This window comes from Rhizobium sp. B21/90 (assembly GCF_019355815.1).
Classification (GTDB): Bacteria; Pseudomonadota; Alphaproteobacteria; order Rhizobiales; family Rhizobiaceae; genus Rhizobium; species Rhizobium rhododendri.
Genome location: NZ_CP072162.1, coordinates 398,713 through 514,055, shown reverse-complemented (window position 1 = coordinate 514,055; position 115,343 = coordinate 398,713). Strand labels below are relative to the sequence as shown.

Below are 115,343 nucleotides of genomic sequence, written 5' to 3'. Positions count from 1 at the left end.
CCCTGCCGGGCATGACCATCGTCTGCGGCGACAGCCACACCTCGACGCACGGTGCCTTCGGCGCTCTGGCGCATGGCATCGGCACATCCGAGGTCGAGCACGTGCTGGCCACGCAGACGCTGATCCAGCAGAAGGCGAAGAACATGCTGGTGCGCGTCGACGGGAAGTTGCCCGACCACGTCACCGCCAAGGATATCATCCTTGCCATCATCGGCGAGATCGGCACCGCCGGCGGCACCGGCCACGTCATCGAATTTGCCGGCGAAGCCATCCGCGCCCTGTCGATGGAAGGCCGCATGACGGTCTGCAACATGACCATCGAGGGCGGCGCCCGCGCCGGCCTGATCGCCCCCGACGAGAAGACTTTCGAATACATCAAGGGCAAGCCACGCGCACCATCCGGCGAGAACCTGGAAAAGGCCATCGCCTACTGGAAGACCCTGCAGACTGACGAAGGCGCGCACTACGACAAGGTCGTCGTGCTCGATGCCGCCAACCTGCCGCCGATCGTCTCCTGGGGCTCTTCGCCGGAAGACGTCGTCTCCGTGCAGGGTGTCGTGCCAGATCCGGCCGAGATCGAGGACGAGAACAAGCGCACCTCCAAGCAGCGCGCCCTCGACTACATGGGCCTGACCGCCGGCACGAAGATGACCGACATCAGCATCGACCGCGTCTTCATCGGCTCTTGCACCAACGGCCGCATCGAGGATTTGCGCGCCGTTGCCAAAGTTGTCGAAGGCCGCACGGTTGCGCCGACGGTCGACGCGATGATCGTGCCCGGCTCCGGCCTCGTCAAGGAACAGGCGGAAGCCGAAGGCCTCGACAAGATCTTCAAGGCTGCCGGCTTCGACTGGCGCGAGCCCGGCTGTTCGATGTGCCTGGCGATGAACGACGACCGGTTGAAGCCGGGCGAGCGCTGCGCCTCGACCTCGAACCGCAATTTCGAAGGCCGCCAGGGCCACAAGGGCCGCACCCATCTGGTCTCCCCCGCCATGGCCGCCGCCGCCGCCATCGCCGGCCACTTCGTCGACATCCGTGAGTGGAAATAGGCATAAGCGGATAAACGAGTTAACCGGAGGCCAAAAAACCCGGCCTCCGGTTCCAAGTCCAAGAGCTAGCTTCGTAAGTTCGTCGTCGACGGGATTGGCCATTCCCCTGAAAACGAAACGCGGTCGCAGAAGCCAAACTTTTCGCCACGACATTACCCACGATTTCCCCAATTTCCCTCACTCCTGTGCTCGTCACCGGAATGAGGGAAGGAAGTGGGGGCCTCTCTGAGCAAGGCCTTGTAAACTCAAGTCTATCGAGGCGCCCAACTCCGTGAAAAGGGATCAATTTCTACCACGTATTCTAAGATCCAACTTCGCCTGGGATGCGCGCCCCCACTTCCCTCATTCCTGTGCTCGTCACAGGAATCCAGTAACGGCGCGTCTGCGCCGTGGGAGGACTCTCTGTTGGCGAGGAAAGTGTTTATCGCCCAAAGACTTGGGCGGCTGGATTCCTGTGACAGGCACAGGAATGAGGGAGGTCGCGGGTGGCTTTTTTGCTTTTGTGATCTTTCTGACCTCACACACACTCTCTATCTCTAGCACACTCTCCTCTCTCGCTTCCCTCCATCGCCCTGGTTGCTGTCTACGCAGGCACGTCTTCAAGGGTCCGCAGAAAGTGGATCCCTTCGAGCCCCTTAGGCTCGGCATGCCTGTGTGGCGTAACTCCGGCAGCTTTTCCCGTTACGGGACGTGGGTCGGAAACAGAGGATCCGGAGTTGCGGATAAAAACTGTCGAACGGGGCACATCTGGTGTCACTTAACTAAAAAATCATCAGGCACTCGGTGTGCCCGGCACACGATGTGCCCCGGCCATCGGAATTGTCATGACACGGACCGAACAGGCCGCGTGAATGAGTTGGTGGGGGCCGGCCGCTCGGGCCGGTGCAAAGCCCTCGGAATCGTCTTTCACAACCGTAAGTCGGGCGCTAAGGTGGGCCCACGCAACGAATGGACCGAATGATGCTCAACGACCCGCGCTCCCATGGCCTATGGGAAAAGACTGCCCCGCCGCCGCCTGTGACGCAGCCGCTTGCCGGCGCGGTATCGGCCGATGTGGTGATCGTCGGCGGCGGCTATACGGGCCTGTCGTCGGCCCTGCATCTTGCCGAGGCCGGCACGCGCGTAGTGCTGCTTGAGGGTAACGAGATCGGCTTCGGTGGCGCCGGGCGCAATGTCGGGCTGATCAATGCCGGCATGTGGGTGATGCCCGACGACGTGCCGGGCGTGCTTGGCCCGCTCTACGGCGAGCGCCTGCTCGATACGCTCGGCAACGGCCCCGAACTGGTGAAAGCGCTGATCGACAAGCATGGCATTGCCTGCGAATTGGAGCGCAACGGGACGCTGCACTGCGCCGTCGGCGCCGACGGGCTGAAGGAGATCGAGGCCCGCGCCCGCCAGTGGGCAAGCCGCGGCGCCCCCGTGACTGTGCTCGATGCCGACGAGACGCGCCGCCGTATCGGCAGCGACGGCTATGCCGGTGCGCTGCTCGATATGAGGGCTGGGACGCTGCAGCCGCTTGCCTATGCGCGCGGGCTTGCCGAGGCAGCCATCCGTGCCGGCGCAACACTCCACACCGGCAGCCGCGTTACGGAGACCAGCCGCGAGGGCAGTCGCTGGGTGGTAAGGACAGCCGCCGGCAGCGTCACCGCCGACTGGATCGTCGTCTCCACCGATGCCTACAGCACCGGGCCGTTCGAACAGGTGCGCGGCGAGCAGGTGCTGCTGCCCTATTTCAATTTTGCCACCGTGCCGCTGGGAGACAATCTGCGCAAATCCATCCTGCCCGGCCGCGAAGGTGCCTGGGACACCAAGGAAGTGCTGTCGTCCTTCCGCATGGACCAGGCGGGGCGCCTGGTGTTCGGCAGCGTAGGGGCACTGCGCAACACCGGTGCCGCAATCCACAAGGGCTGGGCCCGGCGGTCCCTGAAGCGGCTGTTCCCGCAGCTTGGCGATATCGAATTCGAGTGCGAGTGGTACGGCAAGATCGGCATGACAGACAATGCCCTGCCGAGGTTTCACAGGTTCGCCGAAAACGTCGTCGGCTTCAGCGGCTATAACGGGCGCGGCATCGCGCCAGGCACGACATTCGGAAAGACCCTTGCAGCCCATATCCTCGGACAGATCGGCGAAAACGAGTTGCCGCTGCCACCGACCGAGGTTGGCGCCCCCCGCTTCCGTGCCGTCAAGGAAATGTGGTACGAGGCCGGCGCCCAGATTGCCCATCTTGCCGAGTCCCGCTTCTAGCCAGCGGCCAGGCCACCATCAGACCAACTCAAGGGACAGCCTCACATGACCGCTCTCGATCTTGCCCAGGAAACCAAAAAGATCCTCACCGACCTCGGCGTCGCCACGGATCGCTTTACCGGCGGCACCCTGTCGGTAACATCGCCGATCACAGGCGGCGAAATCGGCCGCCTGCCGGAGCACTCCGTTGCCGAGGCCCGGGCGGCAATCGACGGGGCGCACGAAGCCTTCCTCACTTGGCGCAAGGTTCCGGCGCCGAAGCGCGGCGAACTGATCCGCCTGCTCGGCGAAGAACTGCGCGCCGGCAAGGCAGCGCTCGGCAGGCTTGTGTCCATCGAGGTCGGCAAGATCACCTCGGAAGGTCTCGGCGAAGTGCAGGAAATGATCGACATCTGCGATTTCGCGGTCGGCCTGTCCCGCCAGCTCTACGGCCTGACGATCGCCACCGAGCGCTCCGAGCACCGGATGATGGAAAGCTGGCACCCGCTCGGCGTCACCGGCATCATCTCGGCCTTCAATTTCCCCGTTGCCGTCTGGTCGTGGAATGCGGCGCTGGCGATGGTCTGCGGCAATTCGACGGTGTGGAAGCCATCGGAAAAGACGCCGCTGACGGCGCTCGCCACCCAGGCACTGTTCGAAAAGGCGCTGAAGCGCTACGTCGCCGAGGGCGGTTCTGCGCCGGCTAATCTTTCGACGCTGCTGATCGGCGGCCGCGATATCGGCGAAGCGCTGGTCGATCACGTCAAGGTGCCGCTGGTCTCTGCCACCGGCTCGACCGCCATGGGTCGCACTGTCGGCCCGAAGCTTGCCGCCCGCTTTGCCCGCGGCATTCTCGAACTCGGCGGCAACAACGCCGCCATCGTCTGCCCGACGGCCGATCTCGACCTGACGCTGCGCGGCGTCGCCTTTTCGGCGATGGGCACGGCAGGCCAGCGCTGCACCTCGCTGCGTCGCCTGTTCGTCCACGAGAGCGTCTACGACCAGCTGGTACCGCGACTGCAGAAAGCCTACGGATCGGTCAGTGTCGGTAATCCGATGGAAGACGGCGTGCTGGTCGGACCGCTGATCGACAGGCAGGCGTTCGACAAGATGCAGTCGGCGCTGACAGCAGCCAAGGCAGAGGGCGCAACCGTCACCGGCGGCGAGCGCGTTGAGGTCAATGGCGCAGATGCCTTCTATGTGCGGCCGGCGCTGGTGGAGATCCCGACGCAGACCGGTCCGGTCGTCGAGGAAACCTTCGCGCCGATCCTCTATGTCATCAGGTACAGCGATTTCGATGCGGTTCTCGACCTGCACAATGCCGTGCCGCAGGGCCTGTCGTCGTCGATCTTCACCAACGACATCAGGGAAGCAGAAACCTTCCTCTCGTCGCGCGGTTCGGATTGCGGCATTGCCAACGTCAATATCGGCCCTTCCGGCGCCGAGATCGGCGGGGCTTTCGGCGGCGAGAAGGAAACTGGCGGCGGCCGCGAATCCGGCTCGGATGCCTGGCGCGCCTATATGCGTCGCGCCACCAACACCATCAATTACGGCCGCACGCTGCCGCTCGCCCAGGGCGTCAAGTTCGACGTCGAATAAGGGATGCTACATAGAATCCGCGGCGGCCGGGGCCGCCGCGCATTCCTTTAAAAATCAGGAGATGGCGTCCGGCGCGCCATCGAGCCAGCCGCCCTTGAAACCGGCCTTCTCGAGGCCCTTGCGCATGATCGGCGAGCCGCGCAGGAGCTTCCAGATCAATCCGGTGCGGTCGTTCTCGATCATGATCACCAGGAGACCCTGGTCGATGGCGACCGAGCGGTCATCGACCCAGCCGTCTGGTCCCTTGCCTTCGACGGTCGGGTTAAAGCCGCCGACGAAGCATCCGTCGAGCATGATGTTGGGATAGGCCGACATCAGCGCCCGGGTACCGCTGAGGGCTGCCTTGCGGTCGAAGGGCAGGCAGGAGAGCGGCGCCCAGGGGGCGATGGTGCCGTCATCCGGGCCGAACGGTGCGCCACGGGCGGCATAGCCCAGCACTTTCGGTCTCCCGCGCCGGCTATGGCGGCCGCCTGTCGGGTTGGGTCCGTCGCAGGCGGTCAGGCCCCAGACCTCGCGGCTATAGCCGGCAAAATGGCCGGGGTTGCGGTCGGCATAGTCGCGCTGCGTATCGATGGCGATCTGGGTGTTGAGAAAATAGTCGCTGTCCTTCTCCGCCATGTACTTGTCGCGGATACCGCGAAAGTCGATCCAGGCGTGGGAGAACAGGTGGATGAAAAGCGGGCCGGCATAGAGGAACGGCTTGTTCTTGACCATCATCCAGTTGTAGGTCGAGGCAAAGGCATCGTAGCATTTTGCCGGAATGGGATGGGTCGGCGACGCCATCGCCATGGCATAGAGCAGGATCGCCTCGTCGTAGCCCTGCCAGCGCCAGCGCAGGAAACCGCCGCCCGGCTTCCAGCCCATCGTCAGCGTGTCGCCCTTGTTCAGCGCCCAGCGCCAGTCGGCCCGCTCGTAGAGCATGGTCGCAAGCTCGCGGATCTCGGCATCGTCGGGCTCGTCGCGGTCGAAATAGGCGGCGACGGTGAGGACGCCCATGAACAGCAGGGCGGTGTCGATAAGCGACAGCTCGCTGTTCCAGGCGCGGTTGCCGGTCTTCATGTCGATGAAATGGTAATAGAAGCCGCGATGGCCGGTGGCCGCGCGTTCCTCGCCCTGGTCGCTGTCGGCAAAGAAATTCAGCGTCGTCAGGATGATTTCGGCTGCTTCCGTCCGGTCGATCCAGCCGCGCTCGATGGCGACGGGATAGCTCGAAAGCGCAAAGCCGACAGCCGCGATGCTGCAGTGGCTGCCCTTGATCGAGGTGTCCGCCACAAGCCCGTTTTCGCGGTTGGTGTGGCGCAGGAAATAGGTGAAGGCAGATTTCTGAAGGCGATCGACGAGGGCATCGTCGGTTTCCTCGCTGCGTTGAAGCATTGCAAATCCATCCATTGTCCGCCCCCTCCATGTGCTTTGCGGCATGCCAAACGTCAACTGCAAATCAATGTGATCGATGCTGCCACGCGTTCATCAACGATTGCTTAAGAAAGTGGCGTCTGCCCTATCCGCAGCCAAAAATAGTTGCGAAAGACCGCCAGAATTCAACTCACGGGGGCGTCAAGAATTAAAGGTCGGTGTGAAAAGCGACAATCGAGGCGGCCGACAGCCCGGGAAATTATCGGTGCTCCAGCGTCTCCTCGGTATGGGGGAAGTCGATTTCAATGGTCCGGAACCGAGCGGAACAATTGCTCGGAATGCAGGTTGAGTCACCTGAAAGCCAACCCACAGGAGAACCTCATGGCCGACAAAACACTCAACGACCTCTTCATCGACACGCTGAAAGATATCTATTTCGCCGAGCGCCAGATCGTGAAAGCGCTGCCGAAAATGGCTCGTGCTGCGCAGTCGCCGGAACTGAAAGCTGCCTTCAAGAAGCACCAGGAAGAAACCCAGGGCCAGATCGAACGCCTGCAGCAGGTTTTCGAACTGGTCGGCAAGCCCGCCCGCGGCAAGACCTGCGAAGCCATCCAGGGGATCATCGCCGAAGGTGAAGAGATCATCGAGGAATTCGCCGGCTCGCCAGCCCTTGATGCAGGTCTGATCTCGTCCGCTCAGGCGGTCGAACACTACGAGATCGCCCGCTACGGCACGCTGAAGAACTGGGCGACACAGCTCGGCATGAAGGAAGCCGCCGACCTGCTCGATGCAACGCTGCAGGAAGAAGGCGCAACTGACGAAGCGCTGACTCAGCTGGCCAACGCTTCGGTCAACGACAAGGGCAAGAAGAAGGTCGCCTGAGGCACCTCTTCTCCATATAGAAAGGCGGTCGTCCCCGGGGCGGCCGCTTTTTTTGGCTTTCCACCCGCCTGAAGCTTGATATCGGCGACATCAAACTCTGGCGCATCGCCCTTGTCGGACCGCTGCCTGAGGGCGTAATAGAAGGACATAGTTGACGTGATTTTCGCCCTGCCCCCCGGCGGCGGCGAAGGGAGACTGCGATGACCTTCTTCTCCGCCTACGACCAGGGTTTCGTGCGTGTTGCCGCCTGCACTCCCGTCTGCGAGATAGCCGATCCCGCCGCCAATGCTGCCGAGATCATGCGGCAGGCGACAATCGGCCATGCCGAGCATGTCGCCCTCATGCTGTTTCCCGAGCTGTCCGTCTCCGCCTACGCTATCGACGATCTGCTTGGCCAGAGCGTGCTGCTCGAGGGCGTCGAGAAGGCCCTGCTCGATATCGCGGCCTTCACCCGCACGATCGCGCCGGTGCTGATCGTCGGTGCGCCGCTGCACAAGGATGGCCGGCTTTATAATTGCGGCGTTGCCATCCATGACGGCAAAATCCTCGGCGTGGTGCCGAAATCCTATCCGCCGAACTACCGGGAATTCTACGAGCGCCGCTGGTTCGCCGCCGGCCGCACGATTCGCGGTTCGTCCATCACTGTCGGCGGCCAGACTGTGCCGTTCGGCGTCGACCTGCTGTTTGAAGCTGAGAACCGTCCCGATTTCGTCTTCCACATCGAAATCTGCGAGGATTTCTGGGTGCCGACGCCGCCGAGCGATTTCGGCGCACTGGCAGGGGCGACCATTCTTACGAACCTGTCGGCCAGCAATATAACGGTCGGAAAGTCCGATACGCGCAAGCGCCTTTGCGCCACGCAGTCTTCGCGGGCTCTGGCGGCCTACGTCTATTCGGCAGCCGGTCCCGGCGAATCGACCACCGATCTCGCCTGGGACGGACAGGCCTGCGTCTACGAGCTCGGCGAGCTTCTGGCGGAGACGGAGCGCTTTCCGGGCGGCTCGCAGATGTGCATCGCCGATATCGACGTCGAGCGTCTGAAGCAGGAACGCCTGCGTCAGGGAACGTTCGGGGAAGCTGCCCTCAATGTCGACCCGAACCGCGCGTTTCGCCGCGTCGGCTTCAGCACTGCGCGGCCGGAGGGTGACAGCGACCTGCGCCGCACCGTTGCCCGTTTTCCCTTCGTGCCCGCAGATCCGAGCCAGCTGGCGCAGGATTGCTACGAGACATTCAATATACAGGTGCAGGGCCTGCAGAAGCGCCTCAAGGCGACCGGCATCAAGCGGCTGTGCATCGGCATTTCCGGCGGCCTCGATTCGACCCATGCGCTGCTGGTGGCTGCCCGCGCCTTCGACCAGCTGGGCTGGCCGCGTTCGGATATACTGGGCTTTACCATGCCGGGTTTTGCGACCGGCGACGAGACGCTGGCAAATGCCTGGGCGCTGATGCGCAGCCTCCATATCACCGCCGACGAGATCGATATCAAGCCGCTGGCGCTGCAATTGCTGAAGGATCTCGGGCACCCCTTCGCAGGCGGCGAGCCGGTCTATGACGTGACGTTCGAGAATGTGCAGGCAGGCTTGCGCACCGACTTCCTGTTTCGCGCCGCCAACCAGCGCAACGCCTTCGTGCTCGGCACCGGTGACCTGTCGGAAATCGCGCTGGGATGGTCGACCTACGGCGTAGGCGACCATATGAGCCACTACAACGTCAACGCCTCGGTTTCGAAGACGCTGATCCAGCATCTGGTGCGCTGGGTCATCCACTCGAACGACTTTGACGCCGACACAAACGCCACGCTCGACCGGGTGCTGAACACCATCATCTCGCCGGAGCTTGTCCCGGCTGGTGCCGATGGCGCGATCCAGAGCACGGAGGACCGGATCGGCCCTTACGCGCTGCACGATTTCGCGCTCTATTACATCAGCCGCTACGGGCTGAAACCGTCGAAGGTTGCGTTCCTTGCCTATCACGCCTGGAAGGATGCCGAAGCCGGCGCCTGGCCGCCGAATTTTCCGGCAGAGAAAAGGCAGGCCTATACGCTGCCGGAGATCAAGCACTGGCTGGAAAATTTCCTGTTCCGCTTTTTCACCATCAGCCAGTTCAAGCGCTCGGCCTCTCCGAACGGCCCGAAGGTTACCTCCGGCGGCTCGCTGTCGCCGCGCGGCGACTGGAGGGCACCGTCCGATGGCAATGCCCGGCTCTGGCTGAAGGAACTGGCGGACAACGTGCCGGATGTGTGAGACGTTGGCGTCCCGCCGCGATGGCTCCTGATGCCCCGATGCGTCGGGATCAGCTGAGGATCCCGGCTAGTTCCCGGCTCGTCTGCTGGAGAGCGTCGAGATACTGTGCCACGACCGAGGGCATGGGCTCGTCCGACATGGGAAGGCCGGTGTTGAGCGCTGCGACGACCTGGCCACGGGCATTCTTCAGCGGCACGGCGATCGAGCGCAGCCCGATCTCGACCTCCTGGTCGACGGCGGCGTAACCCTGCGCCCTGACGCGTCCGAGCTCATCAAGGATGACGTCCGGATCTGTCATCGTAAAAGGGGTCCTCGCGGTCAGCGGCGCGCTGGATAGCAGCGCGCGCGCCTGATCTTGCGGCAGCGTGGCGAGGAGAATGCGGCCCATCGAGGTGCAGTAGGCCGGCAGGCGCGATCCCGGCATCAGCGTGATCGACATCACCTTGCGCTCGGCGGCGCGCGCCACGTAAACGATTTCGTGTTCGTCGAGGATCGCCACGGACGTACTTTGCCGGATCGTCTCGGACAGCCTGTCGAGGAAGGGCTGGACGATACGCGGCAGCGGCATCGATGCCAGGCAGCCAGTGCCGAGACGCAGCACCCTCGGGGTGACGGTGAAGTATTTTCCATCATAGGCACAATAGCCGATATCGGCCAGCGTCAGCAGGCACCGCCGTGTGGTGGCGCGATCGAGGCCAGCGATTGCGGCCGCCTCCGAAATGCTGAGGCGCGGTGTCTCGGCCGTAAACGCTTCGATGACGCGCAGGCCCTTGGCAAGGCCGCCCATCATGTCACTCGGCTTCATGTCCATCAGAGCCCTCTCCGTGCGATATGGCAACAATTTGCTTATATCGCTCAGGTCGGTGATGGTCGAGGTGCGGGATTTACGCTTGAACCTAACGCGTCAAAACGCACATACAGACGCGAAGTCATGTGTCTGAATTTTATTTTTAGTGTTGGAGGGTTTTTACTCAGTTGAGTTCCCGTCATCGACAGATGTCGAGAGGGAAATTGGAGCGGGTGAAGCGATTCGAACGCTCGACCCCAACCTTGGCAAGGTTGTGCTCTACCCCTGAGCTACACCCGCTCATCCCACTGGTCCGGGGGTAGTCTGTGGACCGTGGCGCCACCTTGCGGCGACGGGCGCTATATGGCCCAACCGTTTTTCAAATGCAACAGGAAATTTTTCGGCTTCGAGAAAAATTTGTCACACAGTTCGGAGCGTATGCGAAAAACCGTTCAGCAGCAGGACTTTCGCCTCGAAAGATTGCCAAAAGGCGGGCAGGGACGTATCACCGCAGCGACCCATTCTGCAGACGTTGCCAAGTGAGATCCGATGACCGAGCCGACCCCGAAAACCCGCGCCGATCTGTTCGCCTTTCTGGACGCGATGGGCATCGCCCACAAGACGCTCGAGCATCCCGCCGTGTTTACCGTCGCCGAATCCGTATCGCTGCGCGACCAAATTCCCGGCGGCCATACCAAGAACCTTTTCGTAAAGGACAAGAAGGACAACTTCTTCCTTCTGACTGTCGAGGAAAACGCTGCTGTGGACCTGAAAACGGTCCACACCCTCATCGGTGCGGCCAGCAAGGTGTCGTTCGGCAAGCCGGAGAAGCTGATGGAATATCTCGGCGTCATCCCTGGTGCCGTGACAGCATTCGGCGCGATCAACGATATCGGCCACCACGTCACCTTCGTGATCGACGAGGCGCTGATGGCGGACGACATCATCAATTGCCACCCGCTGTCGAACGAGGCAACGACCTCGATCGCCACGCAGGATCTCGTGCGCTTCATGGAGGCGACCGGCCACACGCCGCTCGTCTTGAAAGTTGCGTCCTGAGATACGATTATAAACGCTGTAATTTCGGTCCGGACACACGGACAGACGGGAGACATCATGAGCGGCACAGACAATCCCTATAACACGGCCTCGCTGGGCGGCCAGATGTCAGGCTCCGTCGCCATGGGCGCCCCTGCTGCAGGCGGCTCCCACATCAAGGATACGACGACAGCGACGTTCACGCGTGACGTGATCGAGGAATCCCGCAAGCAGCCGGTGCTGGTCGACTTCTGGGCGCCCTGGTGCGGTCCGTGCAAGCAGCTGACGCCGGTGATCGAAAAGGTCGTCAACGAGGCTGGCGGACGCGTCAAGCTGGTGAAGATGAACATCGACGATCATCCGTCGGTCGCAGGCCAGCTCGGCATCCAGTCGATCCCGGCCGTCATCGCTTTCGTCGACGGCAGGCCTGCCGATGGCTTCATGGGCGCCGTGCCAGAAAGCCAGGTGCGCGAATTCATCGACAAGATTGCCGGGCCTGTCGGTCCCGATGCCGAGGCTGCCGAAATCGCCGCTATTCTCGAGGAGGCAGCAGCCTTGCTCGCCTCGTCGGACATCCATGGTGCTGCTGAGCTCTTCGGCGCCGTCCTGCAGGCCGACCCGGAGAACCCCAAGGCGCTCGCCGGCATGGCTGAATGCATGATCGCCGCTGGCCAGAGCGAGCGGGCCCGCCAGGCGCTCACCGATCTGCCGGAGACGTTGTCGAAGGATGCGGGCATCCAGGCGGTGGTGAAAAGGCTCGACCAGATCGAGGAGGCTGCCAAACTCGGTGACCCCGCAGCGCTCGAACAGCAGCTGGCACTGCAGCCGGACGATCACGCGGCGCGCCTCAAGCTTGCCAAGATCCGCAATGTCGAGGGCGACCGGAATGCGGCTGCCGAACACCTGCTGACCATCATGCGTCGCGACCGGACCTTCGAGGATGACGGCGCTCGCCGCGAGCTGCTGGCATTCTTCGATGTCTGGGGTCCGAAAGATCCTGCCACCATCGCAGCAAGGCGCCGGCTGTCGTCAATCCTGTTCTCCTAGGGTTTGGTTTGGCCTGTTCTCGTAGGGCTCGCCCTGTTGTCGTAGGGTTGGCAGACCCTCATAAAATCTGGTCCGTCACTTGCGTTTTCAGTGGCGGTTCCCACATCTTGACGAGACATCTGCTGCGCATAGGATGCACAGTGGACGCTGTAACCAGAACGGGAAACCTTTGATGCAGGTGGGCAACGCCAGATATCTGAAGCCGAGCGATCTGCCCGAATCGGTCGCGATCTTTCCGCTGACCGGGGCGCTGCTTCTTCCGGGCGGCCAGCTGCCGCTGAATGTCTTCGAACCGCGCTATCTCGCGATGTTCGACGCTGCCATATCGGGCAACAGGCTGATCGGCATGATCCAGCCGGCGCTGGGCGATGCTGCGGATAGCGGCCAGCTTGCGCATGTCGGCTGTCTCGGACGCATCACGTCCTTTGCCGAGACCGGCGATGGGCGCTACATGGTATCGCTGACGGGGATTTGCCGTTTCCGGGTCATGGACGAGATTTCCGGTCATCACCCCTATCGGATATTCCGGATCGCTCCATTCTTCGCGGATCTGAAGGCGGAAGACGAGGAAAGCAGCGTCGATCGTGCCGGTCTTCTGTCCGCCTTCAAGGCCTTTCTGGAAGCCAACAAGCTCGAGGCGGACTGGGATAGCGTGGAGCGGGCCGGCAACATGACGCTGGTCAATTCGCTGTCGATGATGGCGCCGTTCGAACCTGCCGAAAAACAGGCGTTGCTCGAAGCCCCCGACCTGAAGACAAGGGCCGAGACGTTCGTCGCCATTACCGAGATCGTGCTGGCGCGCGGTTTCGGCGATTCCGACACCATCCTGCAATAGGCGCTGACATGGTCGATACCGTCAGCAAGGTCGATACCAAGCTTCTGGACCTACTCGTCTGCCCGCTGACGAAATCGCGGCTGAGCTATGATCGCGAGCGTAATGAACTCGTCTCCGAAAAGGCGAGGCTCGCCTATCCCATCCGCGACGGCATCCCGATCATGCTGACCTCGGAAGCCCGCCGCATCGAGGACTGATCGGTCCTCATATCGTCTCACCTGCAAGCAGCCGGGGATTGTTAGCCGCGCTCGTGCCGGCAGCCTGGCCGATGAAATAGGATTTCAGCGCCGGCAACCTGTCGACCAGGCCGAGGCCAAAATCGCGAGCGATACGCAGCGGCGCAACGTCGTTTGAAAACAGCCTGTTCAGCACATCGGTGGTGACGCCCATCCGGAAGGTGTCGAAGCGACGCCAGGTCTGGTAGCGCTCCAGCGTGTGGATCGAGCCGATATCGATACCGAGGCGGTCTGCCTCGACGATGGTTTCCGCCAGCGCCGCCACATCCTTGAAGCCCAGATTGAGACCCTGGCCCGAGATCGGGTGGATACCGTGCGCGGCATCGCCGGCGAGAGCGAGACGTGGTGCCACGAAAGCGCGGGCGAGCGTCAGGCCAAGCGGAAAGGCGCGTTTGCCGCCGACCACCTTCAGCGCGCCGAGCTTGCGGCCGAAACGACGTTCCAGTTCCTCCTCGAAGATCAGGTCGTCGGCAGCGACCAGCCGGTCGGCATCGGCAGTGCGCTCCGTCCAGACCAGCGAAGAGCGATTGTTTTTGAGTGGCAGGATGGCAAACGGGCCGGAGGGCAGGAAGTGCTCCTCGGCGCAGCCATTGTGCGGACGCTCATGCTCGATGGTAGTGACGATGCCGGACTGGCCGTAATTCCAGCTGACGGTCTTGATGCCGGCCATCTCGCGCAGCTTCGATTTTACCCCATCGCAGGCAACCAGCAGCTTGGCCTCCAACATGCTGCCGTCGGAGAGTGTCAGCGACACGCTGCTGTCGGCGGTCTTGAAGTCGGTCGCGGAGAGGCCTTCGCGGATGGTGATGCCGAGCCTTTCGCAGGCTCCCCTGAGCGCGCCGACCATGGCGACGTTCGGCACCATGTGGGCAAAGGGTTCGCCTTCGACAACTGCACCCTCGAAGGTCAGGAAGACGGGGCGAACGGGATCGGCGGTGCGCGAATCGGTGACGATCATCTTGGTGATCGGTTCGGCCTCGGGAAGGATGTCGTCCCAGACGCCGAAGACGGAGAGCATGCGCGAGGCTGCGGTGATGATCGCCGAGGCGCGCTGGTCCTTCTTCCAGCTGTCCTCGGGCGCAGCCTCAATCACCATCACATCGAGATGCGGGGCCGCCTGCTTGACAGCCACCGCTGCGGAAAGGCCCACGTAGCCGCCACCTACCACCAGCATGTCCAACATTGCGCTCTCCTGCTTCCCGTGATCCACTGCCCGTCTATATAGATCAGCCTGACGTCCGTTCCTACTGCCGGAGAGCATCCATTATGTCGCGCCACCCCCATTCCGCCGCCATGGAACAATTGCTCTCGACGCTGGATCTGGAAGCCATCGAGGTCAATCTTTTCCGTGGCGTCTCTCCTGATGTGGGCTGGCAGCGGGTGTTCGGCGGCCAGGTGGTCGGCCAGGCCGTCATGGCGGCGCAGCGCACGGTGGATGCCCACCGTCACATCCACTCCCTGCACGGCTACTTCATGCGACCCGGCGACCCCTCCGTGCCGATCCTTTACCAGGTCGAACGGCTGCGTGACGGCGGCAGCTTTGCCACCCGGCGCGTGCTTGCCATCCAGCACGGCCAAGCGATCTTCTCGATGTCGGCCTCGTTCCAGATCGATGAGCCCGGCTACGACCACCAGATTGCCATGCCCGCGCGACCGGCGCCCGAAGAACTCCTCGGGGAACAGGAGATCAAGGAGAAATATCTCGCCCAGGCGCCGGCCTCGATCCGCAGGTACTGGGAACAACCGAGGCCGATCGAGATCCGGCCGGTGTCGCTGACGCATTATTTTTCCAGCACCAAGCTCGATCCGCAGCAGGACGTCTGGGTGCGCGCGACCGGCCCGGTGCCGGACGATCGCCATTACCAGGCGGCCGTGCTGGCCTACCTGTCGGACATGACGCTTCTCGACGGCGCGCTGTTTGCACACGGCACATCGATCTTCGATCCCAGCCTCCAGGTAGCGAGCCTCGATCACGCCATGTGGTTCCACCGTCCGTGCGCGCTGGACGATTGGCTTCTTTATACGCAGGACAGTCCGAGCGCCTCCGGAGCCCGGGGATTGGCCCGGGGAAGCCTTTTTAACCGGTCAGGCGTGCTGATTGCCTCCGTCGCCCAGGAAGGCTTGATTCGGAAAAAGGCAAATGCCTAATTAACGTGCAAAATCGTAAATTTGCCTTATATTTGCTCGCTTTCAGGCGTCGAAATTGCCTCATTTTTGGGGATGTGTTTTTATCCCATTGATTTTCAACGGCTTAATGGCTGATTTGAATCTGGCACGGCCTTTGAATGTAGAAGACCAGTCGCTGCCCATTCGATGGTCGGCGTCGAGAAGGGTCGGCCTGTGCCGAGGGTAACAAAGGATGGGAACCAGATGAAAATTGTGATGGCCATTATCAAGCCGTTCAAGCTCGATGAGGTCCGTGAGGCTCTCACGGCGGTCGGCATTCAGGGCCTGACCGTGACGGAAGTGAAGGGCTACGGGCGTCAGAAGGGGCACACCGAAATCTATCGCGGCACGGAATATGCGGTCAGCTTCCTTCCGAAACTGAAGATCGAAGTCGCGGTCTCCACCGAGATCGTCGACAAGGCAGTCGAAGCCATTGCCGCATCTGCCAAGACCGGCCAGATCGGCGACGGCAAGATCTTTGTTTATTCGATTGACCATGCCGTGCGTATCCGTACCGGCGAAACCGATTCAGAAGCGCTGTAAGTCACGGCCGATCAGGGAGTTTTCCGCAATGTCTCTTTCCAAGTTGTCTTCCACGCTGACAGGGCTGGGCGTCGCTTCTGCCGCTCTGCTCACGCCGGTGATTGCGTTCGCGCAGACGGCGACCGATGCTGCTGCAACCGCCGTTGCCGCTGCCCCGGTGCCTGACAAGGGCGATACCGCCTTCATGTTCATCTCGACGATCCTCGTCCTGTTCATGCTCGTTCCCGGCCTCGCACTTTTCTACGGCGGGCTTGTCCGCTCGAAGAACATGCTTTCCGTGCTGATGCAGTGCACCGTCATCGGCGCCACTGTAATGCTGATCTGGGTTATCTACGGTTACTCCTTCGCCTTCGGCGGCGGCACCAGCCCTTACTGGGGCGGCACGGCCAAGATGTTCCTGTCGGGCGTCAACACCACGACCACGGCGGCAACCTTCTCCAAGGGCGTCGTCATTCCTGAATTCATCTTCATGCTCTTCCAGATGACCTTCGCCGCCATCACGCCAGCGCTGATCATCGGTGCCTATGCCGAGCGCATCAAGTTCTCGGCCTCGGTGCTGTTCTGCGCATTGTGGGTTACCTTCGTCTACTTCCCGATCGCCCACATGGTCTGGGATTCGAACGGCTTCCTGTTCAAGATGGGCGCCCTCGATTTCGCCGGCGGTACCGTCGTGCACATCAATGCCGGTGTTGCCGGTATCTGCGGCGCCCTCCTCATCGGCAAGCGCACAGGCTACGGCAAAGACATGATGGCTCCACACTCCATGACATTGACCATGGTCGGCGCTTCCATGCTCTGGGTCGGCTGGTTCGGTTTCAACGCCGGCTCCAACCTTGAAGCTTCCGGCGGCGCAATGCTTGCCACCGTCAACACCTTCATCGCCACTGCCGCCGCCATCGTTTCCTGGTCGCTGGTCGAAACACTGACACGCGGCAAGGCTTCGATGCTCGGCGGCGCGTCCGGCATGGTTGCCGGTCTGGTTGCCGTTACACCGGCTGCCGGCATCGTCGGCCCCATGGGAGCCATCGTACTCGGCCTCATCGTCTCGCCACTGTGCTACTTCTTCGTCTCCGTGGTGAAGAACAAGTTCGGTTACGATGACACGGCTGACGTGTTCGGCGTCCACTGCATCGGTGGTATCTTCGGCGCGCTGGCAACAGGCATCTTCGCCAGTGCATCGCTCGGCGGCGTCGGCTATGCCGAAGGCGTCACCATGAGCAGCCAGCTTATGGTCCAGGCGACCGCTGTCCTGACCACCATCGTCTGGTGCGGCGTTGGCTCGCTCATCCTCTACAAGGTTGTCGATGTCATCGTTGGCCTGCGCGTCACGGTCGAAGCCGAGCGCGAAGGCCTCGACCTCGCCTCGCACGGCGAAGCCGCCTACCACGCTTCGTAATCCGAGAGCCCGTCCTGCCGAAGCTACGTCTCCGGCAGGGCTGATCCTCCCGTCGCGTCCGGTCGAAAGATCGGCCGTCTTTGGCCCGAGCCTCAGGTTCGGGCCTTTTTCGTGGAATAAGCCAGCGCGTCAAGCATGGTTAACGCCGCTTTAACCCTCGTCTGGTTAGGTGGGGCTGACGTATTGAATGATCGGCATTGCGTCGATTCGTCCGATCATCGCCAACAGACGGGCTTAAGCATTATGGGCAGAAGCAATTCGCCAGCATTGGACGGTCGTCCCGTCCGCTTCACGCTCTCGACATTCGTGATCCGGCAGATTACCGGGCTCGCCGGTTTCATCCTGTTCTTCGTTCTGGCGCTGGCGGTTGCCGCGCTGGCGACCTGGAACGTGATGGACCCGAGCTATTCCTACGCCACCAGCAATGCGCCCACCAATATCCTCGGTGCCTACGGCGCCATCTTCGCCGATGTCGTCATGCAGGCGCTGGGGCTTTCCAGCGTCATCGTCATGCTCCCGGTCGTCGCCTGGGCCCTTGCCCTCGTCTCCGGTCGCAAGCTTCACCGCCTGCCTGCCCGCCTGGCAGCCTGGGTCGGCGGTGCGGCGCTTGCCGCCGCTGCCGTCGGCTGCCTGCCGGAGCCGCTCACCTGGCCGATCCCGAACGGCATCGGCGGTGTTATCGGAGACATGATCCTGCGCTTTCCGGCCTTGTTCGTCGGCGCCTATCCAAGCGGCGTGTTTGGCGCCATCGTCGGCACCGTCTTTGCCGTACCCGCCATCTGGTGCATGCTGTTTGCCGCAGGCCTTATCGGTAACAGCATCGACGATTTCGACTTCGAAGAGGACGAGGAAGACGATATCCCCAGCCGCATGCGCGCCGTCGGCGACGATGTAGAGGACGACGAGCCGCGGTTTCTGGCCTTCGGCGTCGTTATCCACATGTGGTACAACGCCAAGGCGCGCCTGCGCCGGCTGTTCGGCATGGGTCCCCGCCAGCGGCGCGACCACGCCTTCGACGCGCCTTACGATTTCAACGACGACGAATTCGGTCGCCTGAACGAGCCTGCCCGCGCCAAGACAGCCGCAAGCCGCAGCGAGCGGCTCGAGCCGTCCATGGATGGCAGTCCGTCGCGCCGCGTCATCTCGGCACCCCCGATTTCCGTCGGCGACGCAGACTATGACGACGACGACAATGATGTACCGTTCGACGTCGATCCGCGTCGTCCTGCCGGCATTCTGCCCGATGATGACGACGTCATCCGCCCTATCGGCTCCCGAGCTTCGCCTTCCAACGCCGGCCACCGCGTCATTCCGCCGGCACCGCGCCCGAAACCCGGCATTCGCGCCGAGCGCGAGGCGCAGACCTCGTTCATCCGTCCCCAGGGCTTCCAGCTGCCAGCCGTGCACCTGTTAGCCGAACCGAAAGCCGTGGTGCGCGATTCGACGCTGTCGGCCGATGCGCTGGAACAGAACGCCCGCATGCTCGAAGGCGTGCTGGAAGATTTCGGCGTCAAGGGCGAAATCATCCATGTCCGCCCGGGTCCCGTCGTCACGCTCTACGAGCTGGAGCCGGCGCCCGGCATCAAGTCCTCGCGCGTCATCGGCCTTGCCGACGATATCGCCCGCTCGATGAGCGCCATTGCCGCCCGTGTTGCCGTCGTCCCTGGCCGCAATGCCATCGGCATCGAATTGCCGAACAATATCCGCGAAACCGTCTATCTGCGCGAGATGATCGCCTCCCGGGATTTCGAGACCTCCAAGGCGAAGCTTGCCATGGCGCTCGGCAAGACCATCGGTGGCGAACCCGTCATTGCAGACCTCGCCAAGATGCCGCATCTGCTGGTCGCCGGTACCACCGGCTCGGGCAAGTCGGTGGCGATCAACACGATGATCCTGTCGCTGCTCTACCGGATGACGCCGGAGCAGTGCCGCCTGATCATGATCGATCCGAAAATGCTCGAACTCTCCGTCTATGACGGCATCCCGCATCTGTTGTCGCCCGTCGTCACCGATCCAAAAAAGGCCGTCGTGGCGCTCAAGTGGACCGTCCGCGAGATGGAAGAGCGCTACAAGAAGATGTCGAAGATCGGCGTGCGCAATATCGACGGCTTCAATACCCGCGTCGAGCAGGCTGCTGCCAAGGGCGAGGCGATTTCGCGCACCGTGCAGACGGGCTTCGACCGGGCGACCGGCGAGGCTATGTACGAAACGGAAGAGTTCGACCTGAAGCCGCTTCCCTACATCGTCGTCATCATCGACGAGATGGCCGACCTGATGATGGTCGCCGGCAAAGATATCGAAGGCGCCGTGCAGCGCCTGGCGCAGATGGCGCGTGCCGCAGGTATCCACGTCATCATGGCAACGCAGCGTCCCTCCGTCGATGTCATCACCGGCACGATCAAGGCAAACTTCCCGACGCGCATTTCCTTCCAGGTGACTTCGAAGATCGACAGCCGCACCATCCTCGGCGAACAGGGTGCCGAACAGCTGCTCGGCATGGGCGACATGCTCTACATGGCCGGCGGCGGTCGCATACAGCGCGTTCACGGCCCCTTCGTTGCCGATGGCGAGGTCGAGGACATCGTCGCCTATCTGAAGACGCAGGGCTCGCCGCAATATCTCGACGCCATCACCGCAGACAGCGATGAGGACGACGAGGATGGCGACGGTCCAGTCGGCACCGGTAACCTGTCGGATTCGGACGATCCCTACGACCAGGCCGTGGCTGTGGTACTGCGCGACGGCAAGGCCTCGACATCCTATGTCCAGCGCCGTCTCGGCATCGGCTATAACCGCGCCGCCTCGCTGATCGAGCGGATGGAGCAGGAAGGCATCATCGGCCCGGCCAACCATGCCGGAAAGCGCGAGATCCTGGTGCCGACGGAAGCCGATATCCTCGACCGCTAGCAAGTATCGTCGGGTTGTCCGGCTGGGGCTACTAAGGCTCTCGGCAAATTGACCGTGCGCCCTATGTATGTCGCCGAAAAGGTCATGAAGCCGCCGGTTTTCAGCGCCATAGAGATCGGCAAAGGAGATTTTAATGAAAAAGACTGAAGTCGGCGCCGTCGCACGCAGCCCGTTGCAGCTGACGCGCCGCCATTTCATCGGCGCCTGCGCTGTCGGACTCGTGGCTGCCGCCTTGCCGTTCAACGCCTTCGCCCAGGCAACCTCCAATGCGCCGCCGCCGGCGCTGGCCCAGGCCATTGCCGACCACTTCTCCGCAACCAAGACCATGCAGGGCTCGTTCGTGCAGTTCGGTCCGCGTGGCGACCAGACCGGCGGCCGGTTCTTTATCGAGCGGCCGGGCAAGATGCGCTTCAACTACGACGATCCATCGCCGATGCGGGTAATCTCCGACGGTTACAATGTCGTGGTCGGCAATTCGCAGCTGAAGACCTGGAACACCTATCCGCTGTCAAAGACGCCGTTGACGCTGCTGCTCGCCAGCAAGATCGACCTTTCGGCCGACATGGTGCGCAGCGTCAAGGTTGAACCGACGCTTACCACCATCGTGCTCGGCAGCCGGACGATCTTCGGCGATTCGACCATCACCATGATGTTCGATTCCAAGACCTACGATCTGCGCCAGTGGACGGTGACAGACAACCAGGGCAAGGACACGTCGGTCGTTATCAGCAACGTCAAGACCAACGTTGCCTTCGACGAAAGCGTGTTCAAGATTCCGAGCGACACCAGCGCCCGCCACTGAACCTTTTCATCTTCTCTGTCGGGGCGGTCGCGGCGAGCGGCCGCCCTTTGTTTTTCGCCGTTCTGGCAGTTTCCTTTCATTGCTGCTCGGTCTAAGCCATGGCCATCCATTCAAGAGGCATGGCATGAGCTTTTCGATCACCACGTGGAATATCAATTCGGTGCGGCTGCGCATGCCGATCATCGAAAAGCTGGTGATGCAGCAGCAGCCGGACATTCTTTGCCTTCAGGAAACCAAGGTCATCAACGATCTCTTCCCGTTGGCGCCGCTGCGCGCCATGGGCTACGAGCACATCATCATCCACGGCCAGAAGGGCTATCACGGCGTTGCCATCGCCTCGCGCATCCCGCTCGTCGAGGATCATCGCCAAGATTTCTGCGGCGTCGGCGATGCCCGGCATATCTCGGCGATTTTCGAGCGTGGCGGCCGTCGGGTGCGGCTGCATAATTTCTACGTGCCGGCCGGCGGCGACGAGCCGGACCGGACGATCAACCCGAAATTCGGTCACAAGCTCGATTTCATCGAGGAGATGAAGCAGCTGCATGCCAATGCCGAGCCCGACACCTCTGCCATCCTCGTCGGCGATCTCAACATCGCGCCGCTCGAGAACGATGTCTGGTCGCACAAGCAGCTGCTGAAGATCGTCAGCCATACGCCCGTCGAGACGGAAGGCCTGCTGGAGGTGATCAGGGGTGGAGCCTGGGTTGATCTCATGCGCCAGACGGTGCCGGCCAGCGAAAAGCTCTACACCTGGTGGAGCTACCGCGCCAAGGACTGGGAGGAGGCCAATCGCGGTCGCCGCCTCGACCATATCTGGGGATCGGCCGATCTCGGGCCCCTGCTACAGCGCATCGACATCCTCAAAGAGGCGCGCGGCTGGGACAGGCCATCCGATCACGTGCCGGTGACGGCGCATTTCGATCTCTGAGCCGGCCTTATGAAAAGCGGTCGAGCATCGCGACCGCCTGATTGACCATGATATTGAAATTGTCGCGCACCCGGCGTTCGATAAGCTGCGCTGCCTCGGGATATTCCTCGATCAGCCGGTGAAACAGCGCCCGGGTGATGCGAACGACGGTCGAATCCTCAAGCGCGATGGCCGTGTATTTGCGCTCGACCAGCGTTACCAGCGCCAGCTCGGACAACAGCGTGCCCGCCTCTACGAGAGCTTCGACCCGCGATGCGCCTTTTCCATCCTGCGTCGTCAGTTCGAAACGGCCGCTGGCCACCACATAGGCGCATTCGGCCGGCGACCGCTCGCGAAACAGGGTCTGGCCGGCAGCGATGTGCCGCCGATCGGCCCCGAAGGCGATCAGCCGCAGTTGATCCTCGCCCATACCCTGGAACAGCGGCAGTTGCGAAAACAGCTGGATATCGTCACTGAGGGCCATCGGAAACGCCTTACGGGATGATCTTGTAGCCGCCGTTTTCCGTTACCAGAATTTCGGCATTCGATGGATCACGCTCGATCTTCTGGCGCAGGCGGTAGACGTGGGTTTCCAGCGTGTGGGTGGTGACGCCGGAATTGTAGCCCCAGACTTCTTCGAGCAGGATATCGCGGGTGACGACCTTCTGTTCGGCGCGGTAGAGATAGCGGATGATTGCCGCTTCCTTCTCGGTCAGGCGGATCTTCTGCCCGTCTTCCGTGGTCAGCAGCTTCTGGCTCGGCTTGAACAGATAGCGGCCAACGGTGAAAGTCGCATCTTCGCTCTGCTCGTGCTGGCGCAGCTGCGCACGGACACGGGCGAGAAGCACGGCGAAGCGGAACGGCTTGGTAACGTAATCGTTGGCGCCGGCTTCTAGACCCAGGATCGTGTCCGAGTCCGTGTCGTGGCCGGTCAGCATGATGATCGGTGGCTTGAAGCCGCCCTTGCGCAGCAGCTTGACGGCCTCGCGGCCATCCATATCCGGCAGGCCGACATCCATGATCAGCAGGTCGACGGCTGTGGCGCGGGCTGTAGCTATGCCCTTGCCGGCATTGGCTTCCTGCAGGACAGTGAATTCCTCGTAAAGCGACAATTGTTCGACCAGCATCTCGCGCAGATCGGTGTCATCGTCCACCAGTAGAATGGTGCGTGCGGTCATACGGCTCTCGTCCTTGTGTGGTTCGATCCGATTAAAGGCTTACGCCAAATTGCGTTTTTGGCAAGCGAAGGCACGCTTGCCGCTTGGTCGTCCCCTTGAAACTGCTAGAGTTTCATCAAGAGAGCGACCGGGCGAGAGAGAACACTTGAGAAAGATGGGCAAAGCAAGGCAGCAGCCAGCCACACGCAGCACGATCATCACCGTTCGCCCTGCGCCGGGAAACCGCAGCCGCGCGCTTGTCGCCTTCGACGGGGTCGTCGTGCCGGCCGCAATCGGACGAAACGGCAGGACCGTGCGCAAGCGCGAGGGTGATGGCGCCACGCCGATCGCGTCGATGCGACTTCTCTCTGGCTTCGCGCGCGGCGACCGCGTCATGATGCCGGCGACGATGCTTGCCATGCGCCGTATCCGGCCCGGCATGCTGTGGTGCGACGATCCAGGCCACGCCAGCTACAACACGCTGGTGAAAGCACCCTTTCGCGCCGGTCACGAGGAGATGATGCGCGATGACGGGGTGTATGACATCTGCCTCGTGCTCGACTGGAATATTTCAGTGCGGCAGCGCAATCGCGGCTCGGCGATCTTCTTTCACCTGATCCGCCCGGGTTTCGAGCCGACAGCCGGCTGTATTGCCGTCAGCCTGCCCCACATGCGCCGCTTGCTCTCCCATGTCGGCAAGGGCAGCGTCGTCCGCGTGCTTTAGCCACCGCTCTTCGGGAGGGGTGATAAACGCCGGACGCGACCTATATGAAAGGCGTCGGCCTTTGAGCCGGCGGGGCTAGGCGCCGGACCGCAGTCGGTTCGCGCCGCCCCGCATTCCGATTGAACATCATTTCCGGAGAGACAGTGTGACCGATAAAACCATCATCACGTTTAACGACGGCCGTTCCATTCCCCAGGTCGGGCTCGGCGTCTGGCAGACGCCGAACGAGACAGCCGCACCGGCCGTGCGCGCCGCGATCGAGGCCGGCTACCGTCATATCGACACCGCCGCCATCTATGGCAACGAAGAGGGCGTCGGCGAGGGCATCCGCTCCTCCGGTGTTGACCGCAAGGATATCTTCCTCACCACCAAGCTCTGGAATGACGCACAGGGCTTCGACAGCACGCTGAAGGCATTCGACGAAAGCCTGAAGCGTCTCGGCACAGACTATGTCGACCTCTACCTCATCCATTGGCCCGCACCATCCAAGGACCGGTATCTCGACACCTGGAAGGCATTCGTCCAGCTGCACAGTGAAGGCCGGGCAAAATCGATCGGCGTCTCCAACTTCGCTGCCGAACACCTGAACCGCATCATTGGCGAGACCGGCGTCACGCCTGTTCTCAACCAGATCGAACTGCATCCGGATTTCCAGCAGCGGGCGCTGCGCGAGACCCATGAGGCACTCGGCATCAAGACCCAGTCCTGGAGCCCGCTCGGCCAGGGCAAGCTGCTCGATAACGCCGTGATCGGAAAGATCGCCGGCAAGTACGGTCGCACGCCGGCGCAAGTGATCATCCGCTGGCACATCGACGCTGGCCTGATCGTCATTCCGAAGTCGGTCACCCCGAGCCGCATCGCCGAAAACTTCAAGGTATTCGACTTCAAGCTAGATGCCGATGACCTGAAGCAGATCGACACGCTCGACACCCCCGGCGGCCGCATCGGTCCAGATCCAGTCACCGCGACGTTCTGATCTCGCCTTCGCGCAAAATTTCCCGCTCCCGTCTGGCCTGCCGGCCGGGAGTGGGATAGGCATCTGGCATCGAACCCGTGACCCCGAGGGCCGCCCTTGAGCTTCCTGCATGATGCCTGGTCGTCGATCCAGCCTTTCCTTCACGAATACGGCCTGCTGACACTCTTCCTGATCATCTACTTCGAATCGCTCGGTGCACCGCTTCCCGGCGAGAGCGCCCTCGTCAGCGCTTCGCTGCTCGCATCCCGAGGCGAGTTGAACATCGTCAGCGTCTTTTTTGTCGTCTGGGTCGCGGCCGTCGCCGGCGATTTCACCGGCTACCTGATCGGCCATTACGGCGGCAGGCCGCTACTGGAAAAGCATGGCTGGATGGTGCGCCTGACACCGGAAAGGCTGCACAAGTTCGAGGAGATATTCCGGGTTCGCGGTCCGATCATCGTCGTCACCGCGCGTTTCTTCATTCTCCTGCGGCAGCTCAACGGCCTGATCGCCGGTTCCATGGGCATGCCATGGGCCCGCTTCCTCATTGCCAACATCATCGGCGCCGCACTCTGGACCGCCGTATGGGGCCTCGGCCCATACTTCTTCGGCGACTTCGTAGGACGAGGATTTACAGCACTGCGCTCGCTGTTCTGATGGGGGGTACTCCTCTCACTGTGGCAATCAGGATGGGCCGGTCTCAGTCGGATCCAGCGTCCCTCATCCTTGCGCCCGCGAAAGGCTGAAGGATGCGGGCTTGCTTGATTGCGGCGGGTTACGCGGATATGCAGGCAGGCACATCGTTTGTCTCAAATGTACCAGGATAGAGCCATGAAGCCCATTTTCGTTCAGCTGCAATGCGCCCCCGGCAAGACCTACGAGGTCGCCGATGCCATCTACCAGACGGAGCTCGTTTCCGAGCTCTATTCGACCAGCGGCGATTACGACCTCCTGATGAAGGTCTATGTCGGCGAGGACCAGGACATCGGCAAATTCATCAACGACACCATCGCCAATATCCCGGGCATCGTCCGCTCGCTGACGACGCTGACCTTCCGGGCCTTCTGACGACGCGCCGCCCACAATCCGGCCATACCAAGCATGCCTTGCCTCAGGGTCGCATTAACCCTTTCCCGCCGTATCCGCCGGTGACGGAGGCAATTTAGCGTTTCCTTAACTGGCGCGGTGATTTGCTGACCCCAGACAGACACAACGCGTGTCATGCCGAAGATCGAACTTCGGCGCGAGGGTGGACCGATGACATTGGCGCAGGCTCATGGCCGCGATTTCAACATTCCGGACGAACGACGACCCCTGATCGCCCATGTGGTGCGCGAGTTCCTGCCTGCCAGCGAGGGCACGGACGCCGTCGCCACGCTCTGCCGCCAGCTATCGCGCCGCTACCGCATCCGCGTCGTCACCTGCGAGAACCCGGCTTCCGAAATCGCCGGCAATCGGCCGGCGCGGGACACGATAGACGGTCTCGAGATCGTGCGGATTGCCGGTGCCGGCAACAGCGTCTATCCGGCGGCGCTCGAGGTCTTCAGGCATATCGCCGATGCCGACCTGGTCCATGTCCACGGGGTCGACTTCTGCTTCGATGCTCTTGCCTGGGGCAGGTTTCTACATCGGCGACCGCTTGTCGCGACCATCAGCGGCAACGTCCGGCACGCAAGCCGGCACGAAGAGATGAAGAAGCTGTGGTTCAGCCTCGTGACGCGCCGCTCCTGCAAGGCCTATAGTCGCATCGCCTGCAGCAGCGAGCCGGACCACCGGCTTTTCGACACCATCGTTGGCAACCGCGCGGCGTCGATCGGCAGCGGCGCCGACGTCGCGAAGTTCGCCAACTGCGCCGCTCTCGATGCCCGTCGCCGGATCGTCACCATCGGCGGGCTGTCGTCGGAAGCCCGGCTCGACCGGCTGCTCGATGTGATGCAGGTACTCGCCCCGCGCCATCCAGACTGGCATCTCGACATCATCGGCACGCCCTCCGGTGTTGATGGCCAGACGCTCGAGGCTGACATCCGGTCGCGGGGCCTGTCGCGGCATGTCTCGCTGCAAGCCTCGGACGACCATTGTACCATCCGAAACACGATGGCCCGAGCCTCGCTTTTTGCATCGGCCTCGGATAGCGCCGGCTCGAGGCTTGCCGTCATCGAGGCCATGAGCGCCGGCCTGCTGCCCGTGCTGAACAGCAACGACACCTTCCGGGCGCTCGCCACAGCCCATCCGGTCCTGATGCTAACCGATTTTTCCGGGGCGCAACGGTCGGCAAAGGCCCTCGAAGCCGCCTTTGCGCGCCTTGTGGCGCAGGGAACAGGCATTCGCGAAGAACTGCTCGGCATCTCCCGCAGCTACGCCTGGGACAAGGTCGCCGAGCGCTATGGTGCGTTGTATGACAAAGTGCTGCCAGACCCTGAACGTGTTCCGATATGCGTTTACGGCGAACTCGCCTGACGCACGATAGCCACGCCGGCGCCGCTCTTTCCGTCAGATCGAGACGATATGCCGGCTGCTGATCGTGCCGATCTGCACGGCCGGCGGTCTATCCACCACGCCGGCATCCCTCGGGATGAGCTTGACGCGACGTGGCGCCCCCGGCGCGAGGTGAAACCAGTCGTCCTCGGCCCTGAAACCCTCCGCCTCGATATGGACGGACTGGGCGAACCGCTCGCAGTCGAGATCGACGAACCACGCGCCATCCTCGAAGACAACCGCCGCAACGATACCGGGCGCGTGAAAGGCCCTCGTCCTGCCGAGCGGGAAATGAAAGGCCTCGGCCCGGATCGCCCCTGGTATCTTCGGGTCCGATACCAGAGACCGCAGGCGGGCGACGGTGACATCGTGCGACGGCGGTCCGAAACGGAAGGCATAGGTGGTGTCGAAGAAGGCACCGAACAGATCGGTGCAGGCGATCTCCTGGCTGGAACGGGCATCGAGCGTCAACTCGCGCCGGCCACTGACGACAACCTGGCGGCCGTCGCGCAGGGCGGAAACCTCGAGTTCCAGCGCGAGCGGCGCAGCAGTCTCGTTGATGACATGCACGGCAAGCCCGTTGGTGCCCTCGTCGGTCATCAGCACCTGCACCGGCCGGAACGCACGGCGCATCGCATACCAGACCGGCTTTGGCTCGCCTGTCGAATCGATCACCCCCCAGCCGGGGCCGGGCAGGAGGTCCTGCAGCGTCCAGACCAGCGCGCCATTGCAGCTCGAGCCCGTGCGCCGCCACTCGCCATAGGTCGCCTCCACCACCTCGCCGGTGGTGGCGCGCGAAAGGTCGAGATAGACATTGGGGTCCTCGCGGCGCAATTGGGCCGGATCGAAACCGTAGAGTTCCCGCAGATAGTGATCGCGGACATCCTCGAAATCCCAGGACGCACTGCGGTCACGCGGCACGCGGGCCTTCCATTGCGGGCTGTGGACGGCGGGAGCCGGCAGATGCGCATCGAGCGTGCGTTGCTGCGGCACATGGGCGAAGGCGAGGCTTTCGGCTGCAAAACGGACATTGGCGCGACGGGCATCGTCGAGCGGCCTGAGATAGGCGCCGACGCCATAGTAATGGGTAACGCCTGTATCGGGCGAGAACGGCATGGCGCCACCGACGGGGGAGTTGGCGACATAGGGCACGTCCGGGCGCCTTGCCTCGGCGACTGCAGGCAGGATCTCTTCCGTCACCGGGTTTAGCCAGAACCGCTCGGGCAGTCCCATCATCGCCGCCTGCTGGTACATTTCACTACCGCCGCAGATGACGGCCAGCGACGGCGACAAGCTGATGGCATCGAGAAATCCGGCGGCCTCCCTCTCGACATGCGCGTGAAATGTCTTGTCGGTTTTCGGATAGTCGAAATTGGCGAACATCATGTCCTGCCAGACAAGAATCCCGAGCTCGTCGCAAAGTCCGAAGAACTCCGGCGTCTCATAGGCCATCGTGCCGCCGATCCGCACCATATTCATGCCGGCCTCTGCCGACAGCCGCAGCCACGGCTCATAGGCGGCACGGTCGCCGGGCAGCCGAACGATATCGGCGCTGGTCCAGACCGCACCCCGGCAGAAAATGCGCTCGCCATTGACGACGAGCGCGAAATCCCGGCCATCGGCACCGCGATCGACTTCGATGCGGCGAAATCCGGTGCGACCGAGGGGGTGGACGGTCCCGTCGATGACGAGCGCGACGTCGTGGAGTTCCTGCGTCCCATGGCTATTCGGCCACCACGGACGCACGGCGGGGATCGTCAGCGTCGCCGCCCAATGGCCAGCGCCATCGCTTTCAAGGCTCTGCTCGGCGCCGGCGCAGGAAAGCACGATGGCGCTGGCCTTGCCCTCAAGCAGAAGGGAAACATGCAGCCGCCCCTCGCCGCTCTCGCTGAGTTCCGGCCGAAGGACGAGATCGCGGACAACGACCGCTCTCGGCCGCAGCAGCGATATCGGCCGCCACGGGCCAACGGCATGGATCTCGGGGCACCAGCCCGGCATATGGCCGAGCAGCGTCGTGCGGACCATGCGCAGCCCCTGCGGCGCGATCATCTGCGGCCGCCAGCGGGCGCGCGGACCGGGCTCTTCAAGCCTTGGGGCCAGCGCCCGGAAACATAGGCCCAGCTCGTCGCCGCCGAGCAAGGTGACCGGCAGGTCATGGCTTTCGAACATGCTCTCGCTGGAAAGAAGCATGACGCCGTTGAGGAAGACCTCGCAGAGTGTCGCAAGACCGGCAAGGCGCAGCACGGCATCGCCAGGCACTGCATCGACCAGCCGGCAGAAATACCAGGCGTCGCGATCGTTCAGCGGTTCCGGATGCTCTCGGTCGAACAGGCCCGCCTTCTCCAGCGCTTCTGCGACGGTGCCGGGCACCGTGGCCGGGATGAAGGCTGCGCCCAGCGACACGTCGGCAGGCGTCTCCCATTCGCCGGGAGTGGTCAGCACCAGGGTCCATCCCTCGCCCAGCAGCGTCTCCTCAGCGCCGATGCCTGCCAAACGCCCCTCGATTGCCATTGCCCGTTTCAGACCTGTCGTTCCAGAAGCCCGACCATGGCATCCCATGCATCCGCCACCGGATCAAGCGCCGTGTGCAGCGGCTCGAATTTACGCCGCGTCACAGCCCGAGCGATCTGGAACTGCACCGATTTTGAAGCCTCTGAGATCCGCCGGGCTTGTGCACTTGCGGCCGCGAATTCCGGCGACAGCCAGTCTAGATGGCTGCCGGCCAGTTCGAAATTGGCGCCGACCTGGCGGAGCGTATTGAAAGCATATTTGTGGAACACGCCGAACGGCCTCTCGGCAATCGCCTCGACCTGGGCGGCAAACACCGTGGCAAAGGCGCGGATCGGGTTGTCGCGCGGGCGCCGGGCAAAATGAGCCTCCAGCAGGCGACGGGCCGTCCGGCGGATTTCAGCTTCCGCGGGCGGCTGCAGCGGCAATTTGGCGAATTCCGTATAGGGCAGGAACGGCGGCGCACCTTCCGGCAGGTGTCGCTGGAAAACGCCATCGAAGTCCTCGCCGGAGAGCCGGAAGAAGCCGCCATTGTGGAAATAATCGAGTTCGCGCGCAACCGGGTCCAGCCTGTTGATCGCCACCGTCGTCTTGCCGTGCTCGGTACGGTAGGCGACGCCTTGCGTATCCGGCATGTAGAACGAATCCATCTCGACGAGGCAAAGCCGCCGACGCGCGATCTGTACGGCAAGATGCCGTTCGACGTCGTCGTAGATGGCAAGTTCGGTGCAGCGGATGCCATAAAGCGCCTCTAGGTCTTCCAGCGGCACCTTGAAGAAGGTGAACTGGTCGCCCTCGAAATCCTGCCCCATGGTGAAGCCGAGCATCGCCTCGGGTGGCCGGCCGATCGTGTTCAGCACCTCGATCCAGAGATCGATATAGCAGTTGGTTTCCGGCCACATCCGTTCGCTGTCGTGCAGCCCATGGCGGGAATAGGCGGCAGGATCAAGCCCGGGAAATACTGACGGCATCCCGACGATCAGCCCCACAGGACGTCGCGCACCGGCGCCGGCCAGGCCTTTACATCGAGCCCGTGATGGTGGAACAGCGCCAGCGCTATCCGCTCCAGTCCGAAGCCGACGCACGCCGTATGCGCGACCTTGCCGTCGGCAAGGTTGAGGCCCCATTTGGTGCCGAACGAATCCTGGTGGTAGTTGAAGCTCATGCAGGCCGTCGGATTGGCCGTCGAGGTGATCGGGATCAGCAATTCGAACTTCAGGTTCTGGTCGCGCTGGTTGTTGACCATCATCTTGCCTGCGCGGCCGAAGAACGGGTCATTGGCGACATCGATGACGACCTCGAGACCGACCGACTTCATCATCTCGACGCCACGATCCATCCAGCTCTGGCGGAAATCCGTGACATGCTGCTCGGTGCCCATGCAGACATATTCGCGCATGCGAAAAAGCTGCTGGCGGGCGGGATCCTGTGACGGTTCATGGCGGAAGCAATAGGACTGCAGGTCGAACAGCGCGCCCTCCGCCGGCAGGTTGCCGCGCCGGGCCACCGTCGGATAGAGCGGATAGCAGGCGGCGGGCGTCAGCACGATCTCGGTTGCTTCCTGGCCCTTGGTCCAGTCGTCGCCAACCTCCATGCATTTCAGCAGGTTCATATGGTCCATCTCGCCGCCGCAGAAGCTGTGGACCGTGCCGGCCAGCTGCGGAAAGCTCTTCATGTAGCCGCTCTTTTCGAAGATCGCGCGGTTCATGCCGGGCGGGAAGCGCATCGCCTCGGCACCGTCGCCACCGCCGAACCTGTCGATCAACCGCTCGAAGGCAGCGATGACGTCTTCAAACTGGCCGCTTCGGCCATAGAGGCCATCGACACCGGTGTCGATCAGGAGGCCTGATTCGAAGAGCCGATCGAGAAAAGAAACCTGCATGTCCATGGCGATTACCCCAGCAAATTGGTGTCTTGTTTGTGGACCAGCAGCATCGTCGATGTGTTGGCAAGGATGCGGTCGTTCGAGATCATCAGCTGCGCCGAATGCGCGTCGCGCAGGTGGCGGCCGAGGCTGTAGGGCGTACCGTTCTTGTAGCCCATGATGCCGCAGATCAGCATGGCGTGGTTGATGATCGGCAGGATCGCCTCTGAGGAGACGATCTTGACGTTGTTCATCGCCACCGCGAAAGCCATGGAAGACAGGCGGTCGGCATCGAGCTTGGCATCTTCGTAGACTTTCAGCGCAGCGACGACGTTCGACTTGACCATCTGTAGCTGGCCGGAGACCTCTGCCAAACGCAGCGCGCCGGGCGGAGGCGTGCCGGGTGACTTACGGGCCGCAGCGCGCACGAAAGCCTGGGCACGGGCCACCGCATCGGCGGCGATGCCGTACCAGAGCGCGCTCCACAAGAGGTGCGAGGTGGCAAGCATGGACTGCGCGGCAATCTCGGCAAACGGTTTCGGCAGGATCTGGACGGCCGGCGCCTCTCCCTTGAACACGAAGCCATCGGAGCAGGTGCCGCGCATTCCGAGCGTATCCCAGACGGAGGTTCTGTCGAGCGTGTACTGGTCCTTCAGGAAGGCCGTCAGGACCTGGTCAGAAGGCGCCGCATCGGCGTGGGCGCGCGATGTGATGAGGATGGCGTCGGCATGCGCGCCGTAGGAAATGACGGTGGCGTCCTTCTCGAGGAAGCAGCTGTTGCCCTCGACGCGGATGGCGCAAATGCTGTTGCGCATGTTGCCGCCGATGCCGCCTTCGGTCGTGGCAGACGCCAGCAGCAGCTGGTCACGGGCGATACGGCGCATGAAATCGCGATGCCAGTCGCTGCCTTCGCCGTGCTCGACCAGGCTCGACAGCTTGATCTGGTGCATGGCGAAAATCATCGCGGTGGCCGCGCAGGCTTGTCCGAGCACGGTGCACAGCGCGGCGATTTCAGTGATTGTCGCGCTTTCCCCGCCGAGTTCGGTCGGGATCTGGATCGACAGCAGGCGTTCGGCCTTCAGGGCTGTGACGGCCTCGCGCGGAAACCGCGATTCGCAGTCGACGGCATCGGCGTGTGCTGCAGCAATTGCCGCGACGCGGGCGATGCGGGCATTGAGATTGTCCTTCGCTATCGCCACCGCCACGCTCATCAGGCCACCTTTCTGGAGCCGAGGATCGCATCCACCGTGCTGGTGATGGCGCTGATGCTGGCAAAGGATTTACGGTTCAGCAGGTTGTCCGGAAACTCCATGTCGAACGCCTCTTCGAGCCCGAGCATAAGCTGCACGGATGCGAAGGAGGAAAGGCCTGCCGCATAGAGATCGGCGTCGTCGGCAATGCTGTCGACGGGCACTGGAAGGCCCCCGAGCTTGGTGAGCAAACCACGGATTGTCTCGTTCATCCAATCGTCTCCAGGTGTTTTTAGCGGTCGTACCGCCTTATCTGAGGTTGTTTTAGGCGCAAAATTCCAACATACCGCTAAGCCTTCTGGTTAAGGAAAGATGAGCGTTCGCCGGCCATTGTTCATGATCCGGACAGAATGTAATCCGCCGACACACTAATAATATCGGGGGTTGCTTCTCTTAGCGCGGATTGGACCGGGTAGGTAGAGCAACGCTCCTGGATGCGTCCGGAAAATGTGAAGAAGATAAATTTTCGTGAGTCGTCGCGGGATCGCGCCTAGTCAGGCTTACCGCTGCCGGATGGCGGCGGGTAATCGTGCCATTCGCCTCGGAAATCGGAAACCGAATAGCAACCCTCGCCGACATCGCGGATGGCACGCTCGCCGATGACCGCTTTGCCGTAGCCGCCGGGAATATCGAGGATATAGGCCGGCTGGCAGAGACCGGACAAGCGACCGCGCAACTCGGCCACAAGGCGCTGGCCCTCGGCGATGGTCAACCGGAAATGGCTGGTGCCGGGCGCGAGATCGGGATGGTGCAGATAGTAGGGTTTGATCCGCGTTTCCACGAAGGCGCGCATCAGCGCCGCCAGTACCAGGGGATCGTCGTTGACCCCTTTTAAAAGTACGGACTGGCTGACCATGACGATGCCGGCATCGACAAGACGGGCACAGGCGGCGCGTGCGTCCGCCGTCAGTTCGCGCGGGTGGTTGGCATGCAACGCCACATAGACCGTCTTGCCGCTCGCCTTCAGCGCGGCCACAAGCGCTGCGTCGATCTTCTGCGGATCGACGACTGGAACGCGGGTGTGGAAGCGGACGATCTTGACGTGATCGATGGCAGCAAGCCCGGCCAGCAGTTCTTCGAGACGCCGGGGCGACAGAACCAGCGGATCGCCGCCGGTGAGGATCACCTCCCAGATCTCCGGATGGGCGCGGATATAGTCGAAAGCGGCATCGAGTTCGCCGGCATCCAGCGTACCCATACCCTGCGGACCGACCATCTCGCGGCGAAAGCAGAATCGGCAATAGACGGGGCAGACATGCACCGCCTTTAGCAGCACACGGTCGGGATAGCGATGGACGATGCCTGTGACCGGGCTATGGGCCGCATCGCCGATGGGATCGGCACGCTCTTCCGGCGTCACCACCAGCTCTGCCATATCGGGCACGAATTGCCGGGCGATCGGATCATCGGGATCGGTGCGGTCAATCAGTGCGGCAATGGCAGGCGTCAGCGCGATGGCATAACGTTCCGCGACCGCTTCCAGCGACGCCGCGTTTTGCCCATCGACAAGCGATGCCCGCTGGAGATCGTCGACTGTCCTGATCGATCGAATGACGTTCATCTTCCGAACTCCGCAACGGGCGCCCAAAGCACCTGCTCGATGCGGGATGCTCCGGTAGCCAGCATCACCAGCCGGTCGAAACCGAGGGCGATGCCGCTTGCCTCGGGCATGATGGCAAGCGCGTCGAGAAAATCCTCGTCGAGCGGATAGGTTTCGCCGTAGACCCGCGCCTTTTCCGCCATCTCGATCTCGAACCGCCGCCGCTGTTCGACGGCATTGGTGAGTTCGCCGAAGCCATTGGCAAGCTCGACGCCGCAGGCATAGAGTTCGAAGCGCTCGGCGACACGCGGATCCCGCGCCGAGGGCCTGGCAAGAGCGGCCTCGGAGACCGGATATTCGTCAAGGATCGTCGGTCGGCCAAAACCGAGATGCGGTTCGATCTTTTCCACCAGCACCCGGCTGAACATATCCGCCCAGCCATCGTCGCCGGCAACACGCATGCCGAGGCGGTTCATTTCCGCAGCAAGGCAGTCGCGGTCCGTCTGTCCGTCGGCGGCAACCGAGGACAAGAGGTCGATGCCGGCATGCTGCAGGAAGGCCGCCGCAACGCTGATCCGCTCCGGCTCGGCAAAGGGATCGCACTCGGCACCCCGGAACGCCAGCCGCGCAGCCCCCGCGGTTTTCGCCGCCAGTCGCATTATATCGACGCAGTCAGCCATCAGCTGCTCGTAGCCTTCGCCGACCCTGTACCATTCGAGCATGGTGAACTCCGGATGGTGCAAGGGCCCGCGCTCACGGTTGCGATAGACATGGGCAAAGCATGCAATACGTTGTTCGCCCGCGGCCAGCAGCTTCTTGCAGGCAAATTCCGGCGACGTGTGCAGGTAGAAGGGTGCCGCCTGACCGTCGGTCGTCAGGGCTTCTGTAGCGAAAGCATGCAGATGTGCCTCGTTGCCGGGCGATATCTGAAGGGTTGCCGTATCAACCTCGAGGAAGTCGCCGGCTGAAAAAAAACTGCGCAGCGCCGCCTGGATCGCATTGCGGCCGATAAGAAAAGGCCGTCGATCCGCATGGACGCCGGGCGTCCACCAGGGAGATGCTTTTGTCAGGCTGGCGTTCATTCCGCGCTTTCTTTTATAGGATGAGCCGCGACGGGGTGGCTATTTCCACCATTTTAGGTTAGTTGCGCCCCCAAGAAAACATTGCTGCATCAGGGAAACGGGCTCGGTCCGTCCTCTACGATGCAAAAAGCTGCGTTACAAGGAAGTCTTATGGTCAAGGTTATCGCCTCTTCGATCCGCAAGGGCAATGTGCTCGACGTCGACGGCAAGCTCTACGTCGTGCTGACGGCCGCCAATTTCCACCCCGGCAAAGGCACGCCGGTCACCCAGATCGATATGCGCCGGATTTCGGATGGCACGAAGGTTTCCGAGCGCTGGCGCACGACCGAACAAGTCGAGCGCGCCTTCGTCGAGGACGTCAACCATCAGTACCTTTACGAAGACAGCGACGGGTTCCACTTCATGAACCCGCAAAACTACGACCAGGTTACCGTCGATGCCGAAACCATGGGCGACGACAAGGCCTACCTGCAGGAAGGCATGACCTGCATCCTGTCGATGCATGAAGGTATCGCGCTTGCCATCCAGATGCCACGCACTGTGACGCTTGAAATCATGGAGACTGAGCCGGTCGTCAAGGGCCAGACGGCGTCGTCCTCCTACAAGCCAGCCATGCTGTCGAATGGCGTTCGCACCATGGTGCCGCCGCATGTCAATGCCGGCACCCGCGTCGTCATCATGACCGAAGACAATTCCTACGTCGAACGCGCCAAGGACTGATCCCGGACCTGGCACTCCATCTCGATAAAAGGCCCCGAACGCGTGGATTGCGCGTCGGGGCCTTTTTCGTATCCGGGCGAAGTTGTTCAGGCGGGCCGCACCGTCTCCTTGCGGACAATGGGGCGCCGTGCCGGGTTTTGTCCGCGAGCAGCACCCGAGACAGGCTTTGCAGGCGGCGCTGTCGGGTCCGGCGGAACCAGGGCCTGCAGATGCAATACCCGCGGCGACATGAGTTCAAGATAAGCCTCTGAACGGCCGATATAGATCATCGTCGTATCCTTGAGTTCGCCCAGAAGCGCAACCAGGCGCTTCTGGATATCCGGCTCCAGGCCTTCGAGCGTTTCGTCGAGGATCAGCCAGCGCGGCTTGGCGAGCAGGGCATGGGCAAAACCGACGGCCTTCTGTTCGTCGGTATCGAGCATACGATCCCAGCGGGCGTTCGTATCGAGCTTGCCTTTCAGCCTGCCGAGACCGGCTTTTTCAATCGCCATTTCGAGGTCGGAATCCGGGTAGGCATCGCGTGCCTCGGGGAAGGTCATGGCCTCGCGCAGCGTTCCGCTCGGCACATAGGCGGTGTGCGGCATGAACAGCATGTCTTCCGGCGGCGGCAGGTCGATCTCGCCCTTGCCGCAATGCCATTCGCCGGCAAGCGCCTGGAACAACAGCTTGCGGTTCACGCCGTGATCGCCGTTGATCATGATGTGCTCGCCGGCGGTGATCGTCACCGTGCCCTCGCGGATCCGGAAACCGTTCTCGACGATCTCGTCGGACATCTTGGTGGAGACTTCGAGATCCTTCAGCACCATCATGCCAGGCGCGGCGCGGGCGACGTCGATCATGTTGGGCAGGTGGTCCTCGATATCCATCTCGACCACCGCCTCGCGAAAATCGGTAACGCGCATCAGCGTCGCGCGCCACTCGGCGATCGGCCCGAAATTGGCGACATACCAGCGCAGCGCCGTGTTCACCTGGTTGAAAGCGCCAACCACCATCATCAACTGGCCGATGCTGAGGCCGCCCGAGAAGTAGGCTGGCGCCGCCACCAGGATTGGAATGACCAGCACCATCCAGCCGTAGCTCGCAGATACCCAGGTAAGGTTGGTGTTGGCGATGGCCAGCTTGCGGATAACGCCGAGCACCGAGGAAATATCGCCGTTGATGCGGCGACGCTCGTTTTCCTGTCCGCCGGCAATGGTGATCGACGGCATGTACTCGTTGGCGTGCATCAGCGCGAAACGCAGTTCGGCCTCCTTGGAGTAGCGGTCGGCATTGAGCCGCACCAGCTTGCCGCCGACGAACTGGCTGAGGAAAGAAGCCGAGGCCGCATAGATAATCGCCGCCCACACCATGTATCCCGGAATGGAAAAGCTGCTGCCGCGAAAATGGAATATGAAGCCGCTCGACAGCTCCCAGAGCACGCCGATGAAGCTGATCAGCAGGATCGTCGATTGGACGAGGCCGATCGCAAGGCCCGTGGTGCTTTCTGCAAGGTTGCGGGCATCCTCGTGGAGCCGCTGGTCCGGATTGACGCCGATCAGACCAGACGATGCCAGCCGTAAGGCCCGCTTGCCCTTCAGCCACTGGTCGACCAGGTCGCGCGCCAGGCCCTCGCGCATGTAGAGCGCCGCCATCTGGTTCAGCCAGGCCTGGATGACGTTGAGGACTAGCAGGGTGCCGGCGATCATGCCGAAGACACCAAGCTGCTTCACGAATTCGTTGAGGTCGCGTCGCGCCAGCGAATCGTAGAACGGCGCATTCCATTCGTTCAGGAGAACCTGCACATAAGCTGTCACGAGAATGATGACGAACAGCGACACCACGAGCGATATGAGCCTGACGCGCACTGGCGAATGCCAGAACGCCGAAAGCATCATCCTCAACCTGTACAGCACACTCAAGTCGTATCCGACGCGCGCATCGCCCTGGACGCTGGGCTTCTCTGTAGTATCAACGGCCATTAAAAAATCCTGATCCTCATCCCTCAGATAGTCATGGCCATCGCACATGTCCATCCATGCGAGCCCGAAGCGCGTAGCGCCAGCGATCCCTGGCCTGGAACCGCCCTCCTCGCCATCAGCTTGCGCTTCAAACCTTATGAAAGCCTTATACGCCCGAATGCCGCTGCAGGTTCACCACGCCGCGCCGCGCATTTACCAACCGGCGATTGATGTTGATTCGAAACCTGTCCAGCGCTATTTAACATCGCGTGGTGATTTGGCCGGCCGGCTTGCAGCCACGTTAAACAAGTCGCTAAATCAGGGCCGCATGCGGACCGGTAGCGATTCGTTTTTTCGCCGCCGGTTTAGTTGATCGAGTAACGCGCATGCCCATTAAGATCCCCGATACACTGCCCGCCTTCGATACCCTCGTCAAAGAGGGCGTGCGGGTGATGACAGAGACGATGGCCGTCCGTCAGGATATCCGTCCGCTGCAGATCGGGCTGCTCAACCTGATGCCCAACAAGATCAAGACCGAAATCCAGATGGCGCGCCTCGTAGGCGCCTCGCCGCTGCAGGTCGAGTTCTCGCTGATCCGCATCGGCGGGCACAAGGCGAAGAACACTTCCGAGGAGCATCTGCTGTCGTTCTACGAGACCTGGGAGGAGATCAGACATCGCAAGTTCGACGGCTTCATCATCACCGGTGCGCCGATCGAGTTGCTCGACTTCGAGGAAGTCACCTACTGGGACGAAATGCGCCAGATCCTCGACTGGACGACCACCAACGTTCATTCGACGCTGAACGTCTGCTGGGGTGCGATGGCGGCGATCTACCATTTTCACGGCGTGCCGAAGCATCTGCTGAAGGAAAAGGCGTTCGGTGTCTACCGGCACCAGAACCTGAACCCGTCCTCGGTCTATCTCAACGGCTTTTCCGACGACTTCGGCGTGCCCGTGTCGCGCTGGACCGAAGTCCGCCGCAAGGATGTCGAAACCGTCCCTGGCTTGGAAATCCTGATGGAATCGCCGGAAATGGGCATTTGCCTGGTGCATGAGAAGACGGCAAGGCGGCTCTACATGTTCAACCACGTCGAATACGATTCAACGTCGCTGGCAGACGAATATTTCCGGGACGTCGATGCCGGCATCCCGATCAAGATGCCGCACGACTATTTCCCGCACAACGATCCGTCCCTGACGCCGCCCAACCGCTGGCGCAGCCACGCTCATCTGTTCGTCGGCAACTGGATCAACGAGATCTACCAGACGACACCCTACGACATGGCCGACATCGGCTTGCAGAAATAGCCGCGTCGCCGGGACGCAGGACTGATTCCGCCGGCAGGCGGGTTGCGGATAGTGGCGAATGGAGGCAGGGTCGGCGCCTCGCACTAGAGACGAATGGGATGAGGACATGACGGACAGCACTTTGCAGCGCGAAGTTTTCGGCAAGACTGCGGCCGGCGAGACGGTACACCGCGTCAAGATCACGGGCGGCGGGCTGACTGCCCATGTCATCAGCTGGGGAGCAGTGATCCAGGATCTCCGACTTGAAAACCACACGCCGGCCCTGACGCTCGGCTTCGACAACTTCGAAAGCTACGAAAAGCACTCCGCCTATTTCGGCGCAACGCCCGGCCGCTGCGCCAACCGCATCGCCGACGGCAGGTTCACGCTCGACGGCAAGACGTACCAGCTGGACCTGAACGAGAACGGCGTAACCCATCTGCACGGCGGCTTCGACAATATCGCCCTGCGCAACTGGACGATCGTCGAGCATGCCGCCGACCGCGTCGTCCTCAAGATCGTCGATCCCGATGGCCGCAGCGGCTATCCCGGCAACTGCACGATCCAGGCGACCTACTGGGTCCACGGCAATGGCGAGCTGTCGGTAATCTACGAGACCACGACAGACCAGCCGACCATCGCCAATGTCTGCCAGCACGCCTACTTCAACCTCGATGGCCGCGACGATGCGCTCGACCACGACATCATGATCGCAGCCGACCACTACCTGCCGACCGATGCGCGGCAGATCCCGACCGGCGAGATCGCCCCCGTCGCCGGCACGCCCTTCGACCTGAGAGAAATGGGCCCGATAAAGCGCTTCGTCGACGGTGAACAGGTACTATACGACCACAATTTCTGTCTATCGCAGGAGCGCACGGCCAAGCGCGCCGTTGTTCTCGCCCGCAGCATCAATTCCGGCGTAACGCTCGAAGTGCGCACGACGGAACCGGGCGTCCAACTCTACGCCGGCTTCAAGCTCGACGTCCCAGTCCCCGGCATTGACGGCAAGATGATGGGTCCGTTCGCCGGTTTCTGCCTGGAGACGCAGATCTGGCCCGACGCCATCAACCAGCCGGGCTTTTCCTCCGCAGCGCTCCATCCCGGCGAAGTCCTGCGCCAGGAAACGGACTACATTTTCACGAAGAACTAAGCGCACGGCCTCCGCCGGTCGCAGGCTAAGCGACCGGCGCCCAAGAGATACCTTGCAAAGTGGTTCTACATAGGTTCTAATCCGAACCCATGGATAGAACCAGTTTGATTTCCGAACTGAACGGGCGCGGCTTGCGGGATGCGGCAGCGAGCGGGCCGCTTTACAGGCGTCTGGCAATGGCGCTGACCGGGCTTATTCAAGAAGGACTGTTGAAACCGGGCACTGCATTGCCGGCCGAGCGCGATCTCGCCGAAGGACTGCAGCTCGGCCGTGTCACCGTGCGCACCGCCTATCGCGACCTGCTGACGGCAGGCACTCTGGAGTCGCGGCACGGCAGCGGTACTTTCGTCTCCCAGAAGGTCGAGCGGATGGAACAGTCGCTCTGGCGCCTCTCCTCCTTCTCCGCCGATATGCGCTCGCGCGGTCGCTCGCCGGCGGCAAAAATCCTGTCCCGGAGCGTTTCCATGCCGACGCCCGAGGAGACCTTCCTGCTCGGCCTCGGCGTCGACGAACCGGTGCTGCGGCTCGACCGGTTGCGGCTGGCCGACGGACTGCCGCTCGCCATCGAGCGCGCCGTCGTCCCGACCCAGTTCCTGGCCGAGGACGCAGCCGGCGAGAGCTCGCTTTACGATGCCCTGACCGCCAACGGGTTCCGCCCGGTTCATGCCCTGCAGCGGCTGACCGCAGTCACCCTCGACCCATCCTCGGCTGCCACGCTTGACGTCAAGCCCGGAGCCCCGGCGCTGCTGATAGAGCGCATCTCGCGCCTGGCTGACCAGCGGGTCGTCGAATACACCAGATCGCATTATCGCGGCGACGCCTATGATTTCGTCGCAGAACTGAAAATTGGAGATGACCTATGACGCAATCCTTGATGCTGACCGAGGCCGGCCAGTCGCCCGATGCCGTGGCGACCTTGCTGGAGAAGGAAAAGCCGGTCTTCGCCGAAATCGCCAAGCTGTTTGCTGTGGCCAGACCCACCGTCGTCACCACGGCGGCGCGCGGCTCGTCGGACCATGCTGCAACCTTCTTCAAGTATCTGTTCGAGATCTCCTGCGGCGTCCCCGTCGCCTCGATCGGCCCGTCGATCGCCTCGGTCTACAATGCGCCGCTGCATCTGAAGGGTGGCATCCATTTCACCGTGTCGCAGTCCGGCGGCAGCCCCGATATCATCGCCCTGCAGGCCGCCGCCAAGAAGGGCGGAGCAACGACGATCGCCGTCGTCAACGTCACCGACAGCTCACTGGCGCGGCAAGCCGATATCGTCCTCGACCTGCATGCGGGCCCTGAGAAAAGCGTCGCCGCAACGAAATCCTTCATCACCGCCGTCGCTGCCCTGTCGGGCGTTACCGCTGCCGTCTCCGGCAATAGCGCACTGCAGGATGGCCTTTCACGACTGCCCCAGGCATTGGCAGCCACCGATGGCATCGATAGCGCTGCCGCCGAGGAGGTGCTGTTCGGAGCCAGCTCGCTCTACACCGGCGGTCGTGGCCCGGCCTTCGCCATCGCGCTGGAATCGGCCCTGAAGGCCAAGGAGACGTCGGGCCTGCACGCCGAGGCCTTCTCGCTCGCCGAATTGATGCACGGCCCGATGCGGCTGGTTCAGCCCGGCTTCCCGGTCGTTGCCTTCGCCCCGGACGACGCCGCGTTTGCCAACAACGCCCAGGCTCTGGAGCGCCTTCAGAAACTCGGCGCCACCGCCGTGTCTTTCTCGACCACCCCGCTGCCGGGTATCAACCTGACAATGCCCTCGACCGGAAACGGCCTCATCGACCCGACGGTCTCCCTGCTCTGCTACTATCGGATGATCGAGCGAGTGACGCGCCGCAAGGGTTTCGATCCCGATAAGCCGGCTAATCTTCTCAAGGTGACGGAGACGATGTGATGGACTACACGGTCTTTACCGGCGCCCGCATCTTCGACGGCGACCGCTTTCACGACGACAGCGCGCTTGTTGTCGGCGATGGCCGGGTGCAGGCGATCGCCGCCCGCAACAGCCTGCCGGAGGGCGGCGTACGTGTGGAACTCGAGGGCGGCGTGCTGGCACCCGGCTTCATCGACGCACAGGTGAACGGCGGCGGCGGCCGGTTGCTGAATGAAGATCCGTCGCCGACCTCCATGTACACCATTGCCGAGGGCCATCGTCGCTACGGCACGACCTCCCTGCTGCCGACCCTGATCACCGATATCGCCGCTGCCACGACCCGGGCAATCGAAGCTGCCATCGAGGCTGTCAAAGCCGACCGTGGTGTCGTCGGCCTGCACCTCGAGGGCCCTCACCTGTCGCCGGCGCGCAAGGGCGCCCACCTGCCGGAACTGATGCGACCGGTGGAAGACGGCGACGTTGCGACCTTCATCCGTGCCCGTGAGGCAATCGGCACGCTGCTGGTCACCATCGCCGCCGAGCAGGTGACGCCCCGCCAGGTGCAGGCGCTGAACGAGGGCGGCGTCATCGTCAGCCTCGGTCATTCCGATTGCACGGCCGACGCTGCGGACGCCCTTTTCGATGCCGGCGCCCGTGGCGTCACCCATCTCTACAATGCCATGAGCCAGCTCGGCCATCGCAGCCCGGGTCTGGTCGGCGCGGCGCTCGATCATCCCCGTACGTGGTGCGGCATGATTGCCGATGGTCACCATGTCGATCCCCGTGCCTTGCGCGTTGCCCTGCGCGCCAAGCGCGGCGAGGGCAAGCTGTTCTTCGTCACCGATGCCATGTCGCTGGTGGGTTCCGATGCCGACAGCTTCGAGCTGAACGGCCGCACCGTCTACCGCGAGAAGGGCGGCTTCTGCTCGAAGGTGGTACTGGCCGACGGCACGCTGGCCGGCTCCGATGTCGACATGGCCTCGACCGTGCGCTACGGCGTCGGCATGCTGGAACTGCCGCTTGCCGAAGCGCTGCGCATGGCGACATCCTACCCGGCCCGTTTCCTGCGCCTGACTGACCGGGGTCACCTGTCGCCGGGTGCGCGTGCCGACCTCGTGCACATCAACGACGACATCGAGGCGACCGCCACCTGGACAGCCGGTGCTGCGAAGTCTGTCGGGACAGGCCCGGAGACATCGGTATGACCGCGATCACGGATGCGTATTTTCTGGAGGTGATCGAAAGGCTCGGCGCCCTGCGCCAGTCTTTGGCCGAGCCGATGGCAAGGGCTGCTGCCGTTATCTGCGAGGCGGCGCGCAGCGACCACCGGGTTTATCTGTTCGGGACAGGCCACTCTCACATGCTGGCAGAAGAGGTGCATTATCGCGCCGGCGGACTGGCGATTACCGTTCCGGTCCTGGTCGGCTCGGCGATGCTGTATGAAGGTGCTGTCATAAGCTCGATCTACGAGCGCACCCCGGGGCTGGTTCGACCGGTGCTGGAACGCTACCGGATGGAGCGTGGCGACGTGCTGGTCATCGCTTCCAATTCGGGCGTCAATGCCGCGCCGACGGAAGCCGCCGACTACGGCCGGGAAATCGGCACCACCGTCATCGCCATTACATCGCTCGCCTATTCGGCAGCCATCGCCAACGGTCGCAGGCGCCTTGCCGATATCGCAGACATCGTCTTTGATAACGGTCTTCCCCCCGGCGATGCGCTGGTCGATTTGCCCGGCACCGACCTCAAGGTGGGGCCGGCATCGACTGCCATCGGCGCGACACTTCTAAATGCAATTTTTGCTGAAGTTGCTTCACAGCTGTCAGTAGATGGCGATCCGCCGGTCTACCGCAGCGCGAACATGCCGGGAGCGAAGGATATCAACCAGCGCCTAGTAGACATCTACAGGCCGCGGAACCCGCATCTTTGATGATGCAGGCAGGCAGTTGACCGGTCGCTCAGGCGGCAAAGACTTCCATGTCACGGGGAACGGCGGCCAGTTGGCCGGTCAGCCGTCCCAATGCGTATTTCAGAGCTTGGGCCACCATTCCAGGCTGCACGGGCTTGCGCAGGACACCGAGTGTTCCCTGGATCCCGCCCGACACGACCTCGGGGTTTGCCGTCATGAAAACGACGGCTATACCAAATTGCTCCGCCAGCATGCGGCCAATCGCCGGACCCGTTGGCCCGTCGGAAAGATTGACGTCGACGAGGGCGATATCAGCATGGGGTGCCGCCGCCAGCGCCCGCGCCATCGTGTTGGCAATGGCTGCGACTTGCAGTCCATTGCTTTCCACCATGTCTTCGAGATCGAGTGCGATCAGCAGCTCGTCTTCGACAATCAGCACTTTCCTGTCCATCGTCATATCCTTGAAGCCAGGTGGGGCGCATCAGGCCAGCACCTGAGGCTTGCAAAAGCAATACACACTACCTCCACGTACCCACTTGAATGGTCGGATCAGACGAATGTTCCACGCGGAGACAAGAAATTTTCCTGCTACGGTTTCTTGACCATGAAATTGACGCCTTTGCTGGTCTCAGGAGCCCATCTGTTCGCGAATCGTCTCGAGCTCCAGCCATTCCTCCTCCATTTTCGTCACCTTGCCGCGCAGCTTCTCGACTTCCTTTGCGAGAGCATTGAACGTTGCCGGATCCTTGGAAAACAGCTTGGGGTCAGACATTTTCAGTTCGCGGGCAGCAATTTCAGCCTCCGCCTTGGCGATTTCCTTCGGAATATTCTCAAGCGCATAGGTCTGCTTGAACGACATCTTGGCCTTGCCCTTGACGCCGCCCTGGTTACCGGCGTTCGATCCGCCGCCCCGGGCTTTCTCGGCCTTTGCAGCCTTACGAAGCTCGTCGGCAACGCCCTTGCGCTGTATCAACATGTCGGAATAACCGCCGGCATATTCGATCCACCGGCCATCGGGCGCGTCAGGATTCATCGGCGCGATGGTCGAGGTAACGGTACGGTCGAGGAAGTCGCGGTCATGGCTGACGAGAATGACGGTGCCGGCAAAGCTGGCAACGGTTTCCTGCAGCAGATCAAGCGTCTCGATGTCGAGGTCGTTGGTCGGTTCGTCGAGGATGAGGAGATTGGTCGGACGCGACAGGATACGGGCGAGCATCAGGCGGGCGCGTTCACCGCCCGACAATTTGCGGATCGGCGTGCGGGCCTGTTCCGGCGCAAACAGGAAGTCCTTCATGTAGCCCGTGACGTGGCGCTGCTCGCCATTGACGATCAGGCTTTCGCCACGCCCGTCGGTCAGGTAATGGGCCAGCGTCTCCTCGGGATCGAGGTCCTCGCGCTTCTGGTCGAGCGTGGCAATCTCGAGATTGGTGCCGAGCTTCAGCTTGCCGCTGTCCGGCTTCAACTGGCCGGTCAACATCTTCAGCAGCGTTGTCTTGCCGGCGCCGTTCGGACCCACGAGACCGATGCAATCGCCGCGATGAACGCGGATCGAGAACGGTGCAACGATGGTCCGCTCACCATAGGCCTTGGTGATCAGTTCCGCCTCGATAACAAGCTTGCCGGATTCCTGGACGTCGGAGATGTTGGCGTTGACCGAGCCCTGCGGGCCCTTGTGGCCGCGATAATCGGCGCGCATCGTCTGCAGATCGCCGAGGCGGCGCATGTTGCGCTTGCGGCGGGCGGTGACGCCGTAGCGCAGCCAGTGCTCTTCGCGCTCGATCTGCTTGCCGAGCTTGTGCTGCTCCAGCTCTTCCTGCTCAAGCACCGTGTCACGCCAGGCCTCGAAGAAACCAAAGCCCTTGTCGAGGCGACGCGAGGTACCGCGGTCGAGCCAGACGGTGGCTGTCGAGACTTTCTCGAGAAAGCGCCGGTCATGCGAAATAACAACGATGGCGCTGCGGGTCTTCTGTAGCTCGCCTTCCAGCCACTCGATGGTCGGCAGGTCGAGATGGTTGGTCGGTTCGTCCAGCAACAGGATGTCCGGCTCCGGCGCGAGCACCCGGGCGAGTGCGGCGCGGCGCGCTTCTCCGCCCGACAGGCTTTGCGGGTCTTCGTCGCCGGTGAGCCCCAGATGCGACAACAGGTAGGTCAGGCGATAGGGATCGTCCCCCGGCGTCAGCCCGGCCTCGGCATAGGCGAGAACGGTCTTGTGATCGCCAAAATCGGGCGCCTGCTCGAGATAGCGGATCGTCGACGAGGGATGCCGGAAGATCTCGCCGGATTGCGCTTCGACCATACCGGCGGCAATCTTCAGCAGCGTCGACTTGCCGGAACCGTTGCGACCGACCAGCGAGATCTTGTCGCCGGGCTCGACCTGGAAATTGGCACCGGCCAGAAGCGGTGCACCGCCGAAGGAGAGAAAGATGTCATCGAGTTTCAGAATAGGGGGGGCCAAGGGTCAGACTCCGGAAAGGTCATAGGGGCGGGCAAGGACGATGGCCCTGCCGCTCGAAAGGGAAAAGCGCACGATACCCTGCGCAACGTTGGAAATGGTGCGGGAGGCACCGAACGGCAAATGGAAACCGGCAAGCGGATAGCGGGCGTTGTCAATAGACAGGCCATCGAGCGCGCTGAAGCCGGACACAGAAAACAGGCTGCCGGCGGGAAGATCTATCTCCATGGCACCGGCGATCAGCGGCACGGCCTCCTCCTCGCCGGAGGTCAACAGCATCGAGAACCCCTGCTCCGCCAGGCTGACGCCGTAGAGAAGCAACGCCAGTGCATGGTCGGACCGCTCGCCTCCGAGCGCGCCGGCAAGCACCAGGCGACGGGCACCGCGACGGATTGCCTCCTCGATGGCAATCTCGCCATCCGTCTGGGCCTTGGCGGCAGGATAAGGCTGCCGGGGCACATTCGGAAAGGCCTCGCCGAGGTCGGCCGGGCTCGAATCGAAATCGCCGACCCACAGTTCCGGTACCACACCAAGCGCCTGCGCATGCCGCATGCCGCCATCGGCGGCGATGAAGCGACTGCCGGCGACTGCCGCCTGAAGCCGCTCCGTCAGATGCAGCGCTCCGCCGAGCAGGATCGTGAAGGTGGATGAACTCATGGGCCAAGCCCATAGCGCAAAGACCGGTCGATAGGGAAGAGCGACAGTCTGTCATCCGTCAAATGGGCGCCTTTAGGTATCCGAATCCCGGTAGCGCACCCGAAACGCATCCTCGAAGCCACCGATAAACTGATCGAAAAGGCGCGAAAAGGTCTGCATGTCGTCCTCGGACCAATCGGCAACGATATCCCCGATGAGCGCCCGCTTCTGTGCCTGCACCTCTGCAAGCAGCCGCTGGCCGAGCGCGCTCATCACCACGACGATGCGCCTTGCGTCCGCCTGCGATGCCTTGCGGCGCAGGACGCCACGCGTCACCATCTCGGCAACGATACGACTGGCCCGTGACGGATCGATGCGCAGGATCTCGGCAACCGCGCCGACCGTCACCTCGCCCCCCGCCTCCGCCCGTCTGATCGCGTCGAGCACGTCGAGATGCGAGAGCTCCAGGTCCGGCGCCACGTTCTGGATTGCCAGCCGGCTGATCATCCGGCGTCCGGTCATCAGCCGCATCCGCGTCATCACCTGTCCGATATGCTGGATATACGCCTCCTGCGCATCCATCGAAACCGGTTCGTCTGTCTTCAAGGTTACTGTCATTCCGCCACGGTAACAGATCATCGCGAAAAGTTGAATATGCAGAATGCATTCAAATGCGCTTGACAGATATATGCTATCAGCACATATAACGGCCACTCTGGATAGGAAGCCCCATGGATATGCACCTGCCGTCTGCGCCCCTTGTGGCGGATCCCCGTCGCCGGCTGATACTCTATCTGTTCCTGATGGTTGCCATGTTCATGGCGATGCTCGACAACCAGATCGTCTCGACCGCGCTCCCGACCATCGTCGGCGAATTCGGCCATCTCGAGCGTTTCGGCTGGATCGGCTCTGCCTATCTCCTCTCGCTGAGCGCCGTCATGCCGGTCTACGGCAAGCTGGGCGACCTTTTCGGCCGCAAATACGTGATGATCACCGCGATCGCCATCTTCACCGTCGGCTCCGCCATTTGCGGTCTTGCCGTGTCGATGAACACGCTGATTGCTGCCCGCGTCCTTCAAGGCCTTGGCGGCGGCGGTATCCTCGTATCGATCTTCTCGATCAACGCCGACCTGTTCGAGCCTCGAGAGAGAGCCCGCTACCAGAGCTATTCCAGCCTGGTCCTGATGGCATCAGGCGCCATCGGCCCGGTGCTCGGCGGCACGATGAGCGACCTGTTCGGCTGGCGCTCGATCTTTCTCGTCAACATACCGATCGGCTTCATCGTCCTTGCCGGCCTCATCACCATGCTCCCCTACCGGAAACCCGCCCGCAAGCCGCAGATCGACTATGCCGGCGCAATCGTGCTGGCGATGACGACCACCTGCATCGTGCTTGCCGCTGACGGTACCCAGCTGTTCGGATCGCTGCTGTCCCCGGCAGTTCTCGCTATTATCGCATTCGGCATCGTCTGCGCCATTTCCTGGGTCTTCATCGAGCGCCGCGCCCCGGAGCCGATCGTGCCGATGCAGTTGTTCCGCAATCCGACCTTCGGGCTGTTGCTGATCACCTCGCTCACCAGCGGCGCCATCGCCATCGGAATGGTCAACTATTTCGCGCTATTCCTGCAGACGACCACTGGCCTTTCGCCCTCGGTTGCCGGCCTGTTGTTCATTCTCCTGACCGGCGGCATCGTCTGTGGCTCGCTGTCGGCGGGACGGCTTATCTCGGCCACCGGGCGCTACAAGCCCTTCGCCATCGGCAGTGCGGCCTGCAGCATGATTGCCTTTGCGGCCCTGTCGCAAGTCCATGCCGGCACGCCGGTTTATCTGATCGGCGGCCTGATGCTGCTGCATGGCATTGGCATCGGGCTTGCCCAGCAGGTGCCGGTCATCGGCATCCAGAACGCAGCCTCTAGCCGCGATATCGGAGCAGCCACCGGCGCCGTCACGCTGTCGCGCATGGGCGGCGCCTCGATCGCCATCTCCATCTACGGCGCCATCATCGGCTCCCGCCTGCTGCATGTCGGCCTGTCGATCCCCGGCGTCAGCAATATCGAGGAAGTCACGCCGAAGATGATGGCGGCCTTGCCGGCTGCCACGCGCGAAGCCGTGGCCGAAGCCTACGCTGCCGCCTTCAACCCGCTGTTCCTGACGGCGTCGGGCATCTGCCTTGTCGGCCTGGTCACCGCACTTTGCCTTAAGAACGTCCAGCTACCGGGCGCAACCATTGCCAAGACGATCGACCCTGCGGCTGCAGCCCACGTCGCGGATTGATAAAGCTGGGCTTCGCGCGTGTCGGGGCCCCTTGCCATCCACCCCTCCCGCCGCTACATCTTTCCTCGCTCTAACGGGGTGCCTCATGTCCATCCGGACATCTGGCTGAGAGGCTTTCACCAGCCAACCCGCGGAACCTGATCCGGTTAACACCGGCGGAGGGATTAGACGCGCGAAATCAACAGCGCCTATTCTCCGTTTTAACGCGAACCAAGGAGGAGGCGCTTCGATGCCCACCCGATCTCTGACGACATTTATGGCTGGCCTTGTTCTGGCGGCCGGCACGACACTTCTGACCGCTCATGCCAGCCAGGCAGCAGACAAGACACTGACCGTCTATACCTACGAGAGTTTCACCGCCGACTGGGGCCCCGGCCCCAAGGTCAAGGCGGCGTTCGAAAAGACCTGCGGCTGCACCGTCAACTATGTCGCCGTCACCGATGGCGTCGCGCTCCTGTCGCGCCTGAAACTCGAGGGCAAGGACACCAAGGCGGACGTGGTTCTAGGTCTCGACACCAATCTCGTTGATGAAGCCAGGGATACCGGTCTGTTCGAGCCCGCCGGCATCGACACGACGGCCGTGAAGCTGCCGGGCGACTTCAAGGACGACGTCTTCGTTCCCTACGATTACGGGCATTTCGCAGTGGTCTACGACACGCAGGTCATCAAGAACCCGCCGAAGAGCATGAAGGAACTGGTTGAGGGAGACCCGTCGCAGAAGATCGTCATCGAGGATCCGCGTACCTCGACGCCGGGCCTGGGCCTGCTGCTTTGGGTGAAGTCGGTTTATGGCGACAAGTCTGCGGAAGCATGGAAAAAGCTCAAGGGCCGCATCCTGACCGTCACGCCTGGCTGGTCGGAAGCCTATGACCTGTTCACCAAGGGCGAAGCGCCGATGGTGCTCTCCTACACGACGTCGCCAGCCTATCACATGATCGCCGACAAGACCGACCGCTACCAGGCGGCATCCTTCTCGGAAGGCCACTACATCCAGATCGAGGTAGCAGGCCTGACGAAAACCTCTGCCAACAAGGATCTGGCGCGCGACTTCCTGAAATTCATGATCACACCCGTTTTTCAAGACATCATCCCGACCAACAACTGGATGATGCCGGTCGCCGCCACCTCGGAGCCGCTGCCGGATGCTTTCGGCAAGCTCGTCGTACCCACCAAGACGTTCCTGATGAGCCCCGCCGAAGTCGACAAGAACCGCAAGGCCTGGATCGACGAATGGCTGGCCGCCACCAGCGGCAACTGATCGAGCCCTATGCTGACGAAATCCGAGCGAGCGAAAGCACTGACCGGCGGGGCTATCAGCCTCGCCGGCATTCTGCTGTTCGTCGGCCTTGCTGTCGGCGCACTGCTCGCCGCCGGCATCGAGACGCAAGGCAACGCTCCTCTGCTCGATCCCTATATCCTGCGGGTCCTGCGGTTCACCTTGTTGCAGGCGACGCTCTCGACGGTGTTGTCGGTAACGCTTGCCATCCCCGTGGCGCGTGCCTTGGCCCGACAACGGAACTTTCCCGGCCGCCTCTGGCTGATCCGCCTCATGGCCGTGCCGATGGGGCTTCCGGTGCTGATCGGCGCCATGGGGCTTCTGGGCATCTGGGGCCGACAGGGCATCGTCAACGACGCCCTGCAGACGCTTGGCCTCGCACAACCGGTCAGCATTTATGGGCTTTCCGGCATTCTCGTAGCCCATGTGTTTTTCAACCTGCCGCTCGCCGTCAGGCTGATGCTGCCGGGCCTCGAGCGCGTGCCGCCGGAATACTGGTTGATGGCATCCGGCCTTGGCATGCGTCCGGGCGCCGTATTCCGCTTCATCGAATGGCCTGTGCTGCGGGCACTCATCCCCGGTATCGCCGGCCTCATCTTCATGCTCTGTGCCACCAGTTTTACCCTGGTCCTGATGCTCGGCGGCGGACCGGCGGCCACGACAATCGAAGTTGCCATCTATCAGGCGCTGCGGTTCGACTTCGACCCCGGCCGTGCCGTTGCACTGGCCTTGCTGCAGGTTGCGATGACCGGCGCCGTGCTTGCCGTGATGGCGCTGCTGCCGGCGCCGGACGATCCGGGCCCCGCAACCGGCAGGGCGCCACGCCGCCTCGACGGGCGGCAGCGTCTGGCGCAACTGTCCGACGGCGCGGTGATCGCGACTGTTGCGCTGTTCATCGTGCTGCCGCTGGTGTCCGTCGCGGTGGCAGGCATGGAGGCCAACCTCGGCGGGCTCGCCAGCCAGCCGGTCTTCCTGCAGGCGCTGCTGACCAGCCTTGCCATCGCGCTTTCCGCCGGCCTGCTCGCTGTCATCCTCTCGCTGGCAATCGTGCGAGCCCGCTATGCCATCTCGTCGGTGCGAAAAGGCACGACAGGCCTCCGCGCCTTTTCGGCGACGCTCGGTGCCGCCTCATCGCTTGTCCTCTTGGCGCCGCCGATCGTGCTGGCGACCGGATGGTTCATGGCGCTGCGTCCCTTCGGAGATCCGACGCGGTTTGCGGCCACCCTCATCGTCTGCATCAACATGCTGATGGCGCTACCCTTCGTCATCCGCGTCGTCGAACCGGCCTTTGCCATTCACACCGCCCGCACCGGTCGGCTGGCAGCAAGTCTCGGTCTCACGGGCTTTTCCCGCTTGCGCCACGTAGACTGGCCCGGGCTGCGCAAGCCGCTGTTTACGGCACTGTCCTTCGCCATGGCGCTGTCGCTTGGCGACCTCGGTGCGGTGGCGCTTTTCGGCTCCGGCAATATCGTCACCCTGCCATGGCTGGTCTATAGCCGGCTCGGCAGCTATCGTACCAACGACGCAGATGGCTATGCGCTGCTGCTGGGCCTGCTTTGCCTCGCATTGACGGTGGCCGGAACCGCAGGCCAGGCATCCAGGGCCGAGAAAGGCGGCAGGCTGTGAACTCTCTCCCCGATCTTATCCTGTCGGACGTGCGGTTGCGGCTGGGCGGCCACGATTTCCGCTTCCAGTGCACCCTTCCCGCCGGCAAGATCATTGCCGTCACCGGCCCGTCGGGCGCCGGCAAATCGACCTTTCTCAATCTGCTGGCCGGCTTCGAGACGCCGGATAGCGGCAGTATCATGCTGAACGACACCGATGTCACCGCGATGAGCCCAGCCGAGCGGCCCGTGTCGCTGGTGTTCCAAGATAACAACCTATTTGCCCATCTCGACCTCTTCACCAATATCGGTCTTGGGCTGAGCCCATCGCTGCGGCTCAGCACCGACGATCGCCGGCTGATCTCGGATGCCCTCGCACGCGTCGGTCTCAAGGGCTTCGAAAAGCGGATGCCGGGCACTCTGTCCGGCGGCGAACGGCAGCGCGCAGCCTTTGCTCGGGCGCTGATCCGCGACCGGCCGATCCTGCTGCTGGACGAACCTTTTGCATCCCTAGACCCCAGCCTTCGCGCCGGCATGGCCGACCTGCTGAAGGAGTTGCACCGCGAGACCGGCAACACGGTGTTGATCGTCTCCCACGATCCGCGCGAAGTGCGTCAGCTTGCCGACCATGCGGTGTTCATCGATGCCGGCGAAATCCGCCTGACAGCCCCGATAGATGGCTTTCTCGAGGCACTCGGCCTGCCCGCTTTGCAGCGCTTTTTGCAGATTTGAGGCCATGATCGCGCCGCGGCACGACTTTTGCCGCAATTTCGGTGTTGCACGACAATGTAATCTCGAACCGATGCTTGCCAAAATGCAACGACGCCACAATTAAGCAGAGTCTCGCTATGCAACTAAGGCCTAAATCAGTTAGAGCAGTGGGAGCAGACCATCGACAAATGCGGCGCGAAAGCGCGGATGGATCTAAACCTCGAGCATGTGGGACGACGATCAGCGCGATCTTGCGACCTGCCGACATTAAGACACGACAAGCGGAACTGAAGTCCTGAAGCAGCCCGAGCGCATGGAACGAACGAGGACACGCTTGCGCCCTTCCAGGCTGCGCGGCGCTGCTACGTCGTGCCGGCGCTACGTCCTGCTGCTGGCAGCAGCGACAGTGCTGAATAGCTGCCAGTCGCTGATGGACCAGACGTACCAGCCAAACGTCTCGCCATCGGCCAATCCGCAGATCGTCTCGGAAGTCCAGAAGAACGATCCCCGCGCCCAGATGGGCGCACGCGAGCATCCCCGCATCGTTGCCAGCTATGGCGGCGAATACAAGGATGCAAAGACCGAGCGGCTTGTGGCCCGCATTGCCGGCGCCCTCACCAGCGTCTCGGAAAATCCGCTACAATCCTACCGCATCACCATTCTGAACTCGCCGGCTATTAACGCCTTCGCCCTACCGGGCGGCTACCTATACGTCACCCGTGGCCTGCTGGCGCTCGCCAACGATGCTTCTGAAGTGGCGGCCGTGCTTGCCCACGAGATGGCCCACGTGACCGCCAATCACGGCATCGAGCGGCAGAAGCGCGAAGAGGCTGAGGTCATCGCCAGCCGCGTCGTCGGCGAGGTTCTTTCCAGCGACATCGCCGGCAAGCAGGCATTGGCGCGCGGCAAGCTGCGTCTGGCTGCATTCTCGCGCCAGCAGGAATTGCAAGCCGACGAGATCGGCATTCGCACGCTCGGCCAGGCCGGATACGACCCCTACGCCGCCGCCCGCTTCCTGGATTCGATGGAAGCCTACAGTCGCTACCAGTCGGCAAACTCCGACGCCGACCAGAGCCTCGACTTCCTATCGAGCCATCCGAGCACGCCGCAGCGCATCGATCTTGCGCGCGAGCATGCCCGCGAGTTCGGCGAGCAGGGCAAGGTCGGAGACACCGGCCGCGACTATTATCTCAACGGTATCGATGGGCTGCTCTATGGCGACAGCCCGGAAGAAGGTTACGTTCGTGGCCAGGTGTTCCTGCACGGTGGCCTCGGTATCCGTTTCGAGGTGCCGCCGGAATTCCGCATCGACAACAAGGTCGAGGCAGTGCTGGCGACCGGCCCCGGCGACATAGCCGTCCGCTTCGATGGCGTCGCCGACACGCAGAACCAGTCGCTGACCAATTATATCTCGAGCGGATGGGTCACCGGCTTGGATCCGGCAACCATCAAGCCGATGGTCGTAAACGGCATGGAGGCGGCAACGGCACGGGCATCGGCCGACCGTTGGGATTTCGACGTGACCGTCATTCGCGACAAGTCGCAGATATTTCGTTTCCTGACCGCAGTTCCCAAGGGCAGCGCAGCACTGGAGCAGACGGCTGATGTCCTTCGCGCCAGCTTCCGCCACATCACACCGGCCGAAGCCGCATCGCTGAAACCGCTGCGTGTCCGCGTCCTCACCGTCCAGCCGGGCGACAACATCACGACGCTCGCCTCCCGCATGATGGGGACCGACCGCAAGCTTGACCTCTTCAAGCTGATCAATGCGCTCCAGACAGGCTCATCCGTCTCTCCCGGCGACCGCGTCAAGATCATCGCCGAATAGCGTCACCGTCGCGCCCGACCGCATCTTGCACGTGCGTGATCCTCGCTTGTTCGATGAAATTTCCTCCACCATCGCGCGGTCCGGTTTCGCCTTTCATCGTGCGCATATCGAATTACCGAAAGCGTCCTGATCGAAGATCAGGAACTCGCTTTGGATAGTAGCCGGCAGTTCAAGAGTGCAGGCTTCGGGATTGCCCTCGATGACTTCGGAACCGGCTTCTCCAGCCTCACCCGTCTCGACGCTTTGCCGTCGACAAGCTGAAGATCAATGCCGGTTTCGTAAAGACGATGGACGTCCATGCCGGGAGCCACAAGATCGTGGCGGCCGTTATCGGATTGGGGCAAAGCCTCGGCATGGCAGCCGTTGCCGAAGATGGGGGGTGAGATAAGCGTGATGCCCAATGCCATATTGCAGCTGTTCAAGTCGTAGACCGTCAGCGGCCTGGGCATCCACCGCCAAAAAAATGTTGCGATGCCCGATGAAGGTTGAGTTGCCTTTCAAGCAGTGCCCGAAGCGCAGCGCTCCCCATTGCCGGCGGGACAATGGGGAGCGCTTTGGTATTCATATCGCCGAAGAGCCTAAATATCAGACGCCTCTGTTGACTGCGACTGTAGCGACCGGAATTGCCCGAGTGCCGACCGAACCGCCGAACCACGAGGCGACTGCACCGAGCAGCAGGGCGATGAAGGCAAGGATGGCGCCGCTGGACACAACCTTGGTAGCTGTCTGCGCGGCGTCGATAGCCTTCTGCTTGGCTGCTTCCATGTTCGTGCGATACGTTGCTTCGTACTGGGCAACCTGCGCCTTAGCCTGATCGACAGGGATGTTTTGAGCCTTTGCAATCGCATCTGCAGCACGGTTGCGGGCATCGTCAGCCTTTGCCTGGTCGCCGGTGATCACTGCCTGTACGGCGCTGACAGCAGCTGCGCGAAGGGCTTCAGGATCGTTGCCGCCGCTGGCGTTGCGGATCTGCTTCTCGATGTCTGCCATCGGGTTGTTGGCGTTTGCAGCCATTGGAGCGGCAGCCGAGACGGCTGTGCTTGCTGTTTGTCCAACGCCGCCCAGCATGCTGCCGAGACCGCTGAATGCGCCGCCCACCACGGCACCGATCGATGTGGTCAGCAGGTACAGGATGACCAGCGTGGTTACAGCCCATGTTGTCAGGCCATGGAAGGAGCCCGTCGACTTGCTTGGCCGACCGGACAGGCGCCCGGCGACATAAGCACCCACGAATGCGGCGATGAGCCCCGCAACGACGAACCAGATGCCGCCGCCGATGGAAAAGGAGCTGGCGGACGGATTGTCGTATTTGGCAGGGTCAACGACGGCAGCACCGATGCCGACACCGAGGAGGTTGAGAAGGAACTGGACGGCAAGCGCCACGGCGACGCCTGCGAAAATCGCTCCCCAGGAAATCTTGTTAAAAAGAGCAGAGTCGCTCGGGTCTGCAGCGTAGGCGAGTTCGGCGCGGCGGTTGATGCCAACGGGGTCTGTCATGGGTCGAGTCCTGATGTTCGAAAGTTGATTGAGAAAGACCCGCATCCGAGGGCGGTCGTACTCTTTTTGACCTCGGAGGCAATTCTTGTGACTGTGGGGATAGTTGACGCGCTCCTGCCTGCTTCCACCGTGATCCGGGGTCGGGTGGCAGGGCGCGTCAAAGTTCGGACTATCGTCTTGCGGGGCTCCTCGACCTCGTCTTTGTTGACGGGCGAATGGCCATTTATAAAAGGCGCAGTAACCGCGTTTAGGCTGAGTTCAGAGCCCGCAGACTGGATAATCAGAGCTTCTTGTCGAGATAGTCTGATGCCTTCTGAGCACCGTCCTTAACAGCGGCCTTTGCTTCGCCGGCGGCCTGCTGGCCTTCACCCTTGATCTCCTGCAGCTTGCCTTCAGCCTGGAGCTTTTCGCTGCCAACCAGCTTGCCGACGCCCTGCTTGATGTTGCCGATCGCTTCGTTTGCGAGACCGGATGCCTTGTCTGTGGTGCTGCTCATGAGACGCCTCATTTCGTTGACTTTACAGGGCGCAAAACGCAAGCGTCGACATCTTGTTCCGCTAATGTAGAAAATTATATCGAGGATAAGTGAGGGCCGGAATTTGGTGATGTAGACGTCGTCAACCAGCGAGGGAGTTTAGCCTGCGGTTAAGCGCGCCCCTCAGTATCTGCGCAGCAACGCAACAGCCGGTACATCGCCGAGAGTCTGAATTTTACTGCAGCAGGATTGCGGATTTTGGCGAGGGCGTTGGGGTCGGCATGTCAACGGTGCTCATGGGAGCCATTATGCAGTCCTGCGCCTATGTGGTTGCAAATCAAAAGATGGATTTGGTGCAGAGCGACTGACTTAATCAGTTAAAGAAATTGGGGCATCCACTCACCTGAAACGCGTCCGCGTAAGTGGCGATGCGATACGCTGAAAGCACGCAGCGTATCGGATTGCATTTCCGTTAAGTGCAGAAGCTATCGCGAGAGACGCAAGTATCTTCCAAATCTGAGCCGTTTTGCCTTACGCAAATGCCGCCATGTGCGGATCGGCAACAACCAGCGCGCTGCGAAGCTTTTCGATGGCGCGGCTTTCGATCTGGCGAACACGCTCTTTGGAAATGCCGAGATCGGCACCGAGTTCTTCGAGAGTTGCGCCATCCTCAGCCAGGCGACGGGCGCTGATGATCTTCATCTCGCGTTCGTTCAGATGGGTGAGGGCTGCGGCAAGCCATTTGCGCCGGCGCTCGCCGTCGATCATCGATGTCACCTGCTCGTCCGGCAGCGGCTCGTTACTGACCAGAAAATCCATCCGCTCGGCACTATCGGCATCGCCGGAGATCGACGGGGCCTGCAGAGAGGCATCGTTGCCGGAGAGACGGGCATCCATCACCTGCACATCGTTCAGACTGACGCCGAGAGCAGCTGCAATTTCCTGATGGATGGACTGGACAGTCAGCTGCGTATCGCCCTTGGCGAGCTTGGCGCGCAGCCGGCGGAGGTTGAAAAACAGCGCTTTCTGGGCCGAACTCGTGCCGCCACGAACGATCGACCAGTTGCGCAGGATATAGTCTTGGATGGAAGCGCGGATCCACCAGCTTGCATAGGTCGAGAAGCGCACTTCCCGCTCGGGCTCGAAGCGGGCAGCGGCTTCCAGCAGGCCCACGTACCCTTCCTGAACGAGGTCGCTCATCGGCAGGCCGAAGTTGCGGAACTTGCCGGCCATGGAGATGACAAGGCGCATATGGGCGGTCGCAATCTTGTTGCGGGCGCCGCGGTCATCGTTTTCCTTCCAGCGAAGTGCAAGATCGTGCTCTTCGCTTCGCTCGAGATAGGGAGCCGCCATTGCGATTTTGATCATGCGTCGATCTGCAGACATGGTCGTCATATCATTCTCCCTAATGTCGGCATCGCGCCGGAAGCAGAAAAAGCAGTGCCTGATCCGCGCAGACGCTGCGCAGATGACCTTTGGTGTCGGCGATCGGGGTTTTAAATAGGCCCCTGATCTTTAATGTGTTTTCGTCAGGGCTTGTCGGATCGGTGCGGTGGACTATGTATTGTCTGAGAGACATAAAGCCTTGGAATTGAACGCATGATCCGGCCCCAAGTTGGTGGACGCGGCAGGTCCTCTGCCGGAATTACATGCGATTAACGCAACGAAAAAATAAAAGTTCCAAAGAAAAACCCGGCACAAGGGCCGGGTTTTTGAAGAATGCTGCCTATATGATTATGCCGCTTCGTCTTGCGACTCTTCCTCTTCCAGAACCTTGCCTCGCTTCGGTCCCTTGTTGAGGTTGGTCTCGACGACACGAACGGCTTCCGTTTCCGACAGGCGGTTGACGGCAGCAATTTCGCGAGCCATCCGGTCCAGCGCTGCTTCATAAAGCTGGCGCTCGGAGTAGGACTGCTCCGGCTGGTTCTCGGCGCGATAAAGATCGCGGACGACTTCAGCAATCGAGATCAGGTCGCCGGAATTGATCTTCGCATCATATTCCTGCGCCCGACGCGACCACATGGTACGCTTGACGCGGGCTTTACCCTGCACGACCTTCAATGCACGTTCGACGAAATCGCTTTCCGACAGCTTGCGCATGCCGATACTCATGGCTTTCGCCACCGGAACCTTCAAACGCATCTTGTCCTTTTCGAAATCAATCACGAAAAGTTCAAGCGTCATGCCAGCCACTTCTTGATCTTCAATCGCGGTGATCGTACCCACACCGTGGGCGGGATAAACGATCGATTCGCCGGTTTTGAAGCCGTGGCGCACTGAAGGTTTCTTCTGTTGGGTCGTCATTCTTATCAAAAACTCCCTGTTATGCACCCGGCGAGCGCCGAGGCCGGGTCAGTCAGGCCCGGATGAGACGGATAACCGTCGGGGTGACTACATGCTGGTCCACCAAAGGCGCAGAAAAACAATCCATTCATCGCGATCCTTGACCCGACAACTCATAATGTTGATATGTCAAGGAAACCGCGTGCGGGATTGTTTGTTTGCTTTCGTGGTGAAAAGAAGCATCAAGATGCCTCAATGGATCAGTAGTGCGACCCTAGCACAAAAATCTGAGGAAATCAATAATTTGCTTTGCAGTGCCGTATTTGCACGCCAATTCGGACGCGCGCCATGATTCGGCGCAACGTTCGTTTGGAGGCAAGGATCAGTCGCCAGAACCGGGGTTGGCAGAGAAGTATTTCTCGAACTTGCCGGTCTCGCCATCCATCTGCTTTGCTTCGGCCATCGGCTCCCGCTTGACCGTGATGTTTGGCCACTGGGTCGCGTAATCGGCATTGATTTTCAACCACTTGTCGAGGCCCGGTTCGGTATCGGGCTTAATGGCTTCAGCCGGACATTCCGGTTCGCAGACGCCGCAATCGATGCACTCGTCGGGATGGATGACGAGAAAATTCTCGCCTTCGTAAAAGCAGTCTACCGGGCAGACTTCAACGCAATCGGTGTATTTGCAACGTACGCAATTGTCGGTCACGACGTAGGTCATGATGAACTCCAGGATTTTTCAAGTTTTCCGGGGACGCACGACCTGGAACGTCGCGCCTTTCCATCGGGTACCGGCAACCTGCCTCGTCCCGGAGGCAAGTAAACCGGCTGTCTCAGCGGGTTGCTCGTCAGGTATCGGCTTTGTCGGCAGATTTCAAGATTAAACAGTCTCTAAATCTCAAGCCTGCCGGCATCGTATTCTACTCGTCGTCCGCCATCAGCCGGTCGATCTCGCGGCGCTGGCGCTTCGTCGGGCGTCCGGCGCCGGGGTCGCGCAGCGCTTGTTCGAACAGGGTCAGCTTCTTCGTTTCATCCGGTGGCGGCGTGATGTCCTCATACAGCAGCTTGGCTTCCTCGAAAGGACCTCGCCTCTCCCCGGGCAGTCTGACAACGAGAACTATGTCCCGTCGTTCCAGCGACAGTTCGATCTTGTCGCCGGGCCTGACGCCATGGCTCGGCTGGATGATGCGCTCGCCATTGATCCGTACGTTGCCCTTAAGCACGTAGGTCTGCGCCAGCGAGCGGGATTTTATCATGCGGGCGAAAAACAGCCACTTGTCGATGCGCTGTCGCGAACCGCTTGAGACCTGTCTTTCGTCCACCATGGCTTACTTCTTCATCTGCTCCTTGAGCGCGGCCAGCTTTGCGAAGGGCGAATCCGGATCCATCGGCTTTTCCTTGCGAGGTGGCTTCGCCTCGAAGCGTGTCGGCTGAGCCGCCGGGCGATTGTTTCGATCGTTGCGCTCTCCACCACGGTCATTGCGCTCATTGCGCTCGCCGCCGCGATGATCGGGACGCTTGCCCTGCTGCTGCGGCGGACGACCGCCGCCGCCGTCCTTGCCACCGCGCGGCCCGCCGCGATTGTCGCGTGCTTCGCGATTGCCTTCGCCCTGCGGCTGGTCGCCGGATGGGCGACGATTGGTGTTTGGCTGCGCATTGGCCTGATCCTGGCCAGCGCGTGGACCCTGTTGACCACGGCGCTCGCCCTGGCGCGGAGCCGGACGCTGGTTGTCGTTGCGGCCACCCAGCCGCCACAGCAATACCGGCTTCGGCGGCTCGGCAGCGACCGCGTCGACTGGAGCGCCTTCGGCCGCAGCTTTTGACGGAGCCACATCGGTAACGGCAGCCTCTGCTGCGCTTTCAGGCGCAACGTCTTTGGCGGCTTCCGGCTCGGCAACAGGAGCATCTTCCGAAACCGCTGCGGACACTTCCGCGACTGTTTCCGCGACGGCCTCTGACTGGGTCGCCACGGCAGCTTCGGCTTCAGCTGTCTCTGGGTGCGGCGTAGAGGATCCGTCGACTGGTGCCAATACGTTTGTCGCAGCGACTGGCGTAGCGTCCTGCTTGCTGAGGTGAATTGCAGCTTCTTCGGCCGGCACGGCATCGGCGCGATAGCCGAGGCCCTTCAGGATCTCTTCCATATCGTCGAGCGTAGCACCAAGAATGGACAGCATCGCCGTCGTCGTTGTGAAGCGCCGGCCATCATAGGCACCGTCCGGACGGGAAGGCTGGCCGGGCTTCCACTGCAGCAGCGGCCGGATAAGATCGGCAAGGCGCTCGAGAATGTCGATGCGCACGGCACGCTTGCCAAGGAAACGGAAGCCGGCGAGCTTGTAGAAGGTGCGCTCATAGGTCGAATCCGTGACCACGGATGTGCGGCCGGCAGCCAGGACCGGGATGAGATCGCCATAGCCCGGCTTGTCGATGCCGTCGTTTTTCAGCGCCCAGAGCAGGGTGATGAGCTCAGCCGGAGCCGGCTTCAGCAATGCTGGAACGAAAATATGATAGGCGCCGAAGCGGATGCCATAGCGGCGCATCGAGGCGCGCGCATCCTGGTCCAGCGACTTCACTTCTTCCGTGACATCGCGGCGGAACAGCACGCCGAGGTTCTCGACGACCTGGAAAGCCAGACCCTTGGCAAGGCCTTGCAGGTCTTCAGCGCGAGAGAGGTCGTCGAGCGGCTTCAGCACCGTCGAAATGTGATGATTGACGAAGCGCTCGATGCGGGCGGCAACATGTTCGCGCGCATGGCCGGTCAGCTGCTCGTCGGCAAGCAGGATGACGCGTGGGCGCATGATATGGTCGCTGCCGGTAAGCCGCGCCACGGGGTCGCCGAGCCAGCGCACCGAACCATCGGAGCCGATCGCCAGATCGCCGTTGCCTGCCGCATGAATGCGGGCAGCGCGCGCCTCGAATTCCAGACCCAGCGCTTTGAGCGACGCGTTCTGCACGGCTTTGGCGTCGGGACCGTCAGTCCCGCCGATAGGAGAGAACCGGAACCCGGTCAACTGCCCGACATGATGCCCTTCGACGAAGACATCTCCATTTACACTGATTTCAGCTTCCAGCATTGCATTCTCTCTCAGGCGCTTCATGAGCACAGATGTCCTGCGATCAACAAAGCGGTTCGTCAACCTTTCATGTAACGCGTCGGACAATCGATCTTCGATTTCCCGCGTCTTTTCTTGCCAGTGTGTCGGATCGGCAAGCCAACCGGGCCGATTCGAAACATAGGTCCAAGTTCTTATCTGCGCGATTCGCGCCGAAAGCGTGTCTATCTCGCCATCGGTCCGGTCGGCGCGCCGGACTTGCTCGGCCATGAAATCCTCGTTCACCGTGCCATGTTGCACGAGATCGGAAAACAGGGACGAAATCAAATCGGCATGTTGGGCCGGTGTGATACGCCGATAATCCGGCAATGCACAGGCTTCCCATAATTTTTCTACATTCGCCCGGCCGACGGCGAGGCGCGCAACCTCCGGATAACCGGTCAGTTGCTCCAAAGCCTGCTGGTCGACGGAAGGCAACGAACGTGTCAGCCCATGGATGCGCGGCGGCGCATCGAGGCTGAGCTTCAGCGCGGCGACGGAGGAAAAGTCGAGATCCTTCGTGCGCCATTGCAACACTTTGACGTTGTCGAACTGGTGGCTCTCGATGCGGCGAACGAGATCGGCATCGAAGGGATCGACCTGGCCGGTAACACCGAACGTCCCGTCGCGCAGATGGCGACCGGCACGGCCGGCAATCTGCCCGAGTTCACCAGGATTGAGATGACGGAACTGGTAGCCATCGAATTTCCTGTCCTGGGCAAACGCGACGTGATCGACATCAAGATTGAGGCCCATGCCGATGGCATCGGTAGCGACGAGGTATTCGACATCGCCGTTCTGGTAAAGCTCGACCTGGGCATTGCGCGTGCGTGGGCTTAGGGCACCGAGGACCACGGCCGCCCCGCCGCGCTGGCGACGGATCAGTTCGGCAATGGCGTAGACCTCATCCGCTGAAAACGCGACGATGGCGCTACGCTGCGGCAGCCGGGTAATCTTCTTCTGGCCGGCATAGGCAAGATGGGAAAGCCTTGGCCGCTCGACAACGGTAATTCCCGGCAACAGATGCTCCAGGATCGGCCGCATGGTGCCCGCGCCGAGAAGCAATGTCTCGTCGCGGCCGCGCAGATGCAGGATACGATCAGTGAAGATATGACCGCGCTCGAGATCGCCGGCGAGTTGCACCTCGTCGATGGCAACGAAAGAGGCCCGCGTCTCGCGCGGCATCGCCTCGACAGTGCAGACGGAGTAACAGGCGTTAGGCGGGGCGATCTTTTCTTCGCCGGTAAACAGCGCAACGTTCTTGATACCGACTTTCTCGACAAGCCGCGTGTAGACCTCGCGCGCCAGAAGCCGCAGCGGAAGGCCGATCATGCCATTGCCGTGCGCGACCATGCGCTCGATGGCGTAATGGGTCTTGCCGGTATTTGTCGGTCCGAGCACCGCGGTTACACCGCGACCGCTCAAAATCATGGGCTGCGAAGTCAGGGTCATTGGTCCATGCGAAGATGAGGCGCAGCAGCCTTCAGGGTCAGGAACGCTTGTTGTAAGCTTCCCCACAGATGACCAGCCTAGGTGGCAAAGGCAAGGCCCGGAAGGCAAAACAATTTTTTAGACACCCGGATAATACTGGTCATTTGCCACAGACGGGAAGCAAAGTGGCCTCGGACGACCTGCGGGAGCGGTTTGGAACGCCCCCGGAACAAAGAGGCTACGAATCGCTGACTCGCCCGGATTCATGATCCGTTCACGCCTAGATATCGTCACTACGCCGGCCAAAAGCACCAGATGATGAATCGTCGTCGGCGCCGACGTGACAGCATCTTCAGGGCGAGAGCAGCATCCAGCCATGAAAAACCGCTGAGCCGGCTATAAAATCTCCCCAATAAGCCATTGTCCCAAATAATCGAGATAGTTGGCGGGAACAACTTTATGTGAGCCGCGTTTATGGCATCAGCAAACAAATGCTTTCGAAGTGAAGGGAACTGACCATGCTCGGCACGATACTGCTCGTCGTACTCGTATTGCTCCTGGTGGGCGCACTGCCAAACTGGGGCTACAGCAGCAGCTGGGGTTATGGTCCTTCTGGTGGACTTGGTCTCATCGTCGTCATCATTCTGGTGCTCGTCCTGATGGGGCGGATTTAATTCGTAATTTGTGCTAGACCAATATGGTCTATTATCTAGGGAGCAAGACATGAAAAAACTGATTATCGCAGTTGCACTCATCGGCACACTCGCATCGTGCACGCCGGAAGAGCGCGGCACAGCCATTGGTGCAGGCACCGGTGCCGTCATCGGTGGTGCCGTCACCAATAGCTGGGGCGGTGCTGCTGTCGGCGCCGTTGCAGGCGGCCTCGTCGGTAACCTGATCGGCCACTCGGAACGTCGTGGCTACTGCATCTATCGCGACCGTTATGGCCAGCGCTACGAAGCACGTTGCCGCTAAGCTTCGGCATGAAGTTGGAATTGGGCGCTTCGGCGCCCTTTTTCATGCCGTCAACACACTGTTGACGATGACGTGAACTTCAACCCCTTTCAATTCGGTGTTGCTGTACCGATATTGATGGAACGCGAGCAATATTGTTTGAGCCGGGCTACCGGGTGCTCGCCGAAAGGATCGACTTTTCCATGGTTGAACTCGTCACATATATCGCTGCTTTGGGTGTCATCGCTGCCGCTGCCGTTACCTCGACCGTTGCCGTGCGGGCGGCCCAGCGCAAGGAGCAAAGCCGGGTGCTCGTGCCTGTTCGCTCGCGCCCGCGGAATGCACGCCGCTAGCTCGCCACTTCATAGACGAAGATAAATCCGTCAGACGAAAAGCTGGCCGCCATTTGCCGTGATCGTGGAGCCGGTGATGAACCCGGCGTCATCGGCAACGAGGAATACGACGCAACGGGCAACTTCTTCCGGCTCCCCCAGCCTGCCAACCGGAATTTGCGGCAGGATATAACCGTTCATTACCTTTTCCGGCACCGACAGCACCATCTCCGTGCCGATATAGCCAGGGCAGATCGCATTGACGGTAATGTTCTTGGCAGCGCCTTCTTGCGCCAGCGCCTTGGTAAAGCCGATATCCCCCGCCTTTGCGGCCGAATAGTTGGCTTGGCCCATCTGGCCTTTCTGGCCATTGATCGACGAGATATTGACGACCCGCCCAAAATTTCTCTCCCGCATGCCCGCCCACACATGGTGCGTCATGTTGAAAAGACCGTTCAGGTTCGTATTCACCACCTCATGCCACTGCTGCGGCGTCATCTTGTGGAACATCGCATCGCGGGTGATGCCGGCGTTGTTGACCAGGATCTCCACCGGGCCGACGTCAGCCTCGACCTGGGCAATGCCCTTGCCGCAAGCCTCGTAGTCCGTGACGTCCCAGCGATAGACGGCAATGCCCGTCACGCTGTTAAAGGCTTCGGCTCTTTCATCGTTGCCGGCATAGGTCGCGACGACCCGATAGCCGGCATTGTGCAACGCCATGGAAATGGCGGCGCCGATGCCGCGGGTGCCCCCGGTGATGAGTGCTACTCTGCTCATAGTCCGTTCCCCAGTGCCGCTGCCTACCACGCAGCCCGCAGACCCCATGGCAGACTGTTTAAAACGCCTCGATACACATGGCTACCCCCATGCCGCCGCCAATACACAGGGTCGCAAGACCCTTACGTGCACCGCGCCGCTTCATCTCGAACAACAAAGTGGTCAGAATACGGGCGCCCGATGCGCCAATCGGGTGACCGATGGCAATCGCCCCGCCGTTGACATTGACGATGGCGGGATCGAAGCCCAGTTCGCGGCTGATCGCGCAGGCCTGTGCCGCGAAGGCCTCGTTGGCCTCCACGAGGTCGAGGTCGCCAACCGTCCAGCCAGCTTTTTCCAGCGCCTTCCGCGAGGCCGGAATGGGGCCGGTGCCCATGATTTGCGGATCCACGCCCGCGGTTGCCCAGGAAACGATCCGGCCCAGTGGACGGATTCCACGACGTTCGGCTTCCCCCTCGCTCATCAGCACCGTTGCGGCAGCACCGTCGTTTAGCCCGGATGCGTTGCCGGCGGTAACCGTCCCCTCTTTGTCGAACACAGGACGGAGCCGCGCCATGCCCTCCAGCGTCGATCCGTGGCGGATGTACTCGTCGCTATCGACGGTCACGTCGCCCTTACGGCCGGCGATTGTGAAGGCCACGATCTCATCCCTGAAACGTCCGGCCTGCTGGGCTGCCTCGGCCTTGTTCTGGGAAGCGACGGCAAAGGTATCCTGGTCATCGCGGGACAGCTCAAACTGCTTGGCGACGTTTTCGGCGGTGATACCCATGTGATAGCCGTAGAATGCGTCGGTCAGGCCATCCTTGATCATCGTATCGACCATGGTCATGTCGCCCATCTTGGTGCCCGCGCGCAGGTGGGCCGCGTGCGGCGCCATCGACATGGACTCCTGGCCGCCGGCCACGATAATTTTCGCATCGCCAAGCGCAATCTGCTGCATGCCAAGCGCCACGGCCCGCAGGCCCGAGCCGCAAAGCTGGTTCACGCTCCAGGCCGTCGCCTCCTGCGGCACGCCCGCCTTCATCGCAGCCTGGCGCGCCGGGTTCTGGCCCTGCGCTGCCTGCAGCACCTGGCCGAGGATAACCTCGTCCACCTCGGCAGCCTCGATGCCGGCGCGCTGCAGCGCACCCCGGATTGCCGTTGCTCCCAGTTCGTGGGCCGGGACCGCTGCAAAAGCACCGTTAAAGGCGCCGACTGCGGTGCGCGCGGCACTGGCGATGACGATGGATGGTTGGCTCATGAAATCCTCCTCGAGAGCTGGCTCGGCCGGCGAAAACTGTCAAAGCCGGGCTCCCGAGTCAAACACGAAGATTTCAACCCTGCATGTTTTGTTTCAACATGCTGATGGACCGAAAAACCAACCTGCGGAAAGGGATTGCCGCAGCGCACAAACTGATTGTCACCGGCCTTCCTTTCCGTCTACACTCTTTGGTGGAGGAGTATCCATACAATCAGACGGGGTTAGGAGACTGATAATGGCAAAAAACGAGGGCCAGGTCGTAATAAAGAAATACGCCAATCGCCGCCTCTACAACACAGGCACCAGCACTTACGTTACACTGGAAGACCTGGCGGAGATGGTAAAACGGGGGGAGGAGTTTACAGTTCAGGATGCCAAAAGCGGCGATGACATCACGCATGCGGTATTGACGCAAATCATCTTCGAGCAGGAATCGAAGACAAACAATACCCTGATGCCAATTTCCTTCCTGCGACAGCTGATCGGCTTTTACGGCGATCAGATGCAGATGGTCGTACCAAGCTTTCTCGAGCATTCGATGAAGTCCTTCACCGAGCAGCAAGTCCAGATGCGAGAGCAGATGAGCAGCGCTTTTGGCGAAACGCCGCTCGCCAAGAACTTCTCGCTGCCGATCAAGATGGTCGAGGAACAGGTGCGCCGCAACACGGACATGTTTCAGCAGGCCATGGAGATGTTTGCGCCCTTCATGAAGTCACCGCCGAAGGAAACCCGCAAGGCCGAAGCCCGCGACATCGACGAGTTGAAGGAGCAGATGAAGGCGCTGCAGGCCAAGCTCGACAGCCTGTAACCGCGATCAGGCCGCAGCCACGGCTGCGGTCGCCCTCAGAGACCGATCGATACGTCGCGTCCCGCCGTGCGGATCGAGACCGCGAAACCGCCGATCACATCGATGAAGGCGGTGGTCATCAGGATGAAAAATATCTGCGTCGCTGCGTCGCGCACCAGCAGGAATTCCACCAGGAAAGCGATGAAAACCAGCATCGACAGCATGTGATTGGCGAGCGAGCCGACATTGCGGGTGGATTTAAGGATCTCGAAGAACAGCAGCGCCAGCGCGATGACGATGAAAAGATCGCCGAGCGCCATCTTCCAGGTTGCTCCCGACAGCATCGACAACATGATTACGTCGTTGCCGAGCGCCGCAATGCCGCCACCGCCCATCAGCCCGACCATGGCGAGATTGTAGAGCACGAACGGGATAACCATCAGCGGGAAAGCGGCAATCATGATCGACTAACTCCATCGTGGACGAACGGCCGCACAACCATAGCGCAAGTCGCATCGCTTTTAAACCTAGGCGAGAAAAGCAAAAAGGCCGGCCAAAGGCCAGCCTCAATACCGATATTGCAATCGCAAGAAATTATGCAGATTCTTTTGGCGTCAGAACCTGGCGACCGCGGTACATACCGGTCTTCAGGTCGATATGATGCGGACGGCGCAGTTCGCCGGAGTTCTTGTCTTCGACGTAGGTCGAAGTCTTGAGCGCATCAGCCGAGCGGCGCATGCCGCGCTTGGACGGGCTTGTTTTTCTCTTCGGTACAGCCATTTTCGTTACTCCACTGTGCGGGATAGACATGACAACGGCCAGCCAGGCGGCCGAAACGACATGCAATCGATTTCGGAATTTTGGCGCGCTTATACATCGGGGTTGGGCCTTTGACCAGTCCCTAGCCGCATTTTTTGCGGCAACGGCTAATTCAGGCATCAAGCCTCGTCTTCAGCGACGATCCAGGTTTCTTCCAGCGCCGCCGTCTGCCACTTCTGCCAGGCCGGATGGGCTTTCATGACCGCCATATAGCTCAATGTATCCTCAGCGACAACCAGGTCATAGGCTTCGAAGCGATTGACGACCGGCGCGAACATCGCATCGGCGGCCGAAAAGGCGCCAAACAGGAACGGTCCGCCCGACAGCGCCCGCATCTCGCGCCAGATCGTTTCGATCCGCGCCACGTCGACTGCCACGTCATGGGGCTGGTCGAGCAACCGGCGCCTGGGCCGGCGGAAGTTCATCGGGCAGGCGTTGCGGAGGCCCCGAAAGCCGGAAATCATCTCCATGGAAATCGAACGCGCCTGCGCCCTGAGAGCGGGGTCCGTCGGCCAGAGACCCGCTTGCGGAAACAATTCGGCGACGTATTCGATGATCGCCAGCGATTCCCAGACCCTGAGGCTCCCGTGATGCAGCACCGGAACCCGCGCCGTCGGCGAGATCTCGCGGAAGCGCGGATTGCCAGCCGGAAAATCGAAGGGAACGAGCACCTCCTCGAAAGGCACGCCGCACCCCTGCATCGCCAACCATGGCCGGAAGGACCAGGACGAATAGTTCTTGTTGGCGATGTAGAGGGTGAGCTTGTCCATGGTGTCATCCTGTTTCAGGGCTTGAAGTTGAAGACCATCAATTCTTCGAAATGGTTCATGTCGTCGAACGCGCAGAATGCCGGCGGCCTCAACTCGAGGATCGGGCAGCGTTCGCGAACGTCGCTGCCGATCTCGTCGAGCAACTGCTGCCAGCGCGGCAGGGCTTCGTCGGACAGGCGTTCGATGACGTAGGCGAAGGTGATGTGAAATGCGTAGGTGTCGTGGTCCGGATGGCGATAGCCAAGGAGGTCGGCAAAAGCATCGCGCCACGCCCGCATGATGCGCCGATCCTCCGCCGTCGCGCCGTCGACCAGCAGCCCGGACGGCCGGGCTCGAGTGACGCTGACCTTGAAGGGATCGCGCATCGAAAATGCCTTCAGCCGCTCACCCATGACCTCGGTCATCTCGTCGATCGGCATGTCGGTCGGCAGGTCCGCCGGCCAGAATTGCCGGTCACGGCGATACTCGATAATGCCCTGGAAGAGCGTCATGTGCAGGCTGGACATCGCCGTGAAAGTGAATTGCCCGGCTTCCGGCATGGCGAGATATTTGGCGCGCGCGTCGATCAGCGCCTGCTGGGTCTCGGATCCGTCGACCACATGGCAGACGATCGTGTTGCCCGGCTCATACTGGAATGTCCCGGAGAGATCGAAACGCCGCCCCAGATGCACGGAAGGCTCGGGATGGCGGCTCTTGGAATAAAACAGCAGGTCGGGCGACAGGTTTGCGGCGTTCATCGGGGCATCCGTATGTTGATGGAGACAATCCGCCCCTTAAGTCACTCGCAAGAATGGCAGATGACAACAGTGTGTCGAGCCACAAGTTCTGATGTCAGTCATAAAGGCATTTGATGTAATCGCCGGCGCCCTGGGCCCGCCGCTGGATCAGTGCTGCCAGCTGCCGGAGGCCACGGCCCGGCTTGCTGGCAACCCTCTCGATCGGATTCGGCAACGACACAGCCAGCAGCGCCGCCTGCCTGGCAGTCAGTCTTGAGGCCGGCACCTTGAAATGGTGCTGGGCAGCGGCCTCGATACCATAGATGCCGGGACCCCATTCGGCGACGTTCAGGTAATTCTCCATCATCCGCCGCTTCGACCAGACGATGGAAGCCGTGACAGCCAGCGGCAGCTCCAGGGTCTTGCGCACGAACGATCGACCGTTCCAGAGAAACAGGTTCTTCACCGTCTGCATCGGAATGGTGCTGCCGCCACGGGTTGATTGGCCGTGCAGCGTATCTGCCACCAGCATCCCCATTTCGCTCCAGTCGACGCCCCCATGGGAGCAGAACTGCCCATCTTCCGAGACCATCACCGATTTAACCAGCACCGGCGAGATCTGCTCGAAAGACACCCAACGGCGATCGTAGCCGCGCAACAGCACGACATCGCGCAGCATCAGGTTCGAGACAGGATGGATGAAAGGCAGGACGTAAAAGAAGATCAGCACATAGGGCAGCAGCAGAAGACCGAGGAGGCCGATGACGACGCGCTGCCAGATGGGACGGCCGAAAAACCAGGCCAGCCTGTCCCGTTCCTCAGGCACCTCGTCCTGCTCGTCGTTCTGCGTCGATATGTCCAATTCCGAACGCCCGTCCTCGCCTCTACCTCAACGTCATACCGCCTGCTTCCGGCAATGGCCAGAGTGGGGCTGGCAGGCAAAAGATCTCTCCCGACAATTTCGTTGCGAGTATCCGGCACTCATGGCAAACAGCGGCAATGGATAGCACGACCACCCTCTTCGAACAGCGTCTCAAGGCCAGCGCCCTCAAGGTGGAGGCGATGCTGGCAGCGCTCATCGACGATACGCCTCTTGCAGACGAGATCGACCGGCCATCAGGGCTGATGGCCGCAATGCGCCACGGCGTGCTCAACGGCGGCAAGCGCCTTCGTCCATTCCTGGTGCTCGAGACGACGGCGCTGCTTGGCGGCGATCCGGACGCGGCACTGCGCATCGGCGCCGCCCTTGAAGCCGTCCATTGCTACTCGCTGGTACACGACGACTTGCCGGCGATGGATAATGACGACGTCAGGCGCGGCAAACCGACCGTGCATATCGCCTTCGACGAAGCGACAGCCATTCTCGCCGGTGACAGTCTGCTGACCTACGCCTTCGATATCGTCGCCGCACCCGAGACGACGTTACCTGCGACCCGGAAGATCGACCTCGTCCTTTCCCTGTCGCGGGCTGCCGGCATCGGCGGCATGGCCGGTGGACAGGCGCTGGACCTTGCCGCAGAAAAACAGGCGCCCGGCGAACAGGGCGTCAAGACACTGCAGGCCATGAAGACCGGCGCCCTCATCCGCTTTGCCTGCGAAGCCGGCGCCATCATTTCCGGTGCCTCGACAGACGACAGGCAGCGGTTGCGGACTTTCGGTGAAAAGATCGGCCTCGCCTTCCAGCTGGCCGACGATCTGCTCGACCTCACCGCCGATGCAGAAACCATGGGCAAGGCCACCGGCAAGGACGCCGGCCGTGGCAAGGGAACGCTGGTGGCGTTGCATGGCATCGCCTGGGGCGAGGAATATCTGGCACGTCAGGTCCAGGAAGCTGCAGGCTTGCTGGAACCCTACGGAGACAAGGCCGCCGTCCTCGCCGAAGCCGCCCGTTTTATTGCCAGCCGCAAGAGCTGAACATCAAGACGCCTGACTTTCGAAACCGGGAGCATGACCGCATGCATGAAGCATTTGCCTACCTTCCCCAGATCCTGCCTGCCTACGCGGCCTATCTGGTGGCCGCCGCGAGCCCGGGGCCGGCAATCATGGCCATCATTTCCATCTCGATGACTCAAGGCCGCAAGGCCGGCATGATGATCGCCCTCGGTATCTTCGGTGGTTCGATGACCTGGGCGTGCGCCGCCGCCCTTGGTCTTGCCACCCTGCTCCAGACCTACGCCACGGCGCTGGAGATGCTGAAGATCCTGGGCGGTCTGTATTTGCTGTATCTTGCCTATAAGGCATTTCGCGCCATGCGCTCCTCAATCGAAATGCCGCCCGCCGGCACGGTCAGGCGAGACAGCGCCCGATCACTGCTGCTCCGCGGTTACGGCATCCACGTCACCAATCCTAAGGCGATCTTCGCTTGGCTGGCCATTATCACCCTGGGCATGCCGCAGGGAGCGCCGACCTCGGTGGCGGCGCTGATTATCGGCGGCTGCATGATCATGGGGTTCACGACCTTCATGAGCTATGCAGCGATATTCTCAACGCCGCATGCTCTGAAAGTCTACAAAAGTCTTCGACGCTGGATCGAAGGCGCGATGGCGACCTTCTATTGCCTTGCCGGGCTGAAGCTGCTGGCCAGCCGTATTTGAGGCTGGCGCCGCTGGCGCTATTCGGCGGCCAGGGTTTTCTGGCCAAAACGCTTTTCGATGTATTCCGCAACCAGCGCCTCGAAATCGGATGCGATGTTCGGGCCACGCAGCGTCATCGCCTTCTGTCCATCGATGAAGACGGGAGCGGCAGGACTTTCGCCGGTGCCGGGAAGCGAGATACCGATATCGGCATGCTTGCTTTCGCCGGGACCGTTGACGATGCAGCCCATGACCGCGACGTTGAGTGCTTCGACGCCCGGATATTTCTCGCGCCAGACCGGCATGTTCTTGCGCAGGTCGTTTTGAATGTTCTGCGCCAGCTCCTGGAAAACCGTCGACGTCGTGCGACCGCAGCCCGGACAGGCGGCAACAACGGGCACGAACTGGCGGAAACCCATGACCTGCAGCAGTTCCTGCGCCACCTGGACTTCGCGCGTCCGGTCGCCATTCGGCTCCGGCGTCAGTGACACGCGGATGGTGTCGCCGATGCCGTGCTGCAGGACGTAGCCCATGGCAGCCGACGAGGCGACGATGCCCTTGCTGCCCATGCCGGCTTCTGTGAGACCGAGATGCAGTGCGTGGTCGGAGCGCTCGGAGAGCATGGAATAGACAGCAATCAGATCCTGAACCTGGCTGACCTTGGCCGAAAGAATAATCCGATTGCGCGGCAGGCCGATCTCCTCGGCAAGCTGCGCCGAAATCAGCGCCGACTGCACGATCGCTTCGCGCGTCACCTGCCGTGCCGATAGCGGGAAGCCCTCGGCCTGGTTCTTGTCCATCAGCGCGGTGAGAAGATCCTGATCCAGCGATCCCCAGTTGACGCCGATACGGACAGGCTTGGAATAGCGAATCGCCATCTCGACGATCTCGGCGAACTGCTTGTCCTTCTTGTCCTTGAAGCCGACATTGCCCGGATTGATCCGGTACTTGGCCAGCGCCTCGGCGCAGTAAGGATGATCGGCCAGCAATTTGTGGCCGATATAGTGAAAATCGCCGATCAGCGGCACATCGAGCCCGAGGCGCACCAGACGGTCGCGAATGCGCGGCACTGCGGCCGCACTTTCGTCGCGGTCGACGGTGATCCGCACCATCTCCGAACCCGCCTTGAAAAGCGCCGCCACCTGCGCCACCGTGCCGTCGATATCAGCGGTATCGGTGTTGGTCATCGACTGCACGACGACGGGCGCGCCGCCGCCGACAATGACGCCGCCGACATCGACGGCAACGCTGGCGCGGCGGGGTTTCGGATCGAATTCGCTCGGTGAAGACATGAAAAGCTCGTGTTGGCTCAAGGATAATAGGGCTTTCAGGTGGCGTACCGCGTCCGCCTTGTCAACCATATCAGGTATCACATTTCCCGGCTTGGGCCTCAATGGCCGGACTGCTCTCCGTTGTCGGCATAGCGGGCAAGGCCGGAAAACGCGAGCACGATGAGCAGCAGCAGCGGCAACATCATGAAGACCGCCGAAAAGCCGATATGCTCGGCGGCAAAGCCGATTGCCGACGGCGCCACCAGCATGCCGGAATAGCCGAGTGTCGTGACCACCGAAATGCCGATGCCGGGCTGCAATCCCGGAATGTTGCCGCCAGCCGAAAAAGCGATCGGCACCATGTTGGAAATGCCGACGCCGCAAAGCGCGAAGCCGAGGATAGCCAGTCCGGCATTCGGCGACAGGGCGGCCATCAGCATGCCGACGATGGCAATCACCGTGCTTACCCTTAACGTATTGACGGCACCAAACTTGTCGCGCACCGCGTCGCCGGCAAAGCGCATGATGGACATAGTCAGCGAGAATGCGGCGAAGGCAAAGCCGGACAGGGTGGGCGTGGCAGCGAATTCCTGGCGAAGATAAAGCGCCCCCCAATCCAGAACGGCGCCCTCGGGAACCATGCAGAAGAGCGCGATCACCCCCAGCAGCCACGGCAGCGGCGTCATCGGCAGCTTTGCCTTTTGCTTGACTTCGCCTGGATGCGGCTGATCGCTGAAGATGATCGGCCAGGCTGCCACCAGGAAGAGGATGGCGAGACCAGTCGCCACCTCCGCATGCGCAATCACACCCCAATGGCCGATGAGATAGCCACCGATGCCTGAACCGATGAGGCCGCCAAGGCTCCAGAAGGCATGGCAGGACGACATGATGGCACGGCGCATGGATTTTTCCACCACGACAGCATTCGCATTCATCGCCACGTCCATGGCGCCAACGAACCCGCCGAACAGAAAGAGAGCGATGGCGCCCGTCCAGACATCGGGAACCAGCGACAGGATGATTAGCATCGGCAGGAGCAGGACCGCCGTGACCTTGGCGACGAACTTCGAACCGCGTCCGGCTATCTGCGCACCGGCCACCGGCATCATCACCAGAGACCCGATGCCGAAGAACAGGATCATCAGTCCGAGTTCGAACTTGCTCAGTTGCAGGCGTTCGGCAAATTCCGGAATTTTCGGCGCCCAGCATCCGACGACAAAGCCGTTCAGCAGGAACAACAACGATACAGCCACGCGCGTCCGTGTCAGCCAAGGCGTCTTTGCGCCGCTCAAAATTTCAGTCGTCTCCACCGATTCTCTCCCCAGCAAATCAGCCCCCACCCTATTTAAATCGATTGAATTCGCAAGCGCTGATCGCCTGCGGCAAATTCACGTTTGATCTCGCGGCGTAACCGGAAGCAACTTGCTCGTTTTGATCCAGACTTAGTCGCCTATGAAAAAAGGCGACCCCTGCAGGCCGCCTTTGTATCGATTGCAATGCATCTATCCGGATCAGGCCTTGTAGACGACCAGCAGGTCCTTGGCGTCGATCTGGTCGCCGGCATTGACCAGCACTTCGGCAATGGTGCCATCGGCTTCGGCGTGCAGCGCCGTCTCCATCTTCATCGCCTCGATCGAAACGAGGACGTCACCAGCCTTGATCGCCTGTCCCGCCGTCACGAAGACGCGCGAGATGACGCCCGGCATCGGCGCGCCGACCTGAGTGGCATTGCCTGTTTCGGCCTTGCGGCGCACCGCTCCACCGGCGACGCCATGCACGCGGTCAGGCACCTTGATATGGCGTGGCTGACCGTTGAGCTCGAAGAATACCGTGACCATGCCCTTCTCGTCGGTACCGGTCATCGCCTGGTTGAGAATAACAAGGGTCTTGCCCTTCTCGATCTCGGCAAACAGCTCTTCGCCTTCGGGAAGGCCATAGAAATAAGCGGGCGTCGGCAGGGCCGAAACCGGACCGTAAGTGTCATGCGCCAGCGCAAAATCGGTGAAGACCTTCGGATACATCAGGTACGAGGCAAACTCGAAATCATTGACCTTGCGCTCGATCTTGGTCTCGATCGCCGCACGCTCGGCATCGAGGTCGGCCGCTTCCAGCAGCGAACCGGGGCGAACTGTGTAGGGCTTTTCGCCCTTCAGCGCCTTCCTCTGCAACGCCTCCGGCCAGCCGCCGGGCGGCTGTCCGAGATCGCCCTTCAGCATCGAGACGACCGATTCCGGAAACGAAACATCCTTGGCCGGGTTGATCACGTCGGCAACGGTCAGGTCTTGGCTGACCATCAGCAGCGCCATGTCACCAACCACCTTGGAGGATGGTGTCACCTTGACGATATCGCCGAACATCTGGTTGACGTCGGCATAGGTCTGGGCGACCTCGTGCCAGCGGCTTTCCAGACCTAGCGAGCGCGCCTGTTCCTTGAGATTGGTGAACTGGCCGCCCGGCATCTCGTGCAGGTAGACCTCCGAGGCCGGCCCCTTCAGGTCGCTCTCGAATGCCGAGTACTGATGGCGCACCGCCTCCCAATAGAAAGATATACGGCGGATCCATTCGGGATCGAGACCCGGATCGCGCTCGGAACCGCGCAGCGCTTCGACGATGGAGCCAAGGCACGGCTGCGAGGTATTGCCCGACAACGCATCCATGGCCGCATCGACAGCATCGACCCCCGCATCGACGGCCGCCAGCACCGTTGCAGCGGCGATACCCGACGTGTCGTGCGTATGGAAATGGATCGGCAGGCTGGTGGCCTCGCGCAACGCCCTGAACAGCACCGTGGCCGCCGCAGGCTTCAAGAGGCCTGCCATGTCCTTCAGTGCGATGATATGAGCGCCGGCCTTTTCCAGCTCGACGGCTAGATCCGCGTAATATCTCAGATCGTATTTCGGCCGTGCGGAATTCAGGATATCACCGGTGTAGCAGATCGCCGCTTCGCAGAGCTTGTTCTCTTCAATGACCGCGTCCATGGAGACGCGCATGTTCTCCACCCAGTTCAGGCAGTCGAAAACGCGGAACAGGTCGATGCCGCCCTTGGCCGCTTGGCGGACGAAGTATTTGACGACATTGTCCGGATAGTTCTTGTAGCCGACCCCGTTGGCGCCGCGCAGAAGCATCTGCAGCAGCAGGTTCGGCGCGCGCTCGCGGATCGAAGCCAACCGTTCCCAGGGATCCTCGGTCAGGAAGCGCATCGACACGTCGAATGTGGCGCCGCCCCAGCATTCGAGCGACAGCAGTTCCGGCAGCGCCCGGGCGTAGGTCCCGGCCACCTGCGCGATGTCGAAGGTCCGCATGCGGGTCGCGAGCAGCGACTGGTGACCGTCGCGCATCGTGGTGTCGGTGACCAGCACGCGCTTTTCGTTGCGCATCCATTCGCCGAACTTCTTCGGACCGAGCTGGTCCAGCCTCTGCTTGGTGCCGTCAGGGATCTTGGCGTCGATATAGGGGAGGACAGGCTTGGCGATATTGTCGGACGGCGCGGGACGGCCACGCGCTTCGGGGTGTCCGTTGACGGTGACATCAGCCAGATAAGTAAGAAGCTTGGTGGCGCGGTCCTGACGCTTGACCTGCTGGAACAACTCCGGCGTCGTGTCGATGAAACGCGTCGTGTACGTATTGTCGCGGAATTTAGGGTGGGTGATGATGGCTTCGAGGAAGGTCAGGTTGGTGGCAACGCCGCGAATACGGAATTCGCGAAGAGCGCGATCCATGCGCGCGATGGCCTCATCCGGCGAGGGCGCCCAGGCGGTGACCTTTTCCAGCAGCGGATCATAGAAGCGGGTCACGACGCCGCCGGCATAGGCCGTGCCGCCGTCGAGACGAATACCGAAGCCGGATGCCTGCCGGTAGGCAGTGATCCGGCCATAATCCGGAATGAAGTTATGCTCCGGATCTTCCGTCGTGATGCGGCACTGCAGGGCATGGCCGTTCAGCCGGATGTCCTTTTGCGCCGGAACGCCCGAGCCCGGCGTGCCGATGGCAAAGCCGTCGAGGATGTGGATCTGCGCCTTGACGATATCGATGCCGGTGACGACTTCGGTGACGGTATGCTCGACCTGAATGCGCGGATTGACTTCGATGAAGTAGAATTTGCCGGTGTCCATATCCATCAGATATTCGACCGTGCCGGCGCCGACATAGCCGGTGGCGTTGGCAATCTTCAGCGAATAGGTAGCCAGCTCCTGGCGCTGCTCCTCGGTAAGATAAGGCGCCGGAGCACGTTCGACGACTTTCTGGTTGCGCCGCTGCACCGAGCAGTCGCGCTCGAACAGATGCACCGCATTGCCATGGGTATCGCCAAGGATCTGGCTTTCGACATGGCGGGCGCGCTCGACCAGCTTTTCGAGATAGACCTCGTCCTTGCCGAATGCGGCCATCGCCTCGCGCTTGGCCTCGGTGACTTCCTTGGCGAGATCCTTCGGGTCGCGAATGGTGCGCATGCCACGCCCGCCGCCGCCCCAGGAGGCCTTAAGCATGATCGGATAACCGATGCTATCGGCCATCCGGGCGACTTCGGCCATGTCTTCGGGCAGCGGCGCGGTCGCCGGCACGACGGGCACGCCGATCTCGATGGCGAGGTTGCGGGCGGCGACCTTGTTGCCGAGGCGCCGCATGGTATCGCCTGTCGGGCCGATGAAGATGATCCCGGCCTCTTTACAGGCATCGACGAATTCCGGGCTTTCCGACAGCAGGCCGTAGCCTGGATGGATGGCATCAGCACCGGACATCTTGGCGACGCGAATGATTTCCTCGATCGACAGATAGCTTTCGATGGGGCCTAGATCACGGGCAAGATGCGGGCCGCGGCCGACCTGGTAGCTCTCGTCGGCCTTGAAGCGGTGCAGCGCGAGCTTGTCCTCCTCGGCCCAGATGGCCACCGTCTTAATGCCTAGTTCGTTGGCGGCGCGGAATACGCGGATCGCGATCTCGGAACGGTTGGCAACCAGGATTTTGGAAATGGGCAAGGCGATCTCCTCAGGGTCGAAACGAGCATGTTGCACCCGCGAAGAAAATTCTTAGCGCCTTGTCACAAGAAGTTCAATTTCCCCGCGAGCCTGCAAATCAAATTTCTTGATTAGACGATTAAGCCATATCGGAAAGCTAAAGCGACGATGTTCTGGCGGTTTTTGGCCTTCATCTTGTCCTGGATGCCGTTCATGTACCAGTCGACAGTATGATTGGAGATCTTGAGCAGCTTGCTGATCTCCATCGAGGTCAGACCTTCTGCGAGATAGTTGAGAATTTCCATTTCTCGCCGCGTCATCTGGATATCGACCTCCAGGCCTCGCTCGAGCGCTTCGGCTTCGTTCCGCAACTCGAGGATTTTCCAGAAGGCATTGGAGGCGACGGCATTGAAAAGGCTGATCTCGATCGGCGAAAGATCAATAACGTCGCCACCGAGGGTCATCGTGCCGAGCAAGCCGTTGCGCCCGTGGATGGGAAAGATGTAGCCGTCCAGCATTCCGTGGTTCCGGGCATCCATCATCATCTGCTCCATCCGCCGGCGATGCGGATCGGCACGAAATACGGCAATGGTATCTCGCCAGCGAAATGGGCGCTGGGCGCGCGCCAGATAGCGGACGGTTGGGTCGATCAGCACGTATTTCTTGGCGATGTAGAGCGGCGCCCATTTATCGGGCCACTTGCCGGCCAGCACGAGACTCATGGGATCGGCGCTTGGTTTCGGCTGCTTAAGCAAACCATAATAGGCAAATTTGTAAGAATGAACCACGCGTTCCAGTTCGGTAACGACGGCTTCGACAGTGCGGCACTCCTCGAAAATAACCAGCAGTTGAAGTAGGCAATTAATATTCACAAATACCCCCTGGCGCCCGGGTGCGGCAGCCGCGCCGCCATCGTCAGGCGCGGTAACAACACTTAGCCCATGCAATTAACCCCCTCATTTTTGCAGGAAATGCGGGAGGCGTCACCCGCGAATTTTCGCGTATCGATCAAAGGTAAGTCATGCCGGGCGAGAGGGCCTGCAAAACAGCAAGACTGACCGAATGGAGGGACCTCGGAGAACCGGTTTATCGCTGGTCGCGGAGTGGTCCAAAGCGACGAAAATGGTGCCGATAACGCCTTGTCAGGATTCGTTAATCGCCGGTTCAGGTAGCAAATCGTAAAGCTCACAACATCGGAATTCGCAGATGCACAAGAGGTATCGACGTGTCGCTTTTAAGAGTTTACGCAAGAGCTTTGCAATATCTTGCCGCCTACCGGCTCCGCGTTTCTTTTGTCGTGCTCGCAAACATCGTGCTTGCCGCAATCACCATCGTTGAGCCAATCCTGTTCGGCAAGATCATCGATGCAATGTCTTCCAAGGCACCGGTTCAGCCGATCCTCATCATGTGGGGCGCCTTCGCCGTATTCAACACGATCGCCTTCGTGGTGGTCGCGCGTGAAGCCGACCGCCTGGCGCACGGCCGCCGCGCCACGCTGCTGACCGAAGCTTTTGGTCGCATCATTTCCATGCCGCTGTCGTGGCACAGCAAGCACGGCACGTCCGCTGCCCTGCACACCCTGCTGCGTGCCTGCGAAACGCTGTTCGGCCTGTGGCTGGAATTCATGCGCAACCACCTGTCGACGGTCGTCGCACTGGCTCTGCTCATCCCGACCGCGATCTCGATGGACATCCGTCTTTCTGCAGTGCTCGGCGTGCTCGGCGTTGCATATTGGCTGATCGGCCGTGTCGTCATGAGCCGCACCAAGGATGGTCAGGCTTCTGTCGAAGATCACTATCACACGGTATTTTCGCATGTCAGCGACTCGATCAGCAACGTCTCCGTGCTGCACAGCTACAACCGCATCGAAGCTGAAACCCGTTCGCTGAAGGCATTTGCCGACCGTCTGCTGGCTGCCCAGTATCCTGTTCTCGACTGGTGGGCACTTGCCAGCGCCCTGAACCGCATGGCCTCGACCATTGCCATGATGATCATCCTGATCATCGGCACCACCCTGGTCCAGGCCGGTAGCCTGCGCGTCGGCGACGTCATTGCCTTCATCGGCTTTGCCAACCTCTTGATCGGCCGTCTCGACCAGATGCGCATGTTCGCCACGCAGATCTTCGAAGCCCGTGCCAAGCTGGTCGACTTCTACGCCCTGGAAGACTCCGTCCGTGAGCGTGAAGAAGCAGCAGGCCTGGCCGAGATCAAGGACGTCAAGGGTGATGTCGAGTTCCGCAACGTCTCGTTCGGCTTCGGTGGCGAAAGCTCGCAGGGCCTGCACGACGTCAACTTCACGGTAAAGGCTGGCCAGACGGTTGCAATCGTCGGCCCAACCGGCGCCGGCAAGACGACGCTCGTCAACCTGCTCCAGCGCGTCTTCGACCCACAGGTCGGCCAGATCCTCGTCGACGGCACGGATATCTCCAAGGTCACCCGCAAGTCGCTGCGCCGCAGCATTGCGACGGTCTTCCAGGATGCCGGTCTGCTGAACCGCTCGATCAGCGACAACATTCGCCTGGGCCGTGAAGATGCGACGATCGAGCAAGTCATGGAAGCCGCCAATGCTGCTGCTGCCGCCGACTTCATCGAGACACGCGACGACGGCTACGACACCCGGGTGGGCGAACGCGGCAACAAGCTCTCCGGCGGCGAACGCCAGCGGATTGCCATCGCCCGCGCCATCCTCAAGGACGCACCTATCCTGGTCCTCGACGAAGCCACCAGCGCGCTGGATGTTGAAACAGAAAACCGCGTCAAGGCGGCCATCGACAACCTGCGCCAGAACCGCACGACGTTCATCATCGCCCACCGCCTTTCGACGGTCCGCGAAGCCGATATCGTCCTCTTCCTGGAAAATGGCCGGGTCGTGGAAAATGGCAGCTTCGACGATCTGAGCAAGAGCAACGGCCGCTTCGCAGCCCTGCTGCGGGCCAGCGGCATCCTCACGGACGAAGAAGTCCGCAAGGCACACACTACCCACGAAGCCGCCTAAGGGCTTAACATCATACAAAATCGAAAAGGCCGGAAGGATGATCTCCTTCCGGCCTTTTTTGTATATCGGTTTGCTGATTACAGGCTTCGAAAAGACGCCCCCGCGTGCCGCGATGGAAGGCGGTTGCCCTCGCCGAACAGCCTGTTTCGCAACGATCCTTCTGCGTATTCCGTCTTGTAGATGCCGCGATCCTGCAGCGCCGGCACCACGTATTCGATGAAATCTTCGTAGCTCTCCGGCATCACCGTCCGCGTCAGGTTGAAGCCGTCGATCTCACCCTCGACGATCCAGTCCTGGAGTTCGTCGGCAACCTCCGAGCCATCACCGACGATGGTCGGATAGCGTCCGCCAATTGTCATTTCAGCGAGCAACTGCCGTCTCGTCCAGCCGCGTTGCTGGGCAACCTGCGCCGCAGATTGGCTGGCATTGGACGGGCCGCCATAGGCAATGGTTTCATCCAGCCCATAGCGGGAAAAATCGATGCCGGTGCTTGCCGAAAAATGCGCCAGACCGGCCTCCGGGTTGGCATAGCGCAGATAGTCCGCATATTTTTCCTGAGCCGCCTTCGATGTGCGGTCGGCAACCACCGTGATGCCGACAAGGATCTTGATGTCGTTGGCGCGTCGCCCGGCTGCCACCAGTTCCTCTCGCAGCAGGCGCGACGTCTTGCGTGCTGCCGCCTTGTCGGTCGCGGTGATGAAAACGCATTCGGCATGACGGATCGCAAATTGCCGCCCTCGCCCCGAAGTCCCTGCCTGATAAATGACAGGCGTCCGCTGGATCGACGGCTCGCTGAGATGATAGCCGCTCATCTGGTAAAAAGGCCCGGCGTGGCTGACGGCATGCACTTTTGACGGGTCGGCGTAGATGCGGGCTTCGCGGTCTGCCCGGACGGCGTCGTCGGCCCAGCTGCCTTCCCAGAGCTTGTAGAGCACCTCGAGGTAGTCGTCCGCGCTGTCGTAGCGCGAGTCGTGAGCGGCTTGAGCGTCCTGGCCGAGCGCCCGGGCGGCGCTGTCGAGATAGCCGGTGACGATATTCCAGCCGATCCGCCCGCCGGTGAGATGGTCGAGCGTCGACATACGGCGCGCGAAGAGATAGGGCGCCTCGGCATTGACGTTGACCGTCACCCCGAATCCCAGATGCCTGGTGACCGCCGCCATACCGGATATCAGCAGCGAAGGATCGTTGAGCGGCAACTGGATCGCTTCGCGCAGCGTCAGGTCCACGGAGCTATCGTAGACGTCATAGACGCCAAGGATATCGGCCAGGAAGACCCCATCGAACAGGCCGCGCTCCAGGGTCTTGGCGAGCGATGTCCAATGGTCCAGCGTCTTATACTCGACGGACCGGTCGCGCGGATGGGTCCACAGGCCGTGGTTGATATGGCCCACCGAGTTCATAGTGAAGGCATTGAGGACGATATGCTTCTTTCCAGTCGTCATCGATAAGCCACCAGTCCCTTTTTCTGAACAATCTCAGACCCCATGACATCCCTCCGCGCAACCAACACGGCTGCCGTATGGCGCCGCTGCGCGATCATAGGGTCGATGACAGCCCCGACAAAGGGGGGCGTTCTCTCCAACATGCTTCCTATGAAAAATTCGACCCAGTTTGCGCGCAACCGAGAAATTCTCGAAGTGCCGATTGCCACGCCGCAGCAAGTAACGAAATCACGCATGATCAGTGGACGGAATTGGCATTGCAATCAGTTGCCCGCTATATGTCCCTCCAGACCCTGAACATAAAATCGAGGCCTTGATGGCAAAGACCGAGACAGACGACAGCGAGGAAACGACGCGCGTGCGCGGTTCCGGCACGCAGAGCGTCTATGCTGCGCTGCGCGGTGAAATTCTAGCCATGGTGCTGGCTCCCGGCAGTCCGCTTGATGAGGTACGATTGTCCGAGCGTTTCAAGATGTCGCGCACACCCATCCGCGAAGCGCTTCTGCGCCTGGCAGCCGATGGCTTTGTCACGACGCTGCCGAACCGTAACACCATCGTCGCCACCATAGATTTTGCAACGCTGCCGACCTATTTCGAAGCGCTGGCGCTGATGTACCGCGTCACCACCCGTGGGGCTGCGCTGCGTGGCAAACCTGCAGGCATGGCGAAAATCCGGGCCCACCAGCAGCAGTTCGCCGCTGCCGTCGAGGCGCGCGATGCCTTTGCGATGATCGAGGCCAATCGGGAATTTCACGTGGCGATCGCCGAACTCGGCGGGAATGCCTACTATACCAATTTCTTTGCCCGGCTGCTCGACGAGGGCCGGCGCATCCTCAGGCTCTATTATTCCACCTTCGACGATCGTCTGCCCCGCCAGTATGTCGATGAACACGAGGAAATGATTGCCGCTATCGAGACGGGCGATGTCGAGCGCGCCGACAGGCTGGCCATCGACCACGCCGCCCAGATCGTCCGCCAGATCCAGGATTATGTCGCGCGACACCTCCAGGAGCCGATCGATCTCAAGATCGGCTGATGCGGCAAACTTTTGAATTGGGGGAGCTTTTAGGGACGGCCACGTCGTTTCGCAGCAGCAGGAGAGACGTCAATCTACCCGCCCGATCCTATCCTAAAGCTGATAGCGATCGCGCCCTGCCCTTTCGGACGGGTGGCTTTTGGCAGATTTTTCGCGGTAGCGATATGGCAAATCGCAGCTCTGCTAAAATGTGGAGTTTTTTTCAAAAGCATATACAAACCGAACAGAGGTGACGCCGCTTGCGTTCGATAGCGGCACGAGCATCGGTCGCGCACGGCGATCGCTGCACTGCGGACCGGGGATTGTATTGAAGTCCATCCATCAGAGCATTTACGACGACATCGAAACCAAGATCATGGACGGCACCTGGCAGCCGGGCCAGCGCATCCCGTTCGAACACGAGCTGGAACGGGAGTACGGTTGCTCGCGGATGACCGTCAACAAGGCGCTTACGGCGCTTGCCGACCGCGGCATGATCCTGCGCAAGCGCCGCGCCGGCTCGTTCGTCGCACCGCCGCAGATCGACCGGACCGTCATGGAAATCCAGGATATCGGCGCGGACGCCCGGACTGCCGGGCACGACTACACATTTCGGATCCTGTCGAGCAAGATCGAGCGCCTTGGCCCGTCCGAGGCCCTGAAACTCGGCGAGGAGGCCGGCAAGGAACTGTTGCGCCTCACCTGCCTTCACATCGTTGATCACAAGCCGCATGCTATCGAGCATCGGGTCATCATGCTGGACACTGTGCCGCGCGCGCGCTTCGAAACCTTCGAGACCAAACCGCCCGGCAGCTGGCTGCTTGAACAGGTTCCATGGTCGGAGGCCCGGCACGTCATCCGGGCAGTTGCCGCCGACAGCAGCACGGCAAAAACCCTCGATATGCAGAAGGGAGAGCCCTGCCTAGTGCTATCCCGCCAGACATGGCAGAGCGGCCGCACCGTGACGTTTGCTGAAATCATTCATCCCGGCGACCGCTATCAGTTCGCAGGTGTCTTCCGCCCCTTGAGTGCGACGGCATGAGCACCCTAAAATCTTATAGACATTAGCCGATATACCGAACCATGAGACCAGCATGATCGTCCTTCGTCTCAGCGACTACAAGCGGATGCCCTGGAAAAACGGCGGCGGGGAAACGCTGGAAATCGCTGTCATGGCATCTGCTGTGCCGAACGCCGATTTCGACTGGCGGATCAGCATGGCAACCGTCGCCTCCGACGGTCCTTTCTCACGCTTTCCGGGGATAGACCGCATCCTCACGGTTATCGGCGGCGATGCCATTGAGCTATCGGTCGAGGGCCGCGCGCCGGCGATGCTCGACCAAAACACCGCACCCTATGGTTTTCCGGGCGACACTGTGACCTCCGGGCGCCTGCGGGATGGCCCGATCGCCGATCTGAATGTGATGGCGAGACGCGGTATTGCGCATTCTGTCAAAAGGATCGAGGCCTCCGACCTGCCGCAATCGGAAGCTATGTCGCAGACCTCGTTTCTGTTTGCGCTGGCGCCGATGGCATTCCGCATCGGTCCGCGAGAGATCGCGCTGCAGCGACACGACACAGTGGATCTCTCGGGCGCAAGGATTACGGATATTGTCGTCGAGACATCCGGTAAAGGCCTGCTCATCGCCATAGGCTAGGGGAATTCGAGCGCATCAGATGCCGCTCTCCTTGATCGCCTGCATCACCACGAAGGTCGATGTACTCGCGACATGCGGCAGACTTGAAATCTTCTCGCCGAGCACCTGCCGGTATTTCCTGACGTCCGATGTACGGACCTTCAGCAGATAGTCGAACTGGCCGGCAATCATATGGCACTCCTCGACTTCCTTGATCTTCGCGACCCGGCTGTTGAATTCCTCCAGCGCCTTCTCGCGCGTATCGGACAGCTTCACCTCGGCGAAGGCGATGTGATCGAGGCCGAGTTTTTGCGGATCGAGCCTGGCATGGAAGCCAAGAATATAGCCGTCTTCCATCAGCCGTTTCAGTCGCACCTGGCAGGGTGTTTTCGAAAGACCCACCCTTTTCGACAGGTCGGTGATCGTCATCCGCCCGTCTTCGACAAGCGCATCCATGATTTTTCGATCGAAATGATCGATTTCACCGCTATTAGTGTCGCCAGGCATCAATTTCACCATAAAAGCATAAATAATCGGAGAAACTGCAACATCGATGCCAACTATAAGGGCAGATCGACTTCAGCCACAATGCTATAAACGATTCACGTGAAATTACGCATTTGGCAGGGATGACCGCGATGCAGACAGCCGTTCCCGAGAAGACCGTCGAAACCGCTGGCACCATGCCGATCTTTGCGGCTTTCGCCCCACCCATTTCTCCACCCACACCCCTACGCCGGGCGATCACAGCGGCCTATCGCATTCCGGAAATGGAATGTGTACCGCGGCTGGTGGAAGCGGCAACTCTGCCCGAAGATATCCGCACTGCCGCTAGACAGACCGCTACTAAGCTGATCGTCGCCCTGCGCGCCAAGCATAAAGGCTCCGGCGTCGAGGGCCTGGTGCATGAATATTCGCTCTCCAGCCAGGAGGGCGTGGCGCTGATGTGCCTCGCCGAGGCGCTGCTGCGTATTCCGGATACTGCCACGCGTGACGCGCTGATCCGTGACAAGATCGCCAATGGCGACTGGCGCTCGCATATCGGCGGTGGTCGCTCGCTCTTCGTCAATGCCGCCACCTGGGGCCTCGTCGTCACCGGGAAGCTGACGTCCACCGTCAACGATCCCGGCCTGTCAGCGGCGCTGACGCGGCTGATCGCCCGGGCCGGCGAACCGGTGATCCGCCGTGGCGTCGACATGGCAATGCGGATGATGGGCGAGCAGTTCGTCACCGGCGAAACCATCGACGAGGCGCTGCGCCGCTCGCGTGCGCTGGAAGCCAGAGGTTTCGGCTATTCCTACGACATGCTGGGAGAAGCCGCGACCACGGCAGCGGATGCGAAACGCTATTTTGCCGACTACGAGAATGCCATCCATGCCATCGGCAAGGCATCCGCCGGCCGCGGCATTTATAGCGGCCCGGGCATCTCCATAAAGCTGTCAGCCCTGCACCCGCGCTATTCGCGCGCCCAGAGCACCCGCGTCATGACTGAACTGCTGCCGGCCGTCAAAAAGCTGGCTCTCATTGCGAAAGGCTACGATATCGGCCTCAACATCGACGCGGAGGAGGCTGATCGCCTCGAACTGTCGCTCGACCTGCTCGAAGCCCTGCGCCTCGATCCCGATCTATCCGGTTGGAACGGCATGGGCTTCGTCGTCCAGGCCTATGGCAAACGCTGCCCCGCTGTGCTCGATTTCATCATCGATCTCGCAGAGCGGGCCAAGCACCGCATCATGGTTCGTCTCGTCAAGGGTGCCTACTGGGATGCCGAAATCAAGCGCGCGCAGGTCGACGGTCTTGCTGATTTCCCGGTCTATACCCGCAAGATCTACACGGACGTCTCCTATATCGCCTGCGCGAAAAAGCTGCTGGCATCGAAGGACCGCGTGTTTCCACAGTTCGCGACCCATAACGCCCAGACGCTGGCAACGATCCACGCCATGGCCGGATCCGCCTTCAAGGTCGGCGACTATGAGTTCCAGTGCCTGCATGGCATGGGAGAGCCGCTCTATGACGAGGTCGTCGGCAGCAGCAATCTCGACCGGCCGTGCCGCATCTACGCTCCTGTCGGCACTCATGAAACGCTGCTCGCTTACCTCGTCCGGCGGCTGCTCGAAAACGGCGCCAATTCCTCCTTCGTCAACCGAATCGCCGATCCGGCCATTTCCATCGACGAACTGACGGCCGATCCCGTCGAAATCGTCCGCGCAATGCCAACAGTCGGCGCCCGTCATGAGCAGATCAAGCGCCCTGCCGATCTCTACGGCGAACGTCGCAACTCCGCCGGGCTCGATCTCTCAGACGAAACCACGTTGTCAGAATTGTCGAGCGTGCTGCGCGAAGGCACGAAAGTCGAATGGACCGCAGTTCCGCCGCGCGACAACGGCAATCCCGCTTTGCCGGTCCGCAACCCTGCCGACATCAACGACATCGTCGGCACCGTCACAGAGGCGACCGACGCGGACGTAAAGCAGGCCGTCGCTCTCGCCACTGCCGCCACCGCATCCTGGAGCGCCACGCCAACGGCCGAACGTGCAGCGTGCCTGTTACGCGCCGCCGACCTGCTGCAGCAGCGGATGCCGGACCTTTTGGGACTGATCATGCGCGAGGCCGGCAAATCCCTGCCGAACGCCATCGGTGAAGTGCGGGAAGCGATCGATTTCCTGCGGTATTACGCCGAGCAGGCCAACCGCACCCTTGGCCTTGCGCACCACGCGCTGGGCCCCATTGTCTGCATCAGCCCGTGGAATTTTCCATTGGCGATTTTTGCCGGTCAGATTGCAGCGGCCCTGGTCGCAGGCAATCCGGTGCTGGCAAAACCTGCCGAAGAGACGCCGCTCATTGCTGCTGAAGCGGTGCGTATCCTACATCAGGCAGGCATTCCGGCAGACGCCCTGCAATTGCTGCCCGGCGATGGCCGGATCGGTGCCGCATTGGTTGAAAACGACGCCATTGCCGGCGTCATGTTCACCGGCTCGACAGATGTCGCCCGGCTGATCCAGGCGCAGCTTGCAAGCCGCCTCTCGGAGAACGGCAAGCCAATTCCTTTTATCGCCGAAACAGGCGGTCAGAACGCCATGATCGTCGACAGTTCGGCCCTTGCCGAACAGGTGGTCGCCGACGTCATCGCTTCAGCCTTCGACAGCGCCGGCCAGCGCTGCTCGGCGTTGCGCGTCCTTTGCCTGCAGGATGAGGTGGCTGACCGTGTGCTCGACATGCTGAAGGGCGCCCTCAACGAACTTGTCATCGGCCGCACCGACAGCCTAGCTGTCGACATCGGCCCGGTCATCACGGCTGAAGCAAAAAACAATATCGAAAAGCATATCGACGCCATGCGCGGCATCGGCGCCAAAGTCGAGCAGCTCGCCCTGACAGCAGAAACCGCAAACGGCACGTTCGTTCCGCCAACGATCATCGAACTCCGCCAGCTGTCGGACCTGAAGCAGGAAGTCTTCGGCCCCGTATTGCACGTGCTGCGCTATCGGCGCGACGATCTCGACCGGCTGATCGACGATATCAACGCCACAGGCTACGGCCTGACTTTTGGCCTGCACACGCGACTGGACGAAACCATCGCCCATGTGACAAGCCGCGTCAAAGCTGGCAATCTCTATGTCAACCGCAACATCATCGGCGCTGTCGTCGGCGTGCAGCCGTTTGGCGGCAGAGGGCTATCCGGCACCGGCCCCAAGGCCGGCGGTCCGCTCTATCTCGGCCGCCTTGTGTCGACACCTCCAGTGCCCCCGCAGCACAGCTCTGTCCACACCGATCCGGCGCTGCTCGATTTTGCCAAATGGCTGGATGGAAAAGACGCCAAGGCGATCGGCAGCGCTGCCCGCGAGAGCGGCCTTTGGTCCGCGCTCGGCCTGATATCGGAACTTGCCGGCCCGGTTGGCGAGCGTAACCTCTACGCCCTGCACCCGCGCGGAACGATCCTGCTGATGCCGGAGACGGTGGATGGGCTCTATGGGCAGCTATCCGCTGTGCTCGCCACCGGTAACAGCGCCATCATCGACGCATCGACCGGGTTGGAAGCAGCACTGGAGAGCTTGCCAGCCAGCGTTTCGTCCAGATTTTCCTTCAGTCCGGACTGGACAGCATCGGGGCCGTTTGCAGGTGCGCTGATCGAAGGCGAGGCGGAGCGTATCCGGGCTACCAATACCGCGATCGCCCAGCTGCCGGGGCCTCTGATCATTGTCCAGGCCGCATCGAGCCTGGAGCTGTCAGACAAACCCGAGAGCTATTGCTTGCACTGGCTGCTGGAAGAGGTCTCGACCAGCATCAACACGACAGCCGCCGGCGGCAATGCCAGCCTGATGTCGATCGGCTAACCGGCCGGACACCGATTTGAAAAGTGGCCGCTTGAGGCGGCCACCGATATCTGTCCTGCAGGATAGGTGGGAATTACTCAGGCGCCTTCTGGGTCTGCATGCACTCGGTCAGGCCCATGAACGCCTTCTCGACACCCTCGAGCGGAAACTCGACGCTATTGGTGTTGGCCTTGACCGCGAGCGTCTTGCCCGTCGTCAACGCCGTGACCGCCTCGGTCGTGTTCGGCACGTCAATGGTGGCGGTGGCGTCGGTATCGGCGGTCGAGGAGAAGTCCGTCGGAGCCCCGCCATCCACAGACCACGTACCTTTCACCGCATCGCCTTTGGCAATGGTGAACTTGGGCGAATTGGCAAACAGCACGACCTTGTCGCCGACGGCAAGCAGCCCAACTCCGGCATCTATGTTCTGCGCCAGGCAGCCGGTGAAACTATCGCCGTCCTTCAACGGCATGACCGCAAAATCAGCGGCATCGGCAGCACCGGAAAGCAACAGGGCGACGAGCGCCATGCTGGAGAATTTGAACCTGTTCACGGATGTTTCCTTTGTGGGAGAGGTTTGGGAATTCGGCACGACAAGTCATCCACGAGGCAAGACAGCCTGTGCGGATGAAAGTTAGACAGCGATGGCTACCCGCTGCAGGCTTAGTGATTATCCCGCGGAATTCCCTTCGTCTGGGCGATACGCTGGTAGTTGACCGCCGGCTCGAGCACCGCGCCGGTTTCCAGCTGGCCGACATAGGCGCGCTGTATTTCCTGCCACGGTGTCTGGCTGTCGGGATAGGCATAGCCACCGGCAGCCTCGAGCGCCCGGCGCCTTGATGCCAGTTCCTCGTCGTCGACAAGGATATTGGCCGATCCCTTGTTGAGATCGATACGCACGATGTCGCCGGTGCGCAGCAGGGCCAGCGTACCGCCGGCTGCGGCTTCCGGTGACGCATTGAGGATCGACGGCGAGCCTGACGTGCCGGACTGGCGTCCATCACCGATACAGGGTAATGAGTTTATACCCTGCTTCAGCAGATAATCGGGCGCCCGCATGTTTACGACCTCGGCGGCGCCGGGATAGCCGATGGGACCGGCACCGCGCATGAAAAGGATGCTCTTGAGGTCGATCGCGAGCGCCGGATCGTCGATCCGCGCATGATAATCCTCAGGCCCGTCGAAGACGATCGCCCGGCCGGTAAACGCATCCGGATCTTCGGGATTGGAGAGATAGTGCGCCCGGAATTCCGGCGAGATGACGCTGGTTTTCATGATCGCCGACGAGAACAGATTGCCTCGCAGCACTCGGAAACCAGCCCGCTCCTTCAAGGGACGCTCGAACGGGCGGATGACCTTTTCGTCTTCTGTCCTGGAGTTCGAATAGTTCTCGCCGACAGTGCGGCCATTCACGGTCATCGCATGGGTGTCGAGCAGGCCATGCTTGATAAGCTCGCCCATGACGGCCGGCACGCCGCCGGCATGGTAATAGTCCTCGCCCAGATATTCGCCGGCTGGCTGCAGGTTGACCAGCAGGGGAACATCCTCGCCGTGGGTCTGCCAGTCGTCGATATCGAGCGCGACGCCGATATGCCGGGCGAGCGCGTTCAGATGGATCGGCGCATTGGTCGAGCCGCCGATGGCAGAATTCACCTTGATCGCATTGACGAAGGCTTCACGGGTGAGGATATCCGACGGTTTCAAGTCTTCGCGAACCATCTCAACGATCCTGAGGCCCGTCTCGTAGGAGATCTCCTGGCGATCGCGGTAGGGGGCCGGGATCGCGGCTGCACCGGGCAACTGCATGCCTAGCGCTTCGGCCAGCGAATTCATCGTCGTCGCCGTGCCCATGGTGTTGCAATAGCCGGTCGACGGCGCCGAGGAAGCAACGAGCTTCAGGAACCCCTTCTGGTCGATTTCACCCTTGGCCAGAAGCTCGCGTGCCTTCCAGATGATGGTGCCGGAGCCCGTGCGCTCGCCGCGAAACCAGCCGTTCAGCATCGGGCCGACGGAGAGCGCGATGGCCGGAATATTGACCGTGGCCGCCGCCATCAGACAGGCCGGCGTCGTCTTGTCGCAACCGATTGTCAGCACCACGCCGTCCAGCGGGTAGCCATAGAGCACTTCGACGAGCCCGAGGTAGGACAGGTTGCGATCAAGTCCGGCCGTCGGCCGCTTGCCGGTCTCCTGGATCGGATGGACCGGAAATTCGATGGCGATGCCGCCGGCGTCGCGGATGCCCTCGCGGACGCGCTTGGCGAGCTCCAGATGGTGGCGGTTGCAGGGCGACAGGTCCGAGCCAGTCTGCGCGATACCGATAATCGGCCGCCCCGACTGCAGCTCGTCGAGGCTGAGGCCGAAGTTCATGTAGCGCTCGAGATAGAGGGCCGTCATGTCCGGATTTTGCGGATTGTCGAACCAGGCGCGCGAGCGCAGCGGCACGTCGTCCGGCAACGGGGTCGGAACGGAACGGGGTGTTTTCTTGTCCATTGACGGTATCCACGATTGGCGATGAATCAACCACCAGATTACTGGATCGTGGTGGATTGTATAAGCCAATTCGTATGGCTATGCGGAGTGCAGATCGCCGATTGCACCAATCTTGAGCCACCCGCTTTCGTGAACGACATCGGGGCGTTGACCGGCCTTAAACGGCACCGCCCGTCGGGCAAGCGGTGCCGTCGCCGGTCTCTCTATCAGGCCACGGGGGACGGTGCGCCCTGCAATTGGTCGACCGCTGCAATCACGCCTCGAAGCTCCGCCAGCCCCTTCAGCCGTCCGATGCAGGAATAGCCCGGATTGACGATTTTCTCCTGGTCGTCGATCAGTAGATGCCCATGGTCGGGACGCATCGGAATGACGCAGTCGCTGCGCCCGGTGGCCAGACGCCGACGCTCCTCGCCGCGCAGCACGGAAATCAGCGACACCATGTTGACGTCGCCACCGAGATGTTCGGATTCGACGAAGGACCCGTCGGCTTCCTTGCTGACGTTTCGCAAGTGGGCGAAATGAATATGCTCGGCGAAACGGGATGCGAGGCCGACCACATCGTTGCCGGCGCGCGAGCCGTAGGAGCCGGCGCATAGCGTGATGCCGTTGGCGGGTTCATCGACGGCATCGAGAAGGGTCTGGATATCCTCGGCCTGTGAGACAACGCGCGGCAGGCCGAACAGTGAAAACGGCGGGTCGTCGGGATGGATCGCGAGCCTGACGCCATTTTCTGCCGCGACCGGCACGACCTCGCGCAGGAATTCGACCAGATTGGCGCGCATATCATCCGAGGAAAGGTCGTCATAGGACGCGATCTGGCCGCGAATGGTTTCGCGGGTATGGCTGTCCTCCCCACCCGGCAGGCCGGCAATGATGTTCTTCTCGAGCGTCAGGATGTCAGTATCCGTCATCGCCTCATGACGGAGGCGGGCAGCCTCGACGATATCGACTGCATAGCTGTCTTCTGCCCCGCGCCGCTTCAGCACGAACAGGTCATAAGCGGCAAAATCCACCATGTCGAAGCGTAGCGCAAAGCCTCCCGCCTCGGTCGGAAAGAGCAAGTTCGTGCGCGTCCAGTCGACGACCGGCATGAAATTGTAGCAGACGACGGGAACGCCACCTTTGCCGAGATTGGCCAGGCTCTCTTTCCAGGCGTCGACATAACGCCGCCAGTTCTGATTGCGCAGCTTGATGGCGGAGTTGACCGGAATGGATTCGCAGACAGACCAGACCATTCCGGCCTTTTTCACCAGCGCCATCCGCTCCGCGATATCGTCCGGCGTCCAGACGCGACCGTCATAGATGTGATGTAAAGCCGTCACGACGCCATGGGCGCCCGCCTGCCGTGCGTGAGATAGGGTCACGGGATCTTCCGGCCCGAACCAGCGCCAACTTTGCAGCATGTCTTCCTCCACGTAATGTTGGGCAATTAAAGCAAGAATATTTCAAATGACAAGTCGAGATCGCATATTGCGACTTTAAGCCCAACATAATAATCTTGGTAACGGTGAGGAGTGAGGGACAAGCATGGAGGACGGTAGCAGGGCTTCGGCCGTCGACGACGTGGTCCGCCAGATCCGCGAGATGATCCGCGAACGCGGCATGGGCGTCGGCGACATCTTGCCGGGAGAAGCGGAACTGGCCGTGCAGTTCGCCTCCAGCCGCAATACCGTACGCGAAGCATTCCGGACGCTGAAAGCCTATGGCGTCGCCGAATCGCGACAGAAGATCGGCGCCGTTCTGACCGACCAGCACCAGCACGCCATGCAGCGGCTGTTCGCATTCGCGATGGATGTGTCAGTCGATGCCTTTCGCGATATTCAGGGCTATCGCCGGCTGACCGAAATGAACCTGTTCGACCCGCTCATGCAACGCCTGACGCCCGGAATGCTGGATGAAATGGACGCGCTCAACCAGACCATCCTTACATCCGAAAACGCCGAGCAGGCCTCCGAGTGCGATTTCCAGTTTCACACCCTGTTGGTCGATGCCGCCGGCAACCGCACTCTGTCGGAAACCTACGGCATGTTGCGGCCGGTCATCCAGCGCCTGATGATGGCCGGCAAATCGCAGCGGCTGACGCTGGAAGCCGTGGTCAGCGAGCATGCGGACATTGTTGCCGCCCTGCGCCATCGCAACCGTATCGCCTTTTCCTACCATATGGACCGACATCTCGACGCCGGTCTCCAATTCATTCCCGAGGCGCCGCGAGCGACGCCGACCGCCAATCGCAGCATGCCGCGTAAAGGACGCCGATAATGCCAGAGTTTACTAACAAGGTAGCGCTCGTCACAGGAACCACCGGCATTGGCCGCGCCGTGGCCCTGCATCTCGCCCGCGAGGGGGCAGCGGTCGCAGCCGTCGGGATCGACGCGGCGGCAAATATCGAGCTGCAAGGCTTGGCAGACGCCGAACAGCTGTCGCTTATCGTCCTCACCGCAGATGCCTCTATCCCAGAGATGGTAGGCACCGCCGTGACGGAAACCGTATCCCGCTTCGGTGGCCTCGATATCATCGTCAACGCGGCAGCCGTTCACCCCTATGGCGATGCGACGGAGACATCCTTCCAGATCTTCATGCGCTGCATGGCGGTGAATGTCGGCTCGATCCACCTCACCGCGCAGTTTGGCGTGCCGGAAATGCGCAAACGCGGTGGCGGGGCGATTGTAAACCTGTCCAGCGTCCAGGGTCACGCCTGCCAGCAGGGCGTCTCCGCCTATGTCGCGTCCAAGGGTGCAATCCACGCCATGACGCGCGCCATGGCACTGGACTTTGCCGCTGACCGGATCCGCGTTGTCTCCATCAGTCCCGGTTCGGTGCGTACGCCCATTCTCGAACTCGCAGCCCGGACTTTCGGCGGACCGGATGCCGATATCGACGATGCGTTCCGTCGCTTCGGCGAAGCCCATCCGCTCGGTCGTATCGGCGAACCGGAAGAGGTGGCGGCCCTGGCGGCCTTCCTCGCCTCCGACAAGGCGGCGTTCATCACCGGCTCCGACCACCGCATCGACGGCGGCCTGACGGCCGGCATCGGCGTCAAGTAATCATCAGGCAGGCGGAGACACACTATGACAGCATCGATGAAACGCAGCGAAATCAACAGGATCATCCGCGATGCCGAGGCGTTCATGCGCTCGTTCGGCTACATCCTGCCGCCTTTTGCCAGGTGGTCGCCAAGCGAGATGCAGGCGCGCAAGGCCGAAATCGGCAATATCGTCGATGCCAACCTCGGCTGGGATATCACCGACTTCGGGCTTGGGGATTTCTCCAGATCCGGTCTCTTCCTGTTCACTGCCCGCAATGGCAGGTTTGCGGATCTGCAAAAGGGACGCGGGATGCTCTACGCCGAGAAGGCTATGATTTCCCGCAACGGCCAGGTGACGCCGAGCCACACCCATGTGCTAAAGGCCGAGGACATCATCAATCGCGGTGGCGGCACCCTGGTGATCGAACTGTTCGGCGATACCGACGGGCACTGCGACCGCACCAAGGGCACGCAGGTTTTCTGCGATGGCCTGTTACGGACGCTTGCCGCCGGCGAAAAGCTGAGGCTTGCGCCCGGCGAGAGCGTGACGCTGATGCCGGGCGACTGGCATGCCTTCTGGGCCGAAGACGGCGATGTCTTCGTCGCCGAAGTCTCGACTGTCAACGACGATGCCACGGACAACATCTTCGACGATCCCGCCGTGTCGCGCTTTTCCGGGATAGAAGAGGACGAGGCGCCGCTCCATCTGCTTGTTTCGGACTATGCGACCTGGCTGCGCTGAACGACAAAATTGATTTCTACGATGGCTGACGCTATCGATCGTTGAAGTCTAAGCTTAGGATGGAGGCGCTACATGTCCGAGAATTTACAAAACTGGCAGCCGCGCCCGCGTCCGGAGCGAAAGATCCTCCAGGGCCGCTACGTCCGCCTGGAGCCCCTCAATGCCGCGCAGCATGGCGATGGCCTGTACGAGGCCTCAGCGGTATCGGACATCGACAGTCGATTTGCATGGTTGCCGGATTATCCTCCGGAAAACCGGGCAGCATTCCAGCCGTGGCTCGACAATGCCGAAACAAACAACGATCCGCTCTTTTTCACATTGATCGACGAGGCAAGCGGCAAGGTCGCCGGGCGCCAGGCCTTGATGCGGATCGAACCGGCACCCGGTGTGATCGAGATCGGCAATATCTACTGGGGGCCGCTCGTTTCGCGCAAGCCGGCAGCCACCGAGGCGTTCTTCCTGTTTGCCAGCTATATCTTCGACGAGCTCGGCTACCGCCGCTACGAGTGGAAATGCAACAACCGCAACGATCCTTCAAAGCGGGCCGCCGAGCGATTTGGCTTTCAGTTCGAGGGCATTTTTCGCCAGCATCTGGTGGTGAAGGGCGAGAACCGCGACACGGCTTGGTATTCAATCATCGATAAGGAATGGCCGGCATTGCGCAAGGCCTACATAGCCTGGCTCGACCCGGATAATTTCGACGCTGCTGGAAAACAAAAACGCCGGCTCGAGGAGTTTCGAGCCGGCTGATTATCAGCGCGGATCGCGCCTCGCCGGAAGAGCCATCGCTACAGCGGGAGTAATGCCCCTCGACCGATCCCGCTCTGCGAGACGCTTGGTCTCCAGATGGTCGGCATAATAAAACTGTACCACGATGCCGAACACGACGAACAGCGGGCCGACGACATGGTCGTTGTTGGTAACATAAAGCAGCACCTGACCCGTCATCGCCAGGATGGTGCCGGCCGCGAAGATGTTCAGCGAGTGGCGGCCAAGCACTGTCAAAGGATTGTCTGAAGACAAACGCAGCCAGCGCGAGATGGCGGGGATGTTGATCACCAGATAAGCCAAGGCCAGCACATGCAGCAGTCGCGGCAGCGACAGGAATGTCTTGTCGAAGCCGATGATGACCGGCGGTAGTCTTGTCGAGGCCAGGAACTCGCCCAAAACCCAGAGCTTGAAGGTCACCCAGACGAAGGACAGCGCGACATAGCCGGCGGCGAGGCCAAACAGCGCCGGATGCTGCGGCAGCTTTCCGCCGCGACGAACGTGCATCATGCAGACAATGCCGATGACGAACAGGAACTGCCAGGACAGGGGATTAAGGAACCAGAAGCCTGGAAGCAGGAAGTTGTGAGGCGCGATCTGGTAGACGCCGGCTGCCATCCAGACGGTTGCCGAAATCAGCAACAACAGCTTCGGGCTGAGCGCCTCGAGCCAGAGGATCGCAGGCACCATCAACAGCAATGCGCCGTACATGGGCAGGATGTTGTTATATCCGATCTGGTGACCCAGCAGCAGCAGCGATGGAATACCTGCCGTGAGGTTGGTCAGCACAGGCAGGATGTTGATCTCGCACAGAAGGCCCGGGCGGCTGAACAGCCAGGCTCCGGTGATGAACAGGCCGATGGTCATGAACGTTGTGATCATGTGGGCCATGTATAGCGTTCCAGCGCGCCTAATAGCCTTATAGGAAGCCGCCAGCCTGTTGCCCACGACGAAGCGCCCGCCGTAGGCAAGCGCTATGGAGATACCCGAAATCAGAACAAAAGCCTCAGCCGAATCAGAGAAACCAAAATTCTTGGTCGTCAGATTTTCGAAGATCTGTCCTGGTACGTGATTGATGAAGATTGCGATCAACGCCAGCGCTCGCAGCACGTCGAGTCTGGTATCGCGCCCTCCGGCAACCGCTTGTGGGCCTGTTTTTCCCGTCGACAACGGATTTGTCCTGAGATTGGGAGCCATCAGGTTCTCTCCTGTTCGGGCTTGAAACGCGAAGGCGGCCAAAGGGTTCCCCCTTTTGGCCGCCTTCGTCAATTCGAGTCGGTTCAAAAAAGAGTGACTATTGGCCGATCGCGAATCCTGCGTCGGGATTGGCGATCTCCGTGCCGTTGATAGTGACAAGGTAGCCTTCCGCATTGGACGGTTTTGAGACCGAAATGCGATATTTTGTGTCTGAAAGATCAAGTTCAGCCGTAAAGCCGTCCCATGCCGAGGGCAAGGCGGGCTTCACGTGAAGGTGACCATTGGCGACACGGATCCCCAACAAACCTTCGATGGCGACACGGTACATCCAGCCCGCAGAGCCGGTGTACCAGCTCCAGCCGCCACGTCCGGCCAACTGTCCTTCGCCGTAGATATCGGCAGCAACCACGTAGGGTTCGACCCGGTATTGGTCGCTCGCAGCCTTGTCCAGAGCGTGGTTGACGGGATTGAGCAGGTTGAAGCAACGCCACGCATCGTCACCACGACCCATCTCAGCCAGCGCCAGGACAACCCACGTCGCGGCATGGGTATACTGCCCGCCGTTTTCGCGAACGCCCGGCGGATAGGACCGGATGTAGCCGGGATCGCGTGGCGACTTGGCGAATGCCGGTGTAAACAGCCGGATAATGCCCTTGTCGTCATCCACCAGCCGCTCGAGAACGGCATCCATGGCTTTTTCACCACGAGCCCGGTCGCCTTCGCCGGACAGGATGTTCCAGGATTGGGCAATCGAATCGATCTGGCATTCGAAGTTCTCGTTCGAACCGAGCGGTGTGCCGTCATCGAAATAGCCACGACGATAGTAACCGCCATCCCAGCCTGCCGTTTCCAACGCCTTCTTCAGTTCCGGCAGATGGGCCGACCAGCGTGCAACCCGCTCGCTGTCGCCACGGGCTTCGGCGTAAGGGATGAAGGATGTCAGCGTACCCGCCAGGAACCAACCGAGCCACGTGCTTTCACCACGGCCGAGCATGCCGACGCGGTTCATGCCGTCGTTCCAGTCGCCACCGAGGATCAGCGGCAAGCCGTTTCCGCCCTTGCGACGGATAGCAAGGTCGAGGGCCAGCGCCGCATGTTCGTAGAGGCTGACCTTGTCCGAAGAAACCTCCGGCTTGTAGAAGGCATCGTGCATCCCCGATGTCAGGGAAGCGCCCTCTACGAAGGCAAGTTCTTCGTCGAGCAGTGCCCGGTCGCCGGTCACGGTGCAGTACTGGTTGATCGCGTAGGCGAGCCAGACCACGTCGTCCGAGATATGGGTCCGGACGCCGGCGCCTGTTCCCGGCAGCCACCAATGCTGGACATCGCCTTCGTGAAACTGGCGCGAGGCAGCATTGAGGATCTGCTTACGGGCAAGCTCCGGCGAATGCGTCAGGAACGCCAGCGTATCCTGCAACTGGTCGCGGAAGCCGAAGGCGCCGCTCGCCTGATAGAAAGCGGTGCGTGCCATGATGCGGCAACCGAGGCTCTGATAGGGGAGCCAGGCATTGACCATGTTGTTCATCGCCTTGTCAGGCGTCGAGATCTGCAGCCGACCTGTGAATCCGTTCCAGAAGGTCTTGCTGGCCTCGAGCAGGTCGTCGAAGCTCTCCGACCGGATTGCCGCCACGAGAGCGCGAGCCTCCTCAGTGGATGCAGTATCGCCCATGTAGAAGCAGATATCCCGCTGTTCGCCAGCCTCCAGCGTCACATCGATGGCCATCGCGGCGCACGGGTCGCCCTCGAGATCGAGTGAGCCGGATAGGACGGCACCAGAGACGACAGCCTGCGGCAGCTGGATCGAACCGGCCCGACCGATGAACTCACGGCGGCTGGAGGAGATGCTACCGGCCGTTTCGCTGGAAGCCATGAAGGCGACATGACGCGAATAGTCGATGCTGTAGGGGTTGCTCGCAAACAGCGCTCCGGTCTCGGCATCCTGCGAAGACAGGATGAACGGCCCCGTCTTGCGCGGATTGTTGCCGAGAACCCATTCTGCATAATTGTAGAGACGCAGGCGGCGAACCGCCGTGCCCTCGTTGCGCAGCCGCAGGCGTGTCATCTTGACAGGACGCGTCCGGTCGACCGTCTGGGTGACTTCAAGCGAGATTTCGTCCTGCACGCTGGTGAAGACCGAATAGCCAAGGCCGTGACGGGCTTCGAATGCAGCGGATGGACGGCGCGACAGGGCCGCATAGGGCGTCATGACAGCACCGCTGACGAGATCGGCGACATAGAGCGCCTCGCCCGGACGGTTGATGACCATGTCGTTGGACCAGGAGGTCAGCTGGTAGTCGCGAGAGTTCGCGCTCCATGTGAAGGCAGCACCTTCGGCTGCGACGTGGAAGCCGAAATTCTCGTTGGATATGACGTTGATCCACGGCTGCGGCGTCGACTGGCCACCGAACAGGCGCACGACATATTCGCGGCCGTCGCTGGAGAAGCCACCATAGCCGTTCCAGAAGTCCAGATCGCCCTTGTCTACCATCGAAGCCGGCGCCGAAACTGGCTGCGTCGTCGTGGCAACCACGGTAGTACGCCGCATTTCAGGTTCACTTGTATGCGTCGAGGTCGCAAGCGAAGGCGCACGGGTGATCTGGTCGACGATCGTCCCGTTGCGGGCATGGAAGACGACGCGCGATGCCGCCAGCACTGCCTGGTAGGTTTCAGGCTCCATCAGGTCCTTGCGCGCTGCAAAGATATGCGGGCGCAAGCCTTCGCCCTGGCTCGAATGGCGGACGGATTCGCAAAGCGCATCCAGATCGTGCTGCATGTCCTGCGCATAGGACGCAGCCCGCTCGTTCATGATCACCAGATCGGCGATGATGCCGCGCGAACGTAGATATTCCTGGGCACTCAGCGCTTCCTTGGCGATTTCGAGATCGATATCGTCGTTGATGCGCAGCGTGAAGATCGGGTGATCGCCGGAGATCGCCAGCGGCCACAGCGCCGACTGCGGCTGCAGCCCTGCGTGGACCACGGCTGCCTCGGCCCTCAGGTGCATATCCGGATAAACCAGATAACGGGCCAGATGCTGGAATATCTTCGCATGTTGCGAAGTCACGCCGATCTGGCGCATCTGAACCTGTGTCCGGGTCCAGGCATGAACCATTTCCTGACCGAATGCATCGGGATTGCGGAAGCGCTCGACAGCCCTGTCGATATCTTCGCGGTTCGGGGCAGCGATCGTCCAGAAGATGACGCTGACCTTCTTGCCGGCCGGAACGCGGATGACACGGCGCAGCGAAAGGCAGGCGTCGAGCGTAAATCCATCGGTGCCGGAGAGGCTTGTGCCAGGGTCGAAGGCGGCGGCTTCCCCGAGGCTGCGGCCGCGTCCGATGAAGCGACGACGATCGGTTTCGAATTCGGTCGGTCGTTCGGAGCCAGCATTGTCGACGACCATGTGGGCCATCGTCATATCCGGTTCGTTTGGATCGCGCTTGTTGCGCTCGACGCGGATGACATCGCCAAGTTCGCCGATTTCGGTCTTGACGAACATCCGGGCAAAGACCGGATGGGCTGCGTCGACATCCTCGTTGGCGATGACGGGCTCGAGATAGGACGTCACTTCGATGAAGCGATCTTCGGAACCAGCATTGTGCAGAGTGACGCGCCGACCTTCGGCATCGTGGTCGGTGGCGATGATGCACTCGACGTCGGAGGTCAGCTCCCCAACCGTCTTGCTGTACTCGGCCTTGTCGTCGCTGAAGATGACGCTGGCCTTCTCGCCCTCGATGCTGCGCGGCTCAGATGTCGCCGACCACCACTGGTGGGAGACCGTATCGCGCAGGAATATGAAAGTGCCCCAGCGATCCTCCGTCGGATCGGGCTTCCAGCGAGAAACGGCAAGACCGTTCCAGCGCGAGTAGCCTGAACCTGTCGCGGTCAGCATGACGGAATAATGGCCGTTCGACAGAAGGGCGATTTCACGGTCCTGGCGCGCAGGATTGCTGATCTTACGGACTTCCGCCTTCAGCAGGTCTTCCTGGATGTTGGCCGGAGCATCGGTCTCGTGCTTGGCGGCCATGACCGGGATGTCGCGCGGTGCCTTTTCCTGAAGCAGCAGTTCGGCGGCCTCGATGACAGGATCGGCGTGGAACAGCTCGCGAAGCCTGCCGTTGAATGCAACGTTGGCGACGGCTGCGATCGACATGCCATGATGGTGGGCATAATAATTGTAGACGATCGCGAACTTCTTGCCGTCCGGGACGCGGGTCGGCGTGAAATCGACGGCATCGTGGAAGCCGTACATGCCGAGAGCGCCGACCTTGCGCAGTCGGTTGAGGTTTTCGAGCGCTGCCTCCGGATCGTACATGGCGGCCAGCAACGAGGCATAGGGCGCGATGACGGCATTCTGTCCGAGACCACGCTTCAGGCCAAGCGAGGGCACGCCGAAGTTGGTGTACTGATAGTTCATCTGATGGTCGCGGGCGTTGAAAGCCGCTTCCGAGATACCCCACGGCACGCCGAGGCGACGGCCGTAGTTCATCTGCTCGATGACGATCAGGTTGTTCGTCTGGTTGAGAATACCCCCTTGGCGCTCCTGCATGACCAGCGGCGGCATCAGGTATTCGAACATCGAGCCCGACCACGACACCAGCGCACCACGCGAGCCGACCGGCACGACCTGACGGCCGAGACGATACCAGTGCTCCGTCGGCAGGTCGCCCTTGGCGATGGCAAAGAGGCTGGTAAGGCGAGCTTCCGAAGCCAGCAGATCGTAGCAGGCAGCATCGAGCTCGCCGCTTTCGACACGGTAGCCAATCGACAGCAGGCGCCGTTCCGGGCGGAAAAGGAAGGCAAAATCCATCGAGAAGGCGATATCGCGGGTGCGATCGCGCAGGTTGATCAGCCGCTGGCGCAGTGCCTCGACATTGGAGAGGTCGAAGACGCTGTCGGCAATATGGGCTTCGCAGACCTGGATCAGCGATTCCGACCAGCGAATGACTTCAGCACTCTGCGGCGACTTGACCTCATGATCGAGATTGGCCGCGAGCTTCTTGATGTCGCGCGCGAGCACGGCAAGGTTGATGACGCGGATCGAGGCGAACTCATGTTCGCGCTTGACCGCCGCCAGCGCATTCTGGAAGCCGATGATGCGCTCTTCGAGACGGCGGCGGAGCGGCCGCACGGTCTTGCGGTCGTCGGGAAGATCGGCGAGGATTTCCTGGAGGACGCCGGAGACATCACCGACGCCATCGAGATTGCCCTGCATATGCGCCGACGGTGCTTCTGCCCAGATACGGCATGCCGAGGAAACCGCGATCAGGTGTCCGGCAAGGTTACCACTGTCCACGGCCGAGACATAGCGCGGCCCAAGCGTCTTCAGCGTATCCGTATGATACCAGTTGAGCAGGTGACCGCGGTATTTTTCCATCCGATCGACGGTGGCGATCGTCTGCTCGAGACGGGTGATTGTCTCCTCGAACGACAGCCAGCCGAAATGACGGGCTGACACGACCGACAGGAGATAGACGCCGATATTGGTAGGCGAGGTACGCGGGGCAACCACGGCGTGCGGCGTCTGCTGGACGTTGTCCGGCGGCAGGAAGTTCTGCTGCTCGACGACGAAGGCCTCGAAATAGCGCCAGGTGCGGCGCGCAATCTTGCGCAACTCAGTCGACACATGCTCGGAGACATGCAGCTGGTCTTCGGTTTCCGCCGACTGGCTGACATAGTAGGCGACGGCCGGCGACAGGACCCAGAGGACGACAAAGGGGATGCCGACCAGATAGGCGTTGCTGCCGCTGAGTGCGGCAAGCCCGAGGGCGAGCACCGCCAGAACTGGCGCCTGCCACATGACCTTGTAGTGGCCAAGAATGGTCGTCTGGGCCGCAGCTTGGGCGCTTGCAGCCGTACGCCACTGCAGCATGAGCTTGCGGCTGACGAAGGTGCGGTAGATGGACCGGCCAATGGCGTCTGCCATGCCGCAGGCAGAATCCGCCAGGAACACGATGCGCAGCGCCACCTGGGCATTGGCATCGCGGATATCAGTCCAGACGGTATAGAGGTGAGCGCGGGCGACGATATCGCTGGTGCGAGGGATGATGCCGTTGATAAGGCCGAGCGTCGGGGCGACGAAGAGGCAGAAGATCAGCACGATCTGCCAGATCAGCGCCGAGAACGGCGCCATCAGATACCAGCCGAGCACGGACGCGAAGAACCATGCGATCGGCGTCAGCGAGCGGCGCAGGTTGTCGAACATCTTCCAGCGTCCGAGGCCGGTAATGCCGCGCGAGGGATTGAAGATGTACGGCAGCAGCTGCCAGTCGCCACGCGCCCAGCGGTGCTGACGCGAAACCTCGACCTCATAGCGGATCGGGTAGTCTTCGACGAGTTCGCAGTCGGTGACGAGAGCGCAGCGCGCCATCGAGCCTTCAAGCAGATCGTGGCTGAGAACGGAGTTTTCATCGATCTTGCCACGCAGGGCATTTTCGAAGGCGTCGACGTGATAGAGGCCCTTGCCCGTGAACGTGCCCTCGCCAGCCAGATCCTGGTAGACGTCGGAAACGGTGAAGACGTAAGGGTCGAGGCCGCGATTGATCGAAAAGACGCGCTGGAAGACGGACGCGTCCTTGCCCGTCGTCAGTGACGGCGTGACGCGCGGCTGGAGAACACCGTAGCCGCTGATGACGCGCTTGGTTTCCGGATCGACCACAGGCCGGTTGATCGGATGGTAGAGCTTGCCGACGAGCTTTGTCACGGTATCGCGCATCAGGCGCGTGTCGGAATCCAGCGTCATGACATACTGGATGTCCTTCGGAATGACATTGGCGCCGGGAAGGAATGTCGTGTCGCGGTCACCCCGCAGCAGCAGGTTCAACTCGTGCAGCTTGCCACGCTTGCGCTCCCAGCCCATCCAGACGTCTTCGGCAGGATTGTAGAGGCGACGACGGTGCAGCAGGTAGAACCGAGTCTTGCCGTCGAAATTGTAGCGCTGTGACAGGTTGCCGATTTCGCGGCGCGCATAATCCAGCACTTCCAGATCGGCCGGCGTCTCCTCGACCTTGCTGTCCGGCCAGTCGCTGAGCAGCGCGAAGTAGATTTCGCCGCGCGGGTTGGCGAGATAGTGGACCTCGAGATTGCGCACCAGTTCGTCGACGCTGTCGCGATTGGAGATCAGCGTCGGGACGACGACCAGGGTGCGGGCGTCTTCGGGGATGCCCTCCTTGAATTCGTATCCGACAAGCCGCACCGGCGTTACGAAAAGGGTGATGAGGGTGTTGAAGAGCCCCGTGGCGCCTTCGGAGGCAGGCAGCGAGAACATTAGCAGCAGGACGATGGTCTCGGCCGCACCCATGCCGGCGCGTACCATGAAGGTGCCGACAATAGCCATGGCAAGAATGGTCAACAGCACGACCGGGCCGGCGATTGCAAACCAGCGAAGTCTGCGGACTTGGCGGACAAAATGCTGCACCGGCAGTGGCTTGTAGTGGATAGCCTCTTCCAGCTTCATGCGCTGTGTACCGACGAGGAAGCCGCCGACGTTCGGCTCGTGAGACTGGGGCTCGGCCGACGCCTTGGCCGCAGCCGTCATGTCGATGGCAATCTGGGCGATTTCGATTTCGGTCTTGTCAGACCGGCGCGCGAGCTTTTCGATCTGCTTGCGATATTTGTTGCGCGACCCGGCATCGAGGGCGCCATAGTCGGTCTCTGTCCAGAGCAGCTTGTCGACCTGACTGACCTCCTCGACCCAGACAGACCATTCTGTGTCATCGATTTCGCGCAGGCTGCGGATGATATGCCCCATGGTGGCATTGCCGGCGGCAAGCCGCGTGTGCTCGGCCATCATGACTTCTTCGGAATCGGTACCGGCTGCCGCCATCCGCTGCTCGAGCCAGTCGATAGCGAGGCTCGATGTCTGCGATCCGTCGCGCAGGCGGTAGAGGAACTGCGTCGCAAAGGTATTATCCTTCGTCAACGGCTCCAGCGATTTCAGATATTCTGCGCATTTTGCAGGCTCGGCGAGCCGGATCAGTTCGTCAGCTGCCTCGTTCGCCTTGCCGCGCATGCGGCGGCTGTGCTCGACCCGGATCGAGATGCGACGCAGGTTGTCGACCAGCGCGTAACGCACCAGCGACGGCAGCGCCCAGAGCTCGCCGATCTTGAAGATCTCGTGCTCCTGGAAACCATCGACGATGGCCATCAGGCCCTTGTAGGAGATCTGGCTATGGGTATGGGCGACATAGAGCCAGGCCACGGCGAGCGCGCGTGGCATGACCATGCCCTGAATGGTCATAGTCGGCAGCTGGCGATAGAATTTCTTCGGAAAATCCCGTCGAACTTCCTGGATTGCTTCTTCGACGATGTAGTGATTGTCCAGGAGCCATTCGGCCGCCGGCGTGATGGACTGGCCTGCCTCGACATCCGCCGCAGCCGCGCGATAGACGCGCAGGATTTCCGTTTCGTTCTCACGATGGCGGGCGAAGAATTCGAAGGGCTTGAAATTCGGCAGCGTATCGGCGCCGTCACGTGCGAAGGCCTCGCCGCACTCCCTCAGCTGGTCGTTGGACAGGAAGCTTGCGCGTATCGAATCGTTGAGATCGACAAGCTTTGCTTCAGGAGCGCGCGGCGAAGGGGTCGGGGAAATTTCAGCTGACATGGGGCGGTCTGGATCCAAACGGAGTAAAGAGCATTCGCCGACAGAGCCATAAGCGCGATCACCATTCTGAGTTCAAATCCCGAAGCCCACCAGGCGCCAGGTATTTGCAAATGGCAACTTTACCGCTGCATGACCAAATTCGGCGGAGATTTTCACGGACCTCATGAGCCGACGGCATCGCGCCGTGGTTCACCCGCTCCATGAAACCTTGGAAGCACTCAATATAAATCAAGTGAGCGCGGCGGCAAGATTACATCAAGGCGATCAAATTCATCATACATTCCCCAAATTGCACCGCGAATCTCGCCGGCTGGAAGCCAGCGTGAGACGTGCCTACTCCCATAGGCCGGCAAAGATGAACTTAAACTGAACTGACGCCCGAGATTGTTCAGGACAGCCGCCGGGCCTATACACCGTTCCTCTCGGGATAGGAAATAATTGACAGGAAGCGGATCGGCAGGGTGATCAGAACCTCCGGACCGTGCGGCGCGTCGGCATCGAAGAAAAGGCTGTCGCCCGGCAGCATCGTATAGAGCTTGTCGCCATGGCGGTACTTCACCTCACCCTCGAGCATGTAGATAAGTTCCAGGCCGTCGTGCTGGAAGGCCGGAAAGACATCTGAATCAGCGGTCAAGGTGATGAGGTACGGCTCGACCTGCAGGCCGCTGGCACTGTTGCCGATATGGCCGAGCAGGTTGTACTGGTGCCCGGCACGCGTGCCGCGCCGCTCGATCTCCAGCCCCTCCCCCGCCTTGACGAAAACCGCATTGCGCACCTCTTCAAACCGGCGGAAAAAGGCGGTGACGGGAACGCCCAGTGCGGCAGCCAGCGACTGGAGCGTCGTCAGTGACGGCGAGGTGTTGCCGTTTTCGATCTTCGACAGCATGCCGAGCGAGATGCCGGTGGCGGAAGCCAGATCGGCGCCGGTAATGCCGAGGGTTTTGCGGAAAGCACGGACCTCGCGGCCGATGGCCACTTCGAGATTATTTTCCTTGGGGTCGCGCAGGGAATGCGGATCCTGCTTCAGGATCGGCTTGGCTGGGATTGTTTTACTCGACGTTACGGTCGCCTCGACGCTCTTGCGCGTCGCTTTGTTGTTTTCCATCCGAATATCCCATGCTGCTCGACATCCAAGCTTACTTGTTTCGGCAAATGCTTGCTATCGGGCATAGTCAGAATTTCTGAGTCGGCATGGACTTAACAACAAAACGGCGGCCGATGTGGCCGCCGTTTTCAATCGTATTGAATGTCGAAATCAAATCCGTCTTGCATAGACGACAGGACCGCAATCCGCGTGGAAAACGATCAGGTCCCGACGCCGCACACCATGGCAGCAACAAACGCGAACGCGGCAGCAAAAAGCACCACATGCAGGACTGTCTCCCACCGGCGCCGTTTGGAGATACCGGCCGTGACCGCAAGCCGGCGTCGCTCGGAAGACGGACCAAGCTCGTCTACAGACGCATTCGACAGGCCTATATTTGCCATATGCTGCCTCCGTTAGAAAGTTGCGCTCAAGCGCGAGCAGCTGTTATCGGGGATTGATCGTCGCATTGGGAGAGATGGATTTCCGCCCTCTGCCCCGGAGTGAAAAAATTAATCTTCACGAGGGTCAAAACAGAGAATTAGCAAAGAATGCGACGAGCCCAGAGCAGGGTCCGCTCAATGGCTCCGTCGACGACTGTCGGCGCCAACTGCTGGCGCTGTGTGACAGCGGTTTCCTCGTCAGCCACGGAAGCACCGGCTTCGATGCGCTTTGCCCGGACGGGCGGGTGAAGGTAACCAAGGGTCATGCCACCCATGAAAAACATACTGCACCTCCAGACCTTGGCGATCACGAAAGTTAACCGCCGTTAACGAGATCATGACAGAAATGCGGCAGCTGTCAATAGTCTATGGCGTTGGTCGTGTTTAAACCATCCATTAACCATAATCAAAAAATATACACATAAAAACAGAGACTTAAGCCCGGGCGAAACCCTTGCTGGCAACCATGAGATTGCGTGTGTACTCTTCCGAGACGCGGCCTGCAGCAAGATCGACCGAGGCAAGCCGCTCGACCACGAAGCCGTTCTGCATGACGGCAAGCCGGTCGCACATGTGGGTGACGACGCCGAGATCATGGCTCACCATCACGAAGGTCAGATTGCGATCGCGACGGATCTGCTCGAGAAGATTGAGCACCTCCGCCTGCACGGAAGCATCGAGTGCGGAGGTAGGCTCATCCAGCAGCAAAATCGACGGCTCGACGATCAGGGCCCTGGCAATCGCCACCCGCTGGCGTTGACCGCCCGAGAGCTGGTGTGGATAGCGGAAGCGAAATCCGGCACCGAGGCCGACTTCGTCGAGCGCCCGTGTAATGCGCCGTTCGCCATCGTCTATCCCATGGATCAGCAAGGGTTCGAGAAGCAGCCGGTCGATCGTCTGGCGCGGATGCAGCGACCCGTAAGGGTCCTGAAACACCATCTGCACCTCGCGGTAGAAGCTCTTGCTACGCTTTGCGCCCTTTAGGGTTTCGCCGTCGATGCGGATCGTGCCTTCGCTGACCGGTGCCAGGCCCGCGACGGCACGCAGAAGCGTCGATTTTCCGGAGCCCGATTCGCCCACCAGCCCGAAAGACTGGCCTTTGTCGACGGAGATGCTGACGGCGTTCAGTGCGTAGTAACCGTCATAGATGACGCTGAGATCGTTGATAGACAGAGTGGTGGTCATAGCGCCCACTCCGGCTTGCGCTCGAGCACCGGCAGCGGATGGCGATCCTCGCCGATGACGGGCATGCAGTTCAGCAGGCCCCGCGTGTAAGGATGCTGGGCATTGCGCAGTTCGGACGCCGGCAATTCCTCGACGATTTTGCCGGCGTACATGACGATGACGCGATCACAGAACGAAGACACCAGCCGCAGGTCGTGCGATACGAAAATCAGCCCCATGCCGCGCTCGGATACCAGCTTGTCCATGATGCGAAGGACATCGAGTTGCACTGTGACGTCGAGCGCCGAGGTCGGTTCATCGGCGATCAGCAATTCCGGGCCGGCAATCAGCATCATGGCGATCATCACCCGCTGCCCCATGCCGCCGGAGACCTCGTGCGGATGAAGGTCGAAAACCCGTTGCGGCTCCCGGATTTGCACTGCTTCCAGCATGGCGAGCGCCCGGTCGCGGGCCTCCGCCTTGCTGACGCGCTCATGCGTGCGCAAGGTCTCGCAAACCTGCCTGCCGATCGTCATGACGGGATCGAGCGAATACTTCGGGTCCTGCAACACCATGGCGATCCGCTTGCCGCGCAACGCACGTCGCTCCTTGAGCGAGGCTTTCAACAAGTCTATACCGTTGAAATTCAAAGTATCGGCGGTGACGATCCCGTGCGACTGGGTGAGGCCCATGATGGCGCGGCCGGTCTGCGACTTGCCGGAGCCGCTTTCGCCGACAATGCCGAGCCGCTCGCGGCCGAGAGTGAAGGAAACACCGCGCACGGCCTCGATCACGCCGGTGCGGGTCGGATAGCTGACCTTCAGATTGTCGACTGTCAGCATGGTCATCGGCCACTCTCCTGCGGATCGAGGGCATCGCGCAAACCGTCGCCGAGCAGATTGAAGCCGAGACTGACGATCAGGATGGCAAAGCCAGGCATTGCCGCCACCCACCACTGGTCGAGGATGAAGCGGCGGCCGGAAGCGATCATCGCGCCCCATTCAGGCAGCGGCGGTTGAGCGCCGAGACCGAGGAAGCCTAGGCCGGCTGCGGTGAGGATGATGCCAGCCATATCGAGCGTCACCCGCACGATCAGCGACGAGATGCAGAGCGGCATGACATGGCGAAAAATAATCCGCAGCGGCGAGGCGCCCATCAGCCGGACGGCTGAAATATAGTCGGAGCGCCGCACCGTCATCGTCTCGGCCCGGGCAATACGGGCATAGGGTGGCCAGGAGGTGATGGCGATGGCGATGATGGCGTTCTGGATACCGGGGCCGAGGGCCGCGACAAAGGCGAGCGCCAGCACAAGCTTCGGAAAGGCGAGGAAAATATCGGTGATACGCATCAGCACCGCATCCAGCCAGCCGCCGACATAACCGGACACCGTACCGATCAGCAGCCCGATTGGTGCCGAAATGATGGCGACAAGCACAATCACCAGCAACGTCAGACGCGAGCCGTGCATGATCCGCGAAAAGATATCGCGTCCCTGGTCGTCAGTGCCGAGCAGATAGCCCTGGGCACCGGGCGGCAGCAGCCGGGCATTGGCGAGATCGCCGATAACAGGCGACTTGGTGGCGATCACATCGGCAAAGACGGCAATGAACAACAGGCCAAGGATAATTACCAGGCCGAGCACCGCCAGATGGTTGGCGGAAAACTGCCGCCAGGTGATATAGGCGCGGCCAAGCCTCGCCTGCAGCCGCGATTGCGGCCGGTCGGAGAGCAGCCATTGGCGGCGGGTGAGTGGCGCTGTTGGTGAGGTTGGACCCGTCATTGGCGTCGTGTCCTTGGGTCTAGTGTTCGGTAGAGAATGTCGGACAAAAGATTGATACCGATGAACACCGTGCCGATGACGATGGTGCCGCCAAGCACGGCGTTCATGTCGGCGTTCTGCAGCGAGTTTGTGATGTAGAAGCCGATGCCCGGCCAGGAGAACACGGTTTCGGTCAGCACCGACCCCTCGAGCAGGCCGGCATAGGAGAGCGCGATGACTGTCACCAGCGGGACCGCTGCGTTTCGCAGCGCGTGCGCCCAGATGACCCGGGTTTCGGAGAGGCCCTTGGCCCGCACTGCGACGATATATTCCTGGCCGAGCTCGTTCAGCATGAAGCTGCGCGTCATGCGGCTGATATAGGCCAGCGAGAAATAGCCGAGCAGGGATGCCGGCAGGATGATGTGGCGGAAGACATCAGCGAAGACGTCCCATTCGCCCTGCAAGGCGGAATCGAGCAGGAACAGGCCTGTGATCGGCGTGAACGTATATTCGTAGGTGATATCGATGCGGCCGGGAAAGGCTACCCATTTCAGCTTGGCGTAGAAGATCACCAGCGAAATCAGCGCCATCCAGAAGATCGGCACGGAATAACCGACGAGCCCGATGACGCGCACCAGCTGGTCGATCAGGCTGCCACGGCGCACAGCGGCCAGCACGCCGAGCGGCACGCCGATCACCGAACCGATGATCGTGCCGAGCGTCGCCAATTCGAGCGTGGCCGGAAAGGCGCGACGGATATCGGTCATGACGGGATTGGTCGTCAGCACCGAGGTGCCGAAATCGCCGGACAGCACACCCTTCAGATAGATGTAGAACTGCTCGTAGAGCGGCAGGTCGAGGCCGAGCTCACGCCGCACCCGCTCGATGACATGCGCCGGCGCCCGGTCGCCGAGGATAGCGAGAACCGGGTCGATCGGCACCACGCGGCCGATGAAGAAGGTTACGGCCAGAAGACCGAGATAGGTGGTGATGGCGATGCCGACGAAGCGTAGCACGGCCTTTACGATGGACATGGTGCGGCCAGTCGCGGGCCGCACCTCCATCCTGCGTTCAACTGTACTCAAGGGACCAATCCTTCCAGACTACTCCTTCGATATCGGCCAGACGAAGTTGGTGTCGAAGCTCGGACCAAGCGCAAAGCCCTTCAGGTCCTTCTTGTAGGCGGCGACTTCGATCTGCTGGAAGAGGATCGCAAACGGGCTGTTGTGCAGGAATTTCTTCTGCACGTCCTGGTACATCGCAGCGCGCTTGGTGGCATCTGGCTCGAACAGGGCAGCCCGGGTGATCTTGTCGAGCTCGGGAGTAACGAACGTGTTGCGCCAGGCTAGCGTCTTGGTCTTGCCGTCGTCGGAATTGTCCGGATTGGTGGTGAAGGTTTCCGCGTTGGAATTCGGATCCCAGTAATCCATGCCCCAGTTGCCGATGTAGATATCGTGGTTGCGGGCACGATATTTGGTCAGGGTCTGCTTGCCGTCGCCGGGAATGATCTCGAGCTTGATGCCGGCCTGTCCCAGCGTCTGCTGGATCGACTGGGCAACGCCGGTGATCGGCTCGATGTTGCGCACGTCCATGGTGACCGTGAAGCCATCCTTGAGGCCTGCCTTGGCCAGCAGTTCCTTGGCCTTGGCAACATCCAGCGTGAACGGCTTTTCCTCGAGCGCGCCGAGCACGCCCTTCGGCTCGAACGTCTGGCGGATTTCGCCGACACCTTTAATCAGCGTCTTGCCGATGGCATCATAGTCGATCAGGTAGCGGAATGCTTCCTGGACTTCTGGCTTGGCAAGGTTCGGGTTCTTTTGGTTGAGGCTGATGTAATAGACCGTGCCCTTCGGAGCATTGGTCACGGATACCTTGCCTTCCTTGGTCAGTTGATCGAGATCGCCCGGCTCGAGGTTGCGGGCAACATCGATGTCGCCGTTCTCGAGTGCCAGCCGCTGGCCGGAGCTTTCTTTCATGAATCGATAGATGACGCGGGCAAGCTTCGGCTTTTCACCGTAGTAATTATCGTTGCGTTCCAGCACGATCGCTTCGTTGGCGCGCCATTCACGCAGCTTGAAGGGGCCGGAGCCCGCATAGCCGGTCTTCAGCCACTCGTTGCCGAAATCATTGTCGTACTTGTAGTCGGCCGACGGGGTGACGGCCTTGACGTGGTCGAGCACGAGCTTCTTGTCGACGACATTGGCGACGGTAGACGTCAGGCAATTGAGAACGAAGGACGGCGCATAGGCCTTGTCGACCGTGAAGGTAAACGTGGTCGCGTCTACAGCCTTCGCCTTGGTAGCGACGTTATCGCCGGTCAGGCCGAACTGTGTGAGGATGAAGGCGGGGCTCTTATCGAGCTTAACTGCGCGCTCGAACGACCATGCGACGTCGTCGGCAGTGATCGGATTGCCTGAGGCGAATTTCAGACCCGGCTTCAGCTTGAATGTGTAGGTCAGGTGGTCGTCGGACACTGTCCAGCTCTCGGCCAGGTCACCCTTGACCTTGGTGGTGTCGGCTGTGTCGAGCCGGACCAGAAGGCTATAGGTATTCCCGGTGATTTCGGCGGTCGAAAGCTCGTAAGCTTCGCCTGGGTCCATGCTGATAATATCGTCGAAAGCAAAGCCCTCGACCAGCGTATCCTTCGGTGTTGCCGCAAAGGAAGCGACCGGCGCCGATGCGATGACGAGTGAAAACGCAGCGCTTGCCGCAAGGAGGCGGAAGTTGCGGTGGATAGTGCTGATGGTCATTTTCTATTCCCCTGTTTTTTAAAGTCTTATTTCTGCGAAACCTCAGTGACCGCTCGTCTCCCCCCAGGCGGACGCCAGGACCCGAAGCCAGTTTTCCCGGCATAATTTCACCAGATCGTCCTCACCATAACCAACGTTCCGGAGCGCAGCAATCAGCTTCTGGTTGCCGGCAGCATCGCCTATCTCGTCGGGAATGGTTGCCCCATCGAAGTCCGAGCCGAGGCCAACACAGTCGATCCCCATGCGCTGCACGAGATGATCGATATGGCGCACCATATCCTCGAGCGGCGTATCCGCCTCGGAGCGTCCGTCGGCGCGCAGCATGGCAGTTGCGTAGTTCAATCCGACGATGCCGCGGCTTTCCTTGATGGCGTCGAGTTGACGGTCGGTTAGGTTGCGCGCTACCGGCGTCAGTGCGTGTGAATTGGAATGGCTGGCGACCAGCGGCTGGTCGGTGGTCTTTGCCACATCCCAGAAACCCTTTTCGGTTATGTGCGCGAGATCGATCAAAATTCCGAGCTCGTTGCAGCGCCGGACCAGAGCGAAACCTGCCTGCGTCAGGCCGGGCCCGCTATCCGGCGACATGGGGAAGGCGAAAGGAACGCCGTGGGCAAAGACATTGTTGCGGCTCCAGACCGGACCGAGAGAGCGCAGGCCGGCGGCATGGAATGTTTCCAGCGCGACCAGATCCGCATCGATCGCCTCGCAGCCCTCCATGTGAAGCACCGCGGCAAAGA

The 115,343-nt window shown here is 61.3% G+C and carries 99 protein-coding genes, 1 tRNA gene and 2 riboswitches (2 of these 102 only partly in view); of the genes, 48 read left to right on the top strand and 52 right to left on the bottom strand.

Annotation, left to right across the window (positions count from 1 at the left end):
* The 3 genes from leuC to J5278_RS02375 all read left to right on the top strand — a co-directional run.
* Positions 1-1,049 carry the 3' portion of a 3-isopropylmalate dehydratase large subunit gene (gene leuC, locus J5278_RS02385; RefSeq protein ID WP_209185302.1) on the top strand. It extends 361 nt beyond the left edge of the window, so 1,049 of the gene's 1,410 nt are visible here — the last part of the coding sequence; its start codon lies off the left edge, out of view; it ends in the stop codon at positions 1,047-1,049.
* 960 nt (positions 1,050-2,009) lie between these two features.
* On the top strand, positions 2,010-3,293 hold the full coding sequence (locus J5278_RS02380; protein ID WP_209185466.1) for an FAD-binding oxidoreductase: 1,284 nt from the start codon (positions 2,010-2,012) through the stop codon (positions 3,291-3,293).
* 45 nt (positions 3,294-3,338) lie between these two features.
* Positions 3,339-4,871, top strand: coding sequence for an aldehyde dehydrogenase family protein (locus J5278_RS02375; protein ID WP_209185303.1), 1,533 nt, complete (start codon positions 3,339-3,341; stop codon positions 4,869-4,871).
* A 54-nt stretch (positions 4,872-4,925) separates the two neighbouring features.
* Here J5278_RS02375 and J5278_RS02370 read toward each other — a convergent pair whose 3' ends face one another.
* Positions 4,926-6,245, bottom strand: coding sequence for a glucoamylase family protein (locus tag J5278_RS02370; RefSeq protein ID WP_209185467.1), 1,320 nt, complete (start codon positions 6,243-6,245; stop codon positions 4,926-4,928).
* Positions 6,246-6,605: 360 nt separating this feature from the next.
* Here J5278_RS02370 and J5278_RS02365 point away from each other — a divergent pair, with 360 nt between their 5' ends.
* Together J5278_RS02365 and J5278_RS02360 are read left to right on the top strand one after the other, a co-directional pair.
* Positions 6,606-7,106, top strand: a complete 501-nt coding sequence (locus J5278_RS02365; protein WP_142824646.1) for a ferritin-like domain-containing protein — start codon at positions 6,606-6,608, stop codon at positions 7,104-7,106.
* Between the two features lie 200 nt (positions 7,107-7,306).
* Complete coding sequence (locus tag J5278_RS02360) at positions 7,307-9,349, top strand: NAD(+) synthase (RefSeq protein WP_209185304.1); 2,043 nt, start codon at positions 7,307-7,309, stop codon at positions 9,347-9,349.
* Between the two features lie 49 nt (positions 9,350-9,398).
* On the opposite strand, the gene J5278_RS02355 is transcribed toward J5278_RS02360, so the two are convergent.
* Together J5278_RS02355 and J5278_RS02350 are read right to left on the bottom strand one after the other, a co-directional pair.
* Positions 9,399-10,160: an IclR family transcriptional regulator C-terminal domain-containing protein gene (locus tag J5278_RS02355; RefSeq protein WP_209185305.1), complete on the bottom strand. Its 762-nt coding sequence runs from the start codon at positions 10,158-10,160 to the stop codon at positions 9,399-9,401.
* A 201-nt stretch (positions 10,161-10,361) separates the two neighbouring features.
* Positions 10,362-10,436: transfer RNA gene (locus J5278_RS02350), tRNA-Gly, on the bottom strand.
* A 249-nt stretch (positions 10,437-10,685) separates the two neighbouring features.
* Here J5278_RS02350 and J5278_RS02345 point away from each other — a divergent pair.
* From J5278_RS02345 to J5278_RS02330, 4 genes are all read left to right on the top strand, one after another.
* Positions 10,686-11,195: a prolyl-tRNA synthetase associated domain-containing protein gene (locus tag J5278_RS02345; RefSeq protein WP_209185306.1), complete on the top strand. Its 510-nt coding sequence runs from the start codon at positions 10,686-10,688 to the stop codon at positions 11,193-11,195.
* Between the two features lie 57 nt (positions 11,196-11,252).
* Complete coding sequence (trxA, locus tag J5278_RS02340) at positions 11,253-12,221, top strand: thioredoxin (RefSeq protein WP_209185307.1); 969 nt, start codon at positions 11,253-11,255, stop codon at positions 12,219-12,221.
* Between the two features lie 172 nt (positions 12,222-12,393).
* On the top strand, positions 12,394-13,056 hold the full coding sequence (locus J5278_RS02335; protein WP_209185308.1) for an LON peptidase substrate-binding domain-containing protein: 663 nt from the start codon (positions 12,394-12,396) through the stop codon (positions 13,054-13,056).
* 8 nt (positions 13,057-13,064) lie between these two features.
* Positions 13,065-13,253: a Trm112 family protein gene (locus J5278_RS02330; RefSeq protein WP_111219606.1), complete on the top strand. Its 189-nt coding sequence runs from the start codon at positions 13,065-13,067 to the stop codon at positions 13,251-13,253.
* Between the two features lie 7 nt (positions 13,254-13,260).
* Here the strand turns inward: J5278_RS02330 and J5278_RS02325 are convergent, their stop codons facing one another.
* A complete protein-coding gene (locus J5278_RS02325) occupies positions 13,261-14,475 on the bottom strand; it encodes a ubiquinone biosynthesis hydroxylase (RefSeq protein WP_209185309.1) in 1,215 nt (404 codons plus the stop codon).
* An 83-nt stretch (positions 14,476-14,558) separates the two neighbouring features.
* Between J5278_RS02325 and tesB the strand changes: the two genes are divergently transcribed.
* The 6 genes from tesB (at position 14,559) to J5278_RS02295 (ending at position 22,034) form a co-directional block, all read left to right on the top strand.
* On the top strand, positions 14,559-15,440 hold the full coding sequence (tesB, locus tag J5278_RS02320) for an acyl-CoA thioesterase II (RefSeq protein WP_209185310.1): 882 nt from the start codon (positions 14,559-14,561) through the stop codon (positions 15,438-15,440).
* A gap of 222 nt (positions 15,441-15,662) precedes the next feature.
* On the top strand, positions 15,663-16,001 hold the full coding sequence (locus J5278_RS02315; protein ID WP_111220017.1) for a P-II family nitrogen regulator: 339 nt from the start codon (positions 15,663-15,665) through the stop codon (positions 15,999-16,001).
* Between the two features lie 28 nt (positions 16,002-16,029).
* A complete protein-coding gene (locus J5278_RS02310) occupies positions 16,030-17,397 on the top strand; it encodes an ammonium transporter (protein WP_209185311.1) in 1,368 nt (455 codons plus the stop codon).
* 243 nt (positions 17,398-17,640) lie between these two features.
* Positions 17,641-20,304, top strand: coding sequence for a DNA translocase FtsK (locus J5278_RS02305; protein ID WP_209185312.1), 2,664 nt, complete (start codon positions 17,641-17,643; stop codon positions 20,302-20,304).
* A 133-nt stretch (positions 20,305-20,437) separates the two neighbouring features.
* Positions 20,438-21,106 (top strand): outer membrane lipoprotein carrier protein LolA, encoded by a 669-nt coding sequence (locus tag J5278_RS02300; RefSeq protein WP_142824636.1) that lies wholly within the window; start codon positions 20,438-20,440, stop codon positions 21,104-21,106.
* Between the two features lie 124 nt (positions 21,107-21,230).
* Positions 21,231-22,034: an exodeoxyribonuclease III gene (locus J5278_RS02295; protein WP_142824635.1), complete on the top strand. Its 804-nt coding sequence runs from the start codon at positions 21,231-21,233 to the stop codon at positions 22,032-22,034.
* Between the two features lie 7 nt (positions 22,035-22,041).
* Here the strand turns inward: J5278_RS02295 and J5278_RS02290 are convergent, their stop codons facing one another.
* Complete coding sequence (locus J5278_RS02290; protein WP_111219592.1) at positions 22,042-22,497, bottom strand: cyclic nucleotide-binding domain-containing protein; 456 nt, start codon at positions 22,495-22,497, stop codon at positions 22,042-22,044.
* 10 nt (positions 22,498-22,507) lie between these two features.
* Entirely contained in the window at positions 22,508-23,191 is a 684-nt protein-coding gene (locus tag J5278_RS02285; RefSeq protein WP_209185313.1) for a response regulator transcription factor, read from the bottom strand.
* A 154-nt stretch (positions 23,192-23,345) separates the two neighbouring features.
* Here J5278_RS02285 and J5278_RS02280 point away from each other — a divergent pair, with 154 nt between their 5' ends.
* The 5 genes from J5278_RS02280 (at position 23,346) to J5278_RS02260 (ending at position 27,306) form a co-directional block, all read left to right on the top strand.
* Positions 23,346-23,894: a L,D-transpeptidase gene (locus tag J5278_RS02280; RefSeq protein ID WP_209185468.1), complete on the top strand. Its 549-nt coding sequence runs from the start codon at positions 23,346-23,348 to the stop codon at positions 23,892-23,894.
* Positions 23,895-24,039: 145 nt separating this feature from the next.
* Positions 24,040-24,870, top strand: coding sequence for an aldo/keto reductase (locus tag J5278_RS02275; protein ID WP_209185314.1), 831 nt, complete (start codon positions 24,040-24,042; stop codon positions 24,868-24,870).
* 96 nt (positions 24,871-24,966) lie between these two features.
* Positions 24,967-25,506, top strand: coding sequence for a DedA family protein (locus tag J5278_RS02270; RefSeq protein ID WP_209185315.1), 540 nt, complete (start codon positions 24,967-24,969; stop codon positions 25,504-25,506).
* Positions 25,507-25,680: 174 nt separating this feature from the next.
* Positions 25,681-25,917: an Lrp/AsnC ligand binding domain-containing protein gene (locus J5278_RS02265; RefSeq protein ID WP_111219583.1), complete on the top strand. Its 237-nt coding sequence runs from the start codon at positions 25,681-25,683 to the stop codon at positions 25,915-25,917.
* A gap of 189 nt (positions 25,918-26,106) precedes the next feature.
* Entirely contained in the window at positions 26,107-27,306 is a 1,200-nt protein-coding gene (locus J5278_RS02260; RefSeq protein ID WP_209185469.1) for a glycosyltransferase family 4 protein, read from the top strand.
* Between the two features lie 33 nt (positions 27,307-27,339).
* Here J5278_RS02260 and J5278_RS02255 read toward each other — a convergent pair whose 3' ends face one another.
* From J5278_RS02255 to epmA, 7 genes are all read right to left on the bottom strand, one after another.
* On the bottom strand, positions 27,340-29,829 hold the full coding sequence (locus J5278_RS02255) for a glycoside hydrolase family 2 protein (protein ID WP_209185470.1): 2,490 nt from the start codon (positions 29,827-29,829) through the stop codon (positions 27,340-27,342).
* A gap of 14 nt (positions 29,830-29,843) precedes the next feature.
* On the bottom strand, positions 29,844-30,803 hold the full coding sequence (locus tag J5278_RS02250; RefSeq protein ID WP_247749229.1) for a DUF1839 family protein: 960 nt from the start codon (positions 30,801-30,803) through the stop codon (positions 29,844-29,846).
* Positions 30,804-30,811: 8 nt separating this feature from the next.
* On the bottom strand, positions 30,812-31,720 hold the full coding sequence (locus tag J5278_RS02245; protein WP_209185317.1) for an amino acid--[acyl-carrier-protein] ligase: 909 nt from the start codon (positions 31,718-31,720) through the stop codon (positions 30,812-30,814).
* Between the two features lie 5 nt (positions 31,721-31,725).
* Positions 31,726-32,907 carry an acyl-CoA dehydrogenase family protein gene (locus J5278_RS02240; RefSeq protein ID WP_209185318.1) on the bottom strand — a complete coding sequence of 394 codons (1,182 nt, stop codon included), beginning with the start codon at positions 32,905-32,907 and terminating at the stop codon, positions 31,726-31,728.
* Positions 32,907-33,158 carry an acyl carrier protein gene (locus J5278_RS02235; protein WP_111219575.1) on the bottom strand — a complete coding sequence of 84 codons (252 nt, stop codon included), beginning with the start codon at positions 33,156-33,158 and terminating at the stop codon, positions 32,907-32,909. The genes J5278_RS02240 and J5278_RS02235 overlap by 1 nt, the downstream gene beginning before the upstream one ends.
* Positions 33,159-33,436: 278 nt before the next feature.
* Positions 33,437-34,507: a lysine-2,3-aminomutase-like protein gene (locus J5278_RS02230; RefSeq protein ID WP_142824627.1), complete on the bottom strand. Its 1,071-nt coding sequence runs from the start codon at positions 34,505-34,507 to the stop codon at positions 33,437-33,439.
* Complete coding sequence (gene epmA, locus J5278_RS02225) at positions 34,504-35,568, bottom strand: EF-P lysine aminoacylase EpmA (RefSeq protein WP_142824626.1); 1,065 nt, start codon at positions 35,566-35,568, stop codon at positions 34,504-34,506. Before epmA ends, J5278_RS02230 begins: the two co-directional genes overlap by 4 nt.
* 150 nt (positions 35,569-35,718) lie before the next feature.
* Here epmA and efp point away from each other — a divergent pair, with 150 nt between their 5' ends.
* Entirely contained in the window at positions 35,719-36,288 is a 570-nt protein-coding gene (efp, locus tag J5278_RS02220; RefSeq protein ID WP_142824625.1) for an elongation factor P, read from the top strand.
* Positions 36,289-36,374: 86 nt separating this feature from the next.
* Here efp and J5278_RS02215 read toward each other — a convergent pair whose 3' ends face one another.
* The gene (locus J5278_RS02215) at positions 36,375-38,246 is read right to left on the bottom strand and encodes an ABC transporter ATP-binding protein/permease (RefSeq protein WP_209185319.1); all 1,872 of its coding nucleotides are present in this window, start codon (positions 38,244-38,246) and stop codon (positions 36,375-36,377) included.
* Between the two features lie 238 nt (positions 38,247-38,484).
* Positions 38,485-38,565, top strand: a riboswitch (SAM riboswitch).
* A gap of 46 nt (positions 38,566-38,611) precedes the next feature.
* On the opposite strand from J5278_RS02215, the gene metA reads away from it, so the two are divergent.
* The 6 genes from metA to J5278_RS02185 all read left to right on the top strand — a co-directional run bounded on the left by metA (position 38,612) and on the right by J5278_RS02185 (position 44,461).
* Entirely contained in the window at positions 38,612-39,535 is a 924-nt protein-coding gene (gene metA, locus J5278_RS02210) for a homoserine O-succinyltransferase (RefSeq protein ID WP_142824623.1), read from the top strand.
* 106 nt (positions 39,536-39,641) lie between these two features.
* A complete protein-coding gene (locus J5278_RS02205) occupies positions 39,642-40,667 on the top strand; it encodes an aldose epimerase family protein (RefSeq protein WP_219258299.1) in 1,026 nt (341 codons plus the stop codon).
* An 89-nt stretch (positions 40,668-40,756) separates the two neighbouring features.
* On the top strand, positions 40,757-41,530 hold the full coding sequence (locus J5278_RS02200) for a GntR family transcriptional regulator (protein WP_209185321.1): 774 nt from the start codon (positions 40,757-40,759) through the stop codon (positions 41,528-41,530).
* Positions 41,527-42,552 carry an SIS domain-containing protein gene (locus J5278_RS02195; protein ID WP_209185322.1) on the top strand — a complete coding sequence of 342 codons (1,026 nt, stop codon included), beginning with the start codon at positions 41,527-41,529 and terminating at the stop codon, positions 42,550-42,552. The genes J5278_RS02200 and J5278_RS02195 overlap by 4 nt, the downstream gene beginning before the upstream one ends.
* Entirely contained in the window at positions 42,552-43,736 is a 1,185-nt protein-coding gene (gene nagA / locus J5278_RS02190) for an N-acetylglucosamine-6-phosphate deacetylase (RefSeq protein ID WP_209185323.1), read from the top strand. Before J5278_RS02195 ends, nagA begins: the two co-directional genes overlap by 1 nt.
* Positions 43,733-44,461: an SIS domain-containing protein gene (locus J5278_RS02185; protein WP_209185324.1), complete on the top strand. Its 729-nt coding sequence runs from the start codon at positions 43,733-43,735 to the stop codon at positions 44,459-44,461. Before nagA ends, J5278_RS02185 begins: the two co-directional genes overlap by 4 nt.
* 28 nt (positions 44,462-44,489) lie before the next feature.
* Here the strand turns inward: J5278_RS02185 and J5278_RS02180 are convergent, their stop codons facing one another.
* From J5278_RS02180 to J5278_RS02165, 4 genes are all read right to left on the bottom strand, one after another.
* A complete protein-coding gene (locus J5278_RS02180; RefSeq protein ID WP_209185325.1) occupies positions 44,490-44,891 on the bottom strand; it encodes a response regulator in 402 nt (133 codons plus the stop codon).
* A gap of 177 nt (positions 44,892-45,068) precedes the next feature.
* Positions 45,069-46,895 (bottom strand): ABC-F family ATP-binding cassette domain-containing protein, encoded by a 1,827-nt coding sequence (locus J5278_RS02175; protein WP_209187646.1) that lies wholly within the window; start codon positions 46,893-46,895, stop codon positions 45,069-45,071.
* A 3-nt stretch (positions 46,896-46,898) separates the two neighbouring features.
* Positions 46,899-47,549 (bottom strand): thiamine diphosphokinase, encoded by a 651-nt coding sequence (locus J5278_RS02170; protein ID WP_209185327.1) that lies wholly within the window; start codon positions 47,547-47,549, stop codon positions 46,899-46,901.
* 72 nt (positions 47,550-47,621) lie between these two features.
* Positions 47,622-48,146 carry a MarR family winged helix-turn-helix transcriptional regulator gene (locus J5278_RS02165; protein WP_374108251.1) on the bottom strand — a complete coding sequence of 175 codons (525 nt, stop codon included), beginning with the start codon at positions 48,144-48,146 and terminating at the stop codon, positions 47,622-47,624.
* Between the two features lie 113 nt (positions 48,147-48,259).
* Here J5278_RS02165 and J5278_RS02160 point away from each other — a divergent pair, with 113 nt between their 5' ends.
* The 6 genes from J5278_RS02160 (at position 48,260) to J5278_RS02135 (ending at position 55,481) form a co-directional block, all read left to right on the top strand.
* Positions 48,260-49,801: an MDR family MFS transporter gene (locus tag J5278_RS02160; protein ID WP_209185328.1), complete on the top strand. Its 1,542-nt coding sequence runs from the start codon at positions 48,260-48,262 to the stop codon at positions 49,799-49,801.
* Between the two features lie 64 nt (positions 49,802-49,865).
* Positions 49,866-49,982: riboswitch (TPP riboswitch) on the top strand.
* Between the two features lie 48 nt (positions 49,983-50,030).
* Positions 50,031-51,059, top strand: coding sequence for a thiamine ABC transporter substrate binding subunit (gene thiB, locus J5278_RS02155; RefSeq protein ID WP_209185329.1), 1,029 nt, complete (start codon positions 50,031-50,033; stop codon positions 51,057-51,059).
* A gap of 9 nt (positions 51,060-51,068) precedes the next feature.
* Entirely contained in the window at positions 51,069-52,703 is a 1,635-nt protein-coding gene (gene thiP / locus J5278_RS02150; protein WP_209185330.1) for a thiamine/thiamine pyrophosphate ABC transporter permease ThiP, read from the top strand.
* A complete protein-coding gene (locus tag J5278_RS02145) occupies positions 52,700-53,413 on the top strand; it encodes an ATP-binding cassette domain-containing protein (protein WP_209185331.1) in 714 nt (237 codons plus the stop codon). Before thiP ends, J5278_RS02145 begins: the two co-directional genes overlap by 4 nt.
* A gap of 292 nt (positions 53,414-53,705) precedes the next feature.
* The gene (locus J5278_RS02140) at positions 53,706-55,220 is read left to right on the top strand and encodes a M48 family metalloprotease (protein WP_142824610.1); all 1,515 of its coding nucleotides are present in this window, start codon (positions 53,706-53,708) and stop codon (positions 55,218-55,220) included.
* 150 nt (positions 55,221-55,370) lie between these two features.
* On the top strand, positions 55,371-55,481 hold the full coding sequence (locus J5278_RS02135) for an EAL domain-containing protein (protein WP_209185332.1): 111 nt from the start codon (positions 55,371-55,373) through the stop codon (positions 55,479-55,481).
* Between the two features lie 324 nt (positions 55,482-55,805).
* On the opposite strand, the gene J5278_RS02130 is transcribed toward J5278_RS02135, so the two are convergent.
* The 7 genes from J5278_RS02130 to J5278_RS02100 all read right to left on the bottom strand — a co-directional run bounded on the left by J5278_RS02130 (position 55,806) and on the right by J5278_RS02100 (position 64,016).
* Positions 55,806-56,717, bottom strand: coding sequence for a PhnA-like protein (locus J5278_RS02130; RefSeq protein WP_209185333.1), 912 nt, complete (start codon positions 56,715-56,717; stop codon positions 55,806-55,808).
* A 280-nt stretch (positions 56,718-56,997) separates the two neighbouring features.
* Positions 56,998-57,213, bottom strand: a complete 216-nt coding sequence (locus J5278_RS02125; RefSeq protein ID WP_142828771.1) for a CsbD family protein — start codon at positions 57,211-57,213, stop codon at positions 56,998-57,000.
* A 510-nt stretch (positions 57,214-57,723) separates the two neighbouring features.
* Positions 57,724-58,587 carry an RNA polymerase factor sigma-32 gene (locus J5278_RS02120; protein WP_111219530.1) on the bottom strand — a complete coding sequence of 288 codons (864 nt, stop codon included), beginning with the start codon at positions 58,585-58,587 and terminating at the stop codon, positions 57,724-57,726.
* A gap of 339 nt (positions 58,588-58,926) precedes the next feature.
* On the bottom strand, positions 58,927-59,496 hold the full coding sequence (locus J5278_RS02115) for a CarD family transcriptional regulator (protein ID WP_111219528.1): 570 nt from the start codon (positions 59,494-59,496) through the stop codon (positions 58,927-58,929).
* Between the two features lie 361 nt (positions 59,497-59,857).
* Positions 59,858-60,196, bottom strand: coding sequence for a ferredoxin FdxA (fdxA, locus tag J5278_RS02110; protein ID WP_111219526.1), 339 nt, complete (start codon positions 60,194-60,196; stop codon positions 59,858-59,860).
* Positions 60,197-60,395: 199 nt separating this feature from the next.
* Positions 60,396-60,800, bottom strand: coding sequence for an RNA-binding S4 domain-containing protein (locus J5278_RS02105; protein ID WP_142824605.1), 405 nt, complete (start codon positions 60,798-60,800; stop codon positions 60,396-60,398).
* 3 nt (positions 60,801-60,803) lie between these two features.
* Positions 60,804-64,016, bottom strand: coding sequence for a helicase-related protein (locus J5278_RS02100; protein ID WP_142828769.1), 3,213 nt, complete (start codon positions 64,014-64,016; stop codon positions 60,804-60,806).
* Between the two features lie 497 nt (positions 64,017-64,513).
* On the opposite strand from J5278_RS02100, the gene J5278_RS02095 reads away from it, so the two are divergent.
* The 3 genes from J5278_RS02095 to J5278_RS02085 all read left to right on the top strand — a co-directional run bounded on the left by J5278_RS02095 (position 64,514) and on the right by J5278_RS02085 (position 65,302).
* The gene (locus tag J5278_RS02095; RefSeq protein WP_142824603.1) at positions 64,514-64,669 is read left to right on the top strand and encodes a DUF3309 family protein; all 156 of its coding nucleotides are present in this window, start codon (positions 64,514-64,516) and stop codon (positions 64,667-64,669) included.
* Between the two features lie 49 nt (positions 64,670-64,718).
* Positions 64,719-64,970 carry a YMGG-like glycine zipper-containing protein gene (locus J5278_RS02090; protein ID WP_111219518.1) on the top strand — a complete coding sequence of 84 codons (252 nt, stop codon included), beginning with the start codon at positions 64,719-64,721 and terminating at the stop codon, positions 64,968-64,970.
* A gap of 182 nt (positions 64,971-65,152) precedes the next feature.
* The gene (locus tag J5278_RS02085; RefSeq protein WP_153816473.1) at positions 65,153-65,302 is read left to right on the top strand and encodes a hypothetical protein; all 150 of its coding nucleotides are present in this window, start codon (positions 65,153-65,155) and stop codon (positions 65,300-65,302) included.
* Positions 65,303-65,332: 30 nt separating this feature from the next.
* On the opposite strand, the gene phbB is transcribed toward J5278_RS02085, so the two are convergent.
* Together phbB and J5278_RS02075 are read right to left on the bottom strand one after the other, a co-directional pair.
* Entirely contained in the window at positions 65,333-66,058 is a 726-nt protein-coding gene (gene phbB, locus J5278_RS02080; RefSeq protein WP_142824602.1) for an acetoacetyl-CoA reductase, read from the bottom strand.
* Positions 66,059-66,116: 58 nt separating this feature from the next.
* Positions 66,117-67,298, bottom strand: coding sequence for an acetyl-CoA C-acetyltransferase (locus tag J5278_RS02075; RefSeq protein ID WP_209185334.1), 1,182 nt, complete (start codon positions 67,296-67,298; stop codon positions 66,117-66,119).
* Positions 67,299-67,533: 235 nt separating this feature from the next.
* Here J5278_RS02075 and phaR point away from each other — a divergent pair, with 235 nt between their 5' ends.
* Entirely contained in the window at positions 67,534-68,106 is a 573-nt protein-coding gene (gene phaR, locus J5278_RS02070) for a polyhydroxyalkanoate synthesis repressor PhaR (RefSeq protein ID WP_111219510.1), read from the top strand.
* Positions 68,107-68,141: 35 nt separating this feature from the next.
* Here the strand turns inward: phaR and J5278_RS02065 are convergent, their stop codons facing one another.
* From J5278_RS02065 to mtgA, 5 genes are all read right to left on the bottom strand, one after another.
* A complete protein-coding gene (locus J5278_RS02065; protein WP_209185335.1) occupies positions 68,142-68,546 on the bottom strand; it encodes a hypothetical protein in 405 nt (134 codons plus the stop codon).
* A gap of 133 nt (positions 68,547-68,679) precedes the next feature.
* Positions 68,680-68,865 (bottom strand): 50S ribosomal protein L32, encoded by a 186-nt coding sequence (rpmF, locus tag J5278_RS02060; RefSeq protein ID WP_111219506.1) that lies wholly within the window; start codon positions 68,863-68,865, stop codon positions 68,680-68,682.
* A gap of 158 nt (positions 68,866-69,023) precedes the next feature.
* Positions 69,024-69,674, bottom strand: coding sequence for a glutathione S-transferase family protein (locus J5278_RS02055; RefSeq protein WP_209185336.1), 651 nt, complete (start codon positions 69,672-69,674; stop codon positions 69,024-69,026).
* Positions 69,675-69,688: 14 nt separating this feature from the next.
* Positions 69,689-70,411 carry a DUF1868 domain-containing protein gene (locus tag J5278_RS02050; RefSeq protein WP_209185337.1) on the bottom strand — a complete coding sequence of 241 codons (723 nt, stop codon included), beginning with the start codon at positions 70,409-70,411 and terminating at the stop codon, positions 69,689-69,691.
* A 94-nt stretch (positions 70,412-70,505) separates the two neighbouring features.
* The gene (gene mtgA / locus J5278_RS02045) at positions 70,506-71,252 is read right to left on the bottom strand and encodes a monofunctional biosynthetic peptidoglycan transglycosylase (RefSeq protein ID WP_209185338.1); all 747 of its coding nucleotides are present in this window, start codon (positions 71,250-71,252) and stop codon (positions 70,506-70,508) included.
* A 137-nt stretch (positions 71,253-71,389) separates the two neighbouring features.
* Between mtgA and J5278_RS02040 the strand changes: the two genes are divergently transcribed.
* Positions 71,390-72,304 (top strand): polyprenyl synthetase family protein, encoded by a 915-nt coding sequence (locus J5278_RS02040; protein WP_209185339.1) that lies wholly within the window; start codon positions 71,390-71,392, stop codon positions 72,302-72,304.
* A gap of 41 nt (positions 72,305-72,345) precedes the next feature.
* Positions 72,346-72,984: a LysE family translocator gene (locus J5278_RS02035; RefSeq protein ID WP_209187648.1), complete on the top strand. Its 639-nt coding sequence runs from the start codon at positions 72,346-72,348 to the stop codon at positions 72,982-72,984.
* 17 nt (positions 72,985-73,001) lie between these two features.
* On the opposite strand, the gene ispG is transcribed toward J5278_RS02035, so the two are convergent.
* The 4 genes from ispG to J5278_RS02015 all read right to left on the bottom strand — a co-directional run bounded on the left by ispG (position 73,002) and on the right by J5278_RS02015 (position 80,058).
* Positions 73,002-74,255: a flavodoxin-dependent (E)-4-hydroxy-3-methylbut-2-enyl-diphosphate synthase gene (gene ispG, locus J5278_RS02030; RefSeq protein ID WP_209185341.1), complete on the bottom strand. Its 1,254-nt coding sequence runs from the start codon at positions 74,253-74,255 to the stop codon at positions 73,002-73,004.
* A 98-nt stretch (positions 74,256-74,353) separates the two neighbouring features.
* Complete coding sequence (locus J5278_RS02025; protein WP_209185342.1) at positions 74,354-75,544, bottom strand: MFS transporter; 1,191 nt, start codon at positions 75,542-75,544, stop codon at positions 74,354-74,356.
* A 201-nt stretch (positions 75,545-75,745) separates the two neighbouring features.
* Positions 75,746-79,207, bottom strand: a complete 3,462-nt coding sequence (gene pyc / locus J5278_RS02020; protein WP_209185343.1) for a pyruvate carboxylase — start codon at positions 79,205-79,207, stop codon at positions 75,746-75,748.
* 110 nt (positions 79,208-79,317) lie between these two features.
* Positions 79,318-80,058: a LuxR family transcriptional regulator gene (locus J5278_RS02015; RefSeq protein ID WP_142824591.1), complete on the bottom strand. Its 741-nt coding sequence runs from the start codon at positions 80,056-80,058 to the stop codon at positions 79,318-79,320.
* 353 nt (positions 80,059-80,411) lie between these two features.
* Here J5278_RS02015 and J5278_RS02010 point away from each other — a divergent pair, with 353 nt between their 5' ends.
* Positions 80,412-82,181, top strand: coding sequence for a glucan ABC transporter ATP-binding protein/ permease (locus J5278_RS02010; protein WP_142824590.1), 1,770 nt, complete (start codon positions 80,412-80,414; stop codon positions 82,179-82,181).
* A gap of 77 nt (positions 82,182-82,258) precedes the next feature.
* Here the strand turns inward: J5278_RS02010 and J5278_RS02005 are convergent, their stop codons facing one another.
* Positions 82,259-83,623 (bottom strand): LLM class flavin-dependent oxidoreductase, encoded by a 1,365-nt coding sequence (locus tag J5278_RS02005; RefSeq protein WP_209187649.1) that lies wholly within the window; start codon positions 83,621-83,623, stop codon positions 82,259-82,261.
* 316 nt (positions 83,624-83,939) lie between these two features.
* On the opposite strand from J5278_RS02005, the gene J5278_RS02000 reads away from it, so the two are divergent.
* The 3 genes from J5278_RS02000 to J5278_RS01990 all read left to right on the top strand — a co-directional run bounded on the left by J5278_RS02000 (position 83,940) and on the right by J5278_RS01990 (position 86,296).
* Positions 83,940-84,659: a GntR family transcriptional regulator gene (locus J5278_RS02000; protein WP_209185345.1), complete on the top strand. Its 720-nt coding sequence runs from the start codon at positions 83,940-83,942 to the stop codon at positions 84,657-84,659.
* Positions 84,660-84,966: 307 nt separating this feature from the next.
* A complete protein-coding gene (gene hutC / locus J5278_RS01995; protein WP_209185346.1) occupies positions 84,967-85,680 on the top strand; it encodes a histidine utilization repressor in 714 nt (237 codons plus the stop codon).
* A 52-nt stretch (positions 85,681-85,732) separates the two neighbouring features.
* Positions 85,733-86,296 carry a HutD family protein gene (locus J5278_RS01990; protein ID WP_209185347.1) on the top strand — a complete coding sequence of 188 codons (564 nt, stop codon included), beginning with the start codon at positions 85,733-85,735 and terminating at the stop codon, positions 86,294-86,296.
* A 15-nt stretch (positions 86,297-86,311) separates the two neighbouring features.
* Here J5278_RS01990 and J5278_RS01985 read toward each other — a convergent pair whose 3' ends face one another.
* Complete coding sequence (locus tag J5278_RS01985; RefSeq protein ID WP_247749230.1) at positions 86,312-86,782, bottom strand: Lrp/AsnC family transcriptional regulator; 471 nt, start codon at positions 86,780-86,782, stop codon at positions 86,312-86,314.
* 131 nt (positions 86,783-86,913) lie between these two features.
* Between J5278_RS01985 and putA the strand changes: the two genes are divergently transcribed.
* Positions 86,914-90,606, top strand: a complete 3,693-nt coding sequence (gene putA / locus J5278_RS01980; RefSeq protein WP_247749823.1) for a trifunctional transcriptional regulator/proline dehydrogenase/L-glutamate gamma-semialdehyde dehydrogenase — start codon at positions 86,914-86,916, stop codon at positions 90,604-90,606.
* Between the two features lie 73 nt (positions 90,607-90,679).
* Here the strand turns inward: putA and J5278_RS01975 are convergent, their stop codons facing one another.
* The 3 genes from J5278_RS01975 to uxuA form a co-directional block, all read right to left on the bottom strand.
* Positions 90,680-91,138: a hypothetical protein gene (locus J5278_RS01975; protein ID WP_209185349.1), complete on the bottom strand. Its 459-nt coding sequence runs from the start codon at positions 91,136-91,138 to the stop codon at positions 90,680-90,682.
* A gap of 110 nt (positions 91,139-91,248) precedes the next feature.
* The gene (locus tag J5278_RS01970; protein ID WP_209185350.1) at positions 91,249-93,075 is read right to left on the bottom strand and encodes an IlvD/Edd family dehydratase; all 1,827 of its coding nucleotides are present in this window, start codon (positions 93,073-93,075) and stop codon (positions 91,249-91,251) included.
* Between the two features lie 206 nt (positions 93,076-93,281).
* Positions 93,282-94,478: a mannonate dehydratase gene (uxuA, locus tag J5278_RS01965; RefSeq protein WP_209185351.1), complete on the bottom strand. Its 1,197-nt coding sequence runs from the start codon at positions 94,476-94,478 to the stop codon at positions 93,282-93,284.
* 124 nt (positions 94,479-94,602) lie between these two features.
* Between uxuA and J5278_RS01960 the strand changes: the two genes are divergently transcribed.
* From J5278_RS01960 to J5278_RS01945, 4 genes are all read left to right on the top strand, one after another.
* On the top strand, positions 94,603-95,334 hold the full coding sequence (locus tag J5278_RS01960) for a FadR/GntR family transcriptional regulator (protein ID WP_209185352.1): 732 nt from the start codon (positions 94,603-94,605) through the stop codon (positions 95,332-95,334).
* Entirely contained in the window at positions 95,334-96,119 is a 786-nt protein-coding gene (locus J5278_RS01955; RefSeq protein WP_209185353.1) for an SDR family NAD(P)-dependent oxidoreductase, read from the top strand. The genes J5278_RS01960 and J5278_RS01955 overlap by 1 nt, the downstream gene beginning before the upstream one ends.
* Before the next feature lie 36 nt (positions 96,120-96,155).
* Complete coding sequence (locus tag J5278_RS01950) at positions 96,156-96,842, top strand: D-lyxose/D-mannose family sugar isomerase (protein WP_209185473.1); 687 nt, start codon at positions 96,156-96,158, stop codon at positions 96,840-96,842.
* Between the two features lie 72 nt (positions 96,843-96,914).
* On the top strand, positions 96,915-97,592 hold the full coding sequence (locus tag J5278_RS01945) for a GNAT family N-acetyltransferase (protein WP_209185354.1): 678 nt from the start codon (positions 96,915-96,917) through the stop codon (positions 97,590-97,592).
* A gap of 3 nt (positions 97,593-97,595) precedes the next feature.
* Here the strand turns inward: J5278_RS01945 and J5278_RS01940 are convergent, their stop codons facing one another.
* From J5278_RS01940 to J5278_RS01890, 11 genes are all read right to left on the bottom strand, one after another.
* A complete protein-coding gene (locus tag J5278_RS01940; protein WP_209185355.1) occupies positions 97,596-98,807 on the bottom strand; it encodes an OpgC family protein in 1,212 nt (403 codons plus the stop codon).
* Between the two features lie 97 nt (positions 98,808-98,904).
* Positions 98,905-107,406, bottom strand: coding sequence for a GH36-type glycosyl hydrolase domain-containing protein (locus J5278_RS01935; RefSeq protein WP_209185356.1), 8,502 nt, complete (start codon positions 107,404-107,406; stop codon positions 98,905-98,907).
* A gap of 406 nt (positions 107,407-107,812) precedes the next feature.
* The gene (locus J5278_RS01930) at positions 107,813-108,511 is read right to left on the bottom strand and encodes an XRE family transcriptional regulator (RefSeq protein ID WP_247749232.1); all 699 of its coding nucleotides are present in this window, start codon (positions 108,509-108,511) and stop codon (positions 107,813-107,815) included.
* A gap of 200 nt (positions 108,512-108,711) precedes the next feature.
* On the bottom strand, positions 108,712-108,894 hold the full coding sequence (locus tag J5278_RS01925; protein ID WP_142824575.1) for a hypothetical protein: 183 nt from the start codon (positions 108,892-108,894) through the stop codon (positions 108,712-108,714).
* A gap of 137 nt (positions 108,895-109,031) precedes the next feature.
* Positions 109,032-109,217 carry a hypothetical protein gene (locus J5278_RS01920; RefSeq protein ID WP_142824574.1) on the bottom strand — a complete coding sequence of 62 codons (186 nt, stop codon included), beginning with the start codon at positions 109,215-109,217 and terminating at the stop codon, positions 109,032-109,034.
* A 151-nt stretch (positions 109,218-109,368) separates the two neighbouring features.
* Complete coding sequence (locus J5278_RS01915) at positions 109,369-110,118, bottom strand: ABC transporter ATP-binding protein (RefSeq protein WP_209185357.1); 750 nt, start codon at positions 110,116-110,118, stop codon at positions 109,369-109,371.
* Positions 110,115-110,945 carry an ABC transporter ATP-binding protein gene (locus J5278_RS01910; protein ID WP_209187650.1) on the bottom strand — a complete coding sequence of 277 codons (831 nt, stop codon included), beginning with the start codon at positions 110,943-110,945 and terminating at the stop codon, positions 110,115-110,117. Before J5278_RS01910 ends, J5278_RS01915 begins: the two co-directional genes overlap by 4 nt.
* Positions 110,942-111,877, bottom strand: a complete 936-nt coding sequence (locus J5278_RS01905) for an ABC transporter permease (protein ID WP_209185359.1) — start codon at positions 111,875-111,877, stop codon at positions 110,942-110,944. Before J5278_RS01905 ends, J5278_RS01910 begins: the two co-directional genes overlap by 4 nt.
* Positions 111,874-112,941 (bottom strand): ABC transporter permease, encoded by a 1,068-nt coding sequence (locus J5278_RS01900; RefSeq protein WP_209185360.1) that lies wholly within the window; start codon positions 112,939-112,941, stop codon positions 111,874-111,876. Before J5278_RS01900 ends, J5278_RS01905 begins: the two co-directional genes overlap by 4 nt.
* An 18-nt stretch (positions 112,942-112,959) precedes the next feature.
* A complete protein-coding gene (locus tag J5278_RS01895; protein ID WP_209185361.1) occupies positions 112,960-114,606 on the bottom strand; it encodes an ABC transporter substrate-binding protein in 1,647 nt (548 codons plus the stop codon).
* Positions 114,607-114,648: 42 nt separating this feature from the next.
* Positions 114,649-115,343, bottom strand: partial view of a dipeptidase gene (locus J5278_RS01890; protein WP_209185362.1) — the 3' portion only. Its footprint extends 367 nt past the window's final position; the window shows 695 of its 1,062 coding nt (coding positions 368-1,062); its start codon lies beyond the right edge, outside the window; the stop codon is at positions 114,649-114,651.

Coding starts and splice junctions, on each gene's coding strand:
- J5278_RS02160 (WP_209185328.1), top strand. CDS start 48,260: ATGGATATGCACCTGCCGTCTGCGCCCCTTGTGGCGGATCCCCGTCGC.
- J5278_RS02140 (WP_142824610.1), top strand. CDS start 53,706: ATGGAACGAACGAGGACACGCTTGCGCCCTTCCAGGCTGCGCGGCGCT.
- uxuA (WP_209185351.1), bottom strand. CDS start 94,478: ATGCTGCAAAGTTGGCGCTGGTTCGGGCCGGAAGATCCCGTGACCCTA.
- J5278_RS02200 (WP_209185321.1), top strand. CDS start 40,757: ATGGATAGAACCAGTTTGATTTCCGAACTGAACGGGCGCGGCTTGCGG.
- J5278_RS02365 (WP_142824646.1), top strand. CDS start 6,606: ATGGCCGACAAAACACTCAACGACCTCTTCATCGACACGCTGAAAGAT.
- J5278_RS02245 (WP_209185317.1), bottom strand. CDS start 31,720: ATGGACATGCAGGTTTCTTTTCTCGATCGGCTCTTCGAATCAGGCCTC.
- J5278_RS02370 (WP_209185467.1), bottom strand. CDS start 6,245: ATGCTTCAACGCAGCGAGGAAACCGACGATGCCCTCGTCGATCGCCTT.
- J5278_RS02170 (WP_209185327.1), bottom strand. CDS start 47,549: ATGAGTTCATCCACCTTCACGATCCTGCTCGGCGGAGCGCTGCATCTG.
- thiP (WP_209185330.1), top strand. CDS start 51,069: ATGCTGACGAAATCCGAGCGAGCGAAAGCACTGACCGGCGGGGCTATC.
- J5278_RS02375 (WP_209185303.1), top strand. CDS start 3,339: ATGACCGCTCTCGATCTTGCCCAGGAAACCAAAAAGATCCTCACCGAC.
- J5278_RS02240 (WP_209185318.1), bottom strand. CDS start 32,907: ATGAGCGTGGCGGTGGCGATAGCGAAGGACAATCTCAATGCCCGCATC.
- J5278_RS02380 (WP_209185466.1), top strand. CDS start 2,010: ATGCTCAACGACCCGCGCTCCCATGGCCTATGGGAAAAGACTGCCCCG.
- efp (WP_142824625.1), top strand. CDS start 35,719: ATGGTCAAGGTTATCGCCTCTTCGATCCGCAAGGGCAATGTGCTCGAC.
- J5278_RS02215 (WP_209185319.1), bottom strand. CDS start 38,246: ATGGCCGTTGATACTACAGAGAAGCCCAGCGTCCAGGGCGATGCGCGC.
- J5278_RS02120 (WP_111219530.1), bottom strand. CDS start 58,587: ATGACGACCATGTCTGCAGATCGACGCATGATCAAAATCGCAATGGCG.
- J5278_RS01915 (WP_209185357.1), bottom strand. CDS start 110,118: ATGACCACCACTCTGTCTATCAACGATCTCAGCGTCATCTATGACGGT.
- J5278_RS02100 (WP_142828769.1), bottom strand. CDS start 64,016: ATGACCCTGACTTCGCAGCCCATGATTTTGAGCGGTCGCGGTGTAACC.
- J5278_RS01910 (WP_209187650.1), bottom strand. CDS start 110,945: ATGACCATGCTGACAGTCGACAATCTGAAGGTCAGCTATCCGACCCGC.
- J5278_RS01895 (WP_209185361.1), bottom strand. CDS start 114,606: ATGACCATCAGCACTATCCACCGCAACTTCCGCCTCCTTGCGGCAAGC.
- putA (WP_247749823.1), top strand. CDS start 86,914: ATGCAGACAGCCGTTCCCGAGAAGACCGTCGAAACCGCTGGCACCATG.
- J5278_RS02085 (WP_153816473.1), top strand. CDS start 65,153: ATGGTTGAACTCGTCACATATATCGCTGCTTTGGGTGTCATCGCTGCC.
- J5278_RS02005 (WP_209187649.1), bottom strand. CDS start 83,623: ATGACGACTGGAAAGAAGCATATCGTCCTCAATGCCTTCACTATGAAC.
- J5278_RS02050 (WP_209185337.1), bottom strand. CDS start 70,411: ATGAACGCCGCAAACCTGTCGCCCGACCTGCTGTTTTATTCCAAGAGC.
- J5278_RS01960 (WP_209185352.1), top strand. CDS start 94,603: ATGGAGGACGGTAGCAGGGCTTCGGCCGTCGACGACGTGGTCCGCCAG.
- J5278_RS02300 (WP_142824636.1), top strand. CDS start 20,438: ATGAAAAAGACTGAAGTCGGCGCCGTCGCACGCAGCCCGTTGCAGCTG.
- J5278_RS02065 (WP_209185335.1), bottom strand. CDS start 68,546: ATGATTGCCGCTTTCCCGCTGATGGTTATCCCGTTCGTGCTCTACAAT.
- J5278_RS02325 (WP_209185309.1), bottom strand. CDS start 14,475: ATGTTGGACATGCTGGTGGTAGGTGGCGGCTACGTGGGCCTTTCCGCA.
- J5278_RS01955 (WP_209185353.1), top strand. CDS start 95,334: ATGCCAGAGTTTACTAACAAGGTAGCGCTCGTCACAGGAACCACCGGC.
- J5278_RS02235 (WP_111219575.1), bottom strand. CDS start 33,158: ATGAACGAGACAATCCGTGGTTTGCTCACCAAGCTCGGGGGCCTTCCA.
- J5278_RS02345 (WP_209185306.1), top strand. CDS start 10,686: ATGACCGAGCCGACCCCGAAAACCCGCGCCGATCTGTTCGCCTTTCTG.
- ispG (WP_209185341.1), bottom strand. CDS start 74,255: ATGTCTTCACCGAGCGAATTCGATCCGAAACCCCGCCGCGCCAGCGTT.
- J5278_RS02000 (WP_209185345.1), top strand. CDS start 83,940: ATGGCAAAGACCGAGACAGACGACAGCGAGGAAACGACGCGCGTGCGC.
- nagA (WP_209185323.1), top strand. CDS start 42,552: ATGGACTACACGGTCTTTACCGGCGCCCGCATCTTCGACGGCGACCGC.
- J5278_RS01925 (WP_142824575.1), bottom strand. CDS start 108,894: ATGGCAAATATAGGCCTGTCGAATGCGTCTGTAGACGAGCTTGGTCCG.
- J5278_RS02040 (WP_209185339.1), top strand. CDS start 71,390: ATGGATAGCACGACCACCCTCTTCGAACAGCGTCTCAAGGCCAGCGCC.
- rpmF (WP_111219506.1), bottom strand. CDS start 68,865: ATGGCTGTACCGAAGAGAAAAACAAGCCCGTCCAAGCGCGGCATGCGC.
- J5278_RS02130 (WP_209185333.1), bottom strand. CDS start 56,717: ATGACAGACCCCGTTGGCATCAACCGCCGCGCCGAACTCGCCTACGCT.
- J5278_RS02310 (WP_209185311.1), top strand. CDS start 16,030: ATGTCTCTTTCCAAGTTGTCTTCCACGCTGACAGGGCTGGGCGTCGCT.
- J5278_RS01905 (WP_209185359.1), bottom strand. CDS start 111,877: ATGACGGGTCCAACCTCACCAACAGCGCCACTCACCCGCCGCCAATGG.
- thiB (WP_209185329.1), top strand. CDS start 50,031: ATGCCCACCCGATCTCTGACGACATTTATGGCTGGCCTTGTTCTGGCG.
- J5278_RS02260 (WP_209185469.1), top strand. CDS start 26,107: ATGACATTGGCGCAGGCTCATGGCCGCGATTTCAACATTCCGGACGAA.
- J5278_RS02055 (WP_209185336.1), bottom strand. CDS start 69,674: ATGGACAAGCTCACCCTCTACATCGCCAACAAGAACTATTCGTCCTGG.
- tesB (WP_209185310.1), top strand. CDS start 14,559: ATGTCGCGCCACCCCCATTCCGCCGCCATGGAACAATTGCTCTCGACG.
- J5278_RS02360 (WP_209185304.1), top strand. CDS start 7,307: ATGACCTTCTTCTCCGCCTACGACCAGGGTTTCGTGCGTGTTGCCGCC.
- J5278_RS02335 (WP_209185308.1), top strand. CDS start 12,394: ATGCAGGTGGGCAACGCCAGATATCTGAAGCCGAGCGATCTGCCCGAA.
- J5278_RS01920 (WP_142824574.1), bottom strand. CDS start 109,217: ATGTTTTTCATGGGTGGCATGACCCTTGGTTACCTTCACCCGCCCGTC.
- epmA (WP_142824626.1), bottom strand. CDS start 35,568: ATGAACGCCAGCCTGACAAAAGCATCTCCCTGGTGGACGCCCGGCGTC.
- J5278_RS02290 (WP_111219592.1), bottom strand. CDS start 22,497: ATGGCCCTCAGTGACGATATCCAGCTGTTTTCGCAACTGCCGCTGTTC.
- J5278_RS01945 (WP_209185354.1), top strand. CDS start 96,915: ATGTCCGAGAATTTACAAAACTGGCAGCCGCGCCCGCGTCCGGAGCGA.
- J5278_RS02250 (WP_247749229.1), bottom strand. CDS start 30,803: ATGCCGTCAGTATTTCCCGGGCTTGATCCTGCCGCCTATTCCCGCCAT.
- J5278_RS02195 (WP_209185322.1), top strand. CDS start 41,527: ATGACGCAATCCTTGATGCTGACCGAGGCCGGCCAGTCGCCCGATGCC.
- J5278_RS02105 (WP_142824605.1), bottom strand. CDS start 60,800: ATGGTGGACGAAAGACAGGTCTCAAGCGGTTCGCGACAGCGCATCGAC.
- J5278_RS01950 (WP_209185473.1), top strand. CDS start 96,156: ATGAAACGCAGCGAAATCAACAGGATCATCCGCGATGCCGAGGCGTTC.
- J5278_RS02095 (WP_142824603.1), top strand. CDS start 64,514: ATGCTCGGCACGATACTGCTCGTCGTACTCGTATTGCTCCTGGTGGGC.
- J5278_RS02075 (WP_209185334.1), bottom strand. CDS start 67,298: ATGAGCCAACCATCCATCGTCATCGCCAGTGCCGCGCGCACCGCAGTC.
- J5278_RS02230 (WP_142824627.1), bottom strand. CDS start 34,507: ATGAACGTCATTCGATCGATCAGGACAGTCGACGATCTCCAGCGGGCA.
- J5278_RS02180 (WP_209185325.1), bottom strand. CDS start 44,891: ATGGACAGGAAAGTGCTGATTGTCGAAGACGAGCTGCTGATCGCACTC.
- fdxA (WP_111219526.1), bottom strand. CDS start 60,196: ATGACCTACGTCGTGACCGACAATTGCGTACGTTGCAAATACACCGAT.
- J5278_RS01940 (WP_209185355.1), bottom strand. CDS start 98,807: ATGGCTCCCAATCTCAGGACAAATCCGTTGTCGACGGGAAAAACAGGC.
- J5278_RS02205 (WP_219258299.1), top strand. CDS start 39,642: ATGACGGACAGCACTTTGCAGCGCGAAGTTTTCGGCAAGACTGCGGCC.
- J5278_RS02315 (WP_111220017.1), top strand. CDS start 15,663: ATGAAAATTGTGATGGCCATTATCAAGCCGTTCAAGCTCGATGAGGTC.
- J5278_RS02115 (WP_111219528.1), bottom strand. CDS start 59,496: ATGACGACCCAACAGAAGAAACCTTCAGTGCGCCACGGCTTCAAAACC.
- J5278_RS02165 (WP_374108251.1), bottom strand. CDS start 48,146: ATGACAGTAACCTTGAAGACAGACGAACCGGTTTCGATGGATGCGCAG.
- J5278_RS01935 (WP_209185356.1), bottom strand. CDS start 107,406: ATGTCAGCTGAAATTTCCCCGACCCCTTCGCCGCGCGCTCCTGAAGCA.
- J5278_RS02185 (WP_209185324.1), top strand. CDS start 43,733: ATGACCGCGATCACGGATGCGTATTTTCTGGAGGTGATCGAAAGGCTC.
- J5278_RS02355 (WP_209185305.1), bottom strand. CDS start 10,160: ATGGACATGAAGCCGAGTGACATGATGGGCGGCCTTGCCAAGGGCCTG.
- J5278_RS01985 (WP_247749230.1), bottom strand. CDS start 86,782: ATGCCTGGCGACACTAATAGCGGTGAAATCGATCATTTCGATCGAAAA.
- phbB (WP_142824602.1), bottom strand. CDS start 66,058: ATGAGCAGAGTAGCACTCATCACCGGGGGCACCCGCGGCATCGGCGCC.
- phaR (WP_111219510.1), top strand. CDS start 67,534: ATGGCAAAAAACGAGGGCCAGGTCGTAATAAAGAAATACGCCAATCGC.
- J5278_RS02295 (WP_142824635.1), top strand. CDS start 21,231: ATGAGCTTTTCGATCACCACGTGGAATATCAATTCGGTGCGGCTGCGC.
- metA (WP_142824623.1), top strand. CDS start 38,612: ATGCCCATTAAGATCCCCGATACACTGCCCGCCTTCGATACCCTCGTC.
- J5278_RS01930 (WP_247749232.1), bottom strand. CDS start 108,511: ATGGAAAACAACAAAGCGACGCGCAAGAGCGTCGAGGCGACCGTAACG.
- J5278_RS02330 (WP_111219606.1), top strand. CDS start 13,065: ATGGTCGATACCGTCAGCAAGGTCGATACCAAGCTTCTGGACCTACTC.
- J5278_RS02035 (WP_209187648.1), top strand. CDS start 72,346: ATGCATGAAGCATTTGCCTACCTTCCCCAGATCCTGCCTGCCTACGCG.
- trxA (WP_209185307.1), top strand. CDS start 11,253: ATGAGCGGCACAGACAATCCCTATAACACGGCCTCGCTGGGCGGCCAG.
- J5278_RS02265 (WP_111219583.1), top strand. CDS start 25,681: ATGAAGCCCATTTTCGTTCAGCTGCAATGCGCCCCCGGCAAGACCTAC.
- J5278_RS01970 (WP_209185350.1), bottom strand. CDS start 93,075: ATGGACAAGAAAACACCCCGTTCCGTTCCGACCCCGTTGCCGGACGAC.
- J5278_RS02280 (WP_209185468.1), top strand. CDS start 23,346: ATGGGCAAAGCAAGGCAGCAGCCAGCCACACGCAGCACGATCATCACC.
- J5278_RS02125 (WP_142828771.1), bottom strand. CDS start 57,213: ATGAGCAGCACCACAGACAAGGCATCCGGTCTCGCAAACGAAGCGATC.
- J5278_RS02285 (WP_209185313.1), bottom strand. CDS start 23,191: ATGACCGCACGCACCATTCTACTGGTGGACGATGACACCGATCTGCGC.
- J5278_RS02305 (WP_209185312.1), top strand. CDS start 17,641: ATGGGCAGAAGCAATTCGCCAGCATTGGACGGTCGTCCCGTCCGCTTC.
- J5278_RS02090 (WP_111219518.1), top strand. CDS start 64,719: ATGAAAAAACTGATTATCGCAGTTGCACTCATCGGCACACTCGCATCG.
- J5278_RS01990 (WP_209185347.1), top strand. CDS start 85,733: ATGATCGTCCTTCGTCTCAGCGACTACAAGCGGATGCCCTGGAAAAAC.